The sequence below is a fragment of the Lysinibacillus fusiformis genome (genome assembly GCF_003049525.1).
Taxonomy (GTDB): Bacteria; Bacillota; Bacilli; order Bacillales_A; family Planococcaceae; genus Lysinibacillus; species Lysinibacillus fusiformis.
The window spans coordinates 114,463-229,805 of the sequence record NZ_PYWL01000004.1 but is presented as its reverse complement, the minus strand read 5'-3'; the positions used below and the strand labels follow the sequence as shown (position 1 = coordinate 229,805).

The 115,343-nt window shown below is 37.6% G+C and carries 112 protein-coding genes, 6 pseudogenes, 1 riboswitch and 1 other annotated feature (1 of these 120 running past the window's edge); of the genes and pseudogenes, 41 read left to right on the top strand and 77 right to left on the bottom strand.

Going from position 1 to position 115,343, the window contains the following annotated elements:
• From proS to C9J29_RS12370, 4 genes are all read right to left on the bottom strand, one after another.
• Positions 1–467: the start of a proline--tRNA ligase gene (proS, locus tag C9J29_RS12385; RefSeq protein ID WP_043990353.1), read on the bottom strand. 970 nt of this gene lie to the left of the window's left edge; only the first 467 of its 1,437 coding nucleotides appear in the window; the start codon lies at positions 465–467; its stop codon lies beyond the left edge, outside the window.
• Between the two features lie 336 nt (positions 468–803).
• Complete coding sequence (locus C9J29_RS12380; protein WP_237068830.1) at positions 804–2,519, bottom strand: putative bifunctional diguanylate cyclase/phosphodiesterase; 1,716 nt, start codon at positions 2,517–2,519, stop codon at positions 804–806.
• A gap of 384 nt (positions 2,520–2,903) precedes the next feature.
• Positions 2,904–3,074: a transcriptional regulator gene (locus tag C9J29_RS12375; protein WP_090001522.1), complete on the bottom strand. Its 171-nt coding sequence runs from the start codon at positions 3,072–3,074 to the stop codon at positions 2,904–2,906.
• Positions 3,075–3,260: 186 nt separating this feature from the next.
• Positions 3,261–3,410: a hypothetical protein gene (locus C9J29_RS12370; protein WP_008177633.1), complete on the bottom strand. Its 150-nt coding sequence runs from the start codon at positions 3,408–3,410 to the stop codon at positions 3,261–3,263.
• A gap of 207 nt (positions 3,411–3,617) precedes the next feature.
• Here C9J29_RS12370 and C9J29_RS12365 point away from each other — a divergent pair, with 207 nt between their 5' ends.
• The gene (locus C9J29_RS12365; RefSeq protein WP_107922248.1) at positions 3,618–4,526 is read left to right on the top strand and encodes a copper amine oxidase N-terminal domain-containing protein; all 909 of its coding nucleotides are present in this window, start codon (positions 3,618–3,620) and stop codon (positions 4,524–4,526) included.
• A 54-nt stretch (positions 4,527–4,580) separates the two neighbouring features.
• Here the strand turns inward: C9J29_RS12365 and C9J29_RS12360 are convergent, their stop codons facing one another.
• The 3 genes from C9J29_RS12360 to C9J29_RS12350 all read right to left on the bottom strand — a co-directional run bounded on the left by C9J29_RS12360 (position 4,581) and on the right by C9J29_RS12350 (position 6,864).
• Positions 4,581–5,096 carry a DinB family protein gene (locus C9J29_RS12360; protein ID WP_090001526.1) on the bottom strand — a complete coding sequence of 172 codons (516 nt, stop codon included), beginning with the start codon at positions 5,094–5,096 and terminating at the stop codon, positions 4,581–4,583.
• A gap of 53 nt (positions 5,097–5,149) precedes the next feature.
• Positions 5,150–6,112, bottom strand: a complete 963-nt coding sequence (locus C9J29_RS12355; protein WP_043990366.1) for a tyrosine recombinase XerC — start codon at positions 6,110–6,112, stop codon at positions 5,150–5,152.
• A gap of 338 nt (positions 6,113–6,450) precedes the next feature.
• Complete coding sequence (locus tag C9J29_RS12350) at positions 6,451–6,864, bottom strand: hypothetical protein (protein WP_107922247.1); 414 nt, start codon at positions 6,862–6,864, stop codon at positions 6,451–6,453.
• Positions 6,865–6,939: 75 nt separating this feature from the next.
• Between C9J29_RS12350 and C9J29_RS12345 the strand changes: the two genes are divergently transcribed.
• The 3 genes from C9J29_RS12345 to C9J29_RS12335 all read left to right on the top strand — a co-directional run bounded on the left by C9J29_RS12345 (position 6,940) and on the right by C9J29_RS12335 (position 10,265).
• Entirely contained in the window at positions 6,940–8,430 is a 1,491-nt protein-coding gene (locus C9J29_RS12345; RefSeq protein WP_107922246.1) for a circularly permuted type 2 ATP-grasp protein, read from the top strand.
• Positions 8,384–9,349, top strand: coding sequence for an alpha-E domain-containing protein (locus C9J29_RS12340; RefSeq protein ID WP_083796498.1), 966 nt, complete (start codon positions 8,384–8,386; stop codon positions 9,347–9,349). Before C9J29_RS12345 ends, C9J29_RS12340 begins: the two co-directional genes overlap by 47 nt.
• Before the next feature lie 61 nt (positions 9,350–9,410).
• A complete protein-coding gene (locus C9J29_RS12335; protein ID WP_008177642.1) occupies positions 9,411–10,265 on the top strand; it encodes a transglutaminase family protein in 855 nt (284 codons plus the stop codon).
• 52 nt (positions 10,266–10,317) lie between these two features.
• On the opposite strand, the gene C9J29_RS12330 is transcribed toward C9J29_RS12335, so the two are convergent.
• Positions 10,318–11,193 carry a tyrosine-type recombinase/integrase gene (locus C9J29_RS12330; protein ID WP_107922245.1) on the bottom strand — a complete coding sequence of 292 codons (876 nt, stop codon included), beginning with the start codon at positions 11,191–11,193 and terminating at the stop codon, positions 10,318–10,320.
• Positions 11,194–11,550: 357 nt separating this feature from the next.
• Between C9J29_RS12330 and C9J29_RS12325 the strand changes: the two genes are divergently transcribed.
• Positions 11,551–12,345, top strand: coding sequence for an enoyl-CoA hydratase/isomerase family protein (locus C9J29_RS12325; RefSeq protein WP_107922244.1), 795 nt, complete (start codon positions 11,551–11,553; stop codon positions 12,343–12,345).
• A 46-nt stretch (positions 12,346–12,391) separates the two neighbouring features.
• Here C9J29_RS12325 and C9J29_RS12320 read toward each other — a convergent pair whose 3' ends face one another.
• On the bottom strand, positions 12,392–13,207 hold the full coding sequence (locus C9J29_RS12320) for an ATP-binding protein (protein WP_008177645.1): 816 nt from the start codon (positions 13,205–13,207) through the stop codon (positions 12,392–12,394).
• Between the two features lie 282 nt (positions 13,208–13,489).
• Between C9J29_RS12320 and C9J29_RS12315 the strand changes: the two genes are divergently transcribed.
• Complete coding sequence (locus tag C9J29_RS12315; RefSeq protein ID WP_089986546.1) at positions 13,490–14,665, top strand: aminotransferase class I/II-fold pyridoxal phosphate-dependent enzyme; 1,176 nt, start codon at positions 13,490–13,492, stop codon at positions 14,663–14,665.
• 43 nt (positions 14,666–14,708) lie between these two features.
• Here C9J29_RS12315 and C9J29_RS12310 read toward each other — a convergent pair whose 3' ends face one another.
• The 3 genes from C9J29_RS12310 to C9J29_RS12300 all read right to left on the bottom strand — a co-directional run bounded on the left by C9J29_RS12310 (position 14,709) and on the right by C9J29_RS12300 (position 17,359).
• Positions 14,709–15,074 carry a cupin domain-containing protein gene (locus C9J29_RS12310; RefSeq protein ID WP_043990359.1) on the bottom strand — a complete coding sequence of 122 codons (366 nt, stop codon included), beginning with the start codon at positions 15,072–15,074 and terminating at the stop codon, positions 14,709–14,711.
• Between the two features lie 70 nt (positions 15,075–15,144).
• On the bottom strand, positions 15,145–16,344 hold the full coding sequence (locus C9J29_RS12305) for an AI-2E family transporter (protein ID WP_008177648.1): 1,200 nt from the start codon (positions 16,342–16,344) through the stop codon (positions 15,145–15,147).
• 64 nt (positions 16,345–16,408) lie between these two features.
• Positions 16,409–17,359: an LCP family protein gene (locus C9J29_RS12300; RefSeq protein WP_008177649.1), complete on the bottom strand. Its 951-nt coding sequence runs from the start codon at positions 17,357–17,359 to the stop codon at positions 16,409–16,411.
• A gap of 177 nt (positions 17,360–17,536) precedes the next feature.
• Between C9J29_RS12300 and msrA (C9J29_RS12295) the strand changes: the two genes are divergently transcribed.
• On the top strand, positions 17,537–18,058 hold the full coding sequence (msrA, locus tag C9J29_RS12295; RefSeq protein ID WP_089986547.1) for a peptide-methionine (S)-S-oxide reductase MsrA: 522 nt from the start codon (positions 17,537–17,539) through the stop codon (positions 18,056–18,058).
• A gap of 65 nt (positions 18,059–18,123) precedes the next feature.
• Here the strand turns inward: msrA (C9J29_RS12295) and recQ are convergent, their stop codons facing one another.
• The 4 genes from recQ to argS form a co-directional block, all read right to left on the bottom strand.
• Positions 18,124–19,896 carry a DNA helicase RecQ gene (recQ, locus tag C9J29_RS12290; protein WP_107922243.1) on the bottom strand — a complete coding sequence of 591 codons (1,773 nt, stop codon included), beginning with the start codon at positions 19,894–19,896 and terminating at the stop codon, positions 18,124–18,126.
• Between the two features lie 7 nt (positions 19,897–19,903).
• Positions 19,904–20,962 carry a TcaA NTF2-like domain-containing protein gene (locus C9J29_RS12285; protein ID WP_237068828.1) on the bottom strand — a complete coding sequence of 353 codons (1,059 nt, stop codon included), beginning with the start codon at positions 20,960–20,962 and terminating at the stop codon, positions 19,904–19,906.
• A gap of 297 nt (positions 20,963–21,259) precedes the next feature.
• Positions 21,260–22,435 carry an MFS transporter gene (locus C9J29_RS12280; protein WP_107922242.1) on the bottom strand — a complete coding sequence of 392 codons (1,176 nt, stop codon included), beginning with the start codon at positions 22,433–22,435 and terminating at the stop codon, positions 21,260–21,262.
• 109 nt (positions 22,436–22,544) lie between these two features.
• Positions 22,545–24,218, bottom strand: coding sequence for an arginine--tRNA ligase (argS, locus tag C9J29_RS12275; protein WP_107922241.1), 1,674 nt, complete (start codon positions 24,216–24,218; stop codon positions 22,545–22,547).
• 45 nt (positions 24,219–24,263) lie between these two features.
• Positions 24,264–24,483, bottom strand: a binding site (T-box leader).
• Positions 24,484–24,587: 104 nt separating this feature from the next.
• Between argS and C9J29_RS12270 the strand changes: the two genes are divergently transcribed.
• Together C9J29_RS12270 and C9J29_RS12265 are read left to right on the top strand one after the other, a co-directional pair.
• Complete coding sequence (locus C9J29_RS12270; RefSeq protein WP_089986552.1) at positions 24,588–24,887, top strand: ArsR/SmtB family transcription factor; 300 nt, start codon at positions 24,588–24,590, stop codon at positions 24,885–24,887.
• Between the two features lie 118 nt (positions 24,888–25,005).
• Positions 25,006–26,199 (top strand): annotated as a pseudogene (locus C9J29_RS12265) (MFS transporter).
• Positions 26,200–26,210: 11 nt separating this feature from the next.
• Here the strand turns inward: C9J29_RS12265 and C9J29_RS12260 are convergent.
• Positions 26,211–28,097: an FAD-dependent oxidoreductase gene (locus tag C9J29_RS12260; RefSeq protein ID WP_107922240.1), complete on the bottom strand. Its 1,887-nt coding sequence runs from the start codon at positions 28,095–28,097 to the stop codon at positions 26,211–26,213.
• A 586-nt stretch (positions 28,098–28,683) separates the two neighbouring features.
• Here C9J29_RS12260 and C9J29_RS12255 point away from each other — a divergent pair.
• Complete coding sequence (locus tag C9J29_RS12255) at positions 28,684–28,884, top strand: hypothetical protein (protein ID WP_008180036.1); 201 nt, start codon at positions 28,684–28,686, stop codon at positions 28,882–28,884.
• 149 nt (positions 28,885–29,033) lie between these two features.
• Here the strand turns inward: C9J29_RS12255 and C9J29_RS12250 are convergent, their stop codons facing one another.
• Complete coding sequence (locus C9J29_RS12250) at positions 29,034–30,182, bottom strand: copper amine oxidase N-terminal domain-containing protein (protein ID WP_237068827.1); 1,149 nt, start codon at positions 30,180–30,182, stop codon at positions 29,034–29,036.
• Between the two features lie 174 nt (positions 30,183–30,356).
• On the opposite strand from C9J29_RS12250, the gene C9J29_RS12245 reads away from it, so the two are divergent.
• Positions 30,357–30,821, top strand: a complete 465-nt coding sequence (locus tag C9J29_RS12245; RefSeq protein WP_107922239.1) for a DUF2691 family protein — start codon at positions 30,357–30,359, stop codon at positions 30,819–30,821.
• A 68-nt stretch (positions 30,822–30,889) separates the two neighbouring features.
• The gene (locus C9J29_RS12240; RefSeq protein ID WP_107922238.1) at positions 30,890–31,273 is read left to right on the top strand and encodes a helix-turn-helix domain-containing protein; all 384 of its coding nucleotides are present in this window, start codon (positions 30,890–30,892) and stop codon (positions 31,271–31,273) included.
• Here C9J29_RS12240 and C9J29_RS24700 read toward each other — a convergent pair.
• Positions 31,228–31,648 (bottom strand): annotated as a pseudogene (locus C9J29_RS24700) (MFS transporter); the annotation flags it as partial. The gene C9J29_RS12240 and the pseudogene C9J29_RS24700 sit on opposite strands and share 46 nt — an antisense overlap.
• A gap of 275 nt (positions 31,649–31,923) precedes the next feature.
• Positions 31,924–33,423, bottom strand: a complete 1,500-nt coding sequence (locus tag C9J29_RS12230; RefSeq protein ID WP_107922236.1) for a methyl-accepting chemotaxis protein — start codon at positions 33,421–33,423, stop codon at positions 31,924–31,926.
• A gap of 665 nt (positions 33,424–34,088) precedes the next feature.
• On the opposite strand from C9J29_RS12230, the pseudogene C9J29_RS12225 reads away from it, so the two are divergent.
• Positions 34,089–34,962, top strand: a pseudogene (locus C9J29_RS12225) (GNAT family N-acetyltransferase).
• 678 nt (positions 34,963–35,640) lie between these two features.
• Here C9J29_RS12225 and C9J29_RS12220 read toward each other — a convergent pair.
• The 3 genes from C9J29_RS12220 to C9J29_RS24500 form a co-directional block, all read right to left on the bottom strand.
• The gene (locus C9J29_RS12220) at positions 35,641–36,822 is read right to left on the bottom strand and encodes a macrolide family glycosyltransferase (protein WP_107922235.1); all 1,182 of its coding nucleotides are present in this window, start codon (positions 36,820–36,822) and stop codon (positions 35,641–35,643) included.
• Entirely contained in the window at positions 36,819–37,067 is a 249-nt protein-coding gene (locus tag C9J29_RS24505; RefSeq protein ID WP_201798425.1) for an AbrB/MazE/SpoVT family DNA-binding domain-containing protein, read from the bottom strand. The genes C9J29_RS12220 and C9J29_RS24505 overlap by 4 nt, the downstream gene beginning before the upstream one ends.
• Before the next feature lie 90 nt (positions 37,068–37,157).
• The gene (locus C9J29_RS24500) at positions 37,158–37,247 is read right to left on the bottom strand and encodes a helix-turn-helix transcriptional regulator (RefSeq protein WP_237068837.1); all 90 of its coding nucleotides are present in this window, start codon (positions 37,245–37,247) and stop codon (positions 37,158–37,160) included.
• 419 nt (positions 37,248–37,666) lie between these two features.
• Between C9J29_RS24500 and C9J29_RS25075 the strand changes: the two are divergent.
• Together C9J29_RS25075 and C9J29_RS12205 are read left to right on the top strand one after the other, a co-directional pair.
• A pseudogene (locus C9J29_RS25075) lies at positions 37,667–37,780 on the top strand (tyrosine-type recombinase/integrase); the annotation flags it as partial.
• Between the two features lie 231 nt (positions 37,781–38,011).
• Positions 38,012–39,616 carry an ABC-F family ATP-binding cassette domain-containing protein gene (locus C9J29_RS12205; RefSeq protein ID WP_008180083.1) on the top strand — a complete coding sequence of 535 codons (1,605 nt, stop codon included), beginning with the start codon at positions 38,012–38,014 and terminating at the stop codon, positions 39,614–39,616.
• A 49-nt stretch (positions 39,617–39,665) separates the two neighbouring features.
• Here C9J29_RS12205 and C9J29_RS12200 read toward each other — a convergent pair whose 3' ends face one another.
• The 4 genes from C9J29_RS12200 to C9J29_RS12185 all read right to left on the bottom strand — a co-directional run bounded on the left by C9J29_RS12200 (position 39,666) and on the right by C9J29_RS12185 (position 42,936).
• Positions 39,666–40,409 (bottom strand): amidohydrolase family protein, encoded by a 744-nt coding sequence (locus C9J29_RS12200; RefSeq protein WP_107922233.1) that lies wholly within the window; start codon positions 40,407–40,409, stop codon positions 39,666–39,668.
• A gap of 163 nt (positions 40,410–40,572) precedes the next feature.
• Positions 40,573–41,808 carry a beta-ketoacyl-ACP synthase II gene (gene fabF, locus C9J29_RS12195; protein WP_107922232.1) on the bottom strand — a complete coding sequence of 412 codons (1,236 nt, stop codon included), beginning with the start codon at positions 41,806–41,808 and terminating at the stop codon, positions 40,573–40,575.
• Positions 41,809–41,828: 20 nt separating this feature from the next.
• Positions 41,829–42,386, bottom strand: coding sequence for a TetR/AcrR family transcriptional regulator (locus C9J29_RS12190; protein WP_107922231.1), 558 nt, complete (start codon positions 42,384–42,386; stop codon positions 41,829–41,831).
• Positions 42,387–42,465: 79 nt separating this feature from the next.
• Entirely contained in the window at positions 42,466–42,936 is a 471-nt protein-coding gene (locus C9J29_RS12185) for a DinB family protein (RefSeq protein ID WP_089984364.1), read from the bottom strand.
• Between the two features lie 169 nt (positions 42,937–43,105).
• Between C9J29_RS12185 and C9J29_RS12180 the strand changes: the two genes are divergently transcribed.
• The 3 genes from C9J29_RS12180 to C9J29_RS25070 all read left to right on the top strand — a co-directional run bounded on the left by C9J29_RS12180 (position 43,106) and on the right by C9J29_RS25070 (position 44,574).
• Positions 43,106–43,714: a hypothetical protein gene (locus C9J29_RS12180; RefSeq protein WP_107922230.1), complete on the top strand. Its 609-nt coding sequence runs from the start codon at positions 43,106–43,108 to the stop codon at positions 43,712–43,714.
• Positions 43,715–43,775: 61 nt separating this feature from the next.
• Entirely contained in the window at positions 43,776–44,432 is a 657-nt protein-coding gene (locus C9J29_RS12175; RefSeq protein ID WP_307723777.1) for a S1 family peptidase, read from the top strand.
• Positions 44,320–44,574 carry a trypsin-like peptidase domain-containing protein gene (locus C9J29_RS25070; RefSeq protein WP_336603296.1) on the top strand — a complete coding sequence of 85 codons (255 nt, stop codon included), beginning with the start codon at positions 44,320–44,322 and terminating at the stop codon, positions 44,572–44,574. Before C9J29_RS12175 ends, C9J29_RS25070 begins: the two co-directional genes overlap by 113 nt.
• 62 nt (positions 44,575–44,636) lie before the next feature.
• On the opposite strand, the gene C9J29_RS12170 is transcribed toward C9J29_RS25070, so the two are convergent.
• The 4 genes from C9J29_RS12170 to C9J29_RS12155 form a co-directional block, all read right to left on the bottom strand.
• Complete coding sequence (locus C9J29_RS12170; RefSeq protein WP_107922229.1) at positions 44,637–45,122, bottom strand: YkvA family protein; 486 nt, start codon at positions 45,120–45,122, stop codon at positions 44,637–44,639.
• Positions 45,123–45,256: 134 nt separating this feature from the next.
• The gene (locus C9J29_RS12165) at positions 45,257–45,496 is read right to left on the bottom strand and encodes a hypothetical protein (RefSeq protein ID WP_237068826.1); all 240 of its coding nucleotides are present in this window, start codon (positions 45,494–45,496) and stop codon (positions 45,257–45,259) included.
• Positions 45,497–45,769: 273 nt separating this feature from the next.
• Entirely contained in the window at positions 45,770–45,970 is a 201-nt protein-coding gene (locus C9J29_RS12160) for a cold-shock protein (RefSeq protein WP_004230088.1), read from the bottom strand.
• Between the two features lie 222 nt (positions 45,971–46,192).
• On the bottom strand, positions 46,193–46,513 hold the full coding sequence (locus C9J29_RS12155; protein WP_237068825.1) for a DUF1033 family protein: 321 nt from the start codon (positions 46,511–46,513) through the stop codon (positions 46,193–46,195).
• 87 nt (positions 46,514–46,600) lie between these two features.
• Between C9J29_RS12155 and C9J29_RS12150 the strand changes: the two genes are divergently transcribed.
• The 4 genes from C9J29_RS12150 to C9J29_RS12130 all read left to right on the top strand — a co-directional run bounded on the left by C9J29_RS12150 (position 46,601) and on the right by C9J29_RS12130 (position 51,046).
• A complete protein-coding gene (locus C9J29_RS12150) occupies positions 46,601–48,328 on the top strand; it encodes a methyl-accepting chemotaxis protein (protein ID WP_107922228.1) in 1,728 nt (575 codons plus the stop codon).
• A 44-nt stretch (positions 48,329–48,372) separates the two neighbouring features.
• Positions 48,373–48,654, top strand: coding sequence for an acylphosphatase (locus C9J29_RS12145; RefSeq protein WP_025115385.1), 282 nt, complete (start codon positions 48,373–48,375; stop codon positions 48,652–48,654).
• Between the two features lie 674 nt (positions 48,655–49,328).
• On the top strand, positions 49,329–49,979 hold the full coding sequence (locus C9J29_RS12135; RefSeq protein ID WP_036220465.1) for a 5-bromo-4-chloroindolyl phosphate hydrolysis family protein: 651 nt from the start codon (positions 49,329–49,331) through the stop codon (positions 49,977–49,979).
• Positions 49,976–51,046, top strand: coding sequence for a toxic anion resistance protein (locus C9J29_RS12130; RefSeq protein ID WP_008181219.1), 1,071 nt, complete (start codon positions 49,976–49,978; stop codon positions 51,044–51,046). Before C9J29_RS12135 ends, C9J29_RS12130 begins: the two co-directional genes overlap by 4 nt.
• A 48-nt stretch (positions 51,047–51,094) precedes the next feature.
• Here C9J29_RS12130 and C9J29_RS12125 read toward each other — a convergent pair whose 3' ends face one another.
• The 9 genes from C9J29_RS12125 to C9J29_RS12085 all read right to left on the bottom strand — a co-directional run bounded on the left by C9J29_RS12125 (position 51,095) and on the right by C9J29_RS12085 (position 63,275).
• Positions 51,095–51,292 carry a DUF6501 family protein gene (locus C9J29_RS12125; RefSeq protein ID WP_012294410.1) on the bottom strand — a complete coding sequence of 66 codons (198 nt, stop codon included), beginning with the start codon at positions 51,290–51,292 and terminating at the stop codon, positions 51,095–51,097.
• Positions 51,293–51,563: 271 nt separating this feature from the next.
• Positions 51,564–52,295, bottom strand: a complete 732-nt coding sequence (locus C9J29_RS12120) for an amino acid ABC transporter ATP-binding protein (protein WP_008181223.1) — start codon at positions 52,293–52,295, stop codon at positions 51,564–51,566.
• Positions 52,296–52,307: 12 nt separating this feature from the next.
• A complete protein-coding gene (locus tag C9J29_RS12115) occupies positions 52,308–53,033 on the bottom strand; it encodes an amino acid ABC transporter permease (RefSeq protein ID WP_008181226.1) in 726 nt (241 codons plus the stop codon).
• Positions 53,034–53,201: 168 nt separating this feature from the next.
• Positions 53,202–54,059: a transporter substrate-binding domain-containing protein gene (locus tag C9J29_RS12110; RefSeq protein WP_107922227.1), complete on the bottom strand. Its 858-nt coding sequence runs from the start codon at positions 54,057–54,059 to the stop codon at positions 53,202–53,204.
• Between the two features lie 118 nt (positions 54,060–54,177).
• Positions 54,178–54,364, bottom strand: a riboswitch (Lysine riboswitch).
• A 304-nt stretch (positions 54,365–54,668) separates the two neighbouring features.
• On the bottom strand, positions 54,669–55,925 hold the full coding sequence (gene odhB, locus C9J29_RS12105; protein WP_090001558.1) for a 2-oxoglutarate dehydrogenase complex dihydrolipoyllysine-residue succinyltransferase: 1,257 nt from the start codon (positions 55,923–55,925) through the stop codon (positions 54,669–54,671).
• Positions 55,926–56,016: 91 nt separating this feature from the next.
• A complete protein-coding gene (locus C9J29_RS12100) occupies positions 56,017–58,842 on the bottom strand; it encodes a 2-oxoglutarate dehydrogenase E1 component (RefSeq protein ID WP_036148259.1) in 2,826 nt (941 codons plus the stop codon).
• 232 nt (positions 58,843–59,074) lie between these two features.
• Positions 59,075–60,460, bottom strand: coding sequence for a HAMP domain-containing sensor histidine kinase (locus C9J29_RS12095; RefSeq protein ID WP_008181236.1), 1,386 nt, complete (start codon positions 60,458–60,460; stop codon positions 59,075–59,077).
• Positions 60,457–61,134 (bottom strand): response regulator transcription factor, encoded by a 678-nt coding sequence (locus tag C9J29_RS12090; RefSeq protein ID WP_043990791.1) that lies wholly within the window; start codon positions 61,132–61,134, stop codon positions 60,457–60,459. Before C9J29_RS12090 ends, C9J29_RS12095 begins: the two co-directional genes overlap by 4 nt.
• Positions 61,135–61,247: 113 nt before the next feature.
• Positions 61,248–63,275 (bottom strand): diguanylate cyclase domain-containing protein, encoded by a 2,028-nt coding sequence (locus tag C9J29_RS12085; protein ID WP_089984383.1) that lies wholly within the window; start codon positions 63,273–63,275, stop codon positions 61,248–61,250.
• Positions 63,276–63,815: 540 nt separating this feature from the next.
• Here C9J29_RS12085 and C9J29_RS12080 point away from each other — a divergent pair.
• On the top strand, positions 63,816–64,364 hold the full coding sequence (locus tag C9J29_RS12080) for a GNAT family N-acetyltransferase (RefSeq protein WP_025115397.1): 549 nt from the start codon (positions 63,816–63,818) through the stop codon (positions 64,362–64,364).
• Between the two features lie 70 nt (positions 64,365–64,434).
• On the opposite strand, the gene C9J29_RS12075 is transcribed toward C9J29_RS12080, so the two are convergent.
• Entirely contained in the window at positions 64,435–65,511 is a 1,077-nt protein-coding gene (locus C9J29_RS12075; RefSeq protein WP_089984387.1) for an undecaprenyldiphospho-muramoylpentapeptide beta-N-acetylglucosaminyltransferase, read from the bottom strand.
• A 170-nt stretch (positions 65,512–65,681) separates the two neighbouring features.
• On the opposite strand from C9J29_RS12075, the gene C9J29_RS12070 reads away from it, so the two are divergent.
• Complete coding sequence (locus C9J29_RS12070) at positions 65,682–67,031, top strand: MATE family efflux transporter (RefSeq protein ID WP_107922226.1); 1,350 nt, start codon at positions 65,682–65,684, stop codon at positions 67,029–67,031.
• A gap of 41 nt (positions 67,032–67,072) precedes the next feature.
• On the opposite strand, the gene C9J29_RS12065 is transcribed toward C9J29_RS12070, so the two are convergent.
• From C9J29_RS12065 to C9J29_RS12035, 7 genes are all read right to left on the bottom strand, one after another.
• On the bottom strand, positions 67,073–68,149 hold the full coding sequence (locus C9J29_RS12065) for a Ger(x)C family spore germination protein (protein ID WP_089984392.1): 1,077 nt from the start codon (positions 68,147–68,149) through the stop codon (positions 67,073–67,075).
• Positions 68,139–69,167 carry a GerAB/ArcD/ProY family transporter gene (locus C9J29_RS12060; protein WP_090001562.1) on the bottom strand — a complete coding sequence of 343 codons (1,029 nt, stop codon included), beginning with the start codon at positions 69,165–69,167 and terminating at the stop codon, positions 68,139–68,141. The genes C9J29_RS12065 and C9J29_RS12060 overlap by 11 nt, the downstream gene beginning before the upstream one ends.
• Positions 69,164–70,597 carry a spore germination protein gene (locus C9J29_RS12055; RefSeq protein ID WP_089984397.1) on the bottom strand — a complete coding sequence of 478 codons (1,434 nt, stop codon included), beginning with the start codon at positions 70,595–70,597 and terminating at the stop codon, positions 69,164–69,166. Before C9J29_RS12055 ends, C9J29_RS12060 begins: the two co-directional genes overlap by 4 nt.
• Positions 70,598–70,818: 221 nt before the next feature.
• On the bottom strand, positions 70,819–71,505 hold the full coding sequence (locus C9J29_RS12050) for a CAP domain-containing protein (RefSeq protein WP_008181638.1): 687 nt from the start codon (positions 71,503–71,505) through the stop codon (positions 70,819–70,821).
• Between the two features lie 444 nt (positions 71,506–71,949).
• The gene (locus tag C9J29_RS12045) at positions 71,950–72,852 is read right to left on the bottom strand and encodes a CobW family GTP-binding protein (RefSeq protein ID WP_107922225.1); all 903 of its coding nucleotides are present in this window, start codon (positions 72,850–72,852) and stop codon (positions 71,950–71,952) included.
• Between the two features lie 69 nt (positions 72,853–72,921).
• Positions 72,922–74,436 (bottom strand): lmo1851 family serine protease, encoded by a 1,515-nt coding sequence (locus C9J29_RS12040; protein ID WP_008181642.1) that lies wholly within the window; start codon positions 74,434–74,436, stop codon positions 72,922–72,924.
• A 317-nt stretch (positions 74,437–74,753) separates the two neighbouring features.
• Positions 74,754–75,527: a GNAT family N-acetyltransferase gene (locus C9J29_RS12035; RefSeq protein ID WP_237068824.1), complete on the bottom strand. Its 774-nt coding sequence runs from the start codon at positions 75,525–75,527 to the stop codon at positions 74,754–74,756.
• A gap of 127 nt (positions 75,528–75,654) precedes the next feature.
• Between C9J29_RS12035 and C9J29_RS12030 the strand changes: the two genes are divergently transcribed.
• Positions 75,655–75,927, top strand: a complete 273-nt coding sequence (locus C9J29_RS12030) for a translation initiation factor 2 (RefSeq protein ID WP_089984403.1) — start codon at positions 75,655–75,657, stop codon at positions 75,925–75,927.
• A 56-nt stretch (positions 75,928–75,983) separates the two neighbouring features.
• Here the strand turns inward: C9J29_RS12030 and C9J29_RS12025 are convergent, their stop codons facing one another.
• From C9J29_RS12025 to fabZ, 4 genes are all read right to left on the bottom strand, one after another.
• Positions 75,984–76,730, bottom strand: coding sequence for a polysaccharide deacetylase family protein (locus tag C9J29_RS12025; protein ID WP_107922224.1), 747 nt, complete (start codon positions 76,728–76,730; stop codon positions 75,984–75,986).
• A gap of 77 nt (positions 76,731–76,807) precedes the next feature.
• Complete coding sequence (locus C9J29_RS12020; RefSeq protein ID WP_107922223.1) at positions 76,808–77,248, bottom strand: DinB family protein; 441 nt, start codon at positions 77,246–77,248, stop codon at positions 76,808–76,810.
• Positions 77,232–77,726, bottom strand: a complete 495-nt coding sequence (locus C9J29_RS12015) for a hydroxymyristoyl-ACP dehydratase (RefSeq protein WP_107922222.1) — start codon at positions 77,724–77,726, stop codon at positions 77,232–77,234. Before C9J29_RS12015 ends, C9J29_RS12020 begins: the two co-directional genes overlap by 17 nt.
• A 95-nt stretch (positions 77,727–77,821) precedes the next feature.
• On the bottom strand, positions 77,822–78,247 hold the full coding sequence (gene fabZ, locus C9J29_RS12010) for a 3-hydroxyacyl-ACP dehydratase FabZ (protein WP_008174760.1): 426 nt from the start codon (positions 78,245–78,247) through the stop codon (positions 77,822–77,824).
• Positions 78,248–78,493: 246 nt separating this feature from the next.
• Between fabZ and C9J29_RS12005 the strand changes: the two genes are divergently transcribed.
• The gene (locus C9J29_RS12005) at positions 78,494–79,111 is read left to right on the top strand and encodes a LysE family translocator (RefSeq protein ID WP_025115411.1); all 618 of its coding nucleotides are present in this window, start codon (positions 78,494–78,496) and stop codon (positions 79,109–79,111) included.
• A gap of 89 nt (positions 79,112–79,200) precedes the next feature.
• On the top strand, positions 79,201–79,668 hold the full coding sequence (locus tag C9J29_RS12000) for a DinB family protein (RefSeq protein WP_089984412.1): 468 nt from the start codon (positions 79,201–79,203) through the stop codon (positions 79,666–79,668).
• A gap of 129 nt (positions 79,669–79,797) precedes the next feature.
• Here the strand turns inward: C9J29_RS12000 and C9J29_RS24340 are convergent, their stop codons facing one another.
• The gene (locus C9J29_RS24340; protein WP_164908711.1) at positions 79,798–79,962 is read right to left on the bottom strand and encodes a hypothetical protein; all 165 of its coding nucleotides are present in this window, start codon (positions 79,960–79,962) and stop codon (positions 79,798–79,800) included.
• 141 nt (positions 79,963–80,103) lie between these two features.
• Between C9J29_RS24340 and C9J29_RS11995 the strand changes: the two genes are divergently transcribed.
• Together C9J29_RS11995 and C9J29_RS11990 are read left to right on the top strand one after the other, a co-directional pair.
• Entirely contained in the window at positions 80,104–80,946 is an 843-nt protein-coding gene (locus tag C9J29_RS11995; protein WP_008174766.1) for a copper amine oxidase N-terminal domain-containing protein, read from the top strand.
• Between the two features lie 82 nt (positions 80,947–81,028).
• On the top strand, positions 81,029–81,208 hold the full coding sequence (locus C9J29_RS11990; RefSeq protein ID WP_107922221.1) for a hypothetical protein: 180 nt from the start codon (positions 81,029–81,031) through the stop codon (positions 81,206–81,208).
• Positions 81,209–81,257: 49 nt separating this feature from the next.
• Here C9J29_RS11990 and C9J29_RS11985 read toward each other — a convergent pair whose 3' ends face one another.
• From C9J29_RS11985 to C9J29_RS11975, 3 genes are all read right to left on the bottom strand, one after another.
• Positions 81,258–81,641 (bottom strand): VOC family protein, encoded by a 384-nt coding sequence (locus C9J29_RS11985; protein ID WP_089984417.1) that lies wholly within the window; start codon positions 81,639–81,641, stop codon positions 81,258–81,260.
• Positions 81,642–81,705: 64 nt separating this feature from the next.
• Entirely contained in the window at positions 81,706–81,984 is a 279-nt protein-coding gene (locus C9J29_RS11980; protein ID WP_008174769.1) for an ArsR/SmtB family transcription factor, read from the bottom strand.
• A gap of 161 nt (positions 81,985–82,145) precedes the next feature.
• A complete protein-coding gene (locus C9J29_RS11975; RefSeq protein ID WP_008174770.1) occupies positions 82,146–82,616 on the bottom strand; it encodes an Lrp/AsnC family transcriptional regulator in 471 nt (156 codons plus the stop codon).
• A 205-nt stretch (positions 82,617–82,821) separates the two neighbouring features.
• Between C9J29_RS11975 and C9J29_RS11970 the strand changes: the two genes are divergently transcribed.
• Positions 82,822–83,697, top strand: coding sequence for a DMT family transporter (locus tag C9J29_RS11970; protein ID WP_237068836.1), 876 nt, complete (start codon positions 82,822–82,824; stop codon positions 83,695–83,697).
• Between the two features lie 27 nt (positions 83,698–83,724).
• Here C9J29_RS11970 and C9J29_RS11965 read toward each other — a convergent pair whose 3' ends face one another.
• From C9J29_RS11965 to C9J29_RS11945, 5 genes are all read right to left on the bottom strand, one after another.
• The gene (locus C9J29_RS11965; RefSeq protein ID WP_107922220.1) at positions 83,725–86,790 is read right to left on the bottom strand and encodes a hybrid sensor histidine kinase/response regulator; all 3,066 of its coding nucleotides are present in this window, start codon (positions 86,788–86,790) and stop codon (positions 83,725–83,727) included.
• 148 nt (positions 86,791–86,938) lie between these two features.
• A complete protein-coding gene (locus C9J29_RS11960; protein WP_008174773.1) occupies positions 86,939–87,274 on the bottom strand; it encodes a hypothetical protein in 336 nt (111 codons plus the stop codon).
• A gap of 267 nt (positions 87,275–87,541) precedes the next feature.
• Complete coding sequence (locus C9J29_RS11955; RefSeq protein ID WP_237068823.1) at positions 87,542–87,802, bottom strand: hypothetical protein; 261 nt, start codon at positions 87,800–87,802, stop codon at positions 87,542–87,544.
• A 79-nt stretch (positions 87,803–87,881) separates the two neighbouring features.
• The gene (locus C9J29_RS11950; RefSeq protein WP_107922219.1) at positions 87,882–88,235 is read right to left on the bottom strand and encodes an NUDIX domain-containing protein; all 354 of its coding nucleotides are present in this window, start codon (positions 88,233–88,235) and stop codon (positions 87,882–87,884) included.
• Positions 88,236–88,262: 27 nt separating this feature from the next.
• The gene (locus C9J29_RS11945) at positions 88,263–88,733 is read right to left on the bottom strand and encodes a peptide-methionine (S)-S-oxide reductase (protein ID WP_008174776.1); all 471 of its coding nucleotides are present in this window, start codon (positions 88,731–88,733) and stop codon (positions 88,263–88,265) included.
• A gap of 691 nt (positions 88,734–89,424) precedes the next feature.
• On the opposite strand from C9J29_RS11945, the gene C9J29_RS11940 reads away from it, so the two are divergent.
• The 3 genes from C9J29_RS11940 to C9J29_RS11930 all read left to right on the top strand — a co-directional run bounded on the left by C9J29_RS11940 (position 89,425) and on the right by C9J29_RS11930 (position 92,740).
• Positions 89,425–89,904 (top strand): DUF6530 family protein, encoded by a 480-nt coding sequence (locus tag C9J29_RS11940; protein WP_008174777.1) that lies wholly within the window; start codon positions 89,425–89,427, stop codon positions 89,902–89,904.
• Positions 89,905–89,924: 20 nt separating this feature from the next.
• Entirely contained in the window at positions 89,925–91,301 is a 1,377-nt protein-coding gene (locus tag C9J29_RS11935; protein ID WP_008174778.1) for an MATE family efflux transporter, read from the top strand.
• A gap of 323 nt (positions 91,302–91,624) precedes the next feature.
• The gene (locus C9J29_RS11930) at positions 91,625–92,740 is read left to right on the top strand and encodes a Ger(x)C family spore germination protein (RefSeq protein ID WP_443093743.1); all 1,116 of its coding nucleotides are present in this window, start codon (positions 91,625–91,627) and stop codon (positions 92,738–92,740) included.
• Between the two features lie 91 nt (positions 92,741–92,831).
• Here the strand turns inward: C9J29_RS11930 and C9J29_RS11925 are convergent, their stop codons facing one another.
• The gene (locus C9J29_RS11925) at positions 92,832–93,392 is read right to left on the bottom strand and encodes an AAA family ATPase (protein ID WP_107922218.1); all 561 of its coding nucleotides are present in this window, start codon (positions 93,390–93,392) and stop codon (positions 92,832–92,834) included.
• A gap of 94 nt (positions 93,393–93,486) precedes the next feature.
• Here C9J29_RS11925 and C9J29_RS11920 point away from each other — a divergent pair, with 94 nt between their 5' ends.
• Positions 93,487–93,792 carry a hypothetical protein gene (locus C9J29_RS11920; protein ID WP_107922217.1) on the top strand — a complete coding sequence of 102 codons (306 nt, stop codon included), beginning with the start codon at positions 93,487–93,489 and terminating at the stop codon, positions 93,790–93,792.
• Positions 93,793–93,824: 32 nt separating this feature from the next.
• On the opposite strand, the gene C9J29_RS11915 is transcribed toward C9J29_RS11920, so the two are convergent.
• From C9J29_RS11915 to C9J29_RS11895, 5 genes are all read right to left on the bottom strand, one after another.
• A complete protein-coding gene (locus C9J29_RS11915; RefSeq protein ID WP_008174786.1) occupies positions 93,825–94,853 on the bottom strand; it encodes a serine hydrolase domain-containing protein in 1,029 nt (342 codons plus the stop codon).
• A gap of 631 nt (positions 94,854–95,484) precedes the next feature.
• The gene (locus tag C9J29_RS24955; RefSeq protein WP_272898256.1) at positions 95,485–97,461 is read right to left on the bottom strand and encodes a collagen-like domain-containing protein; all 1,977 of its coding nucleotides are present in this window, start codon (positions 97,459–97,461) and stop codon (positions 95,485–95,487) included.
• A 168-nt stretch (positions 97,462–97,629) separates the two neighbouring features.
• Positions 97,630–98,268 carry a DUF2306 domain-containing protein gene (locus tag C9J29_RS11905; protein ID WP_043989830.1) on the bottom strand — a complete coding sequence of 213 codons (639 nt, stop codon included), beginning with the start codon at positions 98,266–98,268 and terminating at the stop codon, positions 97,630–97,632.
• Between the two features lie 47 nt (positions 98,269–98,315).
• Positions 98,316–98,750, bottom strand: a complete 435-nt coding sequence (locus C9J29_RS11900; protein ID WP_008174792.1) for a GNAT family N-acetyltransferase — start codon at positions 98,748–98,750, stop codon at positions 98,316–98,318.
• 246 nt (positions 98,751–98,996) lie between these two features.
• A complete protein-coding gene (locus C9J29_RS11895; RefSeq protein WP_107922216.1) occupies positions 98,997–99,467 on the bottom strand; it encodes a GNAT family N-acetyltransferase in 471 nt (156 codons plus the stop codon).
• A 186-nt stretch (positions 99,468–99,653) separates the two neighbouring features.
• Here C9J29_RS11895 and C9J29_RS24950 point away from each other — a divergent pair, with 186 nt between their 5' ends.
• Positions 99,654–99,863 carry a YjcZ family sporulation protein gene (locus tag C9J29_RS24950; RefSeq protein ID WP_025117240.1) on the top strand — a complete coding sequence of 70 codons (210 nt, stop codon included), beginning with the start codon at positions 99,654–99,656 and terminating at the stop codon, positions 99,861–99,863.
• A gap of 404 nt (positions 99,864–100,267) precedes the next feature.
• Here the strand turns inward: C9J29_RS24950 and C9J29_RS11885 are convergent, their stop codons facing one another.
• Both C9J29_RS11885 and C9J29_RS24680 read right to left on the bottom strand, forming a co-directional pair.
• Positions 100,268–101,524, bottom strand: a complete 1,257-nt coding sequence (locus C9J29_RS11885; protein WP_089984438.1) for an S-layer homology domain-containing protein — start codon at positions 101,522–101,524, stop codon at positions 100,268–100,270.
• A gap of 483 nt (positions 101,525–102,007) precedes the next feature.
• Positions 102,008–102,256 (bottom strand): annotated as a pseudogene (locus tag C9J29_RS24680) (CPCC family cysteine-rich protein); the annotation flags it as partial.
• 384 nt (positions 102,257–102,640) lie between these two features.
• Between C9J29_RS24680 and C9J29_RS11875 the strand changes: the two are divergent.
• The 4 genes from C9J29_RS11875 to C9J29_RS11860 all read left to right on the top strand — a co-directional run bounded on the left by C9J29_RS11875 (position 102,641) and on the right by C9J29_RS11860 (position 105,924).
• Positions 102,641–102,892, top strand: coding sequence for a helix-turn-helix transcriptional regulator (locus C9J29_RS11875; RefSeq protein ID WP_089984443.1), 252 nt, complete (start codon positions 102,641–102,643; stop codon positions 102,890–102,892).
• 470 nt (positions 102,893–103,362) lie between these two features.
• Positions 103,363–103,776, top strand: coding sequence for a hypothetical protein (locus C9J29_RS11870; protein WP_107922215.1), 414 nt, complete (start codon positions 103,363–103,365; stop codon positions 103,774–103,776).
• A 437-nt stretch (positions 103,777–104,213) separates the two neighbouring features.
• Positions 104,214–104,633, top strand: coding sequence for a DUF3139 domain-containing protein (locus tag C9J29_RS11865; RefSeq protein ID WP_089984448.1), 420 nt, complete (start codon positions 104,214–104,216; stop codon positions 104,631–104,633).
• A gap of 733 nt (positions 104,634–105,366) precedes the next feature.
• Positions 105,367–105,924, top strand: a complete 558-nt coding sequence (locus tag C9J29_RS11860) for a tyrosine-type recombinase/integrase (protein ID WP_164908710.1) — start codon at positions 105,367–105,369, stop codon at positions 105,922–105,924.
• Between the two features lie 577 nt (positions 105,925–106,501).
• On the opposite strand, the gene deoD is transcribed toward C9J29_RS11860, so the two are convergent.
• Together deoD and C9J29_RS11850 are read right to left on the bottom strand one after the other, a co-directional pair.
• Complete coding sequence (gene deoD / locus C9J29_RS11855; protein WP_089984455.1) at positions 106,502–107,209, bottom strand: purine-nucleoside phosphorylase; 708 nt, start codon at positions 107,207–107,209, stop codon at positions 106,502–106,504.
• A 112-nt stretch (positions 107,210–107,321) separates the two neighbouring features.
• Complete coding sequence (locus tag C9J29_RS11850) at positions 107,322–107,540, bottom strand: YozE family protein (protein WP_036224643.1); 219 nt, start codon at positions 107,538–107,540, stop codon at positions 107,322–107,324.
• 245 nt (positions 107,541–107,785) lie between these two features.
• On the opposite strand from C9J29_RS11850, the gene C9J29_RS11840 reads away from it, so the two are divergent.
• A complete protein-coding gene (locus C9J29_RS11840) occupies positions 107,786–109,627 on the top strand; it encodes a methyl-accepting chemotaxis protein (protein WP_096364393.1) in 1,842 nt (613 codons plus the stop codon).
• 619 nt (positions 109,628–110,246) lie between these two features.
• On the opposite strand, the gene msrB is transcribed toward C9J29_RS11840, so the two are convergent.
• From msrB to C9J29_RS11815, 5 genes are all read right to left on the bottom strand, one after another.
• Positions 110,247–110,675 carry a peptide-methionine (R)-S-oxide reductase MsrB gene (gene msrB / locus C9J29_RS11835; RefSeq protein ID WP_008174799.1) on the bottom strand — a complete coding sequence of 143 codons (429 nt, stop codon included), beginning with the start codon at positions 110,673–110,675 and terminating at the stop codon, positions 110,247–110,249.
• On the bottom strand, positions 110,668–111,201 hold the full coding sequence (gene msrA / locus C9J29_RS11830) for a peptide-methionine (S)-S-oxide reductase MsrA (RefSeq protein ID WP_008174800.1): 534 nt from the start codon (positions 111,199–111,201) through the stop codon (positions 110,668–110,670). The genes msrB and msrA (C9J29_RS11830) overlap by 8 nt, the downstream gene beginning before the upstream one ends.
• A gap of 12 nt (positions 111,202–111,213) precedes the next feature.
• Entirely contained in the window at positions 111,214–111,795 is a 582-nt protein-coding gene (locus C9J29_RS11825; RefSeq protein WP_008174801.1) for a YpmS family protein, read from the bottom strand.
• 4 nt (positions 111,796–111,799) lie between these two features.
• Positions 111,800–112,744, bottom strand: a complete 945-nt coding sequence (locus C9J29_RS11820) for a GDSL-type esterase/lipase family protein (RefSeq protein ID WP_008174802.1) — start codon at positions 112,742–112,744, stop codon at positions 111,800–111,802.
• Between the two features lie 183 nt (positions 112,745–112,927).
• Positions 112,928–113,770 (bottom strand): DegV family protein, encoded by an 843-nt coding sequence (locus C9J29_RS11815; RefSeq protein ID WP_043989835.1) that lies wholly within the window; start codon positions 113,768–113,770, stop codon positions 112,928–112,930.
• Between the two features lie 274 nt (positions 113,771–114,044).
• On the opposite strand from C9J29_RS11815, the gene trhA reads away from it, so the two are divergent.
• The gene (trhA, locus tag C9J29_RS11810) at positions 114,045–114,680 is read left to right on the top strand and encodes a PAQR family membrane homeostasis protein TrhA (RefSeq protein ID WP_008174804.1); all 636 of its coding nucleotides are present in this window, start codon (positions 114,045–114,047) and stop codon (positions 114,678–114,680) included.
• A gap of 124 nt (positions 114,681–114,804) precedes the next feature.
• Here the strand turns inward: trhA and C9J29_RS11805 are convergent.
• A pseudogene (locus C9J29_RS11805) lies at positions 114,805–115,091 on the bottom strand (transposase); the annotation flags it as partial.
• Positions 115,092–115,343: the final 252 nt, after the last annotated feature.

The window sequence follows — 115,343 nt, the reverse complement described above, 5'->3', positions numbered from 1 at the left end:
TGCCCTTCCTGCCAAAGGAATTCTGAGGTACGAATGAAAGGCAATGTTTTCTTTTCCCAACGGAAAACATTGGCCCATTGATTAATGAGAACTGGTAGGTCACGGTAGCTTTTAATCCAATTTGAATAAAGATGGCCAATCATTGTTTCAGATGTGGGACGAAGTGCTAAGCGTTCTTCTAATTTTTCACCTGCTGCTTCTGTCACCCAAGGAAGCTCAGGTGAGAACCCTTCAATATGATCCTTTTCCTTTTGGAAAAAGGATTCAGGAATTAGCATAGGAAAATAGGCATTTCGATGGCCTGTATCTTTAAAACGACGATCCATTGCCTCCTGTATATGCTCCCAAATTTCGTAGCCATCTGGTTTAAAGGCGATGCAACCACGAACTGGCGTATAATCCATTAAATCTGCTTTTTGAATGGTTTCGATATACCATTTTGAAAAATCCTCTAGTTGTTTTGACATTGTGCTTACCTCCATTTTTTGTAAGTATTCTATTTGATGAATAAAAAAAGCACAAAGCTGTCCTTGTATAAAGGACGTCTTTGTGCTGGACCCGACGTGGTACCACCTTGAATTTAGCTTTAAGCTAATGCTTAAAACCCTCTAGCGTTTAGTAACGAAAACGACTCGGTTATGTTTTTCATAACTTCTCCGTGGTAGGTGTTCAGTAAAGAAGCGGTGATATAGCTCTCAGCAAATGCTATATTTTCTGTTTCACTATTCTTACTTACTTGGTCACATCATCAAATTGTAATTTATATTATCTCTCACTTTAGCAAAATCATTCATAAATAGCAATTAATAACTGGAACTATTAGTGAACGACTGGACGATTAAATTTGTAAAATCCTCTACAGAAAGAGGCTTACTAAAATAATAGCCTTGAACATACTCACAGCCATGCTCACGAAGTACGTTTAATTCAGCTTCTTCCTCGACACCTTCCGCAACTACTTGTAGGTTGAGCGCATGAGCTAAAGAAATCATGGCGGAAATCATCGCAATACCTGATTTTTCAGGTACGATATCACGAACGAAAGCACGATCAATTTTAAGTACATCCACAGGGAATTTTTTTAAGTAATTTAAAGATGAATAGCCTGTCCCAAAATCATCTAATGAAATCGTAATTCCAAGCGCGCGCAATTGATTAATCGTATTAATTAAATCTTCTGTATAATCTAGCATGCTCATTTCTGTAATTTCAATTTCTAATAAATGTGGGTCAATGCCTGTTCCCGCAATGACTCCCTTCACCATATCTACAAAGCCTGAAGTACTTATATGAATCGGTGAAATATTAACAGCTACTCGTAATCTGAGATTATGTGATTCATTCCAAAGTTTAGCTTGTGCACAGGCTTTACCTAGCACCCATACACCAATATCATTAATTAGTCCACATTCTTCAGCAAATGGAATAAACCGATCTGGCGGGATATGCCCCAATTCGGGATCATACCAGCGCAATAATGCTTCCATACCAATAATTGTGTCTGTTTTTAAGTCAATTTTAGGCTGGTAATGTAATTCTAAAAGATCCTTTTTTAAAGCTTGATGTAATTTTGTTTCTAGTAAAAGCCATTTATCGTTCGCTTCATCCATATTGTCACGGTAGAGGCGATATTGATTTCCTCGCGTAGATTTAGCAGCATACATCGCAATATCAGCATTTTTCAGTAATTCTTCTACAGTGTTTGCGTGATCTGGGAAAATACTAATGCCTATACTAATACTTGCATAAAATTCATAGTTATCTACTACAAAGCTTTCATTAAAGACACTAATAATTTCCTTGGCCATTTCCTCTATACGATTGACATCATTTAAAATCATGACAAATTCATCACTATTGTGACGATAGAAAGAATTAGAGGTATAATCAATATTCCGTAAACGATTGGACATTTCCACTAAAAACATATCACCGATAATATGGCCAAGCCCATCGTTTATGTGTTTAAAACGATTCACATCAATGAAAAATAACGCAAACTTTTCTCCTGTACGTCGAGATTGATGGAATTCATTTTCTAAACGCTGTTCTAATTTACGACGATTTGGTAGCCCTGTTAATTCATCGTGATAGGCTATGTGGGTAATTTTTTTAATATCCTTTTGCGCTGTAATATCGACGCGTATTGCGATATACTGATAAGGCTTTCCCCGCTCATCGAGGAATGGGAAAATAGTAGTCTTCACCCAATATAAACTGCCATCTTTTGCACGATTGCAAACCTCGCCATTCCACATCTCACCATTACCGATTGTTCTCCACATCTCTCTAAAGAAAGATTTAGGATGATAGCCTGAGTTCAGTAAACGGTGATCTTGGCCTACTAATTCTTCACGCGTATACTTCGAAATTTTACAAAAATGATCATTAACAAAAGTAATTTTTCCGGTACGATCTGTAATTGCCACAATAATGGAACTATTCATAGCGGAAAAAATATCTTGCAATTCTTTAAGACTGTAGTTCATTTGATTACTACTCGGCGTGACATTCATCATTTTCATTCTCCATTCATTAAAATATGAAGGGTTTGGTACTTTTGCTTTATTTTACAGCGAGGTATAAAGTTGTGGTATATCGCCCTTTTTTCTGTAATTATATTATAGTCTTAGAAAAGCAGTTAATTCAACCCAAATATGAAATCATTCAAGTCAAGGTTGGGATAGTTTTTGATATAAAATACAAATATTAGTTATTATTAACACTCTAAAATGTCTAATCTTAAGATTTTTGAATACTTTTGTACTATTGATAGTATTTTCCTTAGGCTATTTCTCCATTAAATACAAAATACTAATAACTTATAAATTTATCAGATTGTAAAAATGATCAAACAAAATGCCTTACTGTCACTCATAAGCAGCAGTAAGGCATTTTAATAGCTAGGAGACCCCATATTCTATTGATCCTCCAGATGTTTTAGCATGCTCATTATAAGCATTTAACTGCTCTTGTGATAAATTTAAAATATAATAGTGAAAATTGATGGGCTCTAATCCATGCTCCTCACACATATGTCGATAATATTCATAGCCTTCTCGATAATCAGTCATCTTTATTTCTCCCTTTCACTTGAACTACTTTTCCTTGTACGTATAATATCGTTACATCTCTACTTTATAAATCAACGAATTTTCCGAAATCTTTTTTTAGAAAGATGAAAGCCCAGTCCATTTTACTTAGTATGGCTGGGCTTTTCATAAAATATTCGCGTCGGCTTCCGTCATCTCCATATTCTTTTAAATCCCTAATTGTTTTGCTTGCATATTATAAGCGGAAAGTTGCTTCTGGGATAACTGTAATACATAATAGCGGAAAGAAATTGGTTCTAATCCATAACGCTCACACATTTCACAATAAAATTCATATCCATCTCGATACTTTGACATTAAAAATTCCTCCTTAGTCGAATCTGTTTTATAACAGTTGTTTTTATTTTTATTTAATATATAACAGATTATGATGGACGTCAAGTGCTTATGACAGAAAAAATCATAAACGCTTGCATCGCTTTGCAAGCGCTTATAAACGCCCAAAATATGGAGTTTTTGGTATTCAATGGAAAATAAATTTTAGAACGGAGGGAAATACACAATATGAAGAACATCCTAGCAGGAATTATTTTAATAGTAGGTTGGGGAATGATAGCCAATACCCCTGTATTTGCAGCGCCTCTAGCAAAGCCAGCAGTAGAGAATAGGCCAATCGAAGTTGTTGTCAATGGTGAATTTATCAAGCTGGATATACATCCACTAATGGACCGCCATCATCTTTTCGTTCCCATCCGTGCCCTTGCATCACTTGGACTTTCCTATAGTTTTAATGCTAAAACTAAAATGACAACCGTGCAAAATAAAAATGGCGATTACTTAAAAATCACTGCCAATAGCCATTCCGCCTCTAACAATGGACAAGATGTACAAATGGAGGTGCCTGCGCAAAATCGCGAAGGCCGTATCCTTGTTCCTCTCAGATTTGTCTCTGAATCTTTGGGATACGACATATATTTTGAACCCATTCGTCAATTCGTTTTCATTAATGCCAAAGACTATTCGTTTGATTCGTCTATATGGGAGCAGGAGGATCTTCAAGCAGCGCGCAAAGCTGCTATTGCTCTACCTATTAAGGCTGATTTTAAAACACTAGGCACATTTGATGGACATCGCTTACACAGTTATACCTTTCCTATCGGTCGAGCAGATGTATATTATTTACTCGATGGTATATTTACATTTGTGGAAATTAAAAAAGGTCAGGCCATTGCCATTGGACAGCTTTTCCGTGAGCGAAGAGTGCCATCTATAGCCGCAGGGAATATTTCACCCGATATGAGTTTAGATACTGATCCCATCCTGGAACCCTATAACTATGGAAATGTGCTTTTTACTGAGTATGAGGACGGTACAGCTAAAGCTATTTACACTGACAAGACCGGACATTTTTTAGAAAAGAAAATGAAGATGGACATTTATTCAGACCTTATACAAAAGCTTCCTGATCAATGATCAATCGCAAAAAACAACCCATCTATCTGTTGAATGGATAGATGGGTTTTCAAATTAATTTGATGCCTGTTGCCAGCTATTTTTTATTTCCTGAATTTGCAGGATATGACGTTGCTCATGGAGATAAATTTGCTCAATCCATTGATCTAGTGGACATTCACCAAGAGCTGGATGCTTCATAGTGCGCTTTGCTAAAGCATCAGCGTCCTCAAGGGTTTCTAAAAACCCAAGAAATTCTTCTCTTGTTGTTGCTAGCAATTCCACCATCTTTTGAACATGGAAAGGATCTTCCGAAGGCTCCACTATGCTTGGCGCTTGAAATTTTCGTGTACGGTCTAACAACAGCTGCATATCCTTTCGTTCAGGAGACGATTGTTCCTGTGATTGTAAGCCCCATGTAACAGCCTTCTTTGTAGCTTCCTCTACTAAAATCAAATGATGACAAATTTGTGCTATACTCCAATTTTGTGCATCTGGCTTGTCATTAAATTCGGTATCACTTAAATGATTAATTTCCTGAAGTAATTGCTCTCTTGTGGCATCAAATTGATCCTTTGCAAGTATAATCATACGCTACCCCCTTCATTCGTTATACCTTTATATTCGACAGAGATAGGTGAAAATCATCTTTCATGCACCATATTAAATGGATTGTTTTCTAAAACCTGCTGTAACTGTTCATCCTCAATATGTGTATAAATTTGAGTGGTTGCTACACTTGAATGCCCTAAAATATGCTGTAAGCTCCTAATATCAGCACCAGCCTTATACATCATTGTTGCCGAAGTATGGCGCAGCTTATGTGGTGTAAGTCGCTCCTTTTGAAGACCTGATTGCTGATTAATACGCTTCACGATTTTAGCAACAGTTTGCCGTGTAAAACGTGTTCCCTTTTGGGAGACAAAAAGAGGCTCATCTCCGTTTCCTTTATATGGTGTTTTCCCACTATTCTCATAGTCTGCTAGTGCCTGCATGCAGCTATCATTCAAGTAAACAGTACGCTCCTTATTGCCCTTCCCGACAACGGTTAAATGACGTCCTTGTATAGAGGTAATATTAAGCTGGCATAGCTCTGTCACACGAATTCCTAAGTTTAAGAAAAACATCATCATACAATAATTTCTTGGCGATGCCTGATTAGCAGGTATGCCATCTATAAATTGTGTAGCTTCTTGAAAATTCATATAGATGGGTCTTTTTCGACCAATTTTCGGTGTTTCTAATTCCTCTGCTGGGTTTTCCTCAATTAGTCGCCGTTTCCCTTTTAAGTATTTGAAAAAGGATTTTAATGTCGCAACCTTCCGTGCCCTTGAAGCTGCAGAATTTCCACGCTGTACCTCACAATACTCCATAAAGTAATAAAGGTCCTCCAGTGTAATATCTCGAATTTCTTCTATTGTAATGGTGGCAATATCAATGACTGCTAAATTTTCTATATCCAGATCCTCCTGGACAGCTGTATGGAAACGGAAAAATAAAGTCAAATCATATTCGTATTCTTTTCTTGTGCGCTGGGACTTTCCTTTGATGGTTGTTAAATATACAAGAAAGTCCTTCATGATTTTTGGTTGTTTTGATTTTTGCATCACAATCACCTCTATTTGCTCTATTTTACCATAAAAAACGTTCCCAAATATAAATTTGGGAACTTTATTGAAAAAACAAGCTACTTTTCTATACTAAAGAAACATATGTTCGATATATACAAATAAAAAAAGATCCCCTTTTTATATAGAGGACCTTCTACTAAATAAGAAAAGAATTGTGACAGTTTTTGGTTTTTAGGTATAAAGTTGACGTTCGATGAATATTAAAATCTAGTATACTTCTATTGCTTTGTGAGGCGACTCGAAAAACAGAAAGGTGGGTAACTACCCATGTCGATTCGTCTCACAACACGCATGGTATTATTTGGAAAAATTGATTATTTTACAAAAACCGAGTATTTCTGATCAGCTTGTTTTGTAAGAGACCAGTTCGTCGATAACATTTGCTGTAGTTTTGTGACCGTTTCCTCATCACACATCAAATGTTGGATACCAGTTTCTAAAATTTGGTAATCTACCCCTTCTTCTAGGTTAAAGCGCAGGTGCAATAAACGTTGGATGCCAGGCAATGTTACATACTTGATTCGATAATGGCCATGTAACGCATCTAAGAACTCTTGTTCGCCATCCTGAAAAAGTGCCATTGTTTCACTAAATTCATAGTTTGGTACTTGTTCCTGCCAAGCTGATACATCCCCCGCCCGTAAAGCACGTAAGATCTCCTCGTCTGAAAAATTTAATTTAGAAAGTTTATCAAGTTCATAAGCTTGCATTAGATTAATGATTGTCATGAATGTTAGCTCCTTTTATGTATTTACTCACAGTGTACCATGTTTTTATTACTACTCAAATTCGGAGGGATCCATATGATGAATTTATATGATTCTAGTCTGTTTTTCGATGAAATGTTTGATGGCAATCAACCGAAGCCCCATTATCGATCTTTTCATCATAAGCTATCCATTTTTTCGCAGGAGCAACTCGAAGAGAAATATCGTCAAGCCCAAGCAAGCTTTCTCAGACAAGGAATTACTTTTACGGTCTATGGTGCACAAGATGGAACCGAAAGGACCATGCCCTTTGATTGCGTCCCTATCATTATTCCTCAAACACAATGGGCAATTATTGAGGAAGGTGTCAAACAACGTGTGGAAGCACTGAATTTATTTTTACAGGATGTGTATGCTGAACAAAAAATAATCCGTGATGGTTATATCCCTAGACAGCTGGTAGAAAAGAATCCATATTTCTCGCCAATCATGCTGAGACTTAAGGTTCCAATTGCTAATCATATATTTTTAGCAGGTATTGATTTAATACGGGATGAAAAAGGTGACTATTTCGTGCTGGAAGACAATTTACGGAACCCTTCTGGTATTTCTTATGTGTTTGAAAACCGTGACGTCATGAAGGAAGTGTATCCAGAATTTTTTTCCAAGCATACCATTTTATCACTTGATAAGCAGATGGCTAACATGAAAAAAGCACTGCTTGCCCACCGCCCATCTACTATGGATGAAGGGCGAGAACCAAAAGCTGTGCTACTAACAGCAGGAATGTACAACTCTGCCTATTATGATCACTTATTTTTAGCTCAGCATTTAAGTATTCAACTGGTGGAAGGCCGCGATTTAGTCGTACAGGATTTAAAGGTTTATATGAAAACCATCTATGGTTTACAGCAAATTGATATTATCTATCGCCGTATCGATGATGATTTTTTAGATCCGGTTGCATTCCGTGAGGACTCTTTATTGGGTGTCCCTCATTTAATGGCAGTTTACCAAGCAGGCAATGTGGCCATTTTAAATGCTGTTGGCAATGGCGTGGCAGATGATAAAGCGATGTATGCCTATGTCCCTGAAATGATTCGTTATTACCTACAGGAAGAGCCAATATTACCGAATGTGAAAACCTATCATTTAGAAGATGAGCAACAGCGAGCGTGGGTACTGGAGCATATTCAGGAGCTAGTCATAAAAAATGTGAGTGCATCCGGGGGCTATGATATGCTGATTGGTCCCCATGCAAGTGAGGATGAAATTACTTTATTTAAGGACAAAATTATGATGCATCCATGTCAATATATTGCCCAGCCAACTATCAAGTTGTCTAGAGCGCCATCCTTTCAAAATGGACGATTCTATCCTTGCCATGTGGATTTACGTGTGTATGCCATGAAGGGTGAGGATTGTTATGTATTGCCAGGTGGATTATCACGAGTGGCCTTACAAGAAGGTTCACTTGTGGTCAATTCATCACAGGGTGGTGGTGCTAAGGACACATGGATCTTAAAGGAGGAGTTGAAGCATGCTGAGTCGAGTAGCCGACGCGTTATTTTGGATGGCACGGTATAGTGAACGCACACAAACCAATACACATATATTACAGGTACAGCTGTTGAATATGTTGGAGCAATCTGGGCAAGAACATGATTATATTGATCATTGGGAGGCTGTATTAAATATTTGTGCCTCAAAGGAGGAGTATTTAGCCAATTATACAGCTATACGTGTTAACCCATTAATTGATTATCTTCTGTTTTCTGAGACAAACGGCAACTCTCTCCATACTACATTACGCGCCATTCGAGAAAATGCCCGAGTTACGAGAGATCGTATACCTGCTGAGCTATGGGAAATACAAAATGCCTTTTATTTAACTAAGCAACAGGACATACTAACAATGGATCGGCCTATCCCATTAATTGATCTTCAAGCTTTTTTACAGGAAGTTCGGAAGACGTTGTGGATGGTGACTGGATTAATTGAGGGCACGATGGATCGGGATCTCCCCTTTTATTTCATGCAGATTGGGAAATGGCTGGAAAGAGCTGAAAAAACAATGCGGATGACGTTAATTATTCTCGAACAACAGAAAATAACAGGACCATCCCTTCATGAAATGGATGGTACATTTCTATTGGAGCTTGCTGCCGCAAAGGAAACATTTTTGCAGAAGCACCGCCAAACCAATCTCTTAATGGTCATTCGATATTTATTGCAGGATGAACATTTTCCTTGCTCGATCATGTTTTGTCTGAAAAAATTAGAAGAAGCTCTCAAGTCCATCGAGCATGATCCTTTGTCGTCAAGATGTTTAACGCTTCATTCGACCATCAAAAGCTTCGTCCTAGCAATCGATCATCATGATTTTTGGTCAATGAGCGTTGAGGAAGCCATCACAATAATGGAGGAAAGATTGAGTCAATGGATTGCCTTTAGCGAAACATTCTCGACAATCTATCATTTATATGAACCCAGCATACAACCTTGAAAGGAATCCATCACAGCTCCCTTTCAACAGGCAAGTCAGTAAGCAGAAGGAAGCGGACACAATGAAATTTGAAATTCAACATACAAATATTTTTCAGTATGAGTCTGAAGTCGATCAAAGCTTAAATACGATTCGTTTAAAGCCGCGGAGTGATGAGCGTCAACGCTTGTTATCCTATCGAATTGCAATTACTCCATCCTCTCTTACCCGTGAGCATACGGATATTTGGGGAAATACAGTAGGTTCATTTTATATTCCTGAGCAGCATCAAGTACTAGAAATTCATACATCGTCGATTGTCAGTATCCAGCGTGCGCCATTTATTCACCGCATTCAATATTCGCCCGAAATGCAGACTATTTTTCACTCACAGCTATTTTATGAACATTATCTTCCCTATTTAAAAACAACTCATTTTACGTATATGACAGAACAACAGCTGGAGGAAGTTTTTCATGCAATTGGCCATGCTGAAAATCCTGTGCTCTTTTCGCTTAATTTAATGCAATACTTATACTCTAGCTTTGAATATGATCCTTCAGCAACAGATGTGGGTACAACAGCCAGTGAGGCATTTGCCCTAAAACGCGGCGTATGCCAGGATTTCACTCATGTTATGCTAGGTGTATTGCGCTCTAAAGGAATTCCAGCACGTTATGTTAGTGGGTATTTATATGTCGATGAAAATTCAGCTCTCGTCGGCGATATTGCAACACATGCTTGGGTAGAAGTAATGATACCTGGTATTGGCTGGATTGGTCTTGATCCTACAAATAATGTGGAAGTATTAGAAAACCATATTATTTTGTGTATTGGTCGAGATTATAGTGATATAAGCCCTGTTGAAGGGGTTTATTCAGGAGGCAAGCATGATTTAACCGTAAAAGTAAGTGTCAAAGCATTGAATCACTTATAAGAAATAATGACATGTGCAGGAATGGTGACATACGCAATTGCTGCACATTTTTTTATTCAAAGCGCTGTTGTCTTTCTGTTAGTACCCATTTGCGAACATAGCCCATTTCTTGCTGAATATGTTCCAGCGTCTTCTCTTCCTGAAACGCCCTTTGCATAACGGTATAACGTAAATCGGTAGCTCTGACGTTTTTTCCAATATGTTTAGACATCGTTTGAAAAATACGTTCTACTGTCTTCGTCGTAATCGGCTTTGTCATGCTTGCCTCACTCACCCACACCCATTCCTCTACCTTTTTGTCATGCATGGATTCTGTTTCTTCCTTATAATGTCCTAGCATGTCCATAAGTAAGGGCGAACACTTTACCTCACGGCGTCCGTTCCGATTGGCAATAAAAAGAGTTGATTTTTCCCTTTGGAAATGCGACCATTTCATACGTACAAGCTCTGCTGGCTTACAACCTGTTTCCATCAAAACTTGAACAATACAACCATTCCGCCTCGCCAGCCATGCATGCTCTGCTGTTTTTGCATATTGAAAATAAGTTGGCCAAACATTAGTCATTTGCCCGATTTGCTTATTTGTAAGTACTTGTAACGCCTCTTTTTGCCTTTTTCTCGGCTGTAAAATATGTTGATAATCAAAGGGCTCCATCCATTCTCGTAAGAAAATAAAGTCTACAAAGCCGCGCATTGTTGCTATTTTATGATTAAACGTATTGATATTGCTATAGGTTTCCTTTATATCGTGACAATAAATTTGTAATAACTCTTGAAATTGGTGATCAACATACAAGTAATTTTTTTCATGGGCGAAGGATAAAAAATGCTGCCCGTCCATATTGTACTGCTTCATCGTTGCTGCACTTTTCTTTAATGACTGCAACAGCAAAATATATCTGTTCCACGCGTCCTTGAGTGTGATCATTCGATCCCTCCTTGTTTGCTGAGCGGTAATTATCTTCATTTTACTATATATTCGGTGCGTATGTTCTTATTTTTAATATTAACTTATAGTGTCGGATAATCTGTAGTCAAGGTTCATACCCGCTCCCATCCTTCAAATGCTTCTTGCATAATTAAGAAACAAATGTTCGACTTTTAGTTTCTCATACCTTTTGCTTTCTTACAATAGTAAATTGCGTTCCTTTGTTGTAGAACAATGCTATTATTCCACCTATTTTTGTATAACAACGCAATTTTATATGAAAATTCGTATAATTTCGTGTTTATCGTTCTTTGTACTATATAATAAAGGTATAAACAAATTAGGGGGTTCTCTAAAATGCAAGTAAAGACGACTCGACTGGAAGCAGAAGATGCAAAAATTATTTATCAAGAAACTGCTGGGCTAGCAATTATTACGATCCATCGACCACAAGCGAAAAATGCATTAACCGCAAATATGTGGGACCAATTAGCAAAAATTGCCCTACAAGTATTAGATAATCCTAAAAATAAAGTCCTTATTCTACGCGGCTCTGGACAAAATTTCACTGCTGGCTCTGACATTAAAGAATTTAATGCCATCTCTCTCGACAAGGCTGAGGAGGCGTTTATACATATGGAAAAGACCATTTCCACTATTGAGCGTTTGCCGATTCCTACAATTGGTGTGATTAATGGGCCTGCCATGGGGGCTGGGTTGGAATTAGCGTTAGCCTGCGACATCCGTATTGGCTCCGATAAAGCCAAACTCGGCATTCCTGTTGGTAAATTGGGGATCACCTTAAATAATAAATTTGCACAGCGTTTAGTACAGCTTGTCGGCCCTGCTACAACCAAGGATTTAGTATTCACAGGAAGAATGTTTAAAGCAGAGGAAGCTTACAAGCTTGGGATGCTCAATTATCTTGTAGCAGAAAAGGATTTAAATAAATACATGATCCGCATGGGTAAGCTTGTGGCGGGGATGTCTCCTGAATCCTTACTGGCAGTAAAGCAATCTGTCCAAGAATGCCTGGATAGTGTTCCAGCCTTATGGCAAGGCTCCATGCCATTTGTCGGCAATGATTTTGCAGAGGGTTGCCGAGCATTTGTTGAAAAACGCCAGCCACTGTTTACGCGTCAACCTAAATAAAAAACAGGTACTCTTCTCGCCCTATCGCGACGGGAGTACCTGTTTTTTATGACTTTCTCTTCTGTATTCCGGATTTAGCATGAACATGGATAGCATCCAATTCATAGCCAAAATGCTCATAAAACTCTGTCTGAACTGCATGTTGTAAGTTATATAATCGTTCTGCCAACGGATAATCGATCGGTAGCCTTACCTGTAGGGACAATATAGCTTGGACATGTTCACCTAGCACGAATTGGACTTGCTCCACCTTTTGCACAAAATCTTGCTGTTGACAGCAATACGTAAGTAGTTGGACATACACATGATGACTAATCTCAATATACTCCCGTTGAAAATCAGGACGAACAATGGTTGTTTCCCCTATCTTTTCACGTTTTGTTGAAAAAATCTCCATTCCCTTTAGCACCAGTCGCTTAAAGAAGTTTTGCTCAACTTGTCGATAAGGGATTGGCATGACATGCTTCCCTTGCGTTTGACGAATAAAACGAGCTTTTTGAATGTCCTTAAAGGAACGAACATCTTCCACAGCATAATAATGCTCGATAGCCCCTAGCTCCAGCTGCTTTGCAATACTGTTTGTCATTTTCGTTGACGTCCCTATAAGTAAAATAGATTCCACTCGGTGGGTCGCTAGCGCTTTCTTTACGGCATCACGATGCTCTTGATCCGTAAAAATGGCACGCCTAACAGCGGTAATTGTATTTTTTTCAAATTTGGCAGAAACTCCTGCGACTCTCACGCCATTGACAATGAGTAATCCATCATCGATAATCGCCTGTACGCCAATTTTATGGGCAAAAGATAGAGCACTAGTGCTTTTTCCTGTGCCACTCGGTCCACTTAACGAATATACCTTCAAAGCCCTCACCCCCCCTTATGCTAATGATAGCAGGTAGATCCATCGATTCGTACCTTAATTCTCACTGAAAAGCTATATAGTAAGTATAATACAACTTCTAGATTTACGGAATTTACAGTAGGTTTCCCCAACATTAGGCAATCCATTTTCGCTAGCCTATGCGCACATCCTCTACATTATATAAATATTTTCTTTTTTCAGAATATCTGCCCCTTTCTGTGCTTTAGTATGATAAAATGTGAACTACTATTCTGTTATACAACTACAAGGAGTGTACTAGTCTTGAAAATCGTACCATCTAAAAAAATGTCTTTATTTACACCAGCAATTTTCGGAGATTTGAAAAATTTTGCGAGAGAGCAGCAATCAAAGGGCATGACCCTGATTGACTTAAGCTTAGGAAGCCCAGACCTTCCCCCACATGCCAAAATTCGTGAACATCTATCTTATCGAGCAGGTTTAGCTGAATCGTATGGCTATACACTTACAGGCACACAGCGTTTTTATGAGGCAGTTAGTCGCTACTATAAGCGCCGTAGCCATGTTGATTTAGATCCCGCTACTGAAATCATTCAAACGATTGGCTCTCAAGAAGGCTTAGTGCATCTTCCAATGGCCTTTTGTGATCCAGGAGACATCGTGCTATCGACAAACCCAGCTTACGTTGCGTATGACGCAGGCATTCACTTAGCTGGTGCAACACCCTATTACATGCCTCAAACAGCTGACAACAACTATCTTCCAGACTTAGACGCTGTTCCAGAAGATATTGCCCAAAAAGCAAAGCTATTAATTTTAAACTTACCAGGAAACCCAGTACCAGCGATGCCATCCTTAGCATATTTTGAAAAAGTGATTGCCTTTGCTAAAAAATATAACATCATCGTTCTGCATGATGCAGCCTATTCTGAGTTTTATTTTACAGGCGATGGACCAATTAGTTTCCTTGCTACCCCAGGTGCGAAAGAAGTAGGAATGGAAATTAACTCCCTTTCCAAAAGCTTTAGTTTGGCAGGAACACGTATTGCCTATATCGCAGGAAATGCTGAAATGATCTCGATCATAAAGCAATTAAAATCAAATTTAGATTTCGGTATTTTTGAGCCTATTCAGGATGCAGCTGTTGTTGCCCTCGATCATGCTGAAGAAATTACGGCAAGCTTACGTGCAACCTTCTCTGAGCGTCATCAAACACTGATGAATGGCTTACAGGCACTAGGTTGGGACGCAGCACCTTCCAACGGTGGTATGTTTGTTTGGGCAAAATATCCATATGATATGGACTGCACAGAACTTGCCTTTAAATTGATCGAGCAGGTTGGCATTGTGACCGTTCCAGGTACTGTATTTGGAACCGCAGGGCAAGGTTATTTGCGCTTAGCACTCGTGCAGCCAGCGGAAATCCTTCAGGAAGCAGTCGATCGTTTAGCGCAAGTTCAAGTACTACAAGAAAACTAACATAGAAAACCCTTCTAACAACAAGCTAGAAGGGTTTTATTAATTAAATCCAAACATCATTTTCAGCAGTAAGGACAGATTTTTCCTCACCCGTATTCACTACCCCTGCAGGCTCTACAAGCAAAATTTTACACTCGGCAGCGGCGTAAGGTTTGTGTTCAACTTGGCGTGGTACGACAAACATTTCCCCCTCCTTTAATCTAACTTCTCCATCACGGAATTCGATGACAAGCTCCCCTTCAATAACAATAAACACTTCATCTGTATCATCATGTTTATGCCAAACAAAATCTCCTCTTACTTTAACAAGTTTGAATTGATATTCATTCATTTCAGCAATTACCTTTGGTGACCAGTGCTCTTGGAATTTAGCTAATTTTTCTTGAAAATTAATTGGTATGTATGTCATTCCCTTTTCCCCCATCCTTCATCTCGTATTAAAAATACAGCTACTGTCAAGCGGCAGTAGCTGTATCTTCTTATACATCATATTTTTGGTGAACGTCGTCCTCGTACCGGTTATAGCGCTGTTTAAATAGCTTGAATAGATGAGTCACAAGCACTTTAAAGATTGCGTATCCTGGAATCCCCAAAATGACACCCGGTACACCAAATAACGAACCTGCCGTTAATAATACAAAGATAATTGTAATCGGGTGAATACTGAGCGATTTCCCCATAATTTGTGGAGAAATGAATTTTCCCTCGATTAACTGCACGATTGTCCATACAATCGCTAGCTTAATCAGCATCAATGGTGATGTGACAAGAGCAATAATAACGGCTGGTGTGATGGCAATAACAGGACCTAAATAAGGCACCACACTTGTAATCATCGCAAGGAAGCCGAGCAATAAAGCATATTTCATACCAATAATTAAGAAGCCAATCGTTACCATTGCACCAATACACATTGATACTAAAATTTGCCCTTGTATGTAAGAACTAATTTGCTTGTCCATATCATGGAAAATTTCAGTCACTTCTTTACGCATACGCGGTGGGCAAACTTTCAGCATAAATTTCGGTAACTTTTCGCCCTCTTTCAGTAAATAAAACAGAATGAATGGTACGGTTACAAGCGATAGAACAATGCCTGTTAACGTTGATAGGAAGCCCGTAATACCGGATGCGACACCTTGTGCTATATTTGCAGCTGTATCCTTCACAGTTTTCACCATATCTGTAGTGAAGTTTTTAACCACTTCATTGTAGTCAAAATTAATTTTATCTAAATAATCGTTAAAACGTGAATGATTAAAGAATGCAACAAATTTTTCCGTAAACTTCATAAAATACTCTGGGAATTCCTGTACAAGGTTCGTGAATTGGTCACGTAAAAACGGATAAACCAACACAACAAGCAGTGTAATGACACCAATGACCGCAATGTAGAGTATTAAAATACCCCAAATTCTCGGGATACGCCATCTAACCAAGATCGCCAACAATGGACGTAATAAATAGTAGCCAATGACGGCTAGTACCCCTGGTAAAATGACTACTTCAAATAATACTTGAAGCGGAGTAAAGATAAAGGAAACTTGATTAAACATAAAAATAACACATGCAACTAATAATAAAATAACCAGCGTAAATAATAGGTTTCTGCCACCTAAGAAACGAATAAACTTGGTTGCTAACAGGTTTGAACGTTCTTTTGGTCTTTCTTTTTCCATATATCCACCCCAATCAAAAAGCTCTACCTTTATATTACAGGATAATGTTGGATTTTGCTAAATATCACTCCAGTGAAATGCCTAAAAAATCACTTAAAAAGGCCTTATTTTGTTCCACATCTATCACGATTGAATCGCCGGCATGACTAAAGTTTTGGAATTGATAGCTACCTTCAATTGGAATCGTTGCTTTTTCAATGTTCACCTTGCCCTTAGATAACAATTTCAGCACTTGTTGCATTTCTTCAGCAGAAGAATAATCGGTTGTAATATAGCCTTGTGCTGCCCCTACAAATTTTGGTAAATGCAATACATTCGCAGGTGTTAACAGTTCATTTTTTAAAGCCTCGATAACCTTTTGCTGACGTGCTACACGACCGAAATCACCTTCCGCATCATGACGGAATCGTGCATAGCCTAGTAACTCCTGTCCATTTAAGTGATGAACACCTTGCTTTAACTCTACCCCAATATTTTCAGACATATCCTTCTCAACGTCCATCTCAACACCATTAGGCGCTAAAATATCCACCAACGATTCAAAGTTTTTAAAATCGATAAGCGCATAATGGTGAATCGGTAAGCCGAACATATTTGTTAGTGTATCCTTCAGTAGCTGTACCCCATCTAAGTAGTACGCTGTATTAAGCTTATAGGATTGATAGCCCGGGATTTCCGCATAAATATCACGCATAAAGGATACGAGCTTAATATCATTGTTTGATTTATTCCAAGATAATACCATCATCGTATCTGTTCGAGATTTCTCCTCGCCACGTGTATCGACACCGAGGATTAAGTAATTTTCGATATCGCCTTTTAATGTATCGCCAGAAAAATCCTCCTGCTCAACTTGTGTTTGATTGGCAAGCTTTAGGCCACTGCGGTACTGCATGATAGAATAACCTGCCACAACCAAGACACAGAGTATTAATAATGTAAAAATTGCTCTCCCTTTACGAAGCTTTCGTTTTGTAGGACGTTGTGAGCGTCTAGTATAATCTTGCTCTTCCATAATGACTAACTCCTCTATTTTTTTATAGTTAATGTAACGATTGATTAGCCGGAAAGTTTCATTTGGCTGATAGAGGAAGTCCCATCTTCATCTATCTTATTGTTATTTTACACCCAAATGCTCAGTTTTTTCGCCAAACAATGCTATAATATTTTCACAAAAGAAAGGATGATGTACATGATAGAAAAAGCTACATTTGCTGGCGGTTGTTTTTGGTGCATGGTTAAGCCATTCGTCGAGTGGGATGGTATACATAAAGTAACATCTGGTTATATGGGCGGCCATTTAGAAAACCCAACATACGAGGATGTTAAGAAAGGGACTTCTGGCCATTTAGAAGTCGTCGAAATTGAATTCGATCCAGCCATTTTTAGCTATGAACAACTACTAGACATTTATTGGATGCAAATTGATCCCACTGATGCTTTTGGGCAGTTTCATGACCGTGGAGAGTCCTATTCAACAGCGATCTTTACTTACACGGATGAACAAAAGCAAATCGCCGAGGCATCTAAAGAAAAGCTAGCCACTAGTGGACGCTTCGATAAACCTATTGTAACCAAAATTCGCGATGCTGAACGCTTCTATCCAGCGGAAGACTATCACCAAGATTACTATAAAAAAGAAGCTGATCACTATAAGCAAGACCGTGCTGTTTCCGGCCGTGATGAGTTTCTAACTAAGCATTGGGATAAATAAACAAACGGAGGTGCCTCAATTTTTCATTGAGACACCTCTCTTTTTGTAAAAACACATGCTTAATTTTAGATGGGTGTTTCTAAAAATGATTGTAGTGCCTCAAAGAAACGCTTGCCGTATTTATCAAATTTCACTTCACCGATGCCGCCAATGTGGCGTAAATCATCCAGTACTGCGGGCTTCTTGTCACATAAATCACGTAATGTTTTATCTGAGAATACTACAAATGGTGGAACTTTCTCTTCATCTGCAATTTCTTTTCGCAACACACGTAAATGTTCAAATAAAGGATCATTATCAACCAGTTTTTTAACCGTTACAGCTTCCTTCCGCATGACCTGTCGTTGCCCAAGTAGAACTTCTTTGCCATCGGCTGACACATAAATAGTCGGATACGTGCCGTGCTTAACTGCCAATAAGCCTTCGGCAATTAGAAACTCAATAAAGTTCGAGACATCTTTAGACGAATAATGCCCTTTCAAAATGCCATAGGTCGATAAACGTGCAAATCCAAATTCATTCATTTTTTGATTTTTGGAGCCGATAAGTACTTGAGCCACCATCGTCTTGCCAAATTTTTGGCCCATCCGTACAACACAAGCGAGTACCTTCTGTGCATCCTCCGTTACATTCATCACAGTACGGCCATCATTACAATTATTGCAGCGACCACAAGGCTCCTCTTGTACTTCACCAAAATAGGCTAAAATTGCATTTTGTAGGCAGCCCTCTGTATGGCAATAATCGACCATTGTTTGGAGCTTCGCTAATTCCTGTGGTATTCGTGCTTCATCTTGCGATTGGTCAATAAGAAAACGTTGAGTTTGAACATCTCCGGAGGCATACAGTAGGATACAAGCACTTGGAAGACCATCTCGACCAGCTCGCCCTGCTTCTTGATAATAGCTCTCCATGTTGCGAGGCATTTGATAGTGCAGTACAAAGCGCACATTACTTTTATCGATTCCCATACCAAAGGCGTTGGTAGCCACCATAATACGTGCCTCATCTTTTAAAAAACGCTCCTGCTCAGCCATCCGTAGATCCTCTGATAACCCAGCATGGTATTTGGCTACCGCTTCACCCGACCGACTTAGCATGTCATAAATCGCGTCTACCGCTTTTCGTGTGGCGGCGTAAATAATACCGACTTCCTGTTTATTTTTCTGCAAGTAATTTTTAATATAACGTTCTTTATTTTCACCAATTAACACCGAAAGGGCCAAATTATCACGTGTAAAGCCTGTCATCACTGTTGCATCTTCATCAATGGTTAAAATTTTCCGAATATCCTCACAAACAGCAGGTGTCGCAGTGGCGGTAAGCGCTAAAACAGTTGGCTTCTGCTGCCACAGTGTGAAAAGCTTTTGAATGGAACGATAACTTGGTCGAAAATCATGACCCCATTGAGAAATACAGTGTGCTTCATCCACCGCAATTAATGGCACGGATAAATAGGACAATGCTTGAAGGAAGGAAGCACTTTCAAGTCTTTCAGGTGCGATATACAGTAGTTTTAAATAACCAGCACTAGCTAGCTGCATCGTTTCATTCACTTCTTGTGCTGTTAATGTACTATTTATATAGGCAGCAGGAATATTGGCTGCTCGTAAAGCTTCCACCTGATCTTGCATTAAAGAAATAAGAGGCGATATAACGATTGTGAGCCCCTCAAGCATTAACGCTGGAATCTGATAACAAATAGACTTCCCTCCACCTGTTGGCATCACACAAAGGCTCGATTGTCCATGTAAAGTTTGTTCAATAATTTGGGCTTGTCCTTGCCGGAAGGCTTCATAGCCAAAATGATGCTGTAGCATTTGTCTTGCTTGCTCCATGCAAAGTTCACTCCTCAGTAGTAAGACGAAGTAGCTTGTACTCGCCCTGTTCATTTTTCATAATTTCATAAAGCATGATGGAATGGGCAAGTGCCTCCTGACCAGTTGCGTTGGTCAATACATACTCCGTTTTAGCTTGTACCTGTAGATGCTGATCCACTATACGAATATCTTGAATGTCCGTATTCGAGAAATGAATCTTCGCGTGTTTGGAGGCATAGTAGGCAACCATACCTGCCAAAGTGTCTTGCAAATCTTCTGATCCAACAATCGGCTCCATAACACTTGCATCTTGAATAGTGACAGCGCCTTTTAAATGCTTATGGAATGTATCTAAAAAAAGATTGATTTCATCTATATTATACGCAAATATATTTTCACCATATTGGTCGATGGCTTGCTGTACGGCTTCTTGATCACCCTGTTCAATATAAGGATATAAATTTTTTGATTGCGATAGGCGTACACTCGCCTTCATGCCTTCCTTTAACCACTTCTGCATAAACGGTTGAATTTCCTTTATCGGCAATATGTATGGTTGTGCTTCACCTAGCTGCTGCCGGTTAAAATAAAGACCGACAATTGCTCCGTTTTCCGCCTCCATCACGGGGCTTCCCAAAGGTAGCTTTTCATCTGTATCAATATAATAAGCAGCAATTTTATCATCGTATTTTTGAATCGTATAAGGTAAGCCATTCACATAAACTGATAGCTGATCGAGCTCCCCCTCATACATTTTAGGTACTTTTACATTCGCTTTATAGGTCACCTGCAAAAGTGCAACATTATGTGCCGTTGACATAAAATGAACATTCGTTGCCACTAGCTTATCCGGACCAATTTGCACAAGGGCAGTTGGCTTTGAGGCCACTAGTGCGCCATTTGTTAAAATATAAAGCTCATCATCCTTTTGCTGAATAATAATGCCTGCACCAACTCCATGCTCACCTATCACTTTGACCTCAGGCACTATCTTTTCTTCTTGCTTGGCCACTGTTTTTGTTGGCATCTCTGCTTTTTCTGCTTGAAACCAGCCTGCACCTATTTGACTGTCACAACTTGTCATTAGTATTGTAGCCGCTCCTAAAACGAGCATCTTTTTATACATACCTTCACCAAAACTTTCTTTTCAACTATCTCTCTTGTCTATCATAATCAAGGTCTTAGGATGTTTCAAGTTTACATAATATTATTATTTGAATTTATCTAGTAGTAAAATAGAGCAATCGCTTTAGTTCTATTTCATTCTACCTATTAAAATTTATGGATTCTCTGATTTGCTGTGAAAATGGATGGATTTTAGGCCTTCAAAATATTTTTGACAAAAAAAAGACATGCGTTTTGAATGGCATGCCTTCTTGAATTAATTTTTTCGCAGTAGCCCTGTTGTCGCGATTATTCCTAGCATTAATGCTAGAAAGATCACATACGTCCATGTATGGTTACCTGTCATGTCATAGCAAACGCCAATCAAAACAGGAATGATTGCACTTAGCATAAAGCCACCTGAAAATACCATCGATGACCAGCTGTTGGCTTCCTGATCATTTCTAGCTTCATCAAGCGGTAACAGCAGGCCGATCGGAAATAGCCCACTTAGAACAATGCCGATTATCAATACGGCCAACCACAAATAAATACCTGATAAAAGCCATAATAATGTAAAGCCTATCAGCCCTAAACAGCCTAATGCCACTGCCCATGCTAATCGATTAGTCCATTTCTCCATAAGCATCGGCACAGCAATATTCCCAATCATTTGTACAATAGACATAAACGTCAGCATCATACTCGCATCCTTAAGCGTCATTCCTTTGTCCTGTAAAAGAGGTGTAAGCCACGACATCATAGAGAAAAACAGTGAGGTTTGTAAGCCAAAATACAATAAAATTGACCAAGCGCGCCCAGTTACCCAAGGATTACGCGCCGGTTCATTTTTAGCTAATTCTTCACCATCTGCTCCTTGTTCTTTCGGAATTGCCCAGCTCCATAGAATAAGGGCGACCATAGCAAGTAAGGCCCACATGCCCAGTGCAACTGTCCACTGATTATCAAAATATTGATAAAAGCTCACTGTTAATGCTGCACTTAATGTCGCACCAATGCCGATGCCAAATGAATAAATACCAATAACAATTGTAAAGCGTTGAGGGAATTTTTTCTTAATAAATGCATTTAATATAGGCCCAATCATCGCAATAGCCAAGCCTGCCGCAAAACTAGTGACAACTAATAAAAGATAGCTTTCTTGGAAAAAGCGTAGCCCATTTGCGAAGATGAGTATAACCATTAACAGCACGATTGCTAATTTTGTTCCAAGCTTACGCTGAAATGGTACAGCAATCGGAGCAAATAAACCCATGCAAAAAACTGGGATAGATGTGAGAAAGCTCATACTCGTATTGGAAACCTGTAAGTTTGTCATGAGGACATTATAGAGTGGCCCAATTCCCGTTACTGCGGGTCTCATATTAAGTGCTACAAAGAATATACTTATTACGACTAAAATCAGTGAAACAGTCCATTGTTTTTTACCCATTTGATTTAATCCCCTCTGCTGCCAGTCAATGGAAGAATTTTCTTTTATTATTCTATCCTTTTACCATGTATTCTATAAATGGTCAATGCTTTCAATATGCGACCGTTCACTACATATTTTCTGGCGACTCAATGCCCAATAAAGCTAATGACTCTTTTAACACTATCGCCACACAATGACAAAGCGCTAGACGTGAAGCTTGCTGGGCATCATCGGTTAATATTTTTTGATGAGCGTAATATTTATTTAATAAACGTGCTAGCTGTAAAGCATATTTTGCGATAATGGATGGGTCTGCCTGATTAAAAGCGGTGTCCACAACCTTCGGAAATTGTTCCAATAATAAAATGATTGGCCAAGCATGCTGCCCTAATGGAGCAAATGTCTTTATGTGAGAGGGCACATCGCCTTTTGCCAAGATAGAGCAAATACGAGCATAGGTATACTGTACATAAGGCCCTGTTTCCCCTTCGAAATTCATCATTTGCTCGATGGAGAATTCAATATCGTTTAAACGATGATATTTTAGGTCATTAAAGATAACCGCTCCAACTCCTACTTGCTGCGCTACTCGCTCTTTCTGCTGTAAATGAGGGTTTTTGTCTTCTATATTACGCTTAGCTGTGGCAATCGCCTCGGCTAGCACATCCGCTAATAACACCACTTTACCTTTACGTGTGGACATTTTCTTACCATCTTTAAGCATCATCCCAAACGGTACATGCTGTAAATCTTTTGCCCAACTATACCCCATCTTTTCAATCACCTGAAATAATTGTTTAAAATGGAGCGTTTGTTCATTGCCAACTACATAGAAAATTTTGTTCGGTTGATACTGTTGCTGTCGGTAAAAGGCAGCCGCTAAATCACGAGTTGCATAAAGCGTGGCGCCATCTGTTTTTGTTATTAAACAAGGAGGCATTCCCTCCATCTCTACTACAAAGGCACCCTCTGATTCGATTAGGAGTCCTTTGCTTTGTAGCTCTGTCACAACCTCTGTCATTTTATCATTGTAAAAGGCTTCTCCTGTATATTCATCAAAATTGATACCTAGCAGCTGATAAATAGCCTGAAATTCATCTAACGATACATCGCGGAACCATTGCCACAATGCTAATGCCTCTGAATCACCATCCTCTAATGCTTTAAATGCGGCGCGAGCCATTTCATTTAATGTAGGATCTTGTTCGGCCATCGTATGAAATTTAACATAAATCTTTAATAATTCCTCAATAGGAGATGCTGTAATGGCTTCCTTATCACCCCAATTTTGATACGCAACGATAAGCTTGCCAAATTGGGTGCCCCAGTCCCCTAAATGATTAATACGAATAGCCTGGTAACCATTTTTAACTGCAATATTTGCCAAGGCATTCCCAATGACGGTTGAACGTAAATGCCCCATAGAGAACGGTTTAGCAATATTGGGCGAAGAAAAGTCGAGGACGACACTTCCCATTTCATTTTGATTCGTACCAAAATTTTGTTGTTCCTGCATAATAAGGCCCAACACTTGTTGCGTTACTGTTGCTTGATTTAAAAAGATGTTGACATAGCCACCAACGGATTGCACCTGATGGATCATCTCATTTTGCAATTGGTTCGCTATTTCCGCAGCAATTTGTTGAGGTGGCTTCTTCCATATTTTAGCCAAGGTGAAGCATGGAAATGCCACATCGCCAACTTCTAAACTTTTTGGTTTTTCTAGCAATTGTTCCACGTCTTGAGCTGTTAGCTGATGCTTTAAAATTTCAGCAATACTGTTTGCAATTTGTTTATTCATGTATATCCTCCTCCATTTTCAATAAAAAAAGCCCCCGCCTCTATAATTAGAGACGAGAGCATAGTAATCCCGTGGTACCACTCTAGTTGCCATTCATAATGACCACTTTCCATTGTTAACGAGGTGACGCCCCGCTATTCTCTACTAGTAGTTCGAGAACCTTCTCCAAAGTGCGCTTCATTCATGGTTTCTGTATTAGGCTCACACCATCCCTAACTCGCTTTCCAGTTGTCCCATCAATTACTCTCTTTATCATCGAATTTTTCTATGATTTTGACATATTCTACAGGAGTCCTTTCTTGACGTCAATAATTTTTTGTATAAAATTAATCATTGACATATCGAGATAATTCGATATATCATCGAGACATGGAACCTATTGAAATTTTTAAAGCGTTATCAAACGAGACAAGGCTAAACATCTTACAGTGGTTGAAGGAACCTGAGAAGCATTTTCCAAAAGTGAGTATTGAAGGAGGCGTTTGTGTAGGGGATATTCAGGAAAAAGCAAAAACTTCTCAATCGACCGTTTCTCACTATTTAACTATGATGCAAAAAGCTGGTCTCCTTGAATCTTTTCGTCATGGTCAATGGACGTATTACAAATTAAAAGAAGAAACTGTCCAAGAAATTGCAATGTTTTTAGTATCAGAAACCCAAAATGATTAAGTGGGTTTCTATTCAAGTATTATATCGAATATTCACGATAAATAGATATAGGGTCCGATATTACATCTAATATATCGATAATTCTCGATATATAAATATAAGGAGGTATCAATATACAATGGTTCATGAAGAACAAACGCTTAGTAAAAAGCATAAGATTTTAGCATTTACGCTTATTTTGCTTACTTTCGTCATGGGGACAAGTGAATTTGTAATTGTAGGGCTATTAACTGAGGTTTCTACATCTATAGGGATCTCGATTGCTACAGCAGGCACATTGGTTTCTGGATTCGCCATTGCCTATGCAATAGGCACCCCCATTGTAACAGGCTTTGTCAGTAGATTTCCGAAATATCCACTTATGTTAGTATTAATTGCCATTTTCATCCTTGGAAATATAATTAGTGCTTTATCTAGCACTTATGTTGTGCTAATGGGCTCTAGAATTACGACTGCTGTTGTCAGTGGTGTTTTAACAGCTCTATCTATGTCCATTGCTAATACGGTCATTCCAAAAGAAAAAAGATCCACTATCATTGCTTCGATATTTTCCGGCTTTACCATTGCCAATGTCATGGGTGTACCATTAGGAACAATGATAGGACAATGGAGTAATTGACATATGACATTTTGGTTAACTGCCTTCTTAGGGGGCGTTGCATTTATCATAAGCATGTTTGTGTTACCTAAACATTTAAGTGGTGAGAATGGATCGCTATCCGATCAATTGTCCTTATTAAAGCATCCTAAAGTTATACTTGCATTTTTAATTCCTATTTTCACCATTGCTGGAACATACACAATCTATACATTTATTACGCCTATTTTAGAAAATAAACTTGGTGTTCCGACTAAATACATAGCCATTGTCCTTCTGATCTATGGTTTCTTTTCTATTTTTAGTAATGTTTTAGCAGGTAAAATTGCACAGAGAAACGGATTAAGTAAATTACGTTATATTTTTATCATTCAGGCATTCATCTTATTTTCCTTTTATTTTACAATGTCCTCCCTTTGGCTAGGAATTTTAAGTATCCTGTTAATGGCTGTTATACTTTATGCCGTAAACGCGACAATTCAGCTATACTTCATGGATTTAGCAGAAGAGTATTCTCCATCTGCCAAAGATTTTGCTTCCTCATTAACGCCAGTAGCCGTCAATTTGGGGATAGCATTAGGCGCTGCCATAGGAGGCTTTGTCATTAATTCAGGGAGTCTAGAATATCTTGCCTGGGCAGCAGCAACGTTGGCACTGATTGCATCTGCATTCACCTCCATGAGTTACAGACGAAATTCAAACGATTCACATTAAAAAAACGCTCCTCATTTAGAGGAACGTTCTTTTTCTATATAATGAATGACATCTGCCATGATGGCATACATCTCTTTTAATTTCAGTTGCTTATTATCTTTCACTTTTTTCGCTACTTTTTCAGTAACAATTTCTTGATCAATTAAGCTTTCCCAGCTTGTTCCAGTCGATTCATCGATAAGCACATCTGCCAAATATTGCGCCAGCTCATCTCGCGTAATAGCTTCATCACCCGTGCTATATACCTTATTTATGACAATCTCCAGCTTATCTTTCTTATCGGCTGTACTCTCTCCGCCGGCACGAATCATACTTTCTTTAAACATTTTAGCAAACTTAATTTTCGTTGCTTTACTGTCGACCTTTAAATCATTATCATAACCGCCCACTACAAGTCCATAGTTAATTAACGATTGAATGGCTTCATCATACCATTCGCCCTGATAAGGATAGTCCACAGAAAATGAATCGATATAGGCACCTTGTTTATCCAACTGCTCTCTTAACGTAGCAATTAATTTTTTATCCTTGCTCATTTCTCTAAAAGTAACATCTTGTTGAAGAGCCAGTGCTGCCGCTGTCCCTGCCGCTTCCCCAGTCACCATACCGGTTGGAACAATACGGGCACTTCCCGCTGCTAAAGATGAATAACCTGCAGATCGTCCTACAACAAGTAAACCATCGATATCCTTTGGTACTAGAGATCGGAAAGGAATCGCATATTGCTTTGGTGCAGAAATAACATAGCCATAATCATGGGGTGTTTGAGCCTGCACATCTACTGGATAAGAAGCAATCCCAATGCTATCCCAATGATCTCGGTTTTGCCAAATATCGGACATTGGTAATTGATATTCCGCCCAGATATGTCTTGTTTCTCGTACATAAAGCTCTTCTGGGAAGCTGACAATTTCTGCTTTTTCAAATCCAGGGAAGTTTTCCTGTAAATATTTAAGTACATGCAATGTTTCTTTTTTACCAGCAGCAATGGCCGCCTGCTTCGAATGATCATTTAAGCCATCAATACCAAAAATTTGTAAGGCATTAATAAAATATTCATCATCCACTCGCGCTAAATTTAACCCTCTTAATCTTGTACCTTCTTGTAAAGGTGTATATTCATCATGAAGCTTGGTAAAGCCCCACATAACGGTATGATTCAAGTTAGCCCCGCCAAATACATCTGACTTCGCCGCTTTTTTTACTTGATCCCAATCAACATTTTTCAAGTGAAGCATTAATGTTACAGCCATGCGTTTATCCTTTATCCCTATATCTTCACCACCAACGAAGAAAGGAACTTTAGACATCGTAGCAAAATCCGCATCCTGTGTAGCATCTATGAATGATTTTCCTTTAACGACATATGTACCGTATTCATTTTTTAGCTCAACAGACGTTAGTTGCTGTTGTTGAAGATTCGCTTTGACAACTTCCGTTTGCACCGACAATGTTAAATTGGGTTCCTCATCAATCAGCTTTTTAAACGCTGCTTTAGCTCCGACGATACCAAAAGCATCATTGCCTCTCACTAGCTCATGCCATTCTTTAAAAATACCTTCACTGATGGAGTTATTATGACCATCACGTGGAATATCTAGAAAATTTAGCATCCCATATGTAAATAATCCACCCAATTCTTCACGTTTTTCTACCAATAATGTTTTAGCCCCATTACGTGCTGAAGCAACCGCAGCAGCGACACCCTCAGGCTCACCACCAATGACAATTACATCATATTCAGACTCTATATTGTTAATTGGTACTGGCTTTTTATACTCATCCACTAATTTATTGTATGCCATAGAGTTTGTTATTTCTTTGATAAAATAGTAGCTTCCAAACCCAAGTAAAACTACTAAGATTGCAGTGGCTGTCCACAATAAGCCTTTACCCATAATATACCTCCGATAGTTAATATTTCCAATAACATGTTTATTTTATCATCATTTCTGCCACTTGAAAGAGCTGAATGTCCTATTGATTTTTTGCCTACGACCATAAGGCATATCATTTTCTACAGTATTTTTCTATGAAATTATCGTGTATTCCATCATATAAAGGATTAGGATATTTTTCCGATTTGCAGACAAGGTTTGTTTCATCACTTATAGTAAGCAGTCAAAACGGGGATGTGCTTGCGGGCACAAGTAGATAATCAGGATACATTGTTCCTGATAAAAAAACAGTCAGAATCATTTTAATCTATATTTTTGTCGACAAGCAACTAAAAACCCTTTGGTAAATGATGTGAATTTACTATTCTTTTTCAAAAATAGTTAAATACACTACTAAGTAGACGCATCAACTTCAAATAAAGTTACAGGAGAAAAGATATTTATCGATAACCTTAATGAGCTAGTTTTATCCGTCACCCTACCATTTTACTTCTATTTTTTATTTTACTATGGTATATTTTCTATTAGGAAATCATTTCCAACTATCCAAACAATGGTCTTTAGGATCAATAAATGAGGTGCTTGTATGGATCGATTTGAAGTTTCTTTTAAAAATAAAGCAGTGCGAATCTGGTTTTACACGGTATTCCCCGCCTTTATATTAGCTATTATTTCTATTATTATTTTGCCCAATGAGCAAAATAAATATGTTTCATTAGGTTTGTCACTAGTTGTAATCATATATTATATTTGGTTTATTTTTTATATTAAAAAGCAACGCAAATAATAGAACATGTAAGTGCCGGAAAGTAAAATCAAACAAATGGCCATGCCCCCATTCCAATCATAACAAACCTAGTAAGCAAAAATTGACTAGCTCAGGATCCGTACACTACAGAACCTAAACCAGCCAACTGTATCATGAATACGCAAACTTTAAGGGTGTAATACCTCATGATTATGCCCCTTTACGTCTACCCTGTAATTTCCAAAAGTTTTTTTTCTATCATCTGAGCTTAAATTCCCAAATCTATTATAACCAAAAATATAGATGCCGTTATCATTTATTTTCCAGTTATATGAATTGCCTATCGTATCAAAACCATAATAAAACCCTTGCTTGCCTAAATAATCAGTAACCCATTGGCCATTTGTTCGTGTTGCAGATTTTAAATTACTCGTTTCATGAGCATATACAATACCACGCTCATATCTCGTTAGATAATAGACATTATTCTCATAAGGTTTTACAGCTTTAATCGGTGCTTTTTCTACGGCTACTCTTGAAATGGATTGTCCATCCACATAATATAAAATAAATTCTCTTGTAGTGTTATAGGCGTAGTCCATATAAAAATTGCCCATATCTGTTTTAATCCAAATATCCCCTAATTTGATGATATTTTTATCCTCAACAAATTCCTTATAAACAAATGGTTCAAAATCAGAAAAATAATTGCTATAGAATAATTGACCCTTCTCTTGGATCACTGCCATAAAACGATCGCTATAGACAATTGATTTCCCCTGAAATAGCCATTCACAAATGCGGACAAGTTTAAGATTTTCAAGCTCCGCTGCCTTTACATCCCTAATCATAATCAAACTATAAGGTTGTAGGTTTTCATTTTTTAAATAAACTACTTTCTTATCAAAAGCCTCCCCTATATATCTTAAAGGAATATAGGTAGAATTATGATGAAGGTTAGCCGCAACGTCCATTTGAATCGAGTGGCCATTCACATCAATAGCCTTGTTTCCGATTTTCAAGGTTATGATTTTATCAGAATTTTTAATAGTTATAGTATTGTTTTTAGCATTGAAATCGACTTTTGCGCCAAACCCTTCAGAAATAAAGCGAAGTGGCACTAAGGTTCTTCCATCTTTGATAAGTGGCTGTACTGCAGAAACCATATTACCATTGACAAATGCCTTTGAGCTTTCAGGCGACATAATGATACTGTTATGAAGATCATTGTCTGTAATATCATGATAATGTTCACTAAGATTTGCTGCCTGCGCTGTTTGACTAAATGGCAACATCCATAAACAAATGACTACTGTTATGATAATTTTTATCCTCATTTTATACTCCCCTACATGATTTGCTTATTTTAGGTATGCATAGACGTCTGCATTTTCCAATATAAGCTAAATTATACACTTTTCTATTGAGAGTTGCCCAGTGAATTACATTTTGTAATTGATAGATTTTTTTGTTTTATAATAAAATTAGTAGTTTGAAGAAAGGATGTTAAAATGCGAGGTATTTCTTTCGAGATTAATAATGAGTATGGCAAGTTTTTATCTGATATTTTTTCAAATATCATTGATCCTTCTTGGTATTGGTCAGTAGGTCCTGGAGAGTCTTACAAAATAGAAAAAGGAACACTTGGTTCAGATTTATTCCCCCACAGTGTTAGTTTAAATGGTCCATCATTCTTAGAATATATTTCAACTAAAGAATATTATTTAATATTTACGGATCTAAAGGCTTTTCCTAATATGGAAGAGGTAGTAGAAATTAAAAGTTATGACGATTTTTTAAAGAGCACTTGTGAACTTGCACTTTTAATTATAGATTCATGCTATGTCTCAATTTTTTCAAAAGATGAGTCAATTACTCATAAACTTTTCGAACGTGCAAAAAGTTTTCATTACACTAATATTAACTATATCACTATCGAAAATGATACACGTACCAGTTTGACAGTATGGGGATAACTAATTGATTACTAAAAAAAACTATGTTGCCAAAAATCACAACTGATATTATCCCCTTTAGGTAGACAATGTTAAAAAAACTACAGTACGCTGTAGATAACATTATACTTAAAGGGGATTTTTCGATGTCGAGAAAGAATAATACGTATCCAACTGAGTTGAAATTAGAAGTAGTACAGGCTTATTTGGCGGGAGAAGAAAGTATGCAAAAGATTGCGGAAAAATACGAGATTCGTAATGTTTCACAAGTGAAGGTATGGGTGAGAGAGTTTAAAGAAGTAGAGTCGATTGACGCGTTTAACCGTCTTCCATCTGCTGGATCGGGGGCGAAAGGCATAAAAAATCCGTTAAAAGGCAAACGGATTCACTTCAAAGATATGGAAGAAGAACGTGACTACTACAAGGCAAGAATCACTGTTACGATCGACGGAAGATACATAACATCTACATGAAATCCTATAACAATTCCAACCTCCGATAAACCATGACCATGAGGTTTCATATGTACTGGTGTCATCCTCATTATAGCAACCATTACAATCTGAGTAAGAACCATAACCGTTGCACCGACTGTAAGACCTCTTTTATTTAGAGCATTTTTATTTAAGGATTCTGTCTTATTTCCAAGCTCATTTTCTTGTCTGTTTGCTTCTATCATTGTTGCAATTTTTAATGGATCAGGACGTAACAAAATAAAAGCACTAACCCTGCCAAAAAGCGATAGACGATAATATAAACGGTCCCGCAAGGGGAGGAATCCCAATTAACAGTGCAAATCTACCCATATTTTCTACTAAATTCGGACCTAATACAGCGTCAAGTGTTGTTGTTTAGTAATCTTTTTATAAATAGAAATAAGATATGTTACTGTGGGACTTTTAAGTAGTCTCTTAGCTGTTGATCTAAGTATATCTCTGCTAGCACTCGGTGTACTGAACGCCAAAAAGGGCATTTTTTAAAACTCATAAATAAAACCAGATACTCATAAAAAATTTTATGAGCCCCTGGTTATTTTAATGAGAATTCCCCTATTTGCTTTATATAAAAGCTTTTTTAATGTCACTTGACGTTAAATAATCAACTAGCGAAATACTCTTTAATTTTATTGTTGCTTTGAAAATTCCACCAAATCCTGTGACATTGTACCAATTTCATCTGCCGAGGCATTCAATTGTTCTGTAAGAGCCGCCTGCATTTGCGCAAGCTCACTAATTTTATCCATATAGTCAATAATTGTATCAATAGAGACCTTTATTTGCATTAAACTTGATTCAATATTACCTGTTGCCTTAGCCGAATTAACTGCTAATTTTCTTACCTCTTCAGCTACTACACCAAAACCTTTTCCTTGTTCTCCTGCACGTGCGGCTTCTATTGCAGCATTTAACCCTAGTAAATTTGTCTGATCTGCTATCTCTCGAATAAAATGTGATATAATCTGTGTTTCATCTGCTACCCCTTTCGCATCATTGGCAGCTTCGGTTGTTTTTTCCTGTGTGTTCGCCAGTTCCTGTGCCTGCATAGTAATAGAATTAATGCCATCAACCATTTGATTAATAGAAGCTGATAATTCCTCCATACGTGTCATAGTTTCTTGCACATTTTGCTCTTTCATTTTTTCATGTGTAATATCTCGAATAGTTCCTGCCACTCGCAAAGGAGCTCCCTCACTATTACGAAGCGTTGTACCATTTGCATGAAACCAGCGATATTCACCTGTTTTTAATTGAAGGCGATAATCTACTTGAAATGGCGTACGCCCAGAAAAATCTAATAAATGGGCACTAAACGCATCTAATGCAAGCTGCTTGTCCTCTGGATGCAAGCGATCACTCCAAGAGCTCATAATATTTGGAAAATCGAGTTCATCCTTGAAGCCTAATGTTCTTCGAAATTGTTCACTCCACCAAAAGGAATTTTGTGGATTTAATGGATCACCTTGATCTACAATCATATCCCATGGCGCTTCTACTAGAGCTTTATTGATTAAATCATAACGTGTTACATATCCCTGTAATTTTTCAACGTTTATTTTTTTATCATGAATATTCATCATCAAACCAATTATTTGATACTGATCATTTTCAAGATGAGAAGCAATTCCTGTAGTCTGTATCCAGCGCTCTTGACCGTCACGGCAGCATATCAAATGCTCCATATTAAAACGAGTTTGTGTTTCTAAACTCTCCTCTAGCATCTCTTTAAAATCAGAACGATGCGCCACTGTAATTACCTTCAAAAAATCTTGAAAACTGTCTTTAATAGCATAACTATTGAATCCTAAGAGCTCTTTTAATTCTGTCGAAGCTGTAAAAACATTGTTTGGATCATCCAAGCGTCCGTTCAATACTTGTAATTCCCAAAGACCAATTTCATTACTTTCCAATACATTACCCAATTTTTTCTGCAATTGATCTTCAGATTCTTTCCGAAGCCTATTTACTTGATTTAAATTATGTACTAACTGTTTTAATTCCTCATCATTTGTTGAAGCTAAAGTATACTCATAATCATATTGACCCTGTTTAGCCATTTGCAATTGAGCCTCACTCAACTTAATAAGATCGCCAATTGTTATGTTCCGTTCTTTTTTTAAAAACATGCTTAGTTCCCCTTCGATATTGTATAGATTACATGACTAATTCAAGAATCATTAGTTATAAAACTAGAATCATATTTCGTGTTTTTCTCATTATAACCGAAAAAATAGTTAAAAAGCACTCGAAAAATAATATATTATTTAGATGCACTATATACCTTATAACGGCTACCTCATTTACTTTAAGAACTATATATTTTTTTAAATCTGTATCCAAATACTCAAATCACTAGTGAATCCAGGAATTATATGATAAAAAGAGATTCTTTGATTACTCATATCGGGCTATCCAACGCGAAACAAAGGAATCTTTTTAAATACATAATAAATCAATGATATATTCATAAATTTTAATTGAATTTGTCATTGAAGGTTTATTAAAAGAATAGAATTAGGGTGTTCTCGAAATTGGATTATATACTTGTTGAAAAAAATTAATATAGAGATAAAAATCTGTAGATACAAGTATTAAAGTGCGTTATTTTAATGGTAATAATAGTAAATTAAGCATTTTACTGTTAGCGAACAAATGTTAGCAAAGGGCAAATTTTTCAAGGGAAAACGAATAGCTAGCCCTCTAAACTGCGGAACCCCCTACTATTGAGAGGGGTATTATTTTGAGCCAATCACCAACAGAATTTTTCATTCGTAACTTTGAACATGGAGATATGCCTTTACTTGGTGAGTTGTACCAATCAGTAACAGCAAAAGACAACGCGATGTTTTGGTGGGTCGGGGACGAAGATAATTGGAGTAACGTTTATTGCGCATTTGAAGATGGGAAAATGGTCGCTAAGGGGCAAGTTAGCATCATTAACGTTGTTCCTCCTGGTCGTTCAAAAGAGAACAATCACTCTATATATATTAATCTGAAAACCATTTATGAAAGAGAACAGGACACTACTCTGCTTGACAAAGTCTATCAATATCTTTTAACAAGAGCAAAGCAATTAAAGGTAACTTTACCTCAAGAATATGGAACAATACTTTGTGTTGGTAACGATTCGAAAGAAACAGCAAACAATCATTTTTTTTATCCAAAAAGGATATCTCCCTCTGAATAGTTTGTATAGCATGAATCGAGATTTGACTGAACCGGTTCTTGAGTTAAAACTTCAGGAGGAGTTTCAATTCTCACACTGGAGCATGGAGACATCTAGCGAGGAAAGAGATTACCTTGATATTGAAGCTGAAATTTGGCCAGATGCTCCACTTGGTCTTAATAGGTTGTCTGAATACAAAAATAACAAGCTATGGACATCCATGGTCATACGTCAAATAGACACTATTATTGGCGGACTAACGACATGGTAGGAAGAAGACTACGGTGTAATTGAGGACGTTTTTGTCCGTGAACCATGGAGAAAGCGTGGAATTGCAAGGTTTACGCTTACACAGGCTTTGAAATATCTTAAGTCTCATAAGCTACAAAAAGCTACTCTCATGGTACTAACGACAAATAAATCAGCCTTATCTCTATACGAATCGGTTGGCTTTTATACGGATAAAGAAGAGATAAGATACTTCACAAAACTCAATTAGGTAACAAAAAGAGGGGTGGGCTACCCCTTGAACTGACCTCTTCGGGTTAGACAAAACAAAAAAGCATCTTCAATTGAATTTAGGGTAATGTATCCTAATATCAATTGGAGGTGCTTATTTTTATGGGAACGAGAGTGAGTTATCCGCAAGAAGTAAAATTAAAAGCAGTTGAAATGAAGTTACAAGGTATTCCTACAAAGGTGATATTAATACCATGTGATGTTTTTTAGCTCACTAGTAACGGACAGAAGCCCATTCATTAAACCAAACCTGATGTGCGTATTGAGCTATTTCCTACTATGCTTCTTTACGAAGGCAAGCGTTTTCTCAGGTGTTTGTTCAGCGTGTGTTCAATGCGGTGCTTACCTACAGACTGAAAATTCGCACCATCATATTGAGTAAATTGATGGTCTGTTTCACCGTTGATTTAGCAGAGTCTTTTACTTCTATGATATTATCTCGAATATCATTGGTTAGCCCAGTTACTTTGTCATCCAATTTTTGTTTGGAGATTACAGAATAGTAAATTCCCACAGCATCGTTTTGGAACCTTTCGTTAAAGTACGTTATTCTATAATCTGGCCCTCTAGATGAAGAAAGACGCATTCATTAATAAAGAAATGCGCCTGCTTCTTGAAGTTTTGTTCACCATATAAACTTTTGCAGTATACAAAGCCGTTAGGATTTCTCTCCAATTTTACGCAGGATCACATTAGCTGCTTCTACTGCACCACCAGCTTTCCTAAAGCTTTCTGACAGTTTTTGCGCTCCTTCCTGGTATACTCGATTTGTAAGCACTTCAGCTACCGCTGTTGCTAAATACTTTGGAGTTTTTCTATTAAGTTTTAATCCTGCACCGAGCTGGGCAACTCGGTCAGCTACCATTCTTTGTTCGCTATGTTGCGGAAATAAAACCATTGGAACTCCAAAATATAGACTTTCATTCGTACTATTCATCCCGCAGTGGGTAATAAATACATCTGCTTTTTGTAATACCGAGATCTGATCCACAGCGTTTTTCACTATGAAATTTTCTGGTACGCTATCAAGAGACGAAATCTCAGTTTTTTCTCCGACTGACATCACAACATCATAGTCTGTCTTCCCAAATGCTTTGAGACAGTTTTGGTAAAAATCCTGATTCTGATTTAGTATAGTTCCAAGAGAGATGTAGATTACTTTTCTAACTCTTTTATCATTCTGTATCGGTATAGACTGCTTTATGGATGGTCCAACAAAGGCATAGCGCTCAGAAAAGGTATCCGCCATTGGCTGAAATTCTTTCGAAGTGTAAACAATGGTGTCCGTTTCATTATCATTTTGAACTAACGATACAAAATTCTCTACTCGATAACCATGATCATTTAATAGTTTAATTTTTCTGTTAATCCTTCGCATGCCTAGAATCATTCTCCAGACTTCCATGAAACTCCGCTTCATTAGTTTTGCTGTATACTGATTAAAGGCAAACGAAGTAGTCGAACAAATATATGGAATTCCTAGTTTCTCAGCAAATAATTTTCCCCAAATACATAAAGAGTCAGATACAATGCAGTCTGGCTGAATATCCATTAATTCTTTACACACCTTTTTATCCAAAGCAATCGTTATATCCGCTGCCATTTCAATTAATGCTGCAAAATCTTTGCCAATCTTACGGTCCAATTCTATATGTGTAACTTTAGGTAAGAATTCATCACAAGCCATAAAAAAAGCACCAGTGTCTTCTATTTTGTCCTGAAATTCTAAAAAGGAATAATACCAAACTTGATGACCTTTCTTTATTAATTCGGTTACTACCGGAATAGTGGGGTTGGTGTGACCATGTGCGGGTAACGAAAAAAAGATGATTTTACTCATTCAATCTCATCCTTCGATTCCGCATTTCGAATCATCTCTGCAAATTCTAGGAAGCCGTCACTTTTTAAGACAGCGATTCCTTTTGTCGCATCCTCTCCCAAAACAACCAGTTTATCACCTGCATGAATCTGATACATTTCACGTGCATGTTTTGGAATTATAATCTGTCCGCGTTCTCCTACCTTCACAACACCAAAGAACTGCTTCCCTTTAGGACTGATCCGGTTTGCTTCTTCTTCATTCATATTTTGGGATAATTGATCTATGGTTACTTGAAAAATATCACCGAGCATTTTGAATTTGTGAATATCTGGTATAGCCTCACCGTTTTCCCACTACGCTATGGTCTGCCGTGATACGTTTACCTTTTCAGCCAATTGTTCTTGACTTAGTTTATGCCTTTTACGCAAAACACGAATATTCATACCAATCATGTTTTTCATCTCCTTTTATTTTATAATATAGAGGATTTAAGGAGATAACTATCAACAGTTCATAACATTTCTTGTTAAATATAGTGGCAAATATTCATACGCAAGAAAGATATCCTATCCATATTTGATGCTTATTCCATGACCTGACCCGTTTGTGGTACAAAAAAATCCTGCTTATCAACACAGGATTTTTACTTATTATTAACGTCGTGACTTTATTTCGAATCTACATCTAATTGCCTTTTAATTGAGTAAACAGTGTTCCTAGAAAGACCTGTTTCTGGGTGAATATTCATTACTACACATTTCGTGTTAATAAATGTTTCCCTGTGGCAAAAATTATCTGAAAGTTCATTTATCTTTCTATCCGCTAACTCGTTTGATCCGTTATCTGCTGAACGAACAAAAAAATGGTTGATATAATCACAAAAAGAACTCTTATTCCAAAAATTACTTTGCATGCATTACGTCACACACATTGCACCATCTTATTAAATCAAGGAATGAGTGTGAAAGTAATTTCTGAAAGACTGGGAAATACACCTGATATGATTTATAAAGTATACGGACATGTTTTAAAAGAAATGGAAACGGAATCCTTAGCTTTATTCAGTAACAGTTTACAGGTAGCTGGGGCAAGAACTGGGGCTATTCAATAAAACAATTGCCAATAAACCTTGCTGTCATAATGTTTATAGACTATGGAACATATTTCATGATATACTAGTGCCATTGTGAAAAAAGGAGGAACTTGCATGATTCAAGTTAGTAATGTAGGTCTTCGCTATGGCGATCGTAAACTATTTGAAGACGTAAATATAAAATTCACACCAGGTAACTGCTATGGTTTAATTGGCGCAAACGGTGCTGGTAAATCAACATTCTTAAAAATTCTTTCTGGTGAAATTGAAGCACAAGAAGGTAACGTATCAATGGGCAAGGACGAACGTTTATCCGTCCTTAAACAAAATCATTTTGAATACGATGATTATACAGTGCTTGACACTGTAATTATGGGGAATAAACGCCTCTATGACGTAAAAACAGAAAAAGATGCTATCTATGCAAAGGAAGATTTCTCAGATGAGGATGGTATGCGTGCCGCTGAGCTAGAAGGTGAATTTGCAGAGCTAAACGGTTGGGAAGCTGAGTCAGAAGCAGCGACATTATTAAACGGTTTAGGTATCTCAGATGACCTTCACTACATGCTAATGGGTGATCTTGAAGGTTCAGATAAAGTAAAAGTATTACTTTCGCAGGCCCTATTTGGTCAGCCTGATGTACTGTTACTCGATGAGCCTACCAACCACCTTGACTTAAAAGCTATCCAATGGTTAGAAGAGTTCTTAATTAACTTTGAAAACACAGTCATTGTTGTATCCCATGACCGTCACTTCTTAAACAAAGTATGTACACATATTGCTGATTTGGACTTCTCTAAAATCCAATTATATGTGGGTAACTATGATTTCTGGTATGAATCTTCTCAATTAGCTCAAAAAATGGCTCAAGACCAAAATTCTAAAAAAGAAGAAAAAATCAAAGAATTACAAGCGTTTATCGCACGATTCTCTGCGAATGCTTCTAAATCGAAGCAAGCGACATCTCGTAAAAAAATGCTGGATAAAATCGAGTTAGATGACATTAAACCATCAAGCCGTAAATATCCATTCATCAACTTCCAAATTGGTCGTGATATCGGGAATGATGTATTAACAGTTGAAGGTCTAACTGCAAATCATGAAGGCGAATCACTATTCAAAGATATTCGTTTCTCGATGAACAAAGATGATAAAATCGTTTTACTTGGTAGCCCACTTGCTAAAACGGCGCTTCTTGATATCTTAATGGAAGATAAAGAAGCAGATGCTGGTACATTTAAATGGGGTGTAACTACTTCTCAAAGCTACTTCGAAAACGATCATGACAAGTACTTCGAAGGAACAGAAAAGTCATTAGTAGAATGGTTACGTCAATATTCTCCTGATGATGAAACAGAAAGCTTCCTACGTGGTTTCCTAGGACGCATGCTGTTCTCTGGTGAAGAAGTGAAAAAATCACCTTCTGTTTTATCAGGAGGCGAAAAAGTTCGTTGTATGTTATCAAAAATGATGCTTGCAACAGCGAACGTAATTTTACTAGATGAACCAACAAACCACCTTGACCTTGAATCTATTCAAGCATTGAACGAAGGCTTAATTCGTTTCAAAGGGGCTATGATTTTCACATCTCATGACCATCAGTTCATTCAAACAATTGCTAACCGTGTGATTGAAATCCGTGAAGACGGTTCAATTTTAGATAAGCAATTAACATATGATGAATTCTTAGAGTGGAAAGATCGCGAAGGTTTAAACTAATTTCAATAAAAATCCTCTACCGAATGTTTGCGTAGAGGATTTTTTGCATTTACTTGTCATACCATTTCCTAGCATTTTGATAGAGAATTTTATCCGCAGCCTGTTCATCAAAAAGCTCTTGAATCAATTCAACATCCTCAAATTCAAAAGGTCGATTTGCTCGTGTCGATGGCAAATCTGTTCCAAACATTAATGCATCTGGATGAATGCTATAGATGGTTTGCAAAGCATTTTTCACATTCAATTCTACCCGTCCAAAACCAGTCGCTTTCACACGTATACCCTTTTCTACAAGCTTTAGCAAATGGGGCAACCCTTCCTCCGATAAGCCCAGATGGTCAATTGAAATGGCTGGTAATGCTTCCATCGTGGAAGCAATCTCTGTTAAATATTTGGCATCTATATAAAGTTCACTATGCCACCCCGCCAGCTCATACACTCTTCTTGCAAAGCTATCGAGTTTAGACAAATCCTCTGAACCACCTCGTTGAATATTGAAGCGCAAGGCCCTTACTCCATTTTTATGTAAATGAAGGATTTCATCATCTGTCACTGTATACGGTAATTGCGTCACCCCACAAAAAGAGGGACCTAGTTGTTTCAAAGCCTTCAGTAAATAATTTTGATCAAATCCTTGAAAGGAACCGGAAACAATGGCGCCCCCCTCTATATTGAAAAGAGCTGTTTCCTTTTGATAGTCCTCTACTACATAGCTTGGTGGTGTGTATCCTTGATTTTCTATAACCGGAAAATCAAAATCAATAATATGAAAATGTGCATCAAAAATCCTCATTATCCATCCTCCCTTCTTTTTTAACATATCATAGAAAGTACATAAGCGAAAATATTGATTATCAGCGTAATCTCATAAGTAGAACTTATCATAGATGTATAGGTCATTTAATAAAGACAATAAAAAATGGTATGAAACATTCATTTCATACCATTGTGTACTATTATTCCTCAAACTTTTTAAAAGCCAACACAGCATTATGACCGCCAAAGCCAAAACCGTTAGACAAAGCAATGTTGACGGTTTGATGAAGCGCCTCGTTTGGAACATAATTCAAATCACACTCTGGATCTGGCGTTTCGTAATTGATCGTTGGTGGAATGATACCTTCCATAATACTTTTTAAAGTAATGATGGCCTCGATTCCGCCAGCTGCACCAAAAAGATGGCCTGTCATCGACTTCGTGGAGCTCACTTTTAATTGATAGGCATGCTCACCAAATACACTTTTAATAGCCTTTGTTTCGGATTTGTCTCCCTCTGGTGTACTAGTACCATGCGCATTGATATAATCGACAGCCGTCACATCAATGTCCCCCATGTTTAAGGCTAGTTTCATCGCATTAGCTGCCCCAGTAAAATCAGGCGCTGTAATATGGAAAGCATCAGTCGTCACCCCATAGCCTACGATTTCTCCAAGAATCGTAGCGCCCCTTTGCTTAGCATGTTCATATTCCTCTAGGAACACAACCCCTGCTCCCTCTGACATGACGAAGCCGTCACGATGGCTATCGAATGGTCGGCTAGCTTGTTCTGGCACATCGTTCCTAGTAGACATCGCCTTCATACGGGAAAATCCAGCAAAGCTCAGCGGATTTATCGGTGCCTCAGCCCCACCAGCTAAAATTCCATCTGCATAGCCATGGCGTATATTTAAAAACGCTTCACCAATTGCTTGGTTACCCGTTGCACAAGCGGAAACTGGTGAGAAGCTTGGCCCTTTAAAGCCTGTTTTAATCGCGATAATCCCTGCGGCCATATTGCTAATCATCATCGGCACCATAAACGGTGACACCTTCCTTGGTCCATTATCGAGCATGGCTTGATGATTCGCTAAAATCGTCTCAATTCCCCCAATACCTGAGCCAATATAAACACCTAGTCGTTCCTTATCAACTTGCTCCATATTTATGTTTGCTTGCTCCAAAGCCTGCTGAGATGCAGCCAGTGCATATTGAACAAAAAGATCATATTTACTTAATTCCTTTTTATCCATATATTGAGTAGCATTAAAGTCAGCAATAGAACCAGCAATTTGTGTATGAATGCCGCTGAATTCCTCCGCTTCTAACTTTGTAATACCTGATTTACCTTCTTTAATGTTCTCCCACAAGGCTGATACTGTTTGACCTAGTGGTGAGATAACACCATATCCTGTGACAACTACTCTACGTACCATATCTTCCTCTCCTTTTTCGTTTACTTTAACAGTTTCTTTAATTGCTCCAGCATTTTGTGAAAGAAATCTTCCCCTAAAACCCGTTTGTATTGCAAAGCACCCTTCGTACTCGAAATAAGAAGGATGGCTAATGCCTCTAAATCCATTGTCGACTGAAGTGAACCATAGTTCTTAGCATCTTGTAGTAAATCCACTAAAACATCGACTTCCATTTGGCTAAGCTGTTGAACTTTTTCTTGCATCGAAGGTGACAATTCTTGATAATCCGCCTGTAACGCAGTGATCGGGCAAACACCATCTTGTTCTAGAAATTTAATCCGTCGCAAAATAAAGGCGAAAGGTTTTTCCTCAGCTGCTACTGTAGATTCCTTAATTACTGTATAAGCCTCCCCTAATCCTTTTTGAATTCTTTCGCAAACTGCGACCCCTAAGTCTTCCTTCTTTTCAAAATGATAATGAATGCTCGCTTTTGTTACACCAAGCTCTTTCGCTAAATGGTCATAACTAAATGATGTGAAACCTTTTTCTTGAATATTCTTCAATGTTAATTCAATGATTTGTGATTTTCTATTTGTCATGGCTATATACTAACTTACTAGTAGGTAAGTGTCAAATAAAAATACAGCAGATAGGTTATTTATCTGCTGAAATTATAGTCTATTTCATTTCTTGTGTTGGTCCCATAACACCCGGTACTGGTAAACCAGCTTGACGAAGTAGAACTGTCATTTGACCGCGATGATGCGTTTGATGATCAATTAATGCACGTAATAAAGCGCCCTTTGGTATTGGCCCTGTAAAGCCATTTACCACTTCTAGTAAATCTTCATTTGAAAGCTTTGCTGCTTCCTCTTTTATACCATTTACAACTTTCTCATATGCTTGTACAATTTCTACAGCTGTCGTTGGTACAGGGTCTTCTTGACGAATCATCGGAACCTTTAAGCCTGCTAAATAACTAAAATATCCAGCCGCTCCAACTAAATGCCAACCAAGCCAGCCAAGTGTACTATGTCCCTCTACGATACTTTGATCCAACTTATCGTCAGTTACTGCCTGTAATACTTTCAGTGTTCCCTCTGCAGCCATCGTCCATTCCTGTAAAAAATCATCCGCTTGTCTATACATAACCATGCCCCCCATTTTTTAACTACAATTCTATCTTAGTTAATTTTTTTCATAGTTACAAGTTTCTAGTTTTTAGTTTACATAATATCATTACTGGTATACTAGCTATGATTCGTATAATGCGCTACATTCACGTATAATTAATATAAAGTAGCGAAGGAGTGTGCCAATGAAACATTCTATTTTCGTACTTGCTCTTGCATTGTTATTGGCAGGGTGCCATGAAGAAATGAAAAAAGAACCTGTGCACCCAGCTGTTCAAGATCAAGTGTCACTACTCACCTATTTCCCACCTGATGGCTCTGTCGCATATTTTCAAGGAGAGGGAAATGAATTTGCCAGCTTTACTCTACAAACTACCTATATCGATACGCAACATATTGCTCAAGTGGAAGATAATGGTGGTGTGACTCTATTAAAAATTTATCGCATGACAGATTCAAAGATTGAGCTAGTCTATCGTGAACCTGTAGACAGTAACCCAAGATTGCCTAGTACAACTGAGGTTGTAGCTTACCCTGTGCTAGAAACGATACTACAGCAACCGATACAAGTAGGAACAAGCTTTCAAGGCTGGACCATTCAATCAACAACTGCTCAAGTCGATACAGGAACAAAAGTCTATACAAATGTCATCCAACTTACACGCACTGAAGATCAATTCATAACGACCAAGTATTTTGCACAAGGGGTTGGCCTCATCAAAATCGAAGATACGATGGAGTCTGATCAAGAGCAGCCATTTGTCGTGACTTCCACCTTACAAAAAATAGAATAGTATGATGATGATAGGCGTCCTGCTTGGGCGCCTATTATGTAGCAAAAGGAGGCATCATCCTATGAGTGACCTACATAAGTCTGCTAACGAGCAGGAAGAATTAACAGAAGAAGAATTTATCGAGCTTGTGTTAACAGAGCAACAAAAAGCATTAGCTCAAGAGCAAGAAGAACGTCTTTATGGCAAAAAAACAAAAAAGCCCAAGCCATTCGTACGCTGGATTGTATGGAGTATGGCATTCGTACTGTTTTTCAATACATTCGCGCTTATTTTTCAAATTTATTCTATTCCGGCTATCGAATTTATCAAAGTATCAACCAAGCTATCAGCACAAGAGGATATACAAACTTATAAAAAAGCTATCGTGGAAATTTCGACAGGTTCCAGCAAAGGCACGGGTTTCGCCATCTCACCAGACGGTCTCATTGTCACCAATGCCCATGTAGTAGAGCAAGCACCGACATTATCCGTTGTATTTCCTGATGAGGGAGTAATGGAAGCAACACTAATTGAGAGCTATCCGGATATTGATTTAGCCTTATTGCAAGTTCAAGCAGATCAGCTTCCCTTTCTTCCACTAGCAGCTGATCCAACCTTCCCTGAAAATGAGCATATCTATTTTATCGGTAACCCCCTTTCCTTTGCTGGAATCCATTCAATTAGACGATTGGCAAGTACCAGTAATAATGCTGAAAGCCCCGGTTTACCGTGGCAATAGTGGCAGTCCCGTCATTGATCAACAGGGTGAAGTCATCGGGATTATCTTTGCCACGATGAAATATGAACCTATAGGACGAGTAGGCCTATTTGTCCCAGTCCAACAACTCCACCATATTTTAGAACAATCCAACAAAAAATGAACCTGTAAAGTGCAGGTTCATTTTTGTTGGTGTTGAAGTTATTCCGGGTTTACATAATAATATTATTTATCTTTACTTTCCTGTTTCACAAACTGAGCAATGGCCGATTTCACAGGTATTTTACTAACGACCTCATCACTAACCTCAGCAACTTTTTGGAGAGCATGCAAAAGATTATCATCCCCTGTCCAATGCTTTTCCAACACTTCCGGCCCTAATTTATTAATAATCGTATTCACCACAAACGTCGCCAACACGATATCATCCAAATAACCACCAAACCCTAATATTCCCTCAGGCATCAGATCCAACGGAAACACAAAATACGCAATCGACGCACCGATCAACGCCCGACTTTTCTTATCCACCCCTGCATCTGTTAAGGTTTTAACCAATAGATGAAATAAATCAGGCACAAACATTAAATACGGTGTAAATTTACTATTCTTGCCCTTCTTCGACCCAAGAAAACCAACTAATTTTGTACGTAACTTCTGATAAAAATCCCGCTGTTCCTGATCATTCGGTAATTTCATTAAATCTTCCATAAATAAATCAACCTCCAATAGTAAGTACCTTTGTGTGCTATTTTGTGGCGCTAATTAGTTACCTTTTGAGGTGCTTTTTAGCACATTTTGCGGTCTATTCGCCACTCTTCAAATCCTATACGAATCTTAGTGCGCTATTCAGCACTTTGCGGGCTATCCGGCTCTTTGCTGGTTCTATCCGTCTCTCTCGCCGCGCTATCCATCACTTTGCTAGTTCTATCCGTCTCTTTCACTGCACTATCCGTCACTCTTGCGCTTCTATCCGTCTCTTTCACTGCACTATCCGTCACTCTTGCCGCACTATCCGTCTCTTTCACTGCGCTATCCGTCACTCTTGCGCTTCTATCCGTCTCTTTCACTGCGCTATCCGTCACTCTTGCCGCACTATCCGTCTCTTTGCTCGATATCTACCACTTTTGCGAGCTATCCGTCTCTCTCGCCGCACTATCTGTCTCTTTGCTAGTTATCCATCGCTCTTGCGCTTCTATCCAGCACTTCCACCGCGCTATTAACTTTGCCAACAGCACTACTTTATATTTATCCAATTTTAAGATTTATAATCATTGAACATTGCGATGATATAAAAAAAGACATCCTATTTGCATAGGATGCCTGGGTTTAACGAAAGTAATTTTAATTTCTGAGAATTAAAGTTTAGTTACGTTAGCAGCTTGTGGTCCGCGGTTGCCATCTACAACTTCGAATTCCACTTTTTGACCTTCGTCAAGTGTTTTGAAACCTTCGCCTTGGATAGCTGAGAAGTGTACGAATACGTCGTTTTCACCTTCAACTTCGATGAATCCAAAACCTTTTTCTGAGTTAAACCATTTTACTGTACCTTGTTTCATTTAAGAAAACCTCCAAAAAATAAAAGTGAACAATATGTAATTTCTTCAGCGATTGAAAAAAATTCACATATTACAAAGAGTACCGTACTAACGCGATCACTTTTTGTAATATGTGAATTCATGTTTCCGGTGAAGCAATTAAATTGTTAACCTAAGTATAACCAGCATTCATAATTTTGTCAAATAAAGAAAATTGTTTTTTTACTTTATTTCAAAAATATTTTACTTTTCTTCCATTTTACATGCAATAATTCCATGATATACTTGTGCGTCATCATCACATGCCTCACAGAAGAAACTTTCATCCTCTGACCAAAAGGCCCAATATTGCCCTTCTTTTACTGCTTCATTATCATATGTTGAGCGAAAGAGTGCTAGTTTATGCTGTAAAGCCAGCTCAAACTGCTCCTTTGCTTCAAATGTATCGTGTGTTTGAATAAAAGCTTCCCAGCCCTCAAATTTCCACCAAGGCTCATAGTCCGCTTTCATGTAAATAATTGTATACATATTTGCCCATTCCTTGCTGTCATAAGATATTTTCATTTTAGCAAACACACCTGAAATGTCTATTAAAACAACCTGAATTATGCTATTATTACCTTATTATACATAATTTTTGGAGGTTTTTATATGTTTTCAAGCATTCGACCTAAAGCTGAGCTAGAAGAACTACTAAAGCGTGGGACTGATTTACGTGCAACAGGCCGATTCCATCAAACATTGGCATTTAACCATTTCAATTCGCAAGATGAAGAGCATTTAAAGACGCTCTATGAAAAGCTAAAAGATATTACCCCTTCTATGAATTCCATTTTTCACCATTATTTAAGTGAGATATCCCCTACCTCTCAATTAACCATTAGTGAAGAAAATATTAATCAATATTTAACTCAATTTTTCCTAGCAACACGTGATGACGAGTATGTGGATGAAACCGTCAAATTTTTCAATTTATTTCGCAAGCATCAATATGAGCCTGGTAAATTAATTGTCGTTTTCAATCAATTTGCCTTCTATATTACTACTTATATTTTACATAACTTTGGGATGAAGCCTAATAAAGCCTTCCAATTTATGAAATCATTCCAGTCTGCTGTCAATGTCGATCAGGAGCTATTGGTAGAAGTTTTGACGGAGCGCATCATTGAGAATGTTGTTGGTGAAGTATCATCCTTGATGGATGTCAATGCCAAAATCATGTATATGAAAGATTTAGTATTTAGTTTAGACAAGCAAAATGAGGAAATCCAGTCCTCTACAGCTGCGACTGAAGAAATAGCCGCTTCTATAAATGAAGTAGCCCGTATGTCCTCTCATATATCAGAAAAAACAACTGAATCTGTTGACCATGCGACACAGGGTAAAAATGCAATTGAGCATGCATTATCAGAAATTTTCAAAACGGAAGAAACGTTTACTTCGATTGTAGAATCTTTTACAGAACTGCAAAAACGGGTAAATGATATTGAACAAGTTGTGACATTGATCAACCAAATTGCGGACCAAACTAATTTACTAGCACTAAATGCCTCCATTGAAGCTGCACGCGCGGGTGAACATGGTAAAGGCTTTGCGGTCGTAGCACAGGAAGTACGAAAACTTGCGGAAAGCACGGTCTCAGCTTTAAGCGAAGTCTCTACAAATGTTCACCATTTAAAGAGCTATTCCAATGACGTTTCCGACTCGATAACAGAAACAACAGCCATCATAAAAGAAGCAACCGTTGAGGCGAAAGAATCGTTACCATTATTGAATGCTATTGTTCATGCGATTGAAGGTATTAACTTGGATGTGACCAATACGGCAGCGATTTCCCAGCAACAGGCAGCGGCTATCGATGAAGTCTCCTCTAGAATGATTGAAATTTCCAACTTGCAGGAAGATATTCGAGACTATAGTCATAATACATCAAGTGATATTCACCTTTTAGGGAAAGAAATCAATCGTTTCCGAAATGATATTATTGCCAATAATAATGTCCAGCTTTCATCCATTGCCCTATTACAGCTATCTAAAGCTGATCATATTTTATGGAAGTGGCGCATTTATAATATGTTCCTTGGCCTAGAACATGTTGAGCCAAACGATGTCTCTTCCCATAGAGAATGTCGACTTGGCAAATGGTACACAGCTTCTCGCACGGTGGAACGCTTCGGCCATTTACAGGATTATCATGATTTAGACAATTATCATTTACTTGTTCACGAATCCGCGAAGCGCGCGGCGGCTGCCTTTAAAGCTGGCAATATCGCACAAGCAGATAGCCATCTAAAAGAAGTAGATGAAGCGTCTACTCAAGTTCTTTATAATATTAATAACTTAATCGCCTATTTAGAAAAAGAAAGAGTTATGCAATAAAGAGAGCGGCTCGTCCCCTCTCTCTAATGGTAGGAGGTATTTCCTTGAACAAACGAGCAAGTATTAAATTTTTTGGTGACGTCTACGGGACAGGCTACCGATTCTTTATTAAACAAAAGGCCATTGAATTAGGGCTAAAAGGGTATTGCAGATTGAATGCTGCTGAGCAAATTGAGGTTGAAGTCGAAGGAGCTGAAAAAGCGCTGAATGAATTCCTTCTTTTTGTCCAAAAAGGTGTAAGTCCCCAAGCCGATTCCAACTCATTTTCTTTAGAGCTGTATGATGATTTAAAAGGATATGTACGAATGGAGTCAGACATTGTTTAGTCTGGCTCTTCTTTTTACAAAGTAGTAAGGCCATAGTAAGACACTACAAGATGCCTTACTGGTTAATGATTTATGTTCTGTTTAAGTAATTTATTATTGGCTATTGCGACTTCTATTAAACCAATCATACATGTTGCTAAAAATAATATAGACCAATTGATTTTTCCATATAATACACATGTATAGATAACGTCAAGCACACAGTATAAAAGTATGATGCTAGCAATAATTATTCCTTTATTATTCTTCATCATTCCACCACTTTCTTTTTTACAAGTTACTAATTTCTAATAAGCTGACTTTATTATACAGTAATTATCTTATTTTGTATTATTAAACATTTTTTTCGCAATCAGCACAGAAAAAAAAATATCCGTACATCCGTACATAAAGTTTTTTCAAAAAACAAGCCATCCACGTTTATTTTCAAATCAAACAGCACATAAACCTAAGCATGAGTAATTTGAATCTATACGCTATAATGTTCACAAATCTCTTAAAAATAAGTGGACATAAATAATGAACGACTTATTGCTAGGTATTCTAGGTAATATCATTGAGAAAATTTGCGTTTCGCAGTAAAATTTATGTAAGGTTTCATTTTTCATTGAAACTTTATGTCGATTATTTCGTATAAGAAGATAGACATATTGAAATGCAAGGAGGAAGAAACAATGCTTAGTGTTGGACAGTTTTTTTCTAGACATACTGCTAGCTTCGTTATTTCGCTAACAACTGTTTCTATCGCAGCAATTGCAGCAAATCCTGGATTCTTCCTTGGTGGTTTACTGTTTGCTGGTTCATATGCGACGAGTACAGCGTTGCTGAAACATAGACAAAAAAAGAAAGTCATGCAAATAGCAGGTATCACAAAAGAAGAATTCAAACACATTGAAACACAATTATCAACCGCTAATAAGCAAATTCAAACATTAAGTCAAAACTATTTACGTGTACGTTCTGTATCGGCTTTTAAACAACTACTTGAGATGACGCGCATTTCAAAAAATATCGTCAAAGTTGTAAAGACGGATCCACGTAAGTTTTATAATGTTGAACCCTTTTTCTATGCGCATTTACCTTCAGCAGTGGAATTAACGGATAAGTATACAATGCTTTCTAGGCAGCCCGTGAAGGATAAAGAAATTCAATTGACGTTATCAAAAACGCGTGAAACACTTACCGATTTAAATGATACGATTCAAATTGATTTAAAGGATGCGCTAGCTAATGATATTGACCACCTACAAATGGAGATTGAATTCGCAAATCGTTCTAATCTTAGACGTAGAGAACAATTGGACTGGCGAGGCGATGATAAATGACGGCAAATGAACATGCTTTCCAATTAAATACCATTCCCGGTCTTTCTCCATTAGTACAATCTTATTTAGAAACAACTCCACAAACTGAGGCGATGGCGACGTACGAAACGCTATCGCCTCTTGCGCAAAGTCGAGCCTTACTATATGCTAGCCAACTTGATTTAACTGATTTTGAATCTTTGCTGTCCTTAGGGCAAGATTCACAGCGTTCCCTATCCCAGTTTGCAGATCGGATGTTAGCGCAGGTAAAGCAAAAAGACGTGACAAAAATCGGCCAAATGCTCGATTCCTTAATGCATACTTTAGATCGTGTAGACCCGACAGCTTTAGAGCCGAAAAAGCAAACCTTTTTCAATAAGATATTTGGTAGTAAAACAGAGCCTACTGTGAAACAAACGCTAACAGAATTTGAGCGTATTAGTATTCAGGTGGAACGTATTGGGGTCCAATTGGAACGTGCTCAGCTCCAACTAATTCGAGATGTAGAAAATTTAGAAGCGCTTTATACACATAATCGAGGATTTTTCGAGGAACTAGCTACTGCCATTGCAGCTGGTCAAATGAAAAAACAGCAAGCCATTGAAGTTGAGCTTCCTACAAAAATAACAAGTGTCCAAGCAAATAAACAGCCACTTGCTATACAACAGCTAAATGATTTCGCTGCGCAAATTGAGAGGTTGGATCAACGCATTTATGATTTACAGGTTTCTCAACAAGTAGCCCTTCAAACGGCACCACAAATTCGTATGATACAGCAAGCGAACCAAACATTAGCTGAAAAAATTGAATTTTCCATTGTCACACTAATTCCTTTATGGAAAAATCAATTGGCGATGATGCTTTCCATGCATATGGATCATCACTATGCACAGCTTGAGGAACGATTAACACAGACACAGGATCGTTTTGCAAGGCCATCATTTGAACAGCAAGTATCGAAATTCAAGGAAACACAGCATGAGCTACAAACAGCTATAAAAGATGTCTTCGCCCTACATACGGCGACTGAACAAGAAAAACAACAGTTGCAAGATGCGACAGATATAAGAGGCTATCAGAGAGACTAATGAAAAAAAGGGTGGCTCAGTAAATGATCTGAACCACCCTGTCTTTTTTTAGGCAAAATAATCTTTATAGTAGCCACCGACGTTGCCAGTGTTATCGATGATAAAAATGAACTCTTCTGTTTCATTTTTCACTTCATATTCTTTTCCAACTGTTAATACGTTTGATACTAAGTATTTTGATGCATTGGTATGTTTGCAAGTCACTGTTCGTAATGTTGGCGCATCTTTCCATTTTAAATGTAACATATTCTCTCTACCTCTCTTTACTAGCATAAAGCTAATGTCTAATGCTTATTTTATAATATTTTTAGGCTTTTGTGGAGAAAAAAGAAATACAATACCTAATCTATCCAAAATAATTTTACATTTGAGGTGTTATGATGAGCTTTGGCGGTGTACCGCAATGGTTTTTTATTATTGCAATAGCATTTGTAATCTGCTTTGTCCTTTATGCAGAGTGGAATTCTAGAAAGTAAGTGAGTCCCTCTATTAGGACTCACTTTTTCATTTGTTGCTACTACTTTAATGTTCGTTTTAAAAACTCTTTCGTTCGATCATGTTGAGGGTTTATTAATACTTGTGATGGTGGGCCCTCTTCGACAATTACACCTTTATCCATAAAGACTACGCGATCTGCTACCTCTTTGGCAAATTCCATCTCATGCGTCACAATAAGCATCGTATTGCCTGCATCCGCCAATTGTCGCATGACTTTGAGTACCTCCCCTACCATCTCAGGGTCTAGTGCTGATGTAGGTTCATCAAAAAGCATCACTTCTGGATTCATGGATAATGCTCGGGCAATGGCTACGCGTTGTTTTTGCCCTCCTGAAAGCTGTCGAGGTTTTGCGTTCACATATTGATCCATCCCGACGATTTTTAAATATTTAAGCGCTGTTTCCTCCGCTTCCTTTTTCGAACGTTTTAAAACTTTTATTTGACCCACTGTACAATTATTTAAAACATTGTGGTTGTTAAATAAATTGAATTGCTGGAATACCATGCCTAGATGTGTTCGATATTCTTGGATATTGTGTTTTTCGTCTAGGATGTCCTCCCCTTGATAAATAATTTGCCCACCACTTGGTGTTTCTAATAAATTAATACAACGAAGTAAAGTGGATTTACCAGAACCAGAGGAACCAATTAAACAAACGACTTCCCCTTTTTCCACTTGAAAATTAACATCCTTTAACACTTGGTTACGTCCAAATGATTTACTTAAATGCTCAATTTTAATGACTGCCATTTGTGCGTCCCCCTAAATTGCTTCTTTTTGTTCTTTTTGATAAGCATCTGGTCCATCTAATCGTTTTTCAACATATAGCAGAATACGTGATGCAGTAAATGTCATGATGAAGTAAAGAATACAAGCTACAAAGAATGATTCAAAATAACGGAAGTTGTTACCGGAGATTGATTTTGTTTGGAAGAATAATTCTGTTACTCCAATAACGTTTAATACGGCTGTATCTTTAATATTCATAATTAATTGGTTGCCTGTCGCAGGTAGTACGTTACGCGCTACTTGTGGTAAAACTACGTGAAGCATGATCTGGAAGTGATTCATACCGATAGCCGATGCTGCCTCATATTGACCATTATCAATTGATACAATACCACCGCGAACAATTTCTGCCATATAGGCACCTGTATTAAGAGAAACGACTAAAATCCCTGCTGTAATAAAGTGCATGTCTATGCCAAATGCAATATCTAATCCATAGTAGACAACCATAGCCTGTACAATCATTGGTGTACCACGGAAAAATTCAACATAGCATGTGAGTATAAAATTAATAAGCTTTAAGCCATAAAATTTCACACCTTTTTTACGAACTGGAATCGTATGCATAATTCCGATGAAAAATCCGATAAATGCACCAATAATTGTACTTATAGTCGAAATTAGTAACGTATAATACGCACCTCGTAAAAACATTTGCCAGTTGTTTTCAATAATTGAAAGTATCCATTCAAGACTCATGATGTTCCTCCTAACAATGTCATGTTGCTTGCTATCTTTTTCGTGCCCTAGCTCTTTCTACTAGTCTATGTTTTATTTCGCTAGGACATTATCATTATGTAGAGAGGTTCTCATTTTAATAATGATGAAATGATAGTGCACGGACTAGTCAATAGTCCGTGCCATTTTTTATTGTGCTGCTGGTTGCTGAGAAATAGCTTCTTCCATAATCGCTTGGCGATCATCTTCAGAAATTCCTTTTAGAATTTCATTGATTTTATCAAGATTCGCATCTTCTTTACGTAAGCCTACAGCAATTGACGTATTTGAAAGATCTGTATCGAAGCCCTCTTCAAATGCTACGTATGTGAATTTATCGTTGGCAGCAGCTGCGGAAATACCTTCTGGACGTTCTGCAACATAGCCATCAATTTTGCCTGCCTCTAAAGCTACACGCATAGCTGGGAAGCTTTCCATTGCTGTTTGTTTATTAACATCTTTGATTTGGTCTATCACATTGTAGTTAGATGTATTAAGTTGTGATGTGATTTTTGCGCCAGAGAAATCTTGAATCGATTTGACCCCTTCATATTTGCTGCCTTTTTTAATAACCATAACAAAATCAGAAGTATAGTAGTTTTCTGTAAAATCAATTGTTTTCTTACGTTCTTCTGTTGGCGACATGCCTGCGATAATTGCATCAATTTTATTTGATTGTAGCGCTGGTACTAAGCCGTCCCATTCCATTTTAACGATCACTAATTCTTTGCCTAAGCCTTCAGCGATTTTTTTCGCCATTTGTACATCATAGCCGCCTGCATATTCTGCATTATCTGCAATTTTCACCGCACCATTTGCATCATTTTGCTGTGTCCAGTTGAATGGTGGGTAGCCAGCCTCCATTCCAATTCGGAATTCACCGCCGCCGTCTTCCTTATCTGCGCCAGCTTCTCCTGAACTGCCTTCTTTTTTGTCGCTAGTGCCACATGCAGCTAGCACAATTGCCGTCATGATAGAGATCATTACTAACAGCCATTTTCTTTTCATGAAAAACTCCCCTTTTCTGTAAAAAAATAAGACAACTGTACGAAAAAAGACCTAAGTTTTGTGAACTTAGGTCTTACCTTTTATGACAGTTGCCCAAATCCTCACTATAATTCCATGTTTCCGAGATAGCACAACCTAGTAAACCTGGAATTGAATTCACTAGGACAGTCCTGCACTTATTCACTGCAGACCCAGCATAAAAGTACGAGCTCCTTTTATACTTCGGCGATATTTCCTTCTTCATTGCGTCTTTGTTTGCTTGTACTCAACAATGAACTAATAAATACCGCGCCTCTACCTCACTGTTATAGGTTAGTGAGGTTTGTTTATTTAATTGATATTTAGATACTACTATAAAACTAGTATGTACGTCAAGAGAGTTTTAGCATTTTTCTGACTAATGACAATATTAGGGTATTATGCTTGACCTATCCATTGTTAATCTATGTATTTTTGTCAATATATCCGCCGGAAAACCACAAATTTTTACTATCAATGGTTTTTATACTAAGAAAATAGTTTCGTATTTTCAAAATCACTAAAGACTTTAGTGATACAGAAAACCAAGAAAAAAACCCTGTAAAACAAAGTTTACAGGGTTTAAAGGATTTATGAATTTAATAATAAATCTTCAGGATTTTCGATTAATTCTTTAACTGTTTTTAAGAATCCTACAGAATCTTTTCCATCGATGATACGGTGATCATAAGAAAGTGCTACGTACATCATTGGACGGATTTGAACTTCACCATTTACTGCAACTGGACGGTTAACAATTGAGTGCATACCTAAAATACCAGCTTGAGTACCGTTCATAATTGGTGTTGACATTAATGAACCGAATACACCACCGTTTGTGATTGTGAATGATCCACCAGCCATGTCATTTAAGCCTAGTTTTTTCTCACGAGCTTTAGTCGCTAAGCTAGCGATATCTTTTTCGATTTCTGCGAAGTTTTTGCTGTTTGCATCGCGTACAACTGGTACTACTAAACCTTCTTCAGTTGATACTGCAATACCGATATCAAAGAAGTTATTTAAATGTAATTCATCGCCAACGATTTGAGCGTTTACGTATGGGTATTTTTTCAGTGCTGCAACAACAGCTTTTGTGAAGAATGACATGAAACCAAGTTTGATGTCGTTTGCTTTAACAAACTCTTCTTGTTTACGTTTACGAAGTGCCATGATGTTTGTCATGTCAATTTCGTTGAATGTTGTTAACATTGCTGTTGATTGTTTAACTTCTAATAAACGTTTTGCAATTGTTTGACGACGACGGCTCATTTTTTCAATTGTTACACGGTCAGAATTAGCAGCTGGTGTGAATACAACTGGGCCACCTGTAGTTGCTACTGGTGCTGGTGCTGGTACTGCTGGTGCTGTACCATGTGCTGACACATCTTGTACACGAACACGGCCTTGTGGATCTACTGGAGATACCGCTGCAAGGTCGATGCCTTTTTCACGTGCAAGTCGACGTGCCGCTGGAGATGCGATAACACGCTCACCAGAAGTTTCTTCTACTACAGGAGCTGCTGCAACTGGTGCTGTAGGAGCCGCTTGTGGCGCTGCTGGAGCTGGAGCTGCTTCAGCTGGTGCCGCCGTTGCTGGTGCAGCTGCTGCGCCTTCGCCTGCTTCTACGATAGCAATAACTTGACCAACTAGTACAGTATCGCCTTCTTCAGCTAAAATTTGTGTTAATACACCTGCTTCTTCAGAAATGATTTCAGCGTTTACTTTATCTGTTTCAAGTTCAACGATGAATTCACCTTTTTCAACGCGATCGCCCACTTTTTTTACCCACTGTGCGATACTACCTTCTGTAATCGATTCTGCTAATTCAGGGACTTTAATTTCAGCCACTTTCATTTCCTCCTTTGATTAACGTGCATGACGCACATAAAAGGGCTACTGCTTATGGGCAAGTAGCCCAGCTATCAATATTTATATGTTATTATTTAACCTTTACTGGCTCAGCAACTGCTTCTTCAATAAGTGATGATTGAGCTGCTTTATGAGAATCTGCATCCCCTTCAGAAGTTGAGCTCATTGCAGGACGACCTACATAGCGAAGCTTTTTACCTTCTGCAAGTTCATATAATGTTTCTAGTGCATAATTCCATGAGCCTTGGTTTTTAGGTTCTTCTTGTACCCATACGATTTCTTTTGCATTAGGATACTTAGCAATAATACCAGCAACTTGCTCTTTTGGGAATGGGTAAAGTTGTTCTACACGAACAATGTGTACGTGATCGAAACCTTCTCCATCTTTCACGCGATCTGCTAAATCGATCATCACTTTACCAGTACCTAATACGATACGCTCTACAGCTTCTGTTTTTGTACCTAAGCCAGGTTGTTCAATCACTTCTTGGAATGAACCATCTGCTAATTGCTCAGCATTAGCTGCTGCTAATGGGTGACGCAATAATGATTTTGGTGATACAACCACAAGTGGACGTACACCTTCAGTACCTAATAACGCTGCTTGACGGCGCAATAAGTGGTAGTAGTTACCTGCATTTGAACAGTTTGCTACAAACCAGTTATTTTCTGCTGACATTTGTAAATAACGTTCCATACGGCTTGAAGAGTGCTCTGGACCTTGGCCTTCATAACCATGTGGTAATAGAATCACCATGCCAGATTTTTGACCCCATTTAGAGCGTGCCCCTGAAATGAAGTTATCAAACATTACCTGTGCCATATTCGCGAAGTCACCAAATTGTGCTTCCCAAACTGTTAATACATGGCCGTTTTCTAAGTTATAACCATATTCAAAGCCAACTACCCCTGCTTCAGTCAGTGGTGAGTTGTGCACTGAAAAGGATGCACTTGCACCAGAAATATGATGAAGTGGTGTAAAGACATTACCATTGTTTTTATCGTGAAGCACTAAGTGACGTTGTGAGAAAGTACCACGTTGTGCGTCTTGACCTGTGAAACGTACTGGTGTGCCATCTTGGATAATAGTTGCATAAGCTAAAGTTTCCGCATGACCCCAGTCGATTTTCGCAGATGCAAATGCATCACGACGTTTTTCTAAAATTTTGCCAAGCTTTTTCTGTGGCTCGAAGTTTTCTTCAAACACTAGAAGCTCTTCGTTAATTTTACCTAAACGTTCTGCTCCAACTGCTGTATCAATTTGTGGGAATTCAATTTTTAATTCTTCTGGCATTTCTAATTGATGATGCTCATCTTTTGAAGCCATTTCTTTTACATGATCATAAGCCGCTTGCATTTCTGCATAAATAGCTGTATCTAATGCAGCTACATCTTCAGTTGATACAAGACCTTCTGTTACAAGTGCTGCACCATATAATGAACGTACAGTTTCGTGTTTAGATACTAATTTATAAGTTTCTGGGTTTGTAACCGTTGGATCATCAGTTTCGTTATGACCATGACGGCGGTAACCAACTAAATCAACGACAATATCTTTACCGAATTTTTGGCGGTAGTTAGCTGCAAAGCGACCAACTTGTGCCACTGCTTCTGGGCTATCTGCATTCACATGTACTACTGGTACTTCATACCCTTTTGCTGGGTCAGAAGAGTAAACAGAAGAACGAGAATCATATTGTTCAGTCGTGAAACCGATCATATTGTTCGCGATAATGTGAATAGTACCACCTGTTGTAAATCCTTCAGTTTTAGCGAAGTTTAATACTTCAGTTACGATACCTTGACCTGGGAATGCTGCATCACCATGCACAAGAATTCCTAAGCCTTTTGTGCGATCATGAATCGCTTGACCTGGTTTTGAAGTGTCATCTTGCGTTGCACGTGTAGCACCTAGAACTACTGGATTGCCTACTTCTAAGTGTGATGGGTTGTATGCAAGCTTTACATTCATACCTGAATCACGGTTGTAAGAAGCACCCATATGGTATTTCACATCACCTGTCCACCCTTTTGTAATTTCAAGGCGACCATTTTCTGGCATAAATAAATCATTTGATACATGTGCAAAGTCAGAGAACATCATGTCATAAGGTTTATTTAAAATATGTGTTAAAACATTTAAGCGACCACGGTGTGCCATACCAATACGTACTTTTTCAACACTTAGCGCTTCTGCAGTTTTAATGATTTCATCAAATAGTACAATTTGCGTATCTAAGCCCTCACCAGAGAAACGCTTTTGTCCTACAAATGTTTTATGGATAAATTTCTCGAAATTTTCAACACGCGTTAAACGATCTAATAAGGCTTTCTTTTCATCAGAAGAAAGTGCTTGTTGGAAAGAGCCAGATTCAATTTGTGCTTGAATCCAATTACGTTCTTCTGTAGCTACTACATGTTCATATTCAAACGCTACTTTATTTGTATAAATAGCTTTTAAATAGTCAATTGCATCCTTACCATTTTTCACGTTTGCTGGCACATCTTTGAAGAAGATTGCTGCAGGAATTTCAGCTAAATCTGCAGCGCTTAAGTTGAACGCGCTTTCTTCAATTTGAGCTGTTTGTAGTTCACGGTTTTTCAGAGGATAAATATCTGCTGCTAAATGACCGCGTGAACGGATTGCATCGGCTAATTTCACAGCGGCTAACACTTTTTTGTAATCGCCAGCAGGAGCCGCTGCTGTATGACTAGCTACAGCTACTTCACCTTCTACTACTACTGGTGCACCAAATTGTTGGAATAAAGAAACTAACTCCGGTTCTACTTCTTCAGGAGACTGTAAGAATAAGTCGTATTGCTCCATCACATATCCTAAGTTAGGACCAGAGAAAGCTGACCATGGAGAACTTACAGTTGTAACGTTGTTCGACATGAAAAATGACCTCCAAATTTTGCCTTTCGGCAGTTCCATTAATTAAATTGCAATTAATTATATAATATTTAGCCGTTCTTTAAAAGAATGTTTTACACTACTTTTCCATATTTTAAAGAACGTTTTTTCCATCTCAATCTTACTACTCTTCACAAAAAATACAACTCTTTTTAGCAAATTAAGCAATTTTTTTCGCAAAGGATAGAATAATGAAATAAAGCGTGCATTTTTCTTAATATTTTAGCGGGATCTTTAATGAGAAAACGGTTCCAATATTAACCTCACTCTTGACTTCTACCGTCGCATTATATTTTTCAAGCAACATCTTCGAAATACTTAATCCTAAGCCAGTTCCACCAATTTGACGGTTTCTTGCCTCATCCACTCGATAAAAACGATCAAAGATAAAAGGAATATTGTCTTTTGCTATTCCTATACCATTATCAGCAATTTCTAAACATGCATAATTTCCAGCAACTGAAATAGAAATTTGTATCTTAGGAATTTTTTCACAATAACGAATTGCATTTTCTATTATATTACGAATGATTTGACTTAGTGCATTTTCAGTTATAAATAAAGGACCCATTTCATCATTTTTCGACAGCAAAATTCGCGCTTTTGGGTGTACAAGCCTCATTTCATCGATAACAGCCTCAATCACAGATTGTGCATTTGCCTCACTCATCTCATCTTTTTCCTCACGTCTTGCAAGCTCTAATAACTCCTCAATCATTTTACGCATGCGAGCGATTTCTGTTAAGGAAGTATCGATTGACTCCTCTAAAATAGCTGGATCATTTTTGCCCCATCTTTTTAGCAGAGAAAGATGACCTTCGATAGCTTGGATTGGCGTACGAAGCTCATGAGAAGCATCAGCGACAAATTGTTGCTGCTGTGTAAAAGAAATTTGCAGCTCATTCATCATGGCATTGTACATTTTCAACAAATCACCAATCTCATCGTGTGATGTGTAGGTTAGCTGTATAGGCTCATTAAAGCCTTGATCCATCACCATTTTCATGGAAGCACGTAATTCACGCAATGGCTTCATTAAATAATTGGCTAGATAATACCCAATAGAGCCTGATAACACCAATGCCCCAAGACCTGCGATGAGCATAGCTGTTAATAAATAATGCATAAGCGATTGAAAACCGTTGAGCGGATGGACAACTTGGACATACCCTTGAAAAAAGCCTAGTCGTATTGGTTCATTCATGACCAGTACATCCTGCTTATCAATGGTCGTCTCAAAAATCTCCTGCATGGAGTTAAGAGGTGCAGCAGCTGAAGTATTATTGATACGCAAAATATCCACGCCGTCCGCATTAAACATTCTAACAGTTTCATCTCGATCGACAATCGATTTGAGCAAACCAGTATTTTGTTGAATTTGTTGAATCGTAATATCCGGTCCCTGTGATTGTAAAAATGAAATAATATCTCTGCTAGTCCGTTCAACCTTGCTTTCCTCATCATTTAAAAGCCATGTATGGAGAGAAATATAAACAACCACGCAAATAATCGTATAGCTTAAAAAAATCACACTACTCGATGTGAGCATCCATTTTTTCTGTAAAGATTGACGACGGAGATACATCAGTAACTTGTTCATTCCCGCATCACATACCCAACACCTCGAACCGTTTCAATATAGGCATTCGTATCACCTGGGAGCTTCGTCCGTAAATGACGTATATACACATCTACCACATTGGTCTCTATATCTGTATCGTAGCCCCATACAGATGTTAGAATATGCTCGCGTGTACAAACTCTATTTTTGTGTTCGATTAATAGTTTCAGTAAATCATATTCTGTCTTTGTAAGGTCAAGTTTATTCCCTTGCACGAAAACTTCATAGGCTGCGATATCTATCTCAATATCACGTAAACTCAAAAATTCACTATTTGCTGGCTCTTGTGTTGTTGCACGACGTAAAATCGTTCGAATTCTTGCTAATAGTTCTTCGATCGCAAATGGCTTGACGATGTAGTCATCTGCTCCAGCATCAAGGCCAGCTACACGATCCATAACAGCGTCTCTTGCCGTTATTAAAATAATAGGTACTTGAGATTGTGTCCTAACTCGCCGACAAATTTCAATACCATTGATGCCCGGTAGCATCACGTCAAGTAATAGCACATCAAATGCTTCAATTGTTGCTAAAGATAGCCCCTCACGCCCTTCAAAGGCAACCGTCACGTCATAGCCTTCATGCTGTAGCTCTAGCTCAACAAAACGTGCAATATGCTTTTCATCTTCCACTACTAATATTTTCTTAGGCACATAATCACCCTCTATTCCGAAATAACGATGCAGGATTTTTATCCCTATACTGTTATAGCATAACATCAAATAAAAAGTCTGTCTCACAAGGAATAACTTGTGGACAGACTTTTTTAATGAGCTTCCGAAATAAAGAGATTATTTTTCCCAGCTTCTTTTGATTTATATAAAGCTTGATCAGCCAAATCCATTAATTCATCCAATGTTTGGGCATGATCTGGATAGTAGGAAATTCCTATTGAAGCAGTTGGTGTGAACTGATGATCCTCAATCATCCAGCCCGCTGCTAATTCATCACGAATGCGACGAATAATATGCATAATTTGACTATGCCTTTTATCAATTTCCCTTGTTAAACCTGTTAGGATGACGAGAAACTCGTCGCCTCCTATTCGAATAACGATATCATGACTTCGAACGGTTTTGCTCAAAGCGTGACCAAAGCTCTGAATAAACGCATCTCCTGTATCATGGCCAAAGCGATCATTGACAGCTTTAAAATCATCACCATCCAAATAAAGCATCGCTACACTTGCATTGTTTTCGTCGGCCTCTGCCAATATTGTCGGAAACTCATTTTGTAAATAACGGCGATTGGGCAGTTGTGTTAAAGAATCATGATAGGCAAGATAAAGCAAATCATTTTCCCTTTCTTTACGATGGGTAATTTCACGGGACACCATCATAATTTGAGAAACTTTTTCTCGATCAGGATCATGGACCACCGTGACATTCCCTTCTGTCCAAATAGGTGTGCCGTCCTTTGCCTTCAGCAAAAGTTCGAACTGAGTATCTGTTTGACCAGTAAAGTTATTTAAAAATGTTTGCCATTCATGCTGGCTTTCTGTATCAATAATGGCACTGTAAAACTGACCTTGTAGCTCCCCATTTTCATAGCCTAAATATATTTCATAGGATGGTGACGTATAAATAATGATTCCATCCTCATTCGTAATAACAATTAAATCATTCGTATTTTCCGTAATGAGACGGAAAGTACGTTCAATATTTTTTAATTCTGTGAACATTCTTTTCTTGTCTGTAATATCATAGTTAATGGTTAAAATTTGTTCAATCTGACCAAATTCATTTTTTAATGGAACAATGGTTGCCTCCACCCAATAATCAGCATGATATTTTGTGCGATAGCACAGCTCTCCCCGCCAGATCTCTCCACTAGCAAGTTTGTCATTGATTAATTGTAAAAAATTTTGTGTTTGGTACCGAGGCTTAAGTAGTGCATAAGACTGCCCAATTAATTCCTCTTCCGTGTAACCTGAAGCTTGTAAAAACATCTCACTCACTTCTGAAATATGGCCTGCACTATCTAAAATAGCTATGGCCGTAGCTGAATTTAATGCCGATTTAAACACTTCAAAGCCATGAGATTTCGACCGTAGTTCGGCCTTTTGCAAGGTGAACTGTGTGAAATCCTGCATAATAAGAAAGATTGCAAAGGAATTGTCCTCCTGCATGACAGGCGATAGTGACAGTAAATACATGCGTTCTTGCTGGTCCAACGTAAGCAATTTCACAAACTTTTCATTCACGTTTTCTCCACTAGCCGCTTGTTGTAAATACAATTTAATTTGCTGCACTTCTTCTTTTGGAACAATCGGTAAATCAATAAACATTTTTTGTTTGACGGCTTCATTATCTAATTGAAAATCTTTCATAAAGCTTGAATTCACTTCATAAATCATACCTTCAGCTGATAATACAACGGTCGAAAAAAAGGCATGGTCGAACATGGACCGCATAAACAAAAATTTATCTTCAATACTACGATCATAGTGAATTTCCTTGGTAATTGCTAAAACATAGTCTTCTTGGTTATAGTGCAATGGGCGTACAGTTGTTTCATATTTACGAACCTCCGACTGCACATATGCATAATCTACATAGTCAACCTGTATATGTTCTGCAATTGCATGATGATAGTTTTTCTGAATGATCGAAAAATTTCGATTTGAGGTAACTGCGGAAAGCATTTTTCCAATTACATCGATCGATAACAGTTCTCGAGCTGCATAGTTTAAGCGAATATATTGAAAATCTTCCTCTACTTTTTTCATAAGAAAAACAAAATCATTGCCAATAAATAATTCATTAAAAAAATCTTCGCTTAAAAGATACTCCATACTGTCACCTCCAGAAAAGGCCATTGCCATCATAATAAAAAACTATGTATATGCTTAATTATACGTAAAAACTAATTCTATTATTATAACATAAAAATAAAAAATTTCCTTTCTAGAATTAGATAAATTATATCCTTTTAAGGATATTTTTGATAATTTAGCTATTTAAACATAAAAATATACTACTAAAGTTTCATACAATTGATTAATAATAGATAAAAGTGATATGATTTACTTAATTTTAAATATGTAAAATAAATTGAATATTTCTATTCATTTATCAGAATTTACTGACTATTAAACTAAAAATTTTGTTTTTCACGAGCAAAATGATTGCATGAAACAGCTAGCATGTTATATTATATTTAAAAAACTAGTCTTTTTTCGGTATGGTCGAAATCAGTAAGACAGCGGGAGATTATGGAATATCATAGTTATAACGTCTAGTTCTTTGGGTTTTAATTCCAGTACGAATTTTAGTTTTCTTCTTTATGCTTCAACGGAATTGTTTTAACTACCCTAGTAAAGGAGGCGTTTCGTATGCTTAAACATCGAGACCTGCATGAATGTACAGAGCTTTATGAACTATTATCACACCCTTCTGTATTCCCTTTTGTCCGTCAGAAAGCCACATCCGCTGATGAATACTGGTTTATGACAAAGCAACTGATCGAAGAGGAAGCGAGAGGACTCGCTATCTCGAGGACCATCACTGATGACTGGGGTCAACCAATCGGCACCATTAGTATACACGATGTTGAGGACGGTGCAGGTTTTTTAGGAACGTGGATTGGACTCCCTTACCAAGGAAAAGGCTACAATCAAAAGGCAAAAATGCTTTTTTTGAATGAGTTATTTTTTGATTATAATTTCCATACGGTATTCCTCCGTATTCGTGTTGAAAATATAAAATCACAGCGTGCTGCGTTAAAATTACCCTATATAGTGAGCGCTAATGAAAGTCATCCAACTTTGTTAGCTCAAGTAAATAGTGGTATGGCACAATTTGATCTATTTAAAATTCCAAAAGATTTATTCTACTTAACAACTGCTTATGAAATGCAAGAAGGCGAAGAACAAGCAATGTAAGCCTATTAAAATAAGAGAAGCTATGAGGTGTTGTCATCATCGACATCCCTCATAGCTTTTTTAATGACTTTTATTTTTGATAGTTCAAAATTAATGACGCCATCTCGTCAGGCGTTTTTGGTTTTTGAGTTTTGGACATCGTTTCAACCATTTCCTCTTTACGCCCTGTTAGTGTATAAACAGACTTCATAAAGGATTCCTTTGTTAAAGCTTCTTCCTGTAACACTTCTGCATAGCCCTGCTTTTTAAATAAATTGGCATTTAATATTTGATCACCACGGCTTTTTTGGGCAGATAAAGGCACCAAAAGCATTGGTTTATGAAGTGCTAAAAACTCAAAAATAGAGTTTGATCCCGCTCGAGACACAATGAAGTCTGCTGCATGCATTAAATCAGGCAGCTCCGTCGTCACATATTCAAATTGTTTGTAGCCGGACAATGATTCTAACGACTCATCATAGTTTCCTTTTCCACATAAATGAATCACGTAAAACTGTTTTAACAGCTCTGGTAAATTTTTTCGAAGGGCATCATTCAGAACAACTGAGCCTAAGCTACCACCCATGACAAGTAAAACAGGCTTTAATGTTGTAAAGCCACAGTATGCTAATCCTTTTGCTCTTTCCCCTTTCAACAACTCAGGACGAATGATGGAACCTGTACAAGTTGCTTTGTCACTTGGTAAATGCTTCAGTGTTTCTTCAAAAATGGTAAACACATGAGAGGCAAAAGGTAAAGCTATTTTATTGGCAAGCCCAGGTGTCACATCTGATTCATGGATTACGACTGGAACACCCGCCAGCTTGGCTGCCATGACAACAGGGACAGAAACAAAGCCCCCTTTTGAAAATACGACTTGCGGCTTTACTTTTTTGATAATACGAAAAGCCTGCATCATTCCAGCAAGCACCTTAAATGGATCTGTAAAATTTTTCATCGAAAAGTAACGACGCAATTTACCACTTGCAATGCCATAAAACGGCACATTAGGGAACGTCTCACCAATTAATTCTTTTTCAATACCTTGTTCTGAGCCAATATAGTGGACATCATAACCTAGTTCAAGTAAAGACGGGAGTATCGCTTGGTTTAACGATACATGGCCAGCTGTCCCACCACCGGTTAAAATGATTGTTTGTTGTTTCACATGAATTCTCCTATTCCTTAAAAAACATTGTAGGTAGACTACTTTTTGTGTACAGTGTTCTATTTTACTATATGCCGACGAAAAGATATAGATGAAGCAATAAATTTTCAGCTTTTCTCTCTTTACATATGCTATACTTGTTCATTATGTTAATGAAGGAAGTATCATACATGTATCAAACATCCACTTTGAAAGAAAAATACGCACTACTTTTAAAAATGATCATCCCTATTTTAGTAACCCAAGTAGCTATCTACCTCGTTTCTTTTTTTGATGTGTTAATGTCAAGTCGCTATGGGACGGCGGATTTAGCAGGCGTATCGATTGGTTCCTCCATCTGGATGCCTATTTATACTGGACTATCGGGCATTCTCCTAGCCATTACACCGATTGTCTCCCAGCTTGTAGGGGCAAAAAAGGAAATGGATGCTAAAAAGGCTGTTCAGCAAGGCATTTATGTAGCCATTACACTGTCCGTCATTATTTTCATTGGACTTTTCTTTGGCATCGATTGGATACTTAGCAAGATGAGCTTAGAAACATCTGTACATAATATAGCAAAGGGCTACATCTATGCGATGTGCGCTGGTCTTTTGCCACTATTTTTATTTTTTGTTATGCGTTGTTTCATTGATGCACTAGGACAAACACGTGTCACAATGATCATTACCTTAATGACAACACCGATAAATATCGTATTAAATTACATCTTTATTTTCGGAAAATTCGGATCACCTGAGCTTGGTGGGATCGGAGCAGGCGTAGCCACAGCCATTACTTACTGGCTGATTTTCTTCATTACAGCTTGGATTATCGCAAAACGAGTGCCTTTCGAACGCTTCCGGATGTTTCACAATTGGCGCAAGCCTTCATGGCTACAATGGAAGGAAATTTTGCTAATTGGTGTACCGATAGGCATTTCACTCTTCGCAGAAACAAGTATCTTTTCGGCCGTCACCATGATGATGAGTAATTTTAGCACAACCATCATCGCAGCCCATCAGATTGCGATTAATTTCACTTCCCTCCTTTATATGGTACCTCTAAGTATTTCAATGGGTGTCACGATATTAGTAGGCTTTGAGATTGGTGCCGGTCGCATGAGGGATGCACGTACGTATAGTTATCTTTGTGTTGGTACTGCCATTGTCTTTAGCTTTATTTCTGCTTGTATACTCTTTATTTTGCGTGAACCTGTTGCGCATATGTATACGACAGATAGCAACGTAATTGAATATGCTGTGCAATTTTTAGTATTTGCCGCTATTTTTCAGCTATCTGATTCTATCCAAGCCCCTGTGCAAGGAGCTTTAAGAGGCTATAAAGATGTGATGATAACATTTATTATGGCTATTATTTCTTACTGGGTAATTGGTTTACCAGTTGGTTATTTGCTTGCGACCCATACAGATTTAGGGCCTTTTGGCTATTGGATCGGACTCGTCGCAGGATTGACTACTGGCGCTGCTACGCTATTGATTCGCTTGCTACTTGTTCAAAAAAGAATGACTGTTGCATAATAAAAATCGCCTTTTCCATTGTTCTAGGAAAGGCGATTTTTTTAACGTAAAACTCCTGTTCGAATGATTTTTACTTCCACTTTCGGTTTGAGTAATAAAGAGGAGAATTCGGTATGCCAATCTTCCTTAAACATGTTTGGATGATACGCCCGAATATGACGACCAATCCCTAATGTATCAGACTTTTGATTTTGAAGAATCCGCAAGACTTCCTCAAACTCAGCTTGCATGTTTTCCTCTATCATTTGTTGTACGTCTTGAAAAATTTCATCCTTATATAAATGATCGTGCGGAAATTCTTCAACCTCCACATCAATGGTATAACTCATATCTATTGTTCGTAATTCCTCATTGACAGTCCATTTACGCTTCACCTTTAACACATCAACTGTAATTGGATTGACCTTCCCATCATTTTGCCACAGATAGCTCATTCGTGCTGCTTTACTTTTTTTATTCATTAATAGCAGCATCGTTAAGGATTGGGATGGTGTTAAGACAGTGCCGGTAAAGCTTCGTCCCGAAAATATAGCTAAGCCCCCTGCCACCGCATGCTTTTTATCTTCACTAAGTTGAAAATAAGGCAGAGCAATATCAATGGTCTGATCCAAAAGCATAGAACCCACTACTTGCAAATCGATCTTTGGAAAATAGGTATTATCCTCTGAACTTTCGATAAATCGCTGATAATAGCTCCCCGCGCTACCGGCAAGATCTTTTGTCAAATCTACAAACGGTTTAACATCACCATCAGTAAGCGCGATTTTGATAGATATAGGATTTTGAGGGTCCCGAAAATATATATCCAATAGTTCAAAGATGGACTCCCTCGCCGTACGATCGGAAATCAGAATTGTTGATAGCTCCGATAAATCAAGTGTTTGCTCCACTTTTAAATTGGCATTTGTCCGCACTTCACGAGGTGATAACCCTTCAGCCTCGATAATTTCCGTTACTTGAGTCATTGAAGTTGGATAGGCATAATACCCTTTATACGTTCCAACATAACCTTCTATCCCAACAAGCGTCACAACGGAAGAGTTTTTATAAAGTCTTTCATCCCAGCAGCCAGCTAGCAGTAACATCGACAGGACCATTACAATTCCTTTACGAAACACTTTTTCCCCTCCATTTATTCCAACCAATTATGACTATAGGCAATAAAATAGTAAAGAAGATGAATACGTAGTGTAAAGAATTTTTGATAAACTCAATGCTTCGAAAATGTAAGACAAAAAGCGGTAGAATGGCTAGGAAAAGATGATACACAATAATACTTCTTCTCGGATGCTTCTTTTGTTTCATAAAATGAAGCACTCTGAAAGATAGCCCATAAATCATAATAGTAACAATCGACCAGGAAAGCCAAATATAGACGAAAAAAATATCAAGTCGCTTCACAAATGTGACTTCCTGTGATTTTAAAATATACATAATGGGTTCTGGTATGAGATTAATTTCATCCAAAGAGAAAAACATTTGCGTAAAAAGTACCGAGATAAAGTAAAAGACGAATATGACTAGTTGATAGGTCAATAAGGGTCTTCCCTTTACTTGTAAATCTTTTTGTAAAAATGGGCGATAAATAAGGTACATTTCAATACCAAAATAAGCATAGATACTATGAATCAGGCCAGCTACTATTTGTTTTGTATGATTCCATTCAATCGGAAAAAGATTACTCCACGTTAAATCGGGTATGGTTAGCATGAGAAAAATCACAAATAGAAAAATAAGGGGAATGAGTAATACACCAATATTGATGACCGTTTCTGGTCTACTTAGGTTGGCATATAACGAAAGGGCTACTATAATGACAACAACAATCCACTCGGGCGTTTGTGGTAGCACCCACGATGCCAAAACATAGCTCATATAGGCAATAAAGACAACGGTCACTAGTAGCCAATAGATTTGATACACCCAACGAAAGAAACCATTTAAATAGAAATACGAGTAATACCGTTCAAAAAATAGGAGTAGGCCATAATGTATGACACTTGCTATAATAAAAATGAACCATGAGCTATTTCTACTGGAAATAATTAAAGGAGTTTGAAAGGCGATGTAGACAACACCCGTTTGAAAAATAAATAATAGTAAAAAGAACTGCGCCTTTGTCAGGGAAACATTCATGGTGTATCCTCGTTTTTCGTTTGCTCATCTTTTGGTGGTTGAAACGATGTAACTTGCACGGTCGGTTTAATAAACGGCCAGCGTAGAAAAATTTTAAGCACTGCCTTCGGTTGAAAAGGAATGATAGGTGAAAAATAAGGCTGTTTTAAAGACGTTAAATTAATTAAATGAATGAGTAAAATGACAACTCCTACGACAATCCCTAAAAAACCAAACAAAGAGGCTAGTACCATAAACGGAAAACGGATCATGCGAATAGTACTATTTATCTCGACTGACGGGACAACATAGCTGGAAATAGCCGTTAATGCAACAACAATGACCATTAAATTAGAAACTAATCCCGCACTGACGATGGCATCCCCTATGACTAATCCCCCTACGATTCCAATTGTCTGCCCTACAGATTGTGGTAATCGAATGCTAGACTCTCGAATCAATTCCATAATAATCTCTAGAATCAATGCTTCAATTAGCGGTCGATAAGGAATATCATTTACGTCATTTTTCACTTGATTACTTAATTCCAATGGTAGCACTTCAAAATGAAAGCTTATAATGGCAATATAAAAGGCTGGTAAAAAAACGGCAGTTAAAAACGACAGAAGTCGAACAATTTTATAAAAAGAACCGACTACAACTCGACCATTATAATCATCTGGCGTCTGATAGAATGAAAAAAAAGTGACAGGAGCAATAAATGCGGTCGGTGAAATATCCGTCATGACCACAACCTTACCCTCCACTAAATTGGCTACTACACGATCTGGATGCTCGGTATTTAACAATTGCGGAAATGGAGATAACACAGAATCCTCTAGCGCATCACTTAATTGACCAGAGCTATAAAAATAATCAATTTGAAGAGCAGCAATCCGCTTCTCTATCTCTTGTAATGTCTCTGGCTTTATAACCCCATCCATATAAAGATAATACGCCTTTGATTTCGTTTGTTGGCCAATCGAAAATGATTTCACGACCAATGCAGGATTATTAATACGTCTACGTATTAACGCTAAATTGGTATCCACACGCTCAATTAGACCTTCATGAGAGCCACGTAAAATACTTTCGCTACTCGGTTCTTCGAGGTTACGTCGAACTTCATTCACTATAGTAAGCGCCAGCATTTTTCCTGTATCAGGCAATATAACGATGGTTTCTCCCTGACAAACTCGCTCTATCGCAAGGGGTAATGAAAAATTTTCTAATGTCGTAATTAATGTTTCACTCCAAAAAGGCTTTGCTGTATCTAAACGTGCATAAATTGTATCTAAAACTTTTTGAACTTCCTTAGCATCTACAAGAGAAGCGTAAAAGCATAAAATAGCTGTATTGCCTTCATGCCAATCTACCTGTCTGACTGTCAAATCAGAGGAATGGTAGAATGCTTTTTGCAGGCTTTTCATCATATATTCCACTCTATCCATAAAACGCCTCCTCTACTGGAGAGTATAAGCATTTTTCTCTTATTTCAAACAAATTTATAACGGATTCATCTCCATAAAAAGATGCCCAGACGGATTTTAACTAGGCATCTTTTTAATATTTATTTTTGGCTCTACCTGTACTTCCCACTTCTACATTCATTCAATAAAAAAATGCCCTATAAGCCTAGTAGACTTATAAGACATTTTCGTAAACAAGAATTTTATTTTGTAATAAATTGTTGTGTCCAGTAATTACCTGATTTCACGTAACCTACACCAATATGTGTAAATTTACCATTTAAAATGTTAGCACGGTGACCAGGTGAGTCCATCCACGCTTGTACTACTTCTTGTGGAGAACGTTGACCTTGTGCAATGTTTTCTCCTGCACTTTTATAGGCGATTCCTAAAGCTTTCATACGATCAAATGGTGAACCGAATGTTGGACTTGTATGTGAGAAATAGTTATTACTTTGCATATCTTGTGATTTTTCACGAGCTGCCGCCATTAATTTATCATCTGTTTGTAATGGAGATAAACCAGCTTTTGTACGTTCAGCGTTTGTTAATTTTACTACCTCTTGTTCAAATGCATTCACATCTGAAGTTGTTGTTGAAGGTGTAGAGCTAGTTGGTGGTGTTGCTGGCTTTTCGTTTTGTGATGATTGATTATTGTTTGGCGTAGTTGCCGTATTGTTATTATTTGTTGTAGGCGTCTCTTTAGATGGTGTAGATGCCTGCGGGAATTGAATATTCCATTTATGATTGTTAGACCATTTATAATAAACTTTACAGTTTGTTGTTTGCTTTACTGAATTCCCCTCTGTTGTATTTGTAGCAGCAGAAGCTATTTGAATTGGAGCTGCTAAAAGAAATGTTGCACAAATTGCAGTTAGTGTTTTTTTCATGTTTGCAATTCCTCCTTCTATGCCATTAATCGTAAAGGATAATTTTCATTAAATTCTTACCAGCATCTGCTAACTACGCCAATACGGAAATAAATACGCGAAAAATCGGGGTTTTTTTGCTATATTTCTTAGTAGGATTAACCAATCTATGAAATACTTACGTTTGAAAGTGGGTTGACACCCCTATAAATCTAGCAAATATTATCGTAAATTCACCATAAAAGTGAATCCAAAATGTATGCGTTATTCAATGATTCAGTTACTCTAATGATTCTGATTGAAAGCCGCCAGAATTGTGATATCACTAGTTCTAGTGGCTCTTCTCACTATTTATATTACAAATATATTACAGAAGTGTTACATTCTCTTTACATAAAAATAAAAAAACCTGCGTAATCCACACATTGTCTAAATTGTGCAATAATCCACAGGTTTACATTTTCTTTATTGAATTCCAATAACAGGAATGGCCCCTACGTTTTCACCAATAATAACTAGTTTCGCTGGCATTTTTATATATTCCGGTAGCCATTGAACCATGCCATATGCATATTGGAACAGCATTGGATTTTTAATGCCTTCTATCGGCACATACCCTTTCATTCGATAAATTGTTTCAGGTAATGCACGTACCCATTCTTCAAATTGCTCCTGGGTAAACTCCATATCCGTAAATTCTACTAAGCGCGAGCCAAGTTGCATAGAGGCTATCGGCGCTTTCACAATATCAGCTTTATCCATTTGTGTCGTTGCCTTTAAATTCTCTAATAATGACAGTGGTACTCGTCCATTCGTCGTTTGCAAAATAAAGGCATGGGGATTTAAGCTTTGTAGCTCATAGACTACTTGCGCTTGCTCTGCCTCTGTTAAAAGATCCGTTTTATTTGCTAATAATAAGTGAGCATGGCGAATTTGTTCCATAAATAGAGAACGTACTTGTGGTGTCAGCGTATCACGGTGAAGCCATAGCTTTGAATCAGCCACTGTTACAATGCCTTTGACATTAAGCTTATCAGCAAACAATGGTGAATATACCGCATCTAAAGCCTCGACCGGATGGGCAGCACCCGTTGTTTCAATAATTAATACATCAAAATCACTATCTAATAGAAGAGATTGAATTTGTGCCTCTGTTTTTTCAGCACCAGAACAGCAAATACAGCCTTCTAGCATCTCTTTGAGCGGAATATCCTTTTCCACGGCCTGTGAGTCAAATGGTAGCTTGCCCAGTTCATTCATAATAACCGCGGGCTTTAAATTTTTCTCCTTTAGTTGGCGAATCACATCTGTCAGCATCGATGTTTTGCCACTTCCTAAAAAGCCACTAAATAGATATACATCCTTCATTCTCTTCTTCCTCCTATAAAAAAAGCTGTCGCAGATGCCGTGAAGACGACTGTTGCGACAGTTGTAATGTTAGTTTGTAGTTTCCTCTGTCTTATCAGCTGTACCTAAAAGAAGCTCTTTCGCTTTTAACAACTGAGGATCATCAGCTTTCATTTTTGCACGTAAAGCATCCATTAATGCATACGTTGTGTTTCCTGTTAAAACACCTGTCTCTTCAAGATTATTCGCAGCTTGTAATTGTTCTACTGCATGCGCTGTATTGTCATCGAAAAGACCATCTATTTCACCAGGCTCGTACCCTAATACTTGGAGCATCTCCTCTGCCGCCTTCACAGAGTCTGATTGCATACCTGCCTTCATTTCTATAGAAGCATTCAAGTATGGTAATGAGGCATATGTTGGGTAAGCGACCTTGACATCAGGAGTAATCCCTTTTTCATTAATCCAGTTACCTTTCGGCGTTAACCATTTACCTGTAGTAAATTTCAGATTAGAGCCGTCTTTTAACGGAGTCACATTTTGAACTGTGCCTTTACCGAAGGATGTTTCACCGACAACCTTTGCACCAACAGATTCTTTTAAAGCACCAGCTAAAATCTCGGAGGCAGAAGCACTACCACCATCAACTAGAACTGTAATTGGTAGGTTATATTTTTTACCAGCAATCGCATTTGTGACTTCTGGTTCTGTATCCTTTTCTTGTACCTGTACAATGGCCTTGCCTTCTGGAACGAACAGATTAGAAATATCGACTGCAGCCTTTAAGTAGCCACCAGGATTTTGACGTAAATCTAAAACAATCCCCTTCATGCCTTTGCCTTCGTACTCCACGAGGATTTTTTCAAGCTCTTGGGCAGTTTGTTCACTAAACGATGTAATTTGAATATGAGCAATATTGCCATCAAGCATTTCACCATATACAGTTTCTACTGGGATTTCATCACGAACAATTGTCATTTGAATAGGCTCCGTATTGTCGCCACGTTTCACTGATAATTTCACAGGCGTTCCCTTTTCGCCGCGAATTAACGCTACTGCTTCTGTAGCACTGAAACCTTGAATGCTTTTCCCATCAACTGTTAAGATGATATCTTTTGGTAATAAGCCTGCCTTCTCAGCAGGGGAATTTTTAATCGGTGACACAACTGTAATATAACCATTACGTTCTTGAATTTCTGCACCAATTCCTTGGAAGCTTGAAGATAAACCAGAGTTAAATTGGTCTGCTTCTTCCTTCACCATAAAATCAGAGTACGGGTCTCCTAATGCGTCGAACATGCCATTAATAGCACCATCGACAACCTTTTCATCTTCAATATCTTTGTAATAGTTATTTTTCAGTAAATCAAATGCTTCATATAATTTCGTAAATTCCTCACGTTCTACAGGAACTTTCACTTCTACTACTTTCTTATCACCAAATGTTAACGCAAAAATCGTTAAACCGGCAGTAATAAGAATTGTAAAGAACATTAGCATGATGAATTTAAACGGTTTTAATTGTATAAATTGTCCTGCTGGCTTAATTTCAGCAGGTGTTGACTCTTGCTGCTGTTCCGTACTTTCATTTTTCTGTTCATCCATCTTGATTGTCACCACTCTCATATACACTAACTTGTTGTCACACTACTACCATCTTAACAGGTTATACAGAAGACGAAAAGAAAAAGACTGTCGAAATTTTATGACAGACCTTGTCTGATCCTGCTTCCAAGCATCTCGCATCCAAATGCTTATGGACCCATCATTCCCTATAGAAGCTTAAGGTATATAATGGTACTGCCTTCTAATTTTACTCATTTCCTAGTAGCAGTCAACTAAAAATTCAATTGAATCATAGAAATACTATAAAAATATAACGTGCCAGTGACTGAAAAAGTTTCAAATCATGGTAATTTTTTTTACACAGGTTCTTCTAATAGGGTTTGAAGCTTTTTATAAATAGAATGAACCGTTAATCGGTGAAAGGAAATAAGCTGTCCTTTATAGATGACAGAGAAAATCCCATAGGGTGTCGGCGATTTTTCCATCAACTCTTCACGGCTTTGGATTTCGACTAAGTCTATTGAAATATCTAGCTTACTGGCAGCGGCTAAAATGTTCTCCGTTGCGACTTCTACATATGGACATTGAAAAGATCGAAGAATCGTCAAGTTGTGATAGCCTGCTAAACGTTCATGCCAATTTTCAGGAAAATACGGTAACTCTACATCTCCACTAAATGGGTAAACCAATAATTCGAAATCAAAAGGTGCAGTGGCGACTAGTTGGAATTGGTGCTGTAAAAATAAAGCCTTGCTTGGGGTCCACGAAGTATGGTCATTAGTAAGAACCGCTACTCCTTTTTTACCCCGTTGTTTAGCATCATCTATGCACTTTTGCAATAATTGTGTACCGTACCCCTTTCCAACAGCGCTTACCCATAAACAATGAATCATTATATAGCCTTCCGCATGCACAACCCTAGAGGAATATTCTGCGTCAGTATACTCTATAAAGCCCACTTGTTTTTGTTCTTCTAATAACTGTATATAACGTAAGCCCTTTTCAAATTGTTGATTTAGCCATTTATTTTTGCTTTTATAGCCTTCACCTATTTTCTTGCTTCTTAAACAATAACTCCCTATCCCCTCCAACAATTGTCCATCCATTTCAACTATCTCTATATGTGTCAATGGCCGCTCCTCCAATATTTAGTCGTTCAGCTAATTTTACCATTTCTTGTGAATCATTTAAATCGTTCTCCTTTTATCTTCCTCACGCATATGATGCAAGTAATGACAAACATAAGGAGGAAGGATAATGGGGAGAAATAATAAGCCCGATCAAAACAATGATTCCTTGGAAATATATGCAGCTAAGTTATCTTATATTGGCACAGCCATTTCAACACTAGGAGATGGCCTACAGACCATTGCAGCAGGTCTTGCCCTAGAGGCACTCGTTAATGCGAATAAGGATTCTTCTCAAAATAATAATGGTGACAGCCAATCAAACGTTCAAATTGATAATATGCAGAAGCAAATTGATTATTTAATTGGTGAGCTGAAGCACATCAAAAAAATGCTGAAATAACCTTTACATAAAGAGAAATCGCAATAAAAAGTAGTGTTGAAAGAAAGCTCTCAACACTACTGTTTTTTTTCCATTTTTTTGTGAGCCATCTGTACTTCAAGCAATTCTGAAACGGTCACAAAGCGATAGCCCTGTTTTTCAAGCTCTGGTAAAATTTGCTCTAGCGCTTTCACTGTCTGTGTCCGATTCCCTCCACCATCGTGAAACAACACAATATTACCTGCCTTTACTCCTTTTATGACGGTATTCACAATTCGATTAACGCCTGGGCTCTTCCAGTCAAGTGTATCCAAATGCCATGACCACATCACCACTTTATAGCCCTCTTTTGCGATTGCATCTATCATCGCATCTGAGAACTGCCCTTCCACCGGACGGAATAATGTGGGTTTAAAACCGGTAATACTATAAAGAGTCTCATTCGTTTGATCAATTTCCTTCATCAAATTCGTTACATTTGTTTTTAAAGGATGGGTATACGTATGGTTGGCCAATTCATGCCCTTCATCGTACATTCTCGAAATAAGCTCAGGATTTTTTTCTGCATTTTGTCCAACAATGAAGAATGTGGCTTTTGCTTGATATTTATCCAAAACATCTAGAACATCCGCTGTGTATGTGCGATGTGGGCCATCATCAAATGTGAGTGCGATGATTTTCTCCTCTGTTTGGATTTCCCAAAGTATTTGTCCAGCTTCTTCATAATACTTTCTGCCTTTATTGTCATAAGAACTTGCTTTGACATAGAAAAATGACACCGTAATCAGACAAAGTGGCAGTAAAAACAGTAATAATTTTTTCAAATCTTCACGTCCCCAAAATTTTTTCATACTTTATTATTTGAGGATTTCGCAAAAAAATGCTTACATTTCGATAAATATTATAAATGCTTTTTCACATGATGCTCTAGGTGATCGAGATAATCCTGAACGAGCCATTTGAGTGTCACCTTTTGCTGTTGACCCATATCACAAGGTCGAGATAATGCCTGTTCTGAGAGGTTTTCCAATACCACCAATATTTTTTTATTTAAGCTCGTCCATAATAATAAGATTTCTTCTATAGGTAATTTTTGATAACCCTGTAGCTCGACCCATTGAACTTGGTCGTATGTAGACACTACATATGGTGAAACGTCGTATTGAATCTTTATAAATCGTTCAAGGTTGATGAGAGCAGAATCGCATAAATGACCTAAGTATTCTTTTTTAGACCATCTATTCGGAGCAGTGCGTTCTGTCATTTCTGTTTCAGTCATAATGTGAAACATTTCGGGGATTTTCAGCAACCAATAACGTAATAATTCAATGATGTTCTGCATAATGATCATCTCCTGTTTGATAAATGGTCACGTAATAATCTACTAACGCTATCACAGCCTGCACTCGTTTATGTTCTTTTTCAATTTTATAGGAAATAAAGAGAATCGTGACATTCAAACTCAATATCGCCAAGGCCACAATTTGGACAAGCGAATGTCCCATCATCAATTGGCTATTCACGGCAGCAGCAATCAACGTAAACACGGACAAAATGACCCCAATTAAAGTGATGAAAATGGGCTTTAAACGCATAATTTCCTCCGCCTGCTGCCTTAACATACGTATGATAAAGCATAGCTCCTGTGTTGTATATTGTTGCTGAAAAATAACAAAATAGGACTGATAAATATCTTGGTGAAGCTTCTTATGGAGAATTTGTTTATGCATTTTTTGTACAAATCGATCACAAAAATCATTATCTAATGCTTCCTCTGGCCGTAACCGCTTTTCATTACATTCTACTATAGCGACCCTCAATCCCCCTCATTCGGTCATAATGATTACTATTATATGAAAGAAAATTAGGGGTGTAGTACGCCTTGAAGCAAGTCTTTATCTATTGAGCAAATTTCTTAATTGCCAAATGCGAACACAAGCTCCATTTCACAAACCATTTCTCCATCAACCGTCGCGATTCCCTTCCCTTTACCGATTGAGCCTTTTACACGTGTAATTTCTACTTCAAGACGTAATTGATCTCCAGGCTTCACTTGTTTTTTAAAACGACATTGATCTATGCCTGCTAGCAATCCCAGTCTTCCCTCATTGCCTTCCTTCGTTAGCATGATGACCGCGCTAACTTGCGCTAATGCTTCCACTATCAGAACACCTGGCATCACAGGATATTGGGGAAAATGACCGTTAAAAAACTCCTCATTGATCGTCACATTTTTAAGACCTACTGCACGTTTTCCTTCCTCCAATTCTTCAATACGATCCACCAAAAGGAATGGATAACGATGTGGTAAAATTTCTTGTATTTGTTGACTAGTTAACATGCGGATACCTCCATTTTTTTAATGATCTCATTCTATCATTAAATACTATTAGTTGGTACTAAAAAATACCCTGAACTATAAAGCGAATCATCCATTCAAGTCGCATATACTATCCGCTTATTATTTTCTGAATATTTTTTCATTCCTTTTTCAATATTTCTTTATCGACAGCTCTATAGTAGCTAGAATATAATATGTCATGCATTCACCCTAGAATGATTAGTTTATTAGAATAGGATGGTAAGCATGTTATCTTTTATCGCAATAGTTCTTTTATTATTTTTAATTCCAGGACCTGCAGTCATTATCACCATTACACAAACGTTAAAAAGTGGTAAAAAGAATGGCATTTATACAGCTTTAGGTATCGGTCTCGGCGACTTAGTCCATACTCTGGCAGCTGTTTTAGGTCTATCTGCTATTTTAATGAAATCTGCCACAGCCTTTGAAGTAGTGAAATATATAGGTGTAGCTTATCTTGTATATTTAGGAATACAAATGCTCGTAACAAAGCCGAAGAAAATTGAACAGCCTACTGTGGAACAAAGCCCAGCAAGTACTTCATTCCGCCAAGGCTTTTTAGCCGAAATATTAAATCCAAAGACGGCATTATTTTTCCTTGCCTTTTTACCTCAATTTATCCAGCATAATGAGACATCTGTTACAGTTCAACTGCTGACACTTGGCATTACATTTGTTGTCATGAGTGCGTTGTATACTATTTTACTAGCTGTTGTAACAAGCTTTATCGGAGAAAAAATGTTTACGAAAACAAGTGGAAGCTCCCGTTGGCTTGAGAAAACGGTTGGCTTTGTCTATATCGGTCTAGGTGTCAGATTAGCCCTACAAACACAAAGCAAATAAATGACGAGAAGAACCCAAATCGGAGTTCTTCTTTTTTTTGGAGGAAAATTGGTGGCAATAGCTAATACATACTAAAAGGAGGTTTTACAATGAATCAGCGACAAGAAAATTTATTTCAACAACTACAGCATTATCGAAGCGAGTTACTACAAATACTAGATCAACTAACAGACGAAACGGCCAATATCATTCCGACTGACTTCCATAATAATATCCGCTGGAATATGGGCCATTTATATCTCGATCAATATTTATGGATAGAGGCTCTAACAAAAGACAAACATAAGGAACTAGACCATTTCACCAACTGGTTTGGATTCGGTACCTCACCTGATCATTTTGATGAAAAAACCCCATCTTTTGAAGCATTAAAAATGTTATTGGCCCAGCAGCCCGAACAGCTAAAGGAACAATATGGTCATCGATTAATGGAAGTATTCCCTCCCATTGAGATGGGCATGCAAACTATAGAACAAGTACTACTGCGAACTATTTTCCATGAGGGCATGCATGTGCAGGCAATCTTAACGATTCATCGGATTCTTAACGAGTCTTAGTCAGAAGCTCTTCAAATTGATCATGAATAAAGCCAATCTTCTACCCATCTTTCATAAAGAAACCATAGGATTTTTATGTAAAATATAACAAGCTTATAGATCAAAATAATCTATAAGCTGTGATGTCTTTTACTGTTTCGGTGTATTCGCTGTTAAAGGATTTGCATTAGCTACTAATTGAACAGGTGTTGTCGTTTGTTGGTAGCTATCCTTCTGTCCTTGGTTTGATTTCCCGTAGCCTTTCATCGCAGCAAACAATGCTGCACCAACTATGCCCCATGTTAAATATTTCACAAAAAAACCTCCTTTCACTCTTAGTATTCGATTTCAAAATCGGTTTATACACTGTAAAAAATTAATAAATAGTAAACTATTATAATCACATTAGAATTTTATGGTAAAATAAGGTCGTGAAAATAAAGGAGGGCAACTACCATGAAAAAAATCTTCACAGGCCTATTATTAACAGCTGTATTATGGACAGCTTCCCCTGCTGACGCAGCAACACTACAACTAAAGATTGACGAGGTTGTCGTGAAAACTGATACAGCACCTGAGGTCAAAAACAATCGAACAATGGTACCTTTGCGTGTAATTAGTGAAAATTTAGGTGCGCAAGTACAATGGAAGGATTCACAAATTATCCTTTCAACGAACCAATCAACCGTTATTTTAACTTTAAACAGTCAGACCGTTATTAAAAACGGTCAAGCGGAACAATTGGATACAACACCATATCTTAAAAATAATCGTACCTTCGTTCCAATCCGTTTTATTGCTGAAACATTCGGCAGTCAAGTCGATTACAAACAAAGTACTGTTAATATTGCGACAAAGCCACTATTCATTAACAATCAAAAAATAAAGGCTCTTCACTATGAATATCACATGACGATGGGTGGAGTTATTCAAGAAGTTAAGGGACATAGCTATCACAACGCTATGTACAAAATTTTTCAGCAAAAAGGAGATAAAGTAGAAGCGCCTAAAGACTATTCTTGGCAATTAAATCTGGACATACCTGGTTCCTATTATAAGCTTGGACAATATGATTTCTTAAACGCTGACAATAAAAGTGTTCAGCAGTTGGATACGTATTCCTTAAACCAAGCATTCCCTGATGAACTATTAAAAGGTTATCCTACGCTTCTTCTCCATGATGTTCATAATGATAGCTGGTATATATTCTCAGATAATAAAATGCAGTCTATTCAACAGCTTATGAATGCCGCAACTAACAACGGATTTAATAAAATTATTAGCAATACCGTTCTTTAAAAAATAACAGTAAACTAAACATATTCTGTATGAAAATGTGCAAAATATTCATATCAACGATTTATGGATGGAGGTTTGCCTCATGCAGAAGTTACTGTCATGTAGTTTGGTATTATTATTACTATTGGCTTTAGCAGCCTGTTCATCGGAAGAAGCGCCGCCAAGCGAAGAAGCTGAAGCTAAAGAACAAACCGTAAATGCACAACCAAAAGAAACCCTTGATTTATTAGAGAATGACCGAGGTTTAGCCATAAATGAATGAATAGAAAAAGCGTGTTTTGAATAGACTCAAAACACGCATTCATCATGAATTATTTTTGGATAATCTGTATAAGGTTGCCACAAGTATCATCCAAGACAGCTATTGTGACGGCCCCCATTTTTGTTGGCGTCATCGTAAATTCTACGCCCTTTTCTAATAATTGCTTGTACTCCTCATGAATATCTGCAACACCAAACATTGTTGCTGGAATACCTTCAGCGAATATTCTCTTTTGATAATCCTTTGCGGCAGGGTGCTCATCCGGCTCTAGTAAAAGCTCAGTTCCACCTTGCTCATCTGGCGATACAAGCGTCAGCCATCTATGCTTTCCTAATGGTTCATCTTCCTTTTTAACAAATCCTAGCTTTTCTGTATAAAATGACAATGCCTTTGCTTGGTCTGTTACAAATATACTGTTCACGATAATGTTCATTTGAATAGCCTCCTCTGTTAGTTGCACAAAATGCTTCACGCCCTATTGTATGATGTTCAAAAAATTACTCTACCCACCCCTTCAATAAATCTTTAAGTGGTTCATTGTTAAACATAACAACTCGATATTTCCCCTTCCGCTTAGATGTGACAAGCCCTGCCCCTTCCAAAACAGCAAGATGTTTAGCAATTGCTTGTCTCGTTATGGAAAGCTCGTACTTCATAAGTAGACGAACCGTTAACTCATATAAGGTCATCTCATTTTGTTCACATAGCTCGTCTATTATAAGCCTCCGAGTCGAGTCTGCAAGTGCTTTAAATATAGCGTCTTTATCCCATTTCATAAATTGATTATAGGCAACTTTTTGGTTGCATGTCAAGTATAAGCAACCTAGTAGTTGCCTATAAGTAAAAACAAAGCAATTTTAAATATATATATTTCTGTAAATATATAATAATAAAAAACACAGCAAGCTTGAGTAGGACACTCACACTTGCTGTGTTTTTATAAGGGTAACACCGTGGAATATTTGATTTCTCGTAAGGATAAATTTGTTTGAATTCTAGAGATACCTAACCTATTTAATTTCCGAATAAATTGATTCAATTCTTGACGATCTCGGATAACGATTTTTAATAAATAATCATAGGCACCTGTTAAACAGTGACATTCCAATATTTCTGTCATCGTTTGTAGGCTTGTTTCCAATTCCTCTATTTCCTTTGCTTGATGGATATCCGTACTCATAAAAACATAGCACAGTAAATCAAATCCTAGTTTTTCCTGATTTAAAATAGCGACTTGCTGATCGATATAGCCTTCGTTTTCCATTCGTTTGACTCTAGTATGAGTCGCTGGTGGCGATAAGCTGACACGTCTCGCCAATTCGGCATTACTAATATGAACCTCTCGCTGTAAAATATCTAAAATTTGAAGATCCGTTCTGTCTAGTTCTTTATTCTTGCTATCCTCCATTGATGTCTCCCCTTTTGATTATTTCCCATGATGTATCCACAGAACTTCTTTTCCGAACAATATTCCAAAAAAACTCCATATACTTAATTTTATTTCAAATTTAATCAATTTCACAAAATATTATACAGCGAAATCACTGTTAATGCTATGATTCTTAATATACATAAAGTTAAGAGGGGTGTTACGAGCTTTGGTTAAATTGTATATGGGTCTAATGCTTGTCACAAGTTTACTGTGGGGAGGGAATTTTGTAGTTGCCAAGACGCTTGTTGCCCATGCTTCTCCTATGACATTGACAACAGTCAGATGGTTAATTGCCGTCATTGTCCTTGTCCCATTGGTTTGGTGGAAAGAAAAAAAATTAGTTCCCCCCAAACAAGCGATTGTCCCGCTACTTTTAATGGGTGTTACAGGGGTTGCTCTCTTTAATATTTTTCAGTTTCTAGCATTAGAGCTTACGACTTCTACTAATGCAGGGCTTATTTCTACCATGAATACAATATCCATTGCCCTTTTTTCGTTTGTCTTGCTGAAAGAAAAAATAACGAAATGGCAGTTATCGGCAATGGTTTTATCATTGTTTGGGGTAGTTCTCGTTCTTTCAAAAGGAGATTGGCAGCTATTGCTGGATTTTCAATTGAATACAGGCGATTTATGGATGCTGGCAGCTGTGTGCGTTTGGGGTCTATATTCCATATGTAGTAAATGGGCTATGCAAACAGCCTCCCCCTTAATGGCTACTTTGTATGCCGGGGTATTCGGTGTGCTACTGCTCCTACCATTTACGAGTGCAGACTTTACCTTTACGAATGTCAATACATCTTTCATTCTTTCCATGCTATATACCGGCATTATTTCCACCGTTGTTTGTATGGTATTTTGGAATATAGGTGTACAGAAGTTAGGCGCGACCACATCGGGAATTTTTTTAAACTTCAATCCCATTTTCACTGCCCTTCTCGCCTATTTATTTATTGGAGAAAATATGTCCTGGCTCCAGGGAATTGGTGGGCTTATCGTCATTATGGGATGCTATCTGTTCACCCATTTTAAAACAAAAGCTCCGCAGGCTATACTATAAAGAAAAGATGCATGGCACACAGACGTGTCATGCATCTTGTTTTACGGGCTTCTTCACAAGAACTACAAAAGAAACAGATGTTCCTTCATGTAGCTTACTCGTAATAGTCAATCCTTGCCCATAATGCTGTTGAAGGCGAAGATGGGTATTCATTAAACCAATGCTTTTGGACGGCTGTTGCGTTGTTTGAAGTAACTGGGACAAACGAAGTTCATCCATGCCAACACCATTGTCCGAAACTGTAATTTCAAGTTGTGATTCACTTTCAAAAATCCGAATATGGATCGTTCCCCCTTCTGTCCGTTTTAAAATACCATGCTGTAGAGCATTTTCAACTAAGGGCTGGATAGTTAATGAGGGGATGAGCACATCGGTAGATGCCTCTAAATCCCATTTAACGTGAATACGATCGCCGAAGCGCTCCTGCTGAATATAAAGATAAGCTTGAATTAATGTAAGTTCATTTTCTAACGGCACAAGTGCTTCAACATTTTGAAAATTATAGGATTCTCTTAAAAAATCGCTGAGTGCCTCTACTAATCTACTTGTTCGTTCACTATCCATTTCACTCAACGTTAAAATGGCATTTAACGTGTTAAAAAGAAAATGAGGCTCAATTTGTGCCTGCAGCCAGGCAGCTTCCATACGATGACGTTCTTGAATGGATCGCTTCACCTTTATTAATGCCGCTACTCGTGAACGTAGCTCTAGTGCATCGACAGGCTTGGTCACATAATCATTCGCACCTGCTAAAAAGCCTTTTTCAAGATTCTGGGGTTGACTACGCGCTGTCAGCAATAATATAGGTAAATCGGTGATGGAGAATTGCTTCCGAATGAGACGCACTAATTCATACCCTGACATTTTCGGCATCATCACATCTGAAATAACTAAATCCCATTCGAGTGATTGAATACTTACTAGCGCATCTAAGCCACTTGTCACCGTAACAATGTCATATTGTTCATTTGCTAAAATTGTCTCAACTACTCGCAAATTAATAGGCTCATCATCCACTACTAAAATACGTGGATGATTCCACTCCGCACTTTGATCATCCTCCAAGGCTGCTTGTAAACTTGCTGTGCGCTCTGAACTCTTGCTAACGCTCTGTCGTACCTTTTCAAGTGGCACTTGGACATTCGATTCATCTGCTAGGGGCAATGTAAAGGTAAAGGTGGAGCCTTGTCCTACAACGGATTGCACTTCCAATGTTCCTCCATGGAATTCAATGAGCCGCTTACAGATGTTAAGCCCTAGCCCAAACCCTCCCTCTACCATAGTTTTACTGATCGTTCCTTGCTCATATGGTTCAAATATTCGACGCATGGTTTCATCGTCCACACCGATACCTGTATCTGTAATGACGATATTCGCCATCCCATTACGCGTATAACTCGAAATCGTAATCGACCCTTCATTCGTAAATTTCACAGCATTATGCACTAAATTAAAGACTATTTGGATCACACGATTTTCATCAGCTTGCACTCTTTGAAAATCTTCTGGTATTTTCAGGACGAACTGAACAGGCTTTCCCTCAATCATAAAGCGCAGCATATCAAATACACCTACAGCAATAGAATGTATGGATACCATACTTAGTTGTAATTGTTGTGTATCGTCTTTCAAGCGCATGACATCCAGCAAATCATTTAACAACAAAGACATTCGATTCCCTACGGACAGAACAGTTTCTAAATCATTCACACTTTTTGTAGTTAACGTCTTAGCTTCACGATCAAGTACTGCTTTAGACATATTGATAATGCTATGAAGTGGATTACGTAATTCATGAGAGGTACTTGCCAAAAATTCATCCTTGATTTTATCAATCTCTTGCAGTTTATGAGCAAGCTCCTTCGTATCGGCATGTACCTTTGCATAATCTTTAAACCACAATGTCGCTAAACAGGCAATTGTCACAATCAAATCAAAAGGATAAGAAATGATTTTTATGCCTGTAATCAGCAGTATGACATCCCAAATGATACTATTCACAAAGGCCACTAATCCTAATAAAATAAAAACATTCCTGCGAATATCCTTTATTGATTTTCCAATCATTAAGATTAAAGTAATAACGATCGGAGCTCCTAAAATAACCATATAAAATGCTTGCATGGAAACAAGATAACGTATAGGTAATGTGAAGGCTAATAGGATCGCTACCATGCTGAAAAAAGTGTATACATGTTTATAGAGCTGTAAATGTGGCGGTAGCCAGTGTTCTATACATTGCAGTAATGAATAGCCAATGCCCACCATAGAAAGATGGACTAAAATAAAACCCCAATCATAATTTATGGGAAACCAAAATGAAAGAAGTTTATCATCACTTCCTAATAAATAATAAAACATAATACTTACGGTTAAGATCGAAAAGAATAGTAAGCGTTTATCTTTATTTCCAACTAAATAGAGAATAACAGAGTAGATGGCATGCAAGACTAAAACAACTGCCACTAATAGCTGCATTGTGACGGACAATTGTGTCTCCCGATTGATTACATCTTCTTGTCCAAATTTGATAGAACGGACAATTCCCCCATTACGAGGATCTTGAAAGTTGGCTACTTGAATAATCAGTTCGATTTCACTTTCACCATTTGTCTCGAATGAGGCTGTAAACGGTACATTTTTAGCCACCGTTTGCGCTCGATTTTCACCTAGCTCCCCTGATTTCGCAATGAAGCGATCGTTCACATATATTTCTGCGGCACTACGAATACTTGGCACTCTTATACTAAAGGTTTTTGTCTCATCTGGATTAACCAGTATTTTTAGTTGATAAGAGCCATATCCAAATGGGCTTTGCTCCCCTTCCTGAAAAACTTTGTCCCAGCCATCCGGGACTTGTATGTATGTCTGGTTGGAAGAATGATTATCCATCAACCATTGCGATGGATAGAAGGACCATTCGCCATCAAGAGTTAATGCACTTTGTTGAAAATCAAAATTGCGGACATCCATCTGCCCTTTCATTGCATATGGTTGATCGGGCTGCGTAAATGATTGAAGCCATAAAATACGAGAACCTGTTAAAAAGACTATAAAGAATATAATGATGACAGCAATTTTTCTATGTTTCATAGTGAATGATCATAACACCTCCTCAATCTAAAAGTAATCCCATAACCTCCTATTCTACCAAGTCTACTTATACAGAATCTGAACAATCTATTTTTCCCCCAAAAAAACAAGACAGTCTAGTGACTATCTTGATTTCCCTTACCTATTATCATTTCTGCGGTGGAATGATGCCTGTAACAAGTAAGATAAAGAATACCAAACCTATTAGTACGAATATAAGTGATGCTATAAAAACAGGACCTGCTTTAAACTGAAATCGGTCTCGCTCCTGGATAATGCCTGTTACGGCTCCAGATTGAGCTGCAAAAAATCTTGACATAGCACCACCACTACTTGTAAAGTAGAGCGTTCCTAATGTAAAGGCAGCCCCTGTGAAAAACATGACTTCTATAAACCTGACAGAAAATACGGAGGCAATCCAATAAGTTAGGGAAAATTCTACAATAAATGCAATAACCATCATAATATAATGTTTTCGGTTCATTCTAAAAACCCCCTTCTTTCTTTATGTACGCATCCATTTGGTAAAAGTTTTATTTTTATAAAAATACTGTATAATTCCATCTCTAACGTGGAACTTCCATTTACATTCAAAGATGATAAGCAAGATTAGGGCGATGAGTATTATGAGCATCCATATAAAATGCCTTCCTCATCAAGTGGCTTGCCAAACGTGCATGAAGAGGACATGCCTAAAGATGCGTTACATCAACAAGTGGTTGATTATTATGTACCCTCATTAGAAATTACATTATTTAGTAATTGGCGAACTTTGCTTTTCCCAATCAGTGGGTCCCTCATTAGGTTCTATATACTTCCGCCAATACTCCCCGCTTTGCTTATCAAATATAATGATATTACTATCGTTTGGCGAGATTAACTCATACCTGAATTGTTCTTTCTTCGTTTTATCGACTTGTTCGGATGTGAAAGACTGCGATATAAACCATGCACCTAAAAGCAAACAGAATCCTAAAAAAATAATAGAAACAGACAATAAATTTTTATTCATTTGTTCCCCCCATAAGCAATATACACATTTCATTATTTAACAAATTATAACATTAAAGACAATGAAAAGAGTATATACTTTAAAAGACTAAGGAATAAAAGATATATACATTTATGTTCGAGCTCTGATAGGGATAATAAGAGGCCATATCATTGGGATTAACAAACATCCGTTGAGCAGATTCATATTTGCCTTCCACATACCCCTCCTCCTGCGCTTCCCGTTTAAAGCAATCTTCTGGGCTTTCTCCAGGTTCAATATGTCCTCCTGGAAAATCCCATCCTCTATGATTGTCATCTACCAATAATAATGGATCCTCTTGAAAACAAAAGCCATGTACACTTGTTATTAAATGATCAGGGGGCAGCAAGTTATTTTTTTCCCAAGTTAATTTAACGTTTGATTCTCCCCAATTTACATATGTAGTAGTCAATTTTTCCTCCGAAAATAATCATCTCTCTTACTTATATTTATTTAATAGTTCTTCTGGAATATGACAATAATCATTTGGACATTTTGCTAACCTATCTTGATGTTCTTCTGCACTTCTCACATAATTCGTAAGAGGTAATACTTCAACAACGATCAAATCGTAATCATTTCTTTCCCCAAGAAACGCCTTCGCCTCTAGTAAGTGTTCCGGATTTTCACTATAAACTCCCGTTCTGTATTTCTCGCCAACATCCTGTCCTTGTTTATTCAAACTGTAAGGATCAATAATTTCAAAAAAATACCCCATTAACTCCTGGATGGTTACAACGGAAGGATCAAATCCTGTTTTTACGCATTCGGCATACCCATCATAATCCCCCTCAAGGGTATAACTTGTTCCATTGGCTCTTCCTGCCTCTGTAAACTTAACGCCAGGTAAGTTTTTTATAAAAGCTTGTACTCCCCATAAGCAACCACCTGCAAAATATACTACTTCCATCCTTATTCACCTCTTTGTTTAATGAAACAAATCATACGAACTATCTAATTCCTACGTATATTTTTGTAAGAAATTTCTAAATGTTTATTCCATACTATCATGAAAATCGATGAAATTACAGGCAATCTCTTCTCTAAACACAAAAAGACCAGGATGCTCACCTTACTGGGAGTCCTGGTCTTTTTGTGAAAAGTGAAACTTACTAGTTTGCTTTAGTTTTTGTATCCTACTATTACAGTAGTCGTGTTCACGCTAGAAAAGTTACAGCTAATGTTAAAAATTTTTTATACCTTTTGGATAACCACCTAAACGATTCCTTCAAGGCAAGCGATAAGAATAAATCACAAGACATAGTCAAAAGCATTTAGCATACTTTTAAGTAGATTCCTACATGCTGCTTGTACATACTCCTCCCCATACATGTATATTTCATAATCCTTTGAATTGCCTATGCAATATGTATAATATCGCTCCATACACCGATACGATTTATCCAGAAAAACAGGGTAAACCTAGGTTCACAAAAACAGGCACTAAAACCCTCCATTTGTCTTGCGTTATATTGTTTGGCCAATGTCATACAGGTAAACGCCACTAATTTTTGGATTGACTTATGAAGTCCCTAATGCTAAATTTACTAAAGCAGTAATTTAGTAAATTACTAAATTCAAATGATAAGGAGTTTTTTTACATGAACATCCCAACACATTTAAAACATAAACCCGTAATTGTTGCCGAAAACTATGCCAATATTGATGGGCGTACAGCTTATCAAACTGATGCTCAAGGGCTTTCTCTCGGTTTAGCACAGTGGAATGACAGAGGAAAGGTGGATATTTCAGCGAAAGTTTGGCGCCATACTGGTGGTAAATGGTCTCGTCAATCAGAAGAACTTCCCCTGCATCGTGTGCTGGACCTTGCTATTTTAGTATGTGAGGCACAACTTCATTTTAAAGATGCCTATCGCTTCGAACATTTATATGATGAAGAAAACCCTGTGATTAAGCGTGTAGGCTTACAGGGAGATGCCATGACTGTGGAAGTTTGCACAGAAAATGAGCAAATCAATGAAGATATTCAACTTTTTCAGCAAGCGTTAAATAATGATGGTGAGCTAATCGGTGAACGACTGCGCACATTGTCACGAATCTTAAAAGAAATGGGTTATTAAAACTCAAGAGGAACCTATTGATGAATGCACAAATGTTACAAGATGATCAACAACTTAAGAAAGCCTTTTTTAATTTTTTAATTCCTGTTATGTTGGCGAATGTCCTGCAATCCGTTGGCCAGGTTTTTGCCATGTTTTTAGTGGGGCGTAATTTAGGTGTCGATGCACTAGCAGCGATTTCAGCCTTTTTCCCATTTTTCTTCTTTTTAATGGCATTTGCCATTGGCATTGGATCAGGTAGCTCCATTTTAGTCGGGCAAACTTTCGGGGCTGGTAATCATGCTAAGATGAAGGAAGTTGTTGGAGTAACGCTCGCCTTCACAACGATTTTATCCATTGTTGTGGCAATCTTTGGCGGCTTTTTTATTGAGTGGATTTTACGTTTTATGCAAACACCAGCTAATATATTAGACATGAGTATTAGCTATGCGCAAATTTTATTCTTCACGTTACCAATTATGTTCTGGTATATGGTGTATACAACCTTTATGCGTGGAGTTGGCGATTCCAAAACACCATTTCTATTTTTAGTTATTAGTGTTGTGTTAAATATCGCCTTCCTTCCCCCATTACTGTTCGGTTGGTTTGGCTTGCCTGCATTTGGCTTAAATGGTGCCGCTTATGCATCCGTTTTATCAAACCTAGTAACAATGATCTTGTTACTGGCATATTTGCATAAAACAAAGCATTTACTGCGTTTAGACAAATCTATTTTACAGCATTTTAAATTGAAGAAAGATATTTTAGCTTCATTGTTAAAGCTAGCGATTCCTTCTAGTATTAGTATGGTCGCTATCTCTGTCGCAGAAATTGCTGTCATTGGCTTTGTCAACGTCTATGGCTCCAATGCGACGGCGGCTTACGGCGTTGTTAATCAGGTCGCTAGCTATGCACAGGTACCTGCGATGAGTATTGCCATTGCTACATCTGTATTTGTCGCACAGGCATTAGGTGCAAATTCTACAGAAATGATTAAAAAAATTCGCCAAATGGGTGTCCGTATCAATTATCTTTTAGGAGGCGCCATTATACTGATCATGTATCTATTTGCTGAGCCAATTTTGGCCTTCTTTATCGATTCACATGATACTGTGCTCATTGCCAAAAATTATTTATATATCGCCTTTTGGAGTTATTTAATTTTTGGGCATACACAAACGGTTTCAGCTACGATGCGTGCAACAGGTGTCGTTTTATGGCCGACAATTTTCTTAGTCATTACGATTTGGGTAGTTGAGGTACCATTAGCGTTCCTACTATCTCACCACACTTCACTAGACTTAAATGGTGTATGGTTAGCCTACCCAATTACCTTCTGTGTACATTTCATTATGCAGTATGCTTACTTCAAGCTAGGTTGGCAAAAACGAACATTAAAAGCTATGCTTAACGATTAAAGAACTGAGGATATGCAAATAACGCATGTCCTTTTTTCGATAAACACAAAATGACCAGGTGCTCGATCGTGAGCCCTGGTCATTTTGTGAAAAGTGAATTTTACTACTTTGCTTCAGTTTTTTTGTATTCTACTAATGGATTAGTCGTATTCCGCTAAAAAAAGTTACATATAAAATAATAAATTTTTTCATTTTCTTCAATTCATTTTCCCTTTGGCTTATAAACAATCAAAACGTATTAAAATACCCTACATTTTTTTATAAAAACACCAGCTTTTGTCCAAGCTACTATTATAAAATAGCTACTTGAGAGTGGAGAAACGATGAAAACAACCTTCAAATTTATAGTAATGATTTTTCTAACAACCCTGCTCGCAGGTTGCTGGGATATTACAGAGCCACAAAGAATGTACTATATCAATGCAGTCGGTGTTGATTACGTTGATGATGAATATGAGGTCTATTTACAAATTATCAATTTTGCTGATGTCGCAAAATCGGTTCAACCTAGTTCAAATGCTGAGCCTGCTGAAATCGGTCGTGCTAAAGGAAGAACCGTAGAAGAGGCTATCTACAAATTGTATCGATCATCTGACCAGCAAATTTTTTGGGGGCATATGAGATATATCATTTTCTCGGAGAGTGCCATGGAAAATGAGCGATTTATCCCCGTTATTGATACGTTTATTCGTTTTCGAGATACAAGGTATCAAATTTGGATGTATTGTACAAAGGATCCAGTGCACGATGTCCTCCTTGTCTCACCAATATTAAAAAATTCACTGTCTTCCTCAAAGCTAAGTAACCCGATTAACCCAACAGAACAGGAAACGTTTGTTGAACCAAAAAATTTACGAGAAATCGTTATTGGATTAAATGAGCCTAACCACGAAGTGACAGTACCTTATGTATCCATTAGGAAAGATTGGCAAACGGACGAGGAAAATGTAGAGGAAACCTATTTTTCAGGTGTCGGCATTTTATCGAAAGACGGCTTAAAAGGATTTGTGAAGGATAATGCTGCCCGAGGTAATCAATGGATGCATAATTACACAAACCGAGGAGAAATCACCTTTAAATTGAGAACAGATGGTAAAGAAGAGTTAACCGTCAGTATTGACAAATTACAAGTCAAAAAAATACCTGTAGTGAACAAAGAGGAAGTTTATTTTGATGTCGAATTAAAACTTCGTGCAACCGTCAATGGCTTTAAAGGAAAAGTTAGCGAAAAAGAACTGAAGAAGCAGATTATTAAGGAAGTGAAAAAGGAAATCCGCGAGACCTATAATGAGGGATTAAAATTAGATGTAGATATTTTTCGATTATCAGAGGTACTTTATCGCGACAAAGTCAAAGTATGGAAAAGTTGGAGAAAGATGGAAAAATCCCTTTACAAGAGAATACTATTCGCAAAATTTCTATTGATGTTTCGCAAATAAACCCAGGGCGCAAAACGTTTTCTGAAATCATTAAAATTAAAAAAACTGGTTCTTCTGAATAAAAAAACGCTTGGGAGCCAAGCGTTTTTTCTTATAACCGGAATTTTTCTTGGACCATTTTTGCAACATCTTCCGCACTTAAATTTGTGCTCTCTATCTTTATATAATTGGGAAATTGGATTTCGCCATCGACTGAATTCAATCTGTAATTTTCTACAGAGGTTAATAAGTCCTGTTCAGACCAAGCAAGATCCCTTTTTGAAGGTTTATGCTCAAGTCTATTAGATCCTTTATTACGCTGAAGTCTCTCCTCTAAAACAGCCTCAAGTTCTACATAGTACACCATGCCACCTTTGGATTCAAAAAGCTCAGTAACTTGCTTCACATAGTCCCAATCCTCTTGACAATCAAACGCCCAAACATAGGTGAAAATCAATCCATATAAATGACTAGCTGAAACTTCTTCGAATATCTCCTGTCGAAACAAATTGACTAGCCTTTTCCCCTCTTTCGTACCATAGTCAAAAAAATGACTAACTAAATCAATCGTCATATGATTATGAAATAGCTTTAAGCCTGTTATTTTAGCTAATTCCTGCCCGACTGTCATTTTTCCAACAGCTTGAGGACCAAATATAAGAACAAATTTCATTCGTTACCTCCTAGGAAATGCTCCGTCATTTTGAGTATAAAATCATGTTTACAGCTAACAATAGTTGTAAATCATTCTAATCGAGGTGAAAAGTATGGAACATTTCCCACTCATACATACGAACTTTTGGGATGCCGTCATTGCCGTTCCAGTGGTGATGATTCTAACACAGATGATGAAGAGGCTTTGCCATATTAAATCTTTTTGGGTACCCTCCATCGCTTTAGTTATCGGCTTACTCATTTCCATCTTCATCAGCCATCGCCACAATTTGTTAGCGGGTCTATTTATGGGCTGGTTTTATGGCTATGCGGCCATTGGTAGTTATGCTGCGTTGAAAACCTCTTATATTACTTATAAGCAAAAAAAATTAAAAAAACAAAATCGATTTTCCTCTTAATTTTTGTATAAAATACGCACAGTTCAAGTCTCTTAAATTGAAATTAACGCCTCTTCTATTCCTTTCATAATATCAATGGCTCCATTTGATTTATTGGAACAAATCACAACCTTGAAAGAGGATTCTGGATAATATGCTGAGTGGAAGCAGACCCCAGGATCGTACCCCATAACATGATATTTCAGAATAGATGGTTTGCTATTTTTCTTAATCCATACACCATGTCCATAGCCATTATTTCCACTCGTTTCTACATGTACTGTTAGAAGTTGCTGCGTTAAATCTTCATTTAAAAGTTCAAAATTCATCAGGGCACGCCAAAACTTCGCCATATCACCTACTGTGACAAATGCTCCCCCATCAGAACCCCCCTTTACGGGTAATGAGTAAATATTTGTTTTCCATGTACCATCTGGATTGTCGATGTAACCTAAGGCTGTGTTTGACGGCAGAGCATCCAACGAGAAATAGCCTGATTCCGTCATTTTCACTCGATCAAAAATATATTGTTGAATGTAATCTGAAAAAACCAATCCAGATGTTTGCTCGACAATTAATCCTAATAAAATATAGCCAGCATTGTTGTAATGAAATCTATCGCCTACTTTATATTTCATAGGGCGATTTTGAAATAACGGTAAAAAATCACTCAATGTTCGAAGATGATACATAGGATTTTCCACCCATAACTCTTCAAAATCTTCCATTTCTTCCTCATCAAAATAATCTGGTATTCCAGAAGTATGCGTCAATAAATGATGAATCGTTATATCCTGATCAAAATAGTCAAAATGATGGTTAAGGTATTCATGTAATTTCGTATCAAACGAAAGTTTCCCTTGTTCTATTAGCTGACAAATAGCTATTGCCGTAAAAATTTTACAACCAGAAGCAATACCAAAACGAGTTTTTGCCTGATTTTTGATTTGCTCAGAACGATTAGCATACCCAAAGCTTTGATTGACTAAGACACCCTTCTCTCGATTCTCCACAAGCACTGTCCCTGAAAAATCAACCTTCTGTTGAATGTCCATTATGATGTTATGTAATTTTGTATCCATACAGACTCCCCTGATTTTATTAAATTTTCTAAATAATTACTCTTTCTATTTTAACAATATAGATTGAATGTGTCATGTGAATTTTTTCCAAAATCGAAAGTACTGCCATTCAATGGGTACTTCGAGCAATTGTAGCCTTTTTCTTTTTACTCTTTGATTATTTTACAACTAAGACTATTGAACTTTGCCTTAGTCATCTCTTGGTAATATTATTGCCTATCCCCCTTATTTAAAAGAGGAAATCCTATCTGAAAACTTACGTAAAGCTCGATATATCGGCTGGCTTTTTTATTAACCGAATGAAGGGGAAAAATAGAAGAGGTTCAAAATGTTGCGCTTGCTTTATGGGAATCAGACGAATCAATCTCTAGTTTTTTGCATACACAACTCCAAACAACTACGCGTACAGATTTGAACCTAAAATCTCAGCCCTTTTTTCTACCAATTATTCTTATTAAAGAAGGAAAGATTGATTATCATGGGCTACAAAACCTAAACATACGAAAGACTGGTTACATGAACAACTAACGACAACTCATCAAGTAAATATAAAAAATATACTCTTAGCAACCATCGATCAACATGACAATTTGCAGATTTTCCTATATTAAATGAGTCTCATTAAACGACACTAAATAGTGGTCAAAATGATAGTTGCAGAAACGCCATTAGAAAAAGCTCCACCAGTTGTAGTCACTTGCACAGAAAGAAGTGTACAACTATTAATTGAATAGTTCGCATTTGCCTTGGCACAACTATTTGGAGTAGTTATTGAACTTGGTCCTGTCACTGTCGCAATAATCCCCGTTGCAGTTGGGGCAGTGAAACCACCATTCGTGCTTGTAAATACTTGTGCTGAAGCGGTTTGTCCTGCACTAAGTGAATGATCCCGTATATTCAACGTTAAGCTTTGAATAATAGCATTTTCCGGAATTACGATTGAACTTCTCACAAAAGAAGCTGATGAATTGCCTGTTCCTAGAAAATCATTATTACCAACTGATTGATCTGTAGATAAGTATACTTCCATGAGACCCGGACCACTTGGACCCGTAGAGCCAGTAGTGCCCGTTATACCAATAACACCCGTAGTCCCCCTTGCTCCAGTTGCCCCCGTAACGCCTGTGATTCCAGCAATTCCTGTGGCTCCTTGCAGACCTGTCGCTCCCGTGGTTCCTGTTGTACCTTGTAGACCCGTGGCTCCGGTATTTCCTACTAGTCCTTGGAGACCCGTGGCTCCCGTGATTCCTGTTACCCCAGTATTCCCTGTCACTCCTGTGAATCCAGTTGTACCTTGTTGCCCTGTGGCTCCGGTATTTCCTACTGTCCCTTGGAGACCCGTCGCTCCGGTGTTTCCTGTTACTCCAGTATTCCCTGTCACTCCTGTGAATCCAGTTGTACCTTGTTGCCCTGTGGCCCCAGTATTTCCTACTAGTCCTTGAAGTCCCGTGGCTCCGGTGATTCCTGTTACCCCAGTACTCCCTGTCACTCCTGTGAATCCGGTTGTACCTTGTTGCCCTGTGGCTCCGGTATTTCCTATTGTCCCTTGGAGACCCATCGGTCCGGTGATTCCTGTTACTCCAGTATTCCCTGTCACTCCTGTGAATCCAGTTGTACCTTGTTGCCCTGTGGCCCCAGTATTTCCAACTAGTCCTTGAAGTCCCGTGGCTCCGGTATTCCCAACTAGTCCTTGAAGTCCTGTCGCCCCTTTATTTCCTACTAGCCCTTGAGGTCCTGTCACTCCCTGAATGCCTATGGCTCCAGTTTGACCTGTTATCCCTTGAGATCCTGTCGCTCCAGTTGATCCCGTTATCCCTTGTGGTCCCATTGCTCCTGTTATTCCTATTTCTCCTTGGGGTCCTGTTACTCCTGTTATTCCTATTTCTCCTTGGGGTCCTGTCGCTCCTGTTATTCCTTTTTCTCCTTGAGGTCCTGTCGCTCCTGTTATTCCTATTTCTCCTTGGGGTCCCATTGCTCCTGTTATTCCTTTTTCTCCTTGGGGCCCTATTACTCCTGTTATTCCTTTTTCTCCTTGAGGTCCTGTCGCTCCTGTTATTCCTTTTTCTCCTTGAGGTCCTGTCGCTCCTGTTATTCCTTTTTCTCCTTGAGGTCCTGTCGCTCCTGTTACTCCTGCTAGTCCTTGAGCTCCTGTAGTTCCTGTAGTTCCTGTAGTTCCTGTAGTTCCAGTTCTTCCTGTTGCTCCCTGAGATCCCGTCGCACCGATTAATCCTGCTAGTCCTTGCAGTCCTCTCTCACCAGTTGCTCCTACCAGCCCTTGAGGTCCCATTGCTCCGGTTATTCCTGCCACTCCTTGTGGTCCTGTATCTCCAGTTGCTCCTGCTAGTCCTTGGGCACCTGTCACTCCAGTTGCCCCCGTTATGCCCTGGGGTCCCATTGCCCCTGGCGAACCCTGTGCACCTTGCGGACCTGTTGTACCTGTCGCACCCGTGACACCTGTTGCTCCTGTTACACCTATCGGATCTTGGATGCCAGAAAAATCATATGGATAGCCATTACAACCAAATTCATTACACTTATACTTCATGGGATAGTTACATTTGGAATCACATTTGAAATTATCAAAATTACGGCTGTAACTAAACCTCAAACATTTCACCTCCCATTCTTTTGCATCATATTCGAAAATTTACTATAGGGATAATTAATGCACCTAGTTTATTGACTAATTAGTTAATTAATATACAAATGCTTTTGAATTTGGCCATAACCTAAAAAAACATTGGGCTCTATTGAGAACTCAATGTCTGATTATATTTCAATGTATGTTCGCAAGAAATGGTCCGAGTTTACGCCGGATATACCATTCGATTACGATTAAATTCGGTACCCAACATAACCAAGCAATAACAGCATAATAATACTGAAAATTTTCATCCCCGTATAGGATGGTAAACAGAGGTAACCAGATACGTAAGGTCACTGCCGCAAACGTTAAAGCATAATTTCTTAGCATCCATTTTTGATGAGCTTGAATGTTTCGATGTTTGATTTTTATGAGCGCTTGCAACATTGTCAATAACCAACCTATCGATAATAAACCAAAGCCCAATTGCGAGACCCATCCCCCTGTGGCGTTGAATGCTAAATAAAGACCTGCACTACCGCCGAACAAAATACTGGCACAATATAGTTTCCCCAATATTCGATGACGTTTTACATTGTTCTCTCTTAATTTTGAGGACAAGGTAAAAGGACCAATTATTAACGCTAACACTCCGAAAATAATATGAATATACAGCACGATGAACCACAATGAGTGTAAAGTAGCATTTAGCATAAGCTTTAATTGAACAAAACCTGCTTGCTGTGCATCCAACACAATATATTGAACGATAGAATAGCCCGCTATTAAAAATGCCAAGACACTCATGATCAACCACAATTTCTTCTTAATAGATGCAGCTCCTTTCTTCCCTAATATAGATTATTTATTATTATGTACTAGTTGAAAGCGGTACGCTGCAATGGAGGGCCGGTTAAAAGGCATGCAAATCGCTCCACACCTAGGTATTTTTCTCCTAAACTCGTAATGTGAAATCCTATATTTTTATAAAAAATCACAGCATCTCTATCCGTTTCAGCATAAATGGAAGAAAATGAATGATGATGGTTAATAAATTGTACCATCTCACCCCCAATGCCTTTCCCACGATGCGCTGGTGATACAGCAATATGTTTAATGACACACTGATGTGCATCAACTAATTCAATACCTAGACAGCCAACAAGTTCTTGATCCATGTAATAGCCATATAATTTTCTTGCTGGGGCATGTATATACAAATCATATTCCTGATCCACTTTTGTTTTTGATGTGGCATAGGATAATAAAACTTTCACTGTAGGCTGAATAGGAATAGATTGAATAATTTCCATAGAACTCTTCCTTTCGATTATGGTTATACAGATAGGCCTTGGTTTCATTGTTAAATTACTGACTGGATTTTATTTCTTCAAAACTTTTTTCCACAATACTAAAACGAACATCATTAGAATTAAAATAGTCATTCCAATAAAAATCATTGAAAGTGGATCAACAAGTATAAAATAGCTGTCTCTTATCTGATAGTTGCTACTCATGGAATACCTCTTATTCATAAAGTTAGAAGTTCGTATTTTTGTTTAATCTAAAACCTTCTCAAAACTTAAGATAACTTTATCTTCGTAAATTCTCTCATCAAATTGTATAAAACTAAGCGACGACCAGAAGTTTACTGCATTTTTATTGGTAGAATGAACAGCAATATGAATACATTTTACTTGTTGGCTTCTCATCCGTTCCTCATACAACATGTAAATTTTTTTGGCATATCCTAAACCTTGATATTTTTTGTGTACCGCCAACAAACTTATCCAAGGTTTTTGATGACGAGGGCTTGACATTCCATAATCCAAAATAGCTATAAAGTCATCCCCTTTTTTCACCAAATATCTTTCAATCTGTAATTCTTCTGTTTCTTCATGTATATCTAAAATATCCTCATTCCCAAGAACTTTTTTATCATAGGCAATTAAATTATATTCCTGATTCGAATTCATAATGTCCTTTTCGGTTTCCACAAATTTCATATCATTTTTAAGAAAGGTAAACATTTTTTATTTCTCCTTTTCTTTTGTTAATTTCATAGTACCTCAAATCGGATTTCAATGGCGTTTAATTATGGATTAGAAGTAGACCATTATTATATCGAGGACTCTTTTTTAGCTTACATTAGACGAATACCCCACTCCCTTCAATGACAAATTACATACTATAAATTGAAGAAAGGAGAGGTTTTCATGGGATATTACGGAAACGTAGGAAACGCAGGATATTATGGTAATGTAGGTAATTACGGTTGTTGTTACAGCGGTTATGGGAATGAATATAGCATGGGCTACTGCATGGACCACGGCAAAGGTAATAGTTCAACATTTGTCTTAATCGTTATTCTATTCATTCTACTCATTATCGTTGGCGCAACATTCATGCAAAAAGAAGATTGTTAATTAGTTAGTTGTAAAACAAATAACTATAACTCTTTCTGTCAATAATCCAAGGGTCACACTCAGCTGTGGCCCTTGGTTTTTTAGAAAGAAAAAGAAAAGCAACCGACTAGTATTTAGCAATTAGTCTTGAATAGCTGCCTCTAACGCTACAACCATCATGTCGTTGAATTACTTGTACTTTTTTTAAAGGACAAGATACCTTCATTAATGTTGATTTAATAACATTCTATACTATTCAAAATGCATCTAAAATTGTTTACTTTTTTATTGTGTTAACTAAATATAAGATGTTGGTCGCTTTTTGGTCGCCTTATTTCTGTTAAAAAAACTTAAAGACCACCCATCATGGAGCGGTCTTCTTTGTTAATTTATTGGTCTCTAGATCATCTTATTTACAAATAATTCTACTTCGGTACTTCATAAATGAACATGCTTCCACCATCTGTTCTACCACTTAGCTTTTCACCTGGTTTAACCTTCACCCCATTGAAAGCCCAGTAGCGATATTCCTCACTCTTCTTAAATTCATTAGTTGATGTACTTTTTGGAGATGATAAATGAAAACTTGCAATTTTACTTTTATCAACTAATAAGTTTGAAGCAAAGTTCATATCAGAGCCATTCTTAACACTTTGAACACTTACGTCTCTACTAGGCTTGAATGTGTATTCATAATAGATTGCATAAATCTCTTTATTCAGTAGAATTTTATCTTCACCTTTTTCATTAAAAAACATATCTTTAAAAATACCCTTTGGTTTAGTGCCTGTTGTATCTACAAAAATGGCATGTTCAATTGTAGCTACACCAGTGTTATTTAGATACGTATGAGGTTTACCAAGAACATCTTCATATCCACCATAATTCGTTCTTTCAAAATTGGAAATAGTTAAGATGTTTGTTCCTGTGCCAGCAACCTCACGAAGTTCTTTTAACCCAGTAAAGTCAGAAGGTGTTTTCTTCATAGCATCCATAAAGCGGATAAGGATAGTTGCTACCTCGGCACGTGTTGTATTGCCATTAGGCTTGAATGTGAAATCTTCATAGCCTGAAAGCAATCCAGTACCAAGTGCTACCCCGATATACGGAAGGTCCTTTTTATTTACCCCTCCACCATAAAACTCTGGAATCGGAATGAGTGTAAGGTTTGAATTCGTCATTTCCTCAATCGCTTTCCCATAATCAGTATTTGCATGGGCTAAACCATTTGCTAACCAATGAGACATTTCTCCGCGAGTCATTGCTTTGTTTGGTTCAAATTTGTTATTAGAGAAATCACTAGCTTTAATAAATCCAACTGCTAGTCCTTCTTGAATAGCGTCATTTGCCCAATGTGAAGCCTCTACATCTGAAAATTTAGATGGTGTACGGTCATTGCCATCGAATACCCGTGATAGGAATGTCGCAAACTCTGCACGTGTTACTTGAGCAGATGGCTTATATGTTCCATCTTCATATCCCGTAACTAATCCTTTTTCAGCAACCTGTTTAATGGACTCATATGCCCAATGGGATTTAGGTACATCTTTAAGCGTTGTTTTGCTAACCGATGTTGCTTGCACATTTGCAGAAGCAATAGGAATAACTATAGCAGCTGTCATAACACTCCCTGCTAGCGCTTTAATCATTAAATTATTGTTCGATGATTTCTTATGTAACATTTCATACCTCACCTTTTATTTAAAAATATGTACATACCAAAGTTACCATATATCCCCTTAATAAGGAATATAGACTATATGTAATACCTTCTTTTATATCCTTATATCTAAAAAAATTATGAATACTCCGTCCCTTACACCTAAATGAATGCAATAGAAAAACCAGCCTTCATGGCGTGGCCTTTTTTGGTTTACTTAGGTGAAGCCCTTTTAATTTTAATTCTAATCTTAGGTTTCTATCGTCGGAATATTCAACCGTTTTAACAAATTTTCAACAATCTCTATCGCTTCGTCTCTTTGCCTATAGTCAGAAGTGCAAAACCTAATCATTTCTAAATCATTTATAGCTTGTTCAACAATTTTGTTTATCGCTTTTGGAACATCAATCAAAGATAAGTTATGTTCTAATTCTGCAATATTATACACCCCTTCTTTAAACTTTCTACAAACTAATCCCAACTCATACAAATCATCCTTAAATGCCTTCCAATTAGGATTTCTTTTATCTTGTTCATTAGACTTTCGAACATTTTTTACAAACCTTTTCTCACAAGCACCATACCTAATATAATTTTTTTGTGCTTCAATAAGGGGCACTTGGTTAGCACCTAAATCGTACTCATTTTCTTTTTGAAAAGGGTCGTCCTCCCAAAAACAAATTGGGCATATATCATAATCTCCAACACTATTCAATGTTCTATAACCACAACATGGGCACGTAATTTTGTTCATAGTACACCTCACCTCTCGACTCAATTCTATGTCATTTTTTACAAAATTCTTATTGCATTAAACTACTCATTAAGTTTAATAATACCTCATATAACTTTCATTTGGATAACTATTTCCATTTACCACTCAAGCCCATTATCTAGCGATGGTTCACTAAGCACTATTGATTGAAGAAGGCTTTCATAATGGAAGATGGTACGAAGATTTAAAACAGATAACTAAACAAGGTTGTCTGTTTTTTTATATGTGCATTTACCTACTGTTCCTTTATAGTTAAATTGAAGGAGTTGATTTTTATGAGTTTTCTTTTAGATGCTAATAAATATCCTGCAAAGCCTGGCGCAATGCTGTATGATAAAACCGAATCCTAGGTGGAATCATCCAATGTCGAAAAACTACTCTTTCAATAGCAAAGAAGAATTTATAAAATTAGTTCAAACGGAGATCCTAACATCATCAGAAGTGTTGGAGGAATTGCAAATTTCTAGGCAGTCATTAAATTCACTTGTAAAACGAGGAAAGTTAACTCCTATTAAAGAGTTACCACGGGATCGTATGTTTTTACGTGAAGATGTAGCAGCTAGAAAAAAAGCAGCTAAAGAGCTGCTGTCAAAGTATAGACCGTATGATAAATAAAAAATTGACCAGGAACTCACCTAGAAGGAAAACAGATCGTAATTAATGGGCAAGTAAACAAAGAGGATGTAACGGTCGAGCTAATCGATGCAATCAAAACAGATGTTAATTCAACGATTAACTACTTACAAGATATCGATCCGGCTGTTCATGAAAGATGGAATTATGTTGAGGCTGATTTGAGTGCGATTGATAATTTAGGCAATAAGTTTGGAGTTCCATATAATGGTGGATCTGGAACGATGTATGGCGATTCGAGTGAAGATATTACATGGAGTGCAACAATTCATTGACTAGATCCCGAGGCAACATCGATTACATTCTCTAAGCTACTTAGTCGTTATCGTCTCGGTAGAGTGTAACAGTCGATCTCATTTGTTGCACATTTTCCATTTCGTTACCAATGTACAATCTTCCATGTTATAATTTTGAAGAAAATTAGTATTAGTTTAAATTTAAAGAAGTACAAAATGATGTTTAAAGACCCTTGGAATCCTACACAAAAGGAAATAAAAAAATGGGCGTATAGTGATGAAATGGAACCTGTGCAAGATTGGGAACTCTTCATCTATAAATATGAAAATTTACCAATGATTTGTACATTTGTTGAAGATGAGCAATGTGAACATACTTCTTATTTCCTTAATACCTTATATGTTTTCACAGGAGATACGGTTCGGGTAGGAGACAGTGAAAAAATTCAAAAGCTATCTCAATTACTAGATATGATTGAAAATACAACTACATCAAAAGAACTTAAATTGTGGATTGAGCGTTCTCAACTTCTCATTGAATATCCCGAATATTACCATTACTCTTATTGGGGTCTTTGTTCAAGGTTTGTTTATGAAAATTTAGAATCGGGCGCAATTCCAAAAATTTAATTTCCGAAACAATAAATTTTTAACTCCAACAATCTAAGGCTTGCGTGATAACAATTCATTACACGCAAGTCCTTTTGTTATGCCTTCAAAACCGCTCTACAGCCTAACACACGTGGCTTTGTAACTCCAACTAAACTTCCTATGCAAATGACTCTTCTCCTCCACTATCAACCCCTATAGGCTGTTAAATGTAGATAGAATTATAATTGCTAATTGACTAAATGCTAAAATAGTGTAAAATTACACTACAAGAGATGCTTTAGTGGATAAATTGAGCACATGCTTTGCAGCTTCAATTTCACTCGGAATAATAGGGGATATTTTCATTTTTCAATAAGCGAAACAAAGCCTATCACACATCAATCAAGGACTTGTGAGTAAAAATGATTATTTTGTTATTAAAGAGAAGGAAGAAACAATTTTTAGGGGGATGTAAGATGAATAAAAAAAAGATATTAATTATAACTAGTACCCTAATCGCTGTTATTGTCTTTGCTCTGCCAATGGGTTTTATTTATGTGCTAAATAACGGTAATCCATATACAAAATACATCGCTAATAAGTATGTTCCAGAATATTTGGAAGAGAAGGGATATACAGACGAAAAAATTGAAGAATCACATTATGTTGAGCCAAAGTACTTAATAAATAAAGATTTTTATCACGGACATTATATGGTTATTTTTAAAGATGAGTCGGATACAACCTATTATTATGGAATAACTAAAAAAGGAAAACAAGTTCAGCAATTTTGTGAAAAAGACAGACTTTCATTAGATGGTGTTACTGAAATATTTGAGGGTGAGACAAAATATAGTGAGAAAGAATGTAAAAATTCTTTAGATAATAGAGATTAGTTTGCTTTGGATTATTATTATATGTCCAAGGTAAACCATACAAACGGTAACAGACATTTTTTTCAACTACATTTAAGAACATAATTCCCTTTCAGTCTCGGTGGCAGTCCTGCTTCTGATTGCCTAACGAGAGAAATTCCTGAACCTTCTTTGAGTGATACTTAATAGTAATTTTTTAAAATTGTTGATTTTCTATGATAATTCCAATGGAAATCTTCCTTTTCTCTGTTTTATTTTAGGTAGTAAAATGGATATTTCACTTTCCACTTTTTCATTCGATATCGAATATGATTATAGTTTATCACTAAAAATAAAAATATATAAATATAATAAATGTCGTTTGCAAAAAGCTGTTTTAAATGGGTTTCAACGAGTTCTATCGAACAAAAAAAACTTTAAACAGAGTAAATATTTCGTTAAGTAGAAAAATAAATGATTTTTATGATTTTTATCACCCTTTTAAAAAACATTCTTAATATAATTTTTATTATATTATGGTTGATAAAAAACAGACAATATTTTTCTAATTCTATTCAAGCCATAAAAACACTTAGATAAGATTTGCATTCGTACAGTACATCAAATGATTCAAACTAAGTTTACCTCATTGCGGTATCTGTTTATGTATGCTCTTGTTAATGCGAAATTTCTTTTAACCTATTCAAAGGTTATAATCAAATTATTGAAAGTAATCTCTTACTTGAATCGCTTTACAGCTCTAAGGAGCGATACTATGGCTAGCTATGAAATACTAACGCCTAACAAAAATGGTCTACCTCGTATAATGATCCTAGTCGAATTTGGCTATGATGAAAATGGTAACCGTTTGAGAAGCAGAAAGACATTTACTTTACACAAATTAACGGAATCAAATATCATTAATGCTATAACTCAATTTGAAAGGTCTTTAGGTACAGAGCCACAAACATTCGCAAAACCGAAAAAACATACCTTTAAAGCTTTTTCAATGAAGTTCATGGCTGACTATGTAAATATAGAACTAAAAGTTAAGTCTCGAAACACGTATGAAAATTATCAATGGGGATATCTAGAGGTCAATCCTTGTGCCAATGCTACAAAACCGAAGCGACAAAAGTCCAAACGGATTAACTACTATACAGAGCCACAAATGCAACAACTGCTCTCAACCCTTCCAAAGCTGCATATCAAACATCAGCTACAAATCAAAATTGCTATGTATTGTGGGTTACGCATGAGTGAGATTGTAGGACTGCGCTTAGATTCTTTTGAATTTGTTAACAATACTATCTATGTTGATAGAACATTATAGTATGATAAGGAGCAACAGCGATTCTTCTTAGACTCCACAAAAACAGGCGAGAATCGCCTTGTATACGCTCCTGAAAGCCTTATGAACCAGTTACAAACTTAAATTGAGATAAAGCAAAATAAGTTATCTAAACTTAGAGATAGGTTCAATCCTATTTTAGATAAAGACGGAAAGCATATTTATTTAATGTTCTCAAAGGATAATGGTTTTCCAAATCACCCTGATCGTATGAGTAAGTAATGGCAAGATATTGTTCGTCAATATTCGCTACCTTCAATCACGTTTCATGGTTTGCGACATACATTTGCTTCTTACATGCTCTAAAGGCGTAAACATCAAAGTCATCCAAGAGCAATTAGGACATGCTACAATACATGAAACAACTAATACCTACTCTCATGTTGGTCAAGACCAAAAGAAAGACGCTATGGAGCTTTTTAACGCTCTATAAACAAAAAACCTCAACAGGCTCTCATTTATCGAGTCACCCATTGAGGATTAAAAATCTAATTAATTTCTAGTGTAGTCCCTTTTAGTCCCTTTGAAATTTATTCCAAACTTCAAACCCTTGTTATGACTACTCTTGAATAGCTGCCTCTAACGCTACAACCATCATGTCGTTGAAAGTCGTTTGACGTTCTTCTGAAGTTGTTACTTCGCCAGTTAAAATGTGGTCACTTACTGTTAGAACAGAAAGTGCTTTACGCCCGAATTTAGCTGCTAATGTGTACAGAGCTGCTGATTCCATTTCTACGGCTAGTACACCGTATTGTGCTAATTTTTCATTTTGATGCTCATCTGAGTAGAATAAATCTGCTGTGAAGATATTCCCCACTTGTAAGTTAAGTCCAGCATCTTTTCCTGCGTTATACGCTTTTAATAATAGGTCAAAGTCTGCGATTGGTGCGAAGTCGATAGCACCGCCCCAAATGATTTGGTTCATACGTGTATCAGATGTTGCTGCTTGCGCTAAAATCACGTCACGCACTTTCACATCTTTTTGAATTGCACCACAAGTACCTACACGGATTAATTTTTGAACATCATATTCTTGCATTAATTCTGTCGCATAGATTGAAATAGATGGCACACCCATACCAGTTCCTTGTACTGAAATACGTTTGCCTTTATACGTACCTGTATAACCAAACATATTACGTACCTCATTGTAGCAAGTTACATCTTCTAAAAATGTTTCCGCGATGTATTTTGCACGAAGTGGATCTCCTGGAAGTAAAATTGTGTCAGCGATTTCACCTTTTTTTGCATTAATATGAACACTCATACTGCAATCCCTCTTTTCTGTCAGTTATCACTATAAATAATACTGTGTTTCTGTCATTTACGCAATGCTAGACGTCTAGCAACTTAAAAATTATTTATAGTTTTCGTACAATTTATGCCTGTCCCTCATATAACTCCCACAAATGATCAAAAGCTTCAATCGTTAAATTTTCTGTAGCATAAGATTCAATGTAGTTGGATAACTCATTAAAGTCTGCACTTTGCTTTGGAAAATTATGCTCATGAAACATTTCCTCTGCAAACCGTACCTTGGCATCTGACCAGTCGCCGCCTCGAAATGTAAGGACATATAAATAAAAACTTTTTTTCATCACACAATTTCCCCTTTTTTGCATTTACTTTTCGATAGTGTAGCAGAAAAAAAGGTATTCGTCATAATTCCCACTACTAAGATATATTTCCTATTCTCGATTTTAGAACTATTTTCTTGGTCATCCTGACTTTTGTCACAGTTATATCTATCAGAAAAATTTAAATTTTTAGAAAAAATAATAGAAAAATCTAGTAAAATAAGATAAAATTGAAATCGATTACTAAAAAATAGGAAGGTGATGCGATGAAAAAGACTAAAAAAACTCATGATGCAGCAAAAAAACGCCCGACTCTCTTCACTTTTAGCTTTTTTAAAGGAAAGAAAGCTTCAATACAAGAGGAAACCGGGATCAATCCCCCTCCTATGAAAGAAAAACGACAACGTTTTTACCATTTAATTCGGGGCAAAGTGCTTATTATGTTCGCACTTCTTATTGTAATTAACGGTGTTATGGGTATATTGTCTTATGTCAATATACAGAAGCTTCAGCAGGAGATGGAAGATTTCACTAAGAAAAATGTCCTAGAGCAATTAACAGTTAACCAACTTGCGTATGAGATAGCAAGGTTAACGAATTTGGAACAAAGTTACTTAATAACAGGGAATGGTATTTATTCTACCTCCTATCATTTAAAAATTGATACCATTAATAAAAAATTAGCAGCATTAAATGAACAATTTCAGGATCGGCAAGTTGAGCTTGGTCATATGCAGGCCATCGACCAATATTATAAAAATTACCTGGATTATTCAAAAAAAGTAATGACTATGCGTGATGAACTTGGTCTCGAACAGGCTCGTAAGCTCATGATGGGGGCTACTGGAGAAACAATGAAAACGCATATTGATAATAATATTGAATCCATAAATATGGTGATGGATGAGTCGAATAAAGCAAAGTTAGACAAGCTTAATCAGCAAGTCAATCTTTCAATCACTACATTTTTTATTGTATCCATTATCGGCTTTTTAGCGATCGTCATTTTTGGTTTCATGCTCTTTAAATCTTTGAAGCGTAATACACAAGCGATTAATGATTCCATCCTTGATATTGCTCAGGCAGGCGGCGATTTAACAAGACGTGTGAAAGTGCGAAATCGCGATGAATTTTCCATTATTGCCGCTTCCACAAATACATTGATTGAGTCGATTTCCAATTTAATTCGACGTGTAAGCGAACTGGCTGATCATGTATCAAGTAGTAGTCAGGAGCTCATGTCGTTAGCAGATGAAAATGCTCGTACCATTCAAGATATTGCGGATGCAACAGCCGATATTGCAAGCGATAGTGATAATACCATTTCTAGTATGAATAGTGCGCAACAAAAAATGAGCGACCTAGAGCACTCTATGCATCAATTAAACGAACAAGCGAGTGCCGTACATCGTGCCTCTATAGCCATGCAGCAAGCAGCCGATGAAGGAAGCCTTTCTGTGGAGCAATCTTCGCTGGTTATGCAATCAATCGAAGAAACAATGGCTTCCACAACATCAACGGTCGAGGCGTTAGGTCGAAAATCTGCCGACATTACATCGATCATTGGTACCATTACAGCTATTTCCGAGCAAACAAATCTATTAGCTTTAAATGCAGCAATTGAAGCAGCTCGAGCTGGCGAGCATGGTCGGGGCTTTGCCGTGGTAGCGGATGAAGTTCGTAAACTAGCAGAACAATCCCAAAGTGCCGCCAAGGAAGTAACTGCGATAGTGACATCTATTCAGAATGAAGTCACATCGATCATTGCCCAAAACCATGAAGGGGTCACTACTGTCATTCGTGGCGTTGAAGTGACCAATGAAACTAATCAATCCTTGGCCAACATTTTATCGCATACAGAAGAAACTACAACGATTATAGCAGCCATGGTGGATAAAATTGCATCGACACTGGACTTTAGCAACGCAGTAGCAAGCGACTTCATTCACGTCAATGCCTATGCCGAGCAGTCCGCAGCTAACACTGTAACATCCGCCGCCGCTGCCACCCAGGGCTCCGCTTCCATGCAGGAAATCAATGCGGCTGCCACAGAGCTTGCCCAACAAGCAGACAGCCTCCGTAATCTAGTAGGCGCATTTAAAGTTTAAGTTTTATTGCGAATTTCTGAGGAGGATCCTTTCGTTGGAGGATCCCCTCTTTTTTTGGCTGGAGGGGGTTCAATTGGGGAGATATGGATTAGCCATAGTCAAGGCGGCTTTCTGTCTCTTTGAATTGTCTCCTGCTATGTAGTGTTTTATCCATTCCTCTGAGCGGGCTATCCACCACTTTTCACTTTCTATCCACCACTTTGAGAGTTTTATCCGTCACTTTGCTATTTTGCACCTTTATATTGGAGAATCCTCTCACTTGATGCGACTTCCCTTCGATTTTAGCATTCTATCCATCGCTCTGAGCGGGCTATCCACCAATTTTCACTTTCTATCCGTCACTTTGAGAGCTTTATCCGTCACTTTGCTATTTTGCACCTTTATATTGGGGAATCCCCTCACTTAATGCGGCTTTCCTTCAACTTTAGAGTCCTATCCATCGCTCTTAGCGGGCTATCCTTCACTTTTCGATGGCTATCCACCACTTTGAGAGTTCTATCCGTCTCTTCGCATATTCTATCCACCGCTTTGCTATTGCTTGCCATTCATCTGAACTCTCCCTCCCTCTACACCCACCAAAACAAAAAAATCCTAGCAAGATCGCTCTTGCTAGGATTTTTTATTTGAATAATGATAGGAATTGGCCGTAGCCTTCTTTTTCTAGATCTTCTTTTGCTATGAAGCGAAGGGATGCTGAGTTAATGCAGTAGCGTAGGCCTCCTAGTTCGCTTGGGCCGTCTGGGAAGACATGTCCTAAATGGGAGTCTGCTTCTTTACTGCGTACTTCTACTCGGCGCATACCGTGGGTTGTGTCGAAGTGCTCGGTTACTTCTTCTTTTTGGATGGGTTTCGTAAATGCTGGCCATCCACAGCCTGAGTTGTATTTGTCCAATGAGCTGAATAGTGGTTTTCCAGAGACGATATCTACATAGATGCCCTCTTCAAAATGCTCATCGAACTCATTGCGAAACGGTGGTTCTGTGCCATTTTCCTGTGTCACGTAATATTGCATGTCTGTAAGTTCTTTTAAACGTTGTTCTTTATTCATGTTTATTCCCCCAGTGATGCTCTTGATACGCTCGGCGACCGCTTCCAACCGAATAGCGTTCGTAGTGCATTGGATTTTTCTTATAATAATATTGGTGATAGTCCTCAGCCGGGTAAAATGTGCTAGCAGGTAAGATTTTCACCATGATCGGTTTATCAAACTTTCCAGAAGCTTCTAGATCAGCCTTTGAACGCTCTGCTAGTTGACGTTGTTCTTCATTATGATAGTAAATGGCTGTTGTGTAGGATTCGCCGCGATCATAAAACTGTCCACCTGCATCTGTCGGGTCTATTAAGGTCCAATAGATAGACAGTAGTTGCTCATAGCTATAAAGATCATCATCGTATACGATTTGCACGGCTTCGGCATGTCCAGTAGTTTCTGAGCACACTTGCTCATAGGTTGGATTGACAACATGTCCACCTGTATAGCCAGATAGCACCGATTCAATCCCAGGTGTTTCGTCAAATGGCTTGACCATACACCAAAAACAGCCTCCTGCAAATGTTGCATATTGCTTTGCCATTCATTTCACTCCTTATTCACCAGGAACAATAATTTCTAATAAAATTTTGTCATTTGGTAAGTCCAATTCTTTAGCACGGACGCGTGATCCGGATGCTATGTTAATGCGAGATAAATCAATATAGATTTCTGCTTTATTTGGGTTCACGGTAATCCATGAAGGGAATTCCACCGAATCCCGCATAATTTTCATCGTCGTCTCCGGCGGAATATTTAATAGCCCGACATTCATCCCCGTTTGCTTTAAAATAATATTGCCCTTGTCATCTACAATGGGTTCAAAATTCATGGAAATCGGAATTTCCGTGTAAAACACCGTGAGCGTGCTTCGTAATTGAATATCATCGCCGATTGTAAAATCAAGTGGTAAAGGCGAGCCTTTTGCTGCATCCTTTAAATATTTTTTGGAAATCGATTCTAATTCCTTTGTTGTGGTTTGCACCACGAGTACATTTCCTTTGCTTTCACTTTCACCTGCTGAACGCTTGGCAACATCGACTCCATCTACTGGTCTAGTTGCTAAAAAAACGACGAGGAGGATTGCAAAAAGCACTGTGCCTGCTAAGGCGAAAAACGCGACTTTCCATTTATTCATTTTGTCACTCCTCGAAGCCTATCGCCTTGTTAATCTTTTCTTCCATACCACACTGCTCCATTGCCGCTAGTATACGTTCTGTCATTTTTTCATATCCCTTTGCATTGGGGTGGAAAAAATCTGTATGATAGACGAGCTCTTCATTTGAATCAAATAAATCCTCCACCGATACATAGCAAGCATTGGAATCTTCACTCGCTACTTCCTCAATCACATTATTCCATTCTGTGATAATTGTATCGAATTCATTCGCCTCATTGGTCACAATCGAAAACGGATTATAGAAACCAATGAGTAGGATGGGCACTGTCGGATTTTTTGCACGAATGCCTTCAACGATTTTGCTATAGCGCTGCTTATACGTCCGCAATTCTTTATCGAATGCGTCACGCTTTAAATTAAACAAATCCTGTTTAACAACTTTCATGACATCATTGCCACCCATTGTTAAAGAAATGAGCTGCGCTTGTTGCAACTCTTCATCATAATGCCCTTTTTTCACTAATTTTAGTAGCTGATCACTACGTCTACCACGTTTGCCACGATTATCAACATCTACCTCGGAAATCGAGGGCCACGTAAGCAATGAATCTGCTAATCTTCCTACATAACCGTCTTGACTATACTCATCACCGACACCATCTGTTAATGAATCTCCTAGTGCCAGATAATGCAGTTGCTTTGCATTTTCTTCATCAATTTGCGATAAATCCTCTGCTGATGGCTCAAAAAAATGTTCAAAAATTTGCGTCAACATATTCTTGGAGGTTTTTTCCTCTTCTACTGTTTGTTGCTCATCCTGCGTCATATCTTGCTCCGTTTCTGCTTGCTCACCGTCAGGCTCTGCTTGCGGATTCGGCTCATCGATTGATATTGCACAACCACTAAGTACTAAGACGGCCAAACATGACAACATAAATCGCCGAATGTCCATTTGACCACCTTCCATCCCTTTCTGTACCTTCTATTATAGAATAGTTCATACCCTAATGAAAAGTGACTTACTCTCTGTTCTCCATAATTTTGTGTTGTTGCCAAAATTCCTCTTTTCCAAATAGCCGAACAAGTATCCAGCTAAAAGGGCCAAAACGAAAAAAGCCACTACATTTACTTATGTAGTAGCTCCTCACTATTATTCTGCAAAATAAATAAATCCGATGGCACCCGGTCCAGTATGTGTCGAAATAATTGGAGATGTAAAGGCAATCTCAACGTCATTAAAGCCAGTACCTTCGATTAACTCTTTTAATGGATTCCCCATTGTGATGAGGCCATCTGCATGAGAAATACCGACAGCTTTGACTGTTTTCCCAGCCGTATCAGCTTGGAATTGTTTAAATAAGTAATTCACTACCTGTTTATGGCTACGCACCTTGGAAACGGGATTGTAAACGCCACCCTCTAAATTAGCAATAACTTTGATGTTCAGCAATGAACCGATAAAGCCTGTACCTTTACCAATTCTACCGCCCTTAATTAGATTTTCAAGCGTATCCACAATTACATATAGATGTGTGTTTGCACGTACTTTATCCAGACGAGCTACGATTTCCTCAACTGTTGCTCCAGCATCGCGCATTTTAATAGCCTCACGTAGCTGAATAGCTAAACCGATTGCAATAAAGCGTGAATCAATCACCGTCACATCAGCGTCTGTCATTTGAGCCGCTTGTCGTGCTGACTCTACCGTGCCACTCATACCACCTGTCATATGGATGGAGAGAATTTGATCGCCATCCTTGCCTAGCTCATCATATAATTCCTTAAATTTACCTGGTGCAGGCTGTGAACTTTTCGGCAAATTTTTAGCATTTTTCATCAAGCCTAAAAAGGGTTGTGGCTCTAAATCCACACCATCTATATATGTTTCACCATCAATTTGAATTGTTAATGGCACGATATGTATGCCATGCTGTGCTACTTCTTCTTTTGTTAAATCACAAGTTGAGTCCGTTACTATATGAATTCGTCCCACTTCGACACATCCTTTTACTTCATTAAAATTTATTATATAGACTAATGAATCATTATGTAAACATGACATTTGTCATTAGGCAAAGCCTTGATTTTTTGAAAATGTAAACGCTACCTTTGATACTATAGCGTTTCCTTTATCTCTTGTCTATCAAAGCCCCTAAAAGAATATGACAGCCTTATGACATTTTTGATATGAAATATATGACAAATGTAAATGTTCATGTATAAATTATTGGGGTATAGTAAATACATGAACGAAAGGAGTGTTGTAAATGATTGATTCATTTGACTATAAATCTTGGAAGGAAGAACTGTGGAATGCCATTACACACGGTATTGGTTTTATTGCAAGTATTCCGGCTCTAGTTGTTTTACTGCTTACAGCTGTGCAAACAGGTAATGCTCTACATATTACTACTTTTAGTATTTTTGGCGTCTCTGTCATCATCCTGTTTTTAATGTCCACATTGCTACACAGTATGCCAGAAAAATATAAACACTTTTTCGCTATTTTGGACCATTCGTCCATTTATATTTTAATTGCCGGTACGTATACGCCGTTTTTATTAATTGCGGTGGGTGGCACCCTAGCCATTACTTTATTATGTATTATTTGGTCACTCGCAATATTAGGTGTTCTTTTTAAATGTTTCTTCATTAACCGCTTTGAAGTGCTATCCTTAATTTTTTATATTGGCATGGGCTGGCTCATCATTTTTGCTATTAAGCCTGTTTATTTATACTTAGGATTTTATGGCTTTGCTTTACTACTTGCAGGTGGACTGTTCTATACAATTGGAGCCATCTTTTATGCTTGGCGCTCTCTACCTTATAACCATGCAATCTGGCATCTTTTTGTGCTAGCTGGCTGTGCTTCCATGTACGCTTGTGTGTACTTCTATTTATAAAAAAAGTCGCTCCCTTCATAAGAAGGCACTGAAAAACTTATGTTTTCATAAAAGCGAACCTTTTTCAGATAAAAATAAGGCACTTCTTGTTCAATTTTGAACAGGAAGTGCCTTATTTCTGTCTCACTGGATCTTCTGTTGCCATATCCAAGAAATAGTTGAATGACAGCGCTCTACTAGGTCGACGTCTGATACATCATTAATCGCTTTTAATAATAAGTACTTAAACATGCGAATTGGAGGAATGGCATTACGTCCATTGTCTAAACAATATTTTGTTTTTAGCTCTTCTAAAATGAATGAAAATTCAACAAGTTCATTGATCTGACGAAGCATATTATCTTTTGGCACAACAATATCGTAGATTGCCATGTATGGACTTAAATTAAGGGTTTCCTGATTTGAAATCATTGGGGCACCACCTACATATCCATTCTTTTATTATAAAGGAAAGTGTGACTAAAATAATAGAATGATACATTGCGTTGTTTGGAGAAGCATCGCTCGACTCCTGCGGGAAAGCGAGACAGACGAGACCCCGCACGAAGCGAAGCGTAGGAGGAGACTCGGCGCTCGCCCGCGGAAAGCGAGCGGAATGCTTCGGAAAACAACAGTAGAGTCACAGTGCCAAATGAAAAAAAAGATATGGACTTTTTCAGTGCC

Coding starts and splice junctions, on each gene's coding strand:
- C9J29_RS11860 (WP_164908710.1), top strand. CDS start 105,367: ATGGCTAGCTATGAAATACTAACGCCTAACAAAAATGGTCTACCTCGT.
- C9J29_RS11840 (WP_096364393.1), top strand. CDS start 107,786: ATGAAAAAGACTAAAAAAACTCATGATGCAGCAAAAAAACGCCCGACT.
- C9J29_RS11925 (WP_107922218.1), bottom strand. CDS start 93,392: ATGAAATTTGTTCTTATATTTGGTCCTCAAGCTGTTGGAAAAATGACA.
- recQ (WP_107922243.1), bottom strand. CDS start 19,896: ATGGAGCAAGCAAGACAAATGCTACAGCATCATTTTGGCTATGAAGCC.
- C9J29_RS12370 (WP_008177633.1), bottom strand. CDS start 3,410: ATGTCAAAGTATCGAGATGGATATGAATTTTATTGTGAAATGTGTGAG.
- C9J29_RS12375 (WP_090001522.1), bottom strand. CDS start 3,074: ATGACTGATTATCGAGAAGGCTATGAATATTATCGACATATGTGTGAG.
- C9J29_RS12000 (WP_089984412.1), top strand. CDS start 79,201: ATGAATCAGCGACAAGAAAATTTATTTCAACAACTACAGCATTATCGA.
- C9J29_RS12175 (WP_307723777.1), top strand. CDS start 43,776: ATGAGTGACCTACATAAGTCTGCTAACGAGCAGGAAGAATTAACAGAA.
- C9J29_RS12250 (WP_237068827.1), bottom strand. CDS start 30,182: ATGAGGATAAAAATTATCATAACAGTAGTCATTTGTTTATGGATGTTG.
- C9J29_RS12190 (WP_107922231.1), bottom strand. CDS start 42,386: ATGACAAATAGAAAATCACAAATCATTGAATTAACATTGAAGAATATT.
- C9J29_RS12130 (WP_008181219.1), top strand. CDS start 49,976: ATGACGGCAAATGAACATGCTTTCCAATTAAATACCATTCCCGGTCTT.
- C9J29_RS12280 (WP_107922242.1), bottom strand. CDS start 22,435: ATGGGTAAAAAACAATGGACTGTTTCACTGATTTTAGTCGTAATAAGT.
- C9J29_RS11975 (WP_008174770.1), bottom strand. CDS start 82,616: ATGGAGGATAGCAAGAATAAAGAACTAGACAGAACGGATCTTCAAATT.
- C9J29_RS11940 (WP_008174777.1), top strand. CDS start 89,425: ATGAACATCCCAACACATTTAAAACATAAACCCGTAATTGTTGCCGAA.
- C9J29_RS12355 (WP_043990366.1), bottom strand. CDS start 6,112: ATGCAAAAATCAAAACAACCAAAAATCATGAAGGACTTTCTTGTATAT.
- C9J29_RS11885 (WP_089984438.1), bottom strand. CDS start 101,524: ATGTTACATAAGAAATCATCGAACAATAATTTAATGATTAAAGCGCTA.
- C9J29_RS24950 (WP_025117240.1), top strand. CDS start 99,654: ATGGGATATTACGGAAACGTAGGAAACGCAGGATATTATGGTAATGTA.
- C9J29_RS12115 (WP_008181226.1), bottom strand. CDS start 53,033: ATGAGTCTTGAATGGATACTTTCAATTATTGAAAACAACTGGCAAATG.
- C9J29_RS11935 (WP_008174778.1), top strand. CDS start 89,925: ATGAATGCACAAATGTTACAAGATGATCAACAACTTAAGAAAGCCTTT.
- C9J29_RS12200 (WP_107922233.1), bottom strand. CDS start 40,409: ATGAGGATTTTTGATGCACATTTTCATATTATTGATTTTGATTTTCCG.
- C9J29_RS12070 (WP_107922226.1), top strand. CDS start 65,682: ATGTATCAAACATCCACTTTGAAAGAAAAATACGCACTACTTTTAAAA.
- C9J29_RS12110 (WP_107922227.1), bottom strand. CDS start 54,059: ATGAAAAGAAAATGGCTGTTAGTAATGATCTCTATCATGACGGCAATT.
- C9J29_RS12305 (WP_008177648.1), bottom strand. CDS start 16,344: ATGGAAAAAGAAAGACCAAAAGAACGTTCAAACCTGTTAGCAACCAAG.
- trhA (WP_008174804.1), top strand. CDS start 114,045: ATGATTGATTCATTTGACTATAAATCTTGGAAGGAAGAACTGTGGAAT.
- C9J29_RS11985 (WP_089984417.1), bottom strand. CDS start 81,641: ATGAACATTATCGTGAACAGTATATTTGTAACAGACCAAGCAAAGGCA.
- C9J29_RS11915 (WP_008174786.1), bottom strand. CDS start 94,853: ATGGATACAAAATTACATAACATCATAATGGACATTCAACAGAAGGTT.
- C9J29_RS11945 (WP_008174776.1), bottom strand. CDS start 88,733: ATGGAAGTAGTATATTTTGCAGGTGGTTGCTTATGGGGAGTACAAGCT.
- C9J29_RS12160 (WP_004230088.1), bottom strand. CDS start 45,970: ATGAAACAAGGTACAGTAAAATGGTTTAACTCAGAAAAAGGTTTTGGA.
- C9J29_RS11850 (WP_036224643.1), bottom strand. CDS start 107,540: ATGAAAAAAAGTTTTTATTTATATGTCCTTACATTTCGAGGCGGCGAC.
- C9J29_RS12335 (WP_008177642.1), top strand. CDS start 9,411: ATGAAATTTGAAATTCAACATACAAATATTTTTCAGTATGAGTCTGAA.
- C9J29_RS12030 (WP_089984403.1), top strand. CDS start 75,655: ATGGGGAGAAATAATAAGCCCGATCAAAACAATGATTCCTTGGAAATA.
- fabZ (WP_008174760.1), bottom strand. CDS start 78,247: ATGTTAACTAGTCAACAAATACAAGAAATTTTACCACATCGTTATCCA.
- C9J29_RS12310 (WP_043990359.1), bottom strand. CDS start 15,074: ATGACATACATACCAATTAATTTTCAAGAAAAATTAGCTAAATTCCAA.
- C9J29_RS12230 (WP_107922236.1), bottom strand. CDS start 33,423: ATGTTTTTAAAAAAAGAACGGAACATAACAATTGGCGATCTTATTAAG.
- fabF (WP_107922232.1), bottom strand. CDS start 41,808: ATGGTACGTAGAGTAGTTGTCACAGGATATGGTGTTATCTCACCACTA.
- C9J29_RS12170 (WP_107922229.1), bottom strand. CDS start 45,122: ATGGAAGATTTAATGAAATTACCGAATGATCAGGAACAGCGGGATTTT.
- C9J29_RS12185 (WP_089984364.1), bottom strand. CDS start 42,936: ATGTATAGACAAGCGGATGATTTTTTACAGGAATGGACGATGGCTGCA.
- C9J29_RS25070 (WP_336603296.1), top strand. CDS start 44,320: ATGAGCATATCTATTTTATCGGTAACCCCCTTTCCTTTGCTGGAATCC.
- msrA (WP_089986547.1), top strand. CDS start 17,537: ATGATAGAAAAAGCTACATTTGCTGGCGGTTGTTTTTGGTGCATGGTT.
- C9J29_RS11825 (WP_008174801.1), bottom strand. CDS start 111,795: ATGAATAAATGGAAAGTCGCGTTTTTCGCCTTAGCAGGCACAGTGCTT.
- C9J29_RS12255 (WP_008180036.1), top strand. CDS start 28,684: ATGGATCGATTTGAAGTTTCTTTTAAAAATAAAGCAGTGCGAATCTGG.
- C9J29_RS12220 (WP_107922235.1), bottom strand. CDS start 36,822: ATGAGTAAAATCATCTTTTTTTCGTTACCCGCACATGGTCACACCAAC.
- C9J29_RS11820 (WP_008174802.1), bottom strand. CDS start 112,744: ATGGAAGGTGGTCAAATGGACATTCGGCGATTTATGTTGTCATGTTTG.
- C9J29_RS12245 (WP_107922239.1), top strand. CDS start 30,357: ATGCGAGGTATTTCTTTCGAGATTAATAATGAGTATGGCAAGTTTTTA.
- C9J29_RS12285 (WP_237068828.1), bottom strand. CDS start 20,962: ATGACAAGTTGTGACAGTCAAATAGGTGCAGGCTGGTTTCAAGCAGAA.
- C9J29_RS12330 (WP_107922245.1), bottom strand. CDS start 11,193: ATGATCACACTCAAGGACGCGTGGAACAGATATATTTTGCTGTTGCAG.
- C9J29_RS12240 (WP_107922238.1), top strand. CDS start 30,890: ATGTTAAAAAAACTACAGTACGCTGTAGATAACATTATACTTAAAGGG.
- C9J29_RS12205 (WP_008180083.1), top strand. CDS start 38,012: ATGATTCAAGTTAGTAATGTAGGTCTTCGCTATGGCGATCGTAAACTA.
- C9J29_RS12180 (WP_107922230.1), top strand. CDS start 43,106: ATGAAACATTCTATTTTCGTACTTGCTCTTGCATTGTTATTGGCAGGG.
- C9J29_RS11900 (WP_008174792.1), bottom strand. CDS start 98,750: ATGGAAATTATTCAATCTATTCCTATTCAGCCTACAGTGAAAGTTTTA.
- C9J29_RS24500 (WP_237068837.1), bottom strand. CDS start 37,247: ATGAATATTCGTGTTTTGCGTAAAAGGCATAAACTAAGTCAAGAACAA.
- C9J29_RS12345 (WP_107922246.1), top strand. CDS start 6,940: ATGATGAATTTATATGATTCTAGTCTGTTTTTCGATGAAATGTTTGAT.
- C9J29_RS12120 (WP_008181223.1), bottom strand. CDS start 52,295: ATGGCAGTCATTAAAATTGAGCATTTAAGTAAATCATTTGGACGTAAC.
- argS (WP_107922241.1), bottom strand. CDS start 24,218: ATGAATAAACAAATTGCAAACAGTATTGCTGAAATTTTAAAGCATCAG.
- C9J29_RS11995 (WP_008174766.1), top strand. CDS start 80,104: ATGAAAAAAATCTTCACAGGCCTATTATTAACAGCTGTATTATGGACA.
- C9J29_RS12100 (WP_036148259.1), bottom strand. CDS start 58,842: ATGTCGAACAACGTTACAACTGTAAGTTCTCCATGGTCAGCTTTCTCT.
- C9J29_RS12360 (WP_090001526.1), bottom strand. CDS start 5,096: ATGATTATACTTGCAAAGGATCAATTTGATGCCACAAGAGAGCAATTA.
- C9J29_RS11865 (WP_089984448.1), top strand. CDS start 104,214: ATGAATAAAAAAAAGATATTAATTATAACTAGTACCCTAATCGCTGTT.
- msrA (WP_008174800.1), bottom strand. CDS start 111,201: ATGGCAAAGCAATATGCAACATTTGCAGGAGGCTGTTTTTGGTGTATG.
- C9J29_RS24505 (WP_201798425.1), bottom strand. CDS start 37,067: ATGAATGAAGAAGAAGCAAACCGGATCAGTCCTAAAGGGAAGCAGTTC.
- C9J29_RS12325 (WP_107922244.1), top strand. CDS start 11,551: ATGCAAGTAAAGACGACTCGACTGGAAGCAGAAGATGCAAAAATTATT.
- C9J29_RS11965 (WP_107922220.1), bottom strand. CDS start 86,790: ATGAAACATAGAAAAATTGCTGTCATCATTATATTCTTTATAGTCTTT.
- C9J29_RS12125 (WP_012294410.1), bottom strand. CDS start 51,292: ATGTTACATTTAAAATGGAAAGATGCGCCAACATTACGAACAGTGACT.
- C9J29_RS11980 (WP_008174769.1), bottom strand. CDS start 81,984: ATGAAATGGGATAAAGACGCTATATTTAAAGCACTTGCAGACTCGACT.
- C9J29_RS12020 (WP_107922223.1), bottom strand. CDS start 77,248: ATGCAGAACATCATTGAATTATTACGTTATTGGTTGCTGAAAATCCCC.
- C9J29_RS12270 (WP_089986552.1), top strand. CDS start 24,588: ATGGAACCTATTGAAATTTTTAAAGCGTTATCAAACGAGACAAGGCTA.
- C9J29_RS12050 (WP_008181638.1), bottom strand. CDS start 71,505: ATGAAAAAAACACTAACTGCAATTTGTGCAACATTTCTTTTAGCAGCT.
- deoD (WP_089984455.1), bottom strand. CDS start 107,209: ATGAGTGTTCATATTAATGCAAAAAAAGGTGAAATCGCTGACACAATT.
- C9J29_RS12300 (WP_008177649.1), bottom strand. CDS start 17,359: ATGGAAGAGCAAGATTATACTAGACGCTCACAACGTCCTACAAAACGA.
- C9J29_RS11875 (WP_089984443.1), top strand. CDS start 102,641: ATGTCGAAAAACTACTCTTTCAATAGCAAAGAAGAATTTATAAAATTA.
- C9J29_RS11930 (WP_443093743.1), top strand. CDS start 91,625: ATGAAAACAACCTTCAAATTTATAGTAATGATTTTTCTAACAACCCTG.
- C9J29_RS12380 (WP_237068830.1), bottom strand. CDS start 2,519: ATGATGAATGTCACGCCGAGTAGTAATCAAATGAACTACAGTCTTAAA.
- C9J29_RS12340 (WP_083796498.1), top strand. CDS start 8,384: ATGCTGAGTCGAGTAGCCGACGCGTTATTTTGGATGGCACGGTATAGT.
- C9J29_RS11970 (WP_237068836.1), top strand. CDS start 82,822: ATGGGTCTAATGCTTGTCACAAGTTTACTGTGGGGAGGGAATTTTGTA.
- C9J29_RS12080 (WP_025115397.1), top strand. CDS start 63,816: ATGCTTAAACATCGAGACCTGCATGAATGTACAGAGCTTTATGAACTA.
- C9J29_RS11870 (WP_107922215.1), top strand. CDS start 103,363: ATGATGTTTAAAGACCCTTGGAATCCTACACAAAAGGAAATAAAAAAA.
- C9J29_RS12085 (WP_089984383.1), bottom strand. CDS start 63,275: ATGGAGTATCTTTTAAGCGAAGATTTTTTTAATGAATTATTTATTGGC.
- C9J29_RS12155 (WP_237068825.1), bottom strand. CDS start 46,513: ATGAAAATATCTTATGACAGCAAGGAATGGGCAAATATGTATACAATT.
- C9J29_RS12365 (WP_107922248.1), top strand. CDS start 3,618: ATGAAGAACATCCTAGCAGGAATTATTTTAATAGTAGGTTGGGGAATG.
- C9J29_RS12260 (WP_107922240.1), bottom strand. CDS start 28,097: ATGGGTAAAGGCTTATTGTGGACAGCCACTGCAATCTTAGTAGTTTTA.
- C9J29_RS11990 (WP_107922221.1), top strand. CDS start 81,029: ATGCAGAAGTTACTGTCATGTAGTTTGGTATTATTATTACTATTGGCT.
- C9J29_RS12045 (WP_107922225.1), bottom strand. CDS start 72,852: ATGAAGGATGTATATCTATTTAGTGGCTTTTTAGGAAGTGGCAAAACA.
- msrB (WP_008174799.1), bottom strand. CDS start 110,675: ATGAATAAAGAACAACGTTTAAAAGAACTTACAGACATGCAATATTAC.
- C9J29_RS12150 (WP_107922228.1), top strand. CDS start 46,601: ATGTTTTCAAGCATTCGACCTAAAGCTGAGCTAGAAGAACTACTAAAG.
- C9J29_RS12040 (WP_008181642.1), bottom strand. CDS start 74,436: ATGGATGAACAGAAAAATGAAAGTACGGAACAGCAGCAAGAGTCAACA.
- C9J29_RS11960 (WP_008174773.1), bottom strand. CDS start 87,274: ATGAACCGAAAACATTATATTATGATGGTTATTGCATTTATTGTAGAA.
- C9J29_RS12005 (WP_025115411.1), top strand. CDS start 78,494: ATGTTATCTTTTATCGCAATAGTTCTTTTATTATTTTTAATTCCAGGA.
- C9J29_RS12060 (WP_090001562.1), bottom strand. CDS start 69,167: ATGAATGTTTCCCTGACAAAGGCGCAGTTCTTTTTACTATTATTTATT.
- C9J29_RS11920 (WP_107922217.1), top strand. CDS start 93,487: ATGGAACATTTCCCACTCATACATACGAACTTTTGGGATGCCGTCATT.
- C9J29_RS11955 (WP_237068823.1), bottom strand. CDS start 87,802: ATGAATAAAAATTTATTGTCTGTTTCTATTATTTTTTTAGGATTCTGT.
- C9J29_RS12350 (WP_107922247.1), bottom strand. CDS start 6,864: ATGACAATCATTAATCTAATGCAAGCTTATGAACTTGATAAACTTTCT.
- C9J29_RS12055 (WP_089984397.1), bottom strand. CDS start 70,597: ATGGATAGAGTGGAATATATGATGAAAAGCCTGCAAAAAGCATTCTAC.
- C9J29_RS12135 (WP_036220465.1), top strand. CDS start 49,329: ATGCTTAGTGTTGGACAGTTTTTTTCTAGACATACTGCTAGCTTCGTT.
- C9J29_RS12095 (WP_008181236.1), bottom strand. CDS start 60,460: ATGAACAAGTTACTGATGTATCTCCGTCGTCAATCTTTACAGAAAAAA.
- C9J29_RS11895 (WP_107922216.1), bottom strand. CDS start 99,467: ATGTTTACCTTTCTTAAAAATGATATGAAATTTGTGGAAACCGAAAAG.